This window comes from Bradyrhizobium sp. LTSPM299, assembly GCF_000938235.1.
Classification (GTDB): Bacteria; Pseudomonadota; Alphaproteobacteria; order Rhizobiales; family Xanthobacteraceae; genus Bradyrhizobium.
The window spans coordinates 1-114960 of record NZ_JYMU01000046.1; the positions used below are offsets into that span (position 1 = coordinate 1).

The following is a 114960-nucleotide window of genomic DNA, read 5'->3' on the forward strand; positions in this document are numbered from 1 at the left end:
GGGCATCAATTCGAGTACGCGATCGACGTCGAGGACGACCATGAGCTGACCGTCGAGGCGGTGGACCCCGCCGGCGAGCTTGGCCATGCGGGGATCGAGGTTGACGGGGTTTTCCTCGCAGCCGTCGTCGGGCAGCCGCAGCACCTCGCCGATCTGGTCGATCAGGAGGCCATAGGATTCCCCGCGCAGGTCGACACCGACCGCCATCGGCGGCTTGCCGTCATCGGCCTTCGGCAGCCCGAGCCGGGCGCGCATGTCGACCACGGTGACGATGCGGCCGCGCAGATTGAGCACGCCGGCGATCTCGGCGGATGACAGCGGCACCCGCGTCAGCCGCTCCGGCATGAACACGTCCTGCACCCGCGAGATCGGCAGCCCGAACAGCTGGCCGCCGATCACGGCGGTGACGTATTCGACCATCGCGCCTTCGCTTGTCTCGGTCTTGCTGGTCATCATGACAGTTCCTTAAGCCGCCCGGCGCAGTTCGGCGGTCTGTTCCTTCAGCGCCGCGATCAGGCCGGGACGGTCGAACTTGGCGACATAATCGTGGAAGCCGGCCTGCCGGCCGCGCTCGATCGCCGCCGGCGACACCATCGCCGACAGCGCGATGATCGGCAGCCCGGTCAGATTGTTGTCGGAACGGATGCTTTCGGCGAACTCGAAGCCGTTCATCTCGGGCATCTCGATGTCGGTCAGCACGACGTCGAAGGCCTGCCCCGAACGCAGCACGGCAAGCCCCTCCTGCGCGTTCGGCGCGGTCCGCACCTTGTAGCCGGCGGCCTTCAGCACCGGCGCCAGCATGTTGCGGAAGAAGGCACTGTCATCGACCAGCAGCACGGATTGCGAACTTGCCGAGGGGCGCATCTCCTTGCGCGAGAACCAGTCGGCAAACGCCATCGGCAGGAAGTGGCCGACGTCGATCACCTCGGTGGCCTGGCCCTTGATCACGGCCGAGCCGAGGATACCCTCCTGCGAGCCCGCGACCTCGATGTTGAGCCGCTCCTCGACGATGTCGATGATCTCGTCGACCACCAGCCCCATCGAGCGGCCGTCGTCGGCGAACACCAGGATCGGCTGCGCACCTTGCGTCTGCACATTGACGCCGGCCATCTGCACCAGCGGCATCAGCTGCTCGCGGTACTGCACCATGTAGCGACCGTTCGAGAGTTCGATCTTGTCGGTTGCGATCTCCTCCAGCCGGGTGACGAGGCCGAGCGGCACCGCCTTGGGCTGGCTGGAGCCGGCACGGAACACCAACAGCGAGGTCAGTTGCTCGCCGGACGAGGCATGGGCCGAGGCGCTGTCGTCGGCCATGTCATGGGCCGAGGAGCCGGAGGCGCCGAGCGCTTTGGCGATGCCGTTGGGGTCGATGATCATGATCACGGCGCCATCGCCCAGGATGGTGTTGCCGGAGAACATGTCGATGTGGCGCAGCTTCGTGGACATCGGCTTGACCACGATCTCCTCGGTGTGGAACACGCCGTCGACCACGATGCCAAAGGTCTGGCTGCCGACCTGCGTCACCACGATGAAGCCGTTCTCGGGATCGGAGGTCGCGCCGTCGTCGATCTTCAGGAGCTTCTTGAGGTGGATCAGCGGCAGCAGCTTGTTGCGCAGCCGCAACACCGCGGTGTCCTTGATCCGCTCGATGCGGTGCTCGGAGTTGGCCCGCGCCCGCACCAGCTCGACCACGGCGAGCTGCGGGATCGCAAAGCGGTCACCGCCGGCTTCCACGATCAGGGCGGAGACGATCGCGAGCGTCAGCGGGATCTTGATGGTGACGGAGGCGCCCTCGCCGGCCACGCTCTTGATGTCGATGGTGCCGCCGATCTGGTCGATATTGGTGCGGACCACGTCCATGCCGACGCCGCGGCCGGAGACCGAGGTGATGGCGGCGGCAGTCGAGAAGCCCGGCGCGAAGATGAACTTGTGGATCTGCGCCTCGGTCATCTTCTCCAGTTCAGCCTCGGTGACGAGACCGTTCTGGACTGCCTTGGCCTTGATCCGCTCGGTGTTGAGCCCGCGGCCATTGTCGGCGATGCAGATGATGATGTGGCCGCCCTCGTGATAGGCAGAGAGCCGGATGGTGCCCTGCTCGCCCTTGCCGGCGGCGACCCGCTCGGCCGTGGTCTCCAGGCCGTGGTCGGCGGAGTTGCGCACCATGTGCGTCAACGGATCCTTGATCAGGTCGAGCACCTGGCGGTCGAGCTCGGTGTCGGCGCCGTGCATCTCCAGCTCGATCTGCTTGCCGAGTTCGCCGGAGAGGTCGCGGACGATGCGGGGCAGCTTCTGCCAGGCGTTGCCAATCGGCTGCATCCGCGTCTTCATGACGCCTTCCTGCAGCTCGGCGGTGACGTTGGACAGACGCTGCAGCGGCACCTTGAACTCGGTGTCCTCGTTGCGGCGGGAGATCTCCAGCAGCTGGTTGCGGGTCAGGACCAGCTCGGAGACCATGGTCATGAGATGTTCGAGGGTGTCGACGTTGACCCGGATCGACTGGTTGGCGATCTTGTCGCCTTCCGGGACGTCGCCCTCGGCGGCAGCCGCCTTGCGGGCCGGCTTCTTCGCGACCTCGGCGGGCTCGGCTGCGGCAACCGCAGCAACCGCAGGCGCGGCGGGTTTGGCGACAGGCGCGGGGACGACCACTTCGGGCGCGGTCTCGCGGAAAGCGCGTTCGAGTTCGTCGAGCGAGACCTCGCCGGGGCGCAACGGACGCTCCAGCGTCTGCACCACCAGCGTGCCTTCGGACATCGCCGGCTGCACGGGAGGTGCGGCGACCTCAGGCATTTCTTCAGCTGCAGCAGCGGCCATGGCGGCCATGCCGCGCTCGACCATGGCTTCCAATTGATCGATCAGATCGCGGTCGTCGCCTTCAGGCTCGGCCTCGGTGGCCTCGAGCCCTGCCAGGATCTCCTTGATGCGGTCGATCGAGGACAGGATCAGTGTCACGGCCTCAGCCTTGACCGGCATGCCGTCGCGGAATTTACCCATCAGGGTCTCGCCGGCATGCGCCAGCGCTTCCAGCCGCGGCAGGCCGAGGAAGCCGCAGGTCCCCTTGATGGTGTGCACCAGGCGGAAGATGTTATCGAGAATCTTCGCGTTGTTGGGGTCCTGCTCGAACCGAACCAACTGGTTGTCGACCGTGTCGAGGCTCTCGCCGGTTTCGGTCAAGAACTCCCGCAACAAATCATCCATGAAACTGGCCTCGAACGCGGTGGCGCGCGATATCGCAGCGCCTGACGGAACCGCGCCAGCTTCTCCGCAAACCGTTTAATATTGGTTGAGCAAATGGAAAAGAACGGGATCAACAAAGAGATAAGGCCGCGCGATCGGATCGCGCGGCCTGTGGTAACCGTTGATTAACGATGTTGCCCGCCGCCGCGTTCAGACCGCGGCGATGATCACCTTGTCGCCCTCGAGCGTGAGCGTCACCTTCAGACCGCAAGCTTCCGCCAACAGACGCGTGTAGTGCGGCTGCACCGCATGCGCATCGACTGAATTGGACGAATTCGCGCTGAGCAGGTCGACGATGTTCTGCGGCACGCGGGCATTGAGACCGGCGGCCGTGATGCGGAAATTGATGGCTTCGCCCTCGCCGACCGGATCGATGATGAGCGTGCCGCCACGCGGGATCGTCTGCTGCGCGATGACCAGCATGTTCAGCAGCAGCTTGACGCGATTCTTGGGCAGCAACAGCCGCGGCAAATTCCACGTCAGCGTAACCTTGCCGTCCTCGATATGCCCCTTCGCCATATTTTGCGCGTCGCCAAGATCGATCTGCGCGCCGGCGGAACCAGCCGCACCGAACGCCAGGCGGCAGAACTGCAGCCGCGCCGAGGCGGTTTTGGCGCTCTTGCGGATCAGGTCGAGGGCGAACTCGCGATCATCAGGCTTGGGATTGTCGTCAAGGACCTCAAGCCCATTGACGATTGCACCAACCGGGCTGATGAGATCGTGACAGACCCGCGAGCACAACAGCGCCGCAAGTTCGAGCGCATCGGGAGCGGGACCGGGAGACGAAGTGCCAGACATAAATTGTTCCTGGAAAGCCGCACGCCGCGGGAGGGGTGCGAATCACGCATGCCTGTTGGCTTGATACACCGCGCAGACGCATGCTGCCAGCTTGCGGCGGGACTGATAAAGCATGATCCGGAAAAGTGGAAACCGGTTTTCCGAAAAGATCATGCTCAAACAAGGACATGAGATCATGATGCGATGCCTTGTCATCGCATCATGATCTCAGGGAGAGACGAACAGGATATGAGACCCGCTCATGAATGAGGCACAATCGCCCGCCATCGGCTGCGATGCCGCCGCGACGCTGCTCGAACCGCTGACCGAACTGGTGATTCGGGCCGGCGAGGCGATCCTCGCGGTCGACCGTTCCACGATGAAAGTCGACGGCAAGGGCGACGGCTCGCCGGTGACGGAGGCCGATCTGGCCGCCGACCACATCATCGTCGAAGGCCTCGCGCGGCTGGAGCCGCGGATATCGCTTCTATCCGAGGAACGCGTCCATCTGGCAAAGCCGCCCTACAAGGACAGTTTTTTCCTGATCGATCCGCTCGACGGCACCAAGGAGTTCGTCGCCGGACGCGACGAGTTCACGGTCAATGTGGCGCTGGTCACGCACGGCGCGCCGCTGCTCGGCATCGTCGCAGCACCCGCGCTCGGTTTGATCTGGCGCGGCATCGTCGGCCAGGGCGCCGAGCGGCTGACGCTGCGTGACGGCGTGGTCGCAGAGGCGACACCAATCAAGACTCGCCCGTGTCCGCCGCGCGGCGCGCCATGGATGGTTGCGGTCAGCCGCTCGCACGGCGACGAGCGCACCGAAGCCTTCATTGCCGGCCGCGGCGGCGCGATCCGCTCGATGCTGGGTTCGGCGGTCAAGTTCGGCCGGGTCGCCGAGGGACAGGTCGATATCTATCCTCGCCTCTCGCCGACCTCCGAATGGGACGTCGCCGCCGGTCATGCGGTCGTCGTCGCGGCCGGCGGCAAGGTGACGGACTCACACGGCCGTCAGCTGCATTTCGGGCTGGGCCGCGAGGACTTTCTGGTGCCGGAGTTTATCGCCTGGGGCGACCCGGCCGCGGCGTCCTGATTTATTGCGATTTATTGCGCGAGATTCGCCGCGAGTTCCGGCCAGCGCGCCACCGCATCCTTCAGGAAGCGCGCCGGATCGGCGGCAAAGGCGTCGCGGCTCTTTTCGCGATTGAAGAGATAGAGCCTGTTGCCGGCAACCACCCAGAACCGCGGATTGCCTGCGCAGGTCACCCCACGCACCAGGTCGGTCGGATCGTAGCCGCCGAACTGAGGACCATAGATATCCGGATGGGAAACGAACGAGGCGCGGTTGCCCTCGTTGCGGAACCGCCAGACCGCGCCGCTTTCAGCGGCCTCGAATTCCGGTCGTCCCAGGGAGGCCGCGGCGTCCGTGAAATAGGCGACAGGATCGAACCCCTCGATCGCGAGGCCGGAATATCGGTTCGTCACCACCCGCTCGGTTGTAGAGGCCTGGACCGAGAGAGACGGCCAGCTAGCCGCCAAAATGCCCGCCAAGAGGCCGAAAAAGGCCATTCCGCGGCACCAACCGTATCTTTCCTGCCGCTCTGCCGTCATAGTTGGTGCCGATAACATCCGAGTCGAGGGGACACTGGGCGCAACCTAGAGCCGTGCGTGTTGGCATCAGGTTAAAGGGCAGCGCCCGGATTTCGATAGCAGGGGTTCTTTATGACTTTCGCATCACGCCTTGCCGCGGTCGCGTTCGCCGCGCTGATGTGCTGGACCGCGCAGGCGTCCGCACAGCAGCCCGCGCCGCCGCAATACCCGCCGCCCCAGCGTGAACCGAGTCCGAGCACATACGGGCCCGAGGAACTGGTCGGCGCCGGACACAAGTTCTTCGGCAACGTCTCGCGCGGATTGGCCTCGGTCATCGAGCGCGCGGTCAGCCAATGGGGTCTGCCCAACGGCTATGTGCTGGGCGAGGAAGGCTCCGGCGCCTTTGTCGCCGGCCTGCGCTACGGCGAAGGCACGCTCTATACCAAGAACGCCGGCGACCTCAGGGTCTACTGGCAGGGGCCCTCGGTCGGCTTCGACTGGGGCGGCGACGGCGCGCGCACCATGACGCTGGTCTACAATTTACCCTCCACCAACGCGATCTATCAGCGCTTCGTCGGCATCGACGGCTCTGCCTATATTGTCGGCGGGTTCGGCATGACCGCTCTGACCGCCAACAACATTGTGCTGGTGCCGATCCGCTCCGGTATCGGCTTGCGGCTCGGCGCCAATGTCGGCTATCTCAAATACACCCCCCGCGCGACCTGGAATCCGTTCTAATCCTCGTCTTTGCGGGTGATCTGCCTCGGCCGACACAGCGCGATCAGCGATTCAGGTTAACGCTGCAATGGGCTGGCCTTGGGCCGGCCCGCCGTGGCATTGTGATTAACAAATTCCTTCTTCCGGTGGAGTAACCCTTCATGATCGAACCGATCATGTACGCGGCGATCGGTTTCCTGATCTCGATGCTGTGCGGCCTGATGATCGTGCCGCTGGTGCATAACCGCGCCGTACGGCTGACGACGCGTCGCATGGAGGCGGCGACCCCGCTCTCGATGGCCGAGATCCAGGCTGACAAGGACCAGCTCCGCGCCGAGTTCGCCATGTCGGCGCGCCGGCTCGAGATGAACGTCGACCAGCTCAAGAACAAGACCACGAGCCAGCTCGCCGAGCTCGGCAAGAAGACCGATGCGATCAACCGCATGAAGATCGAGCTTGGCGAGAAGAACGCCGCGATCTTCGCGCTGGAGGCGCGCGAGAAGGCAATCAAGGAGCAGCTTCGCGCCACCGAGGAAGAGTTCGCCGCCAAGACCGGGCTGTTGCGCACCGCCGAGCAGGCGCTGGCCGACAAGCAGACCGAGCTCGGCAAGATCAACACCGAGCTCAACGATCGCTCCATGACGGCCGACAGCCGCCAGATCGAGCTCGTCGCGGTGCGGACCCAGATCGAGGAGTTGAAGGGCCGCGTCGGCGATGCCGAAAAGGAATTCACGGCGACCCAGGCCCGCCTCGCCCAGGAGCGCAGTCAGTCGGAAACCGCGACGCGCGACCTGACCGATGCGCGTGGCCGGGTCGAGAATCTGAGCCAGCGCGTCACCGATCTCGACCGCCAGCTCATCGTCCAGGTCAAGGAAGCCGAGATGCTCGGCAACCGCGTCAACGACCTCGAAGCGCGGCTTGCCACCCAGGGCAAACTGCTGGCCGAGCGTGAATACGAGAACAACCAGCTCAAGCAGGCCAACGACACCGCCGAGCGAACCGCCAAGGAGCTGCGCGAGGAGATCGCCGCGACGAGCGGCGGTAAATCGCCTGCGCTCGAGAAGCTGCGCCAGGAGAAGGCTGCCGCCGAAGAGCAGCTCGGCATCGCGCGTGACGAGCGCGCCAAGCTGCAGCGCGACATCAACGCGATCCAGCAGCAGGCCGAAAGCTCCTGGGCGACCGAGCGCATGGAAAACGCGCTGCTGCGCGAGCGCATCAACGATATCGCCGCCGAGGTGGCAAAACTCGCGATCCAGCTCGAGGGACCGAATTCGGCGATCGAGGCCATGCTGGCGGCTGAACCGACCGTGCCGGCCAAGGCGGCTGCAAAGCCCGCGAATGGTGCTTCTGCGGCCGGCGGCCTGTCCGAGGGCGGCGGCACGCTGGCTGAGCGGATCCGGGCGCTGCAATCCCACGCCTCCCGCGCCCGGCAGCAGGGGGCCTGATATCGACGGTCGTGACTTGACACCCCACCCCGCCACTTCGTAAATCGCGGGCTCTGACGAAGCGCCTTTTCGACCGGCCGCCGACCAGCGGCCCTTGGCACGTCAAATCCCGGACGCATAGCTCAGCGGGAGAGCGTTCCCTTCACACGGGAGAGGTCCAAGGTTCGATCCCTTGTGCGTCCACCATTCAATCTCCTGAACCCTGTCGTGTGCGGACGGTTGTCGACATTCTGGTGCCCTTCGGGACCACCTCTTTAAAAATGTCGAAAACAACCCCATGCAAAGTAGCCGACACAAGCCGGATCAATGGGTTACGCCATTTCCGAACGTGATGGACTCGTCGGGCAGAACACCGGCAGGCGGGCATCGTCCCGGGAGACGTGCCACCGGACGACGACGCCGCGGCTGAGGTTCCCGTTGCATCGTCAGCTCTTAAGGCAAGCGCGTCGATCGACAAACATTTTCATTCCGCCGCGATCGCCGCTTCGACCGGGCGCGGAACGACCTTGCGGGCTCGGCTCCGGCTGAAGCGGTGCAGCGCGAGGTAGACCACCGGCGTCGAGTAGAGCGTGAGGAATTGCGATACCAGCAGGCCGCCGACGATCGCGTATCCGAGCGGCTGGCGGATCTCCGCACCGGTCCCGTGCCCGAGCGCAAGCGGCAGGGCACCGAGCAGCGCCGCGAACGTAGTCATCATGATCGGGCGGAAGCGCCTTAACGCTGCCTGGAAGATCGCATCCTCCGGGTCTATTACTTCCGTCTGCTCGGCATGGATCGCAAAATCGATCATCATGATGGCATTCTTCTTCACGATGCCGATCAAGAGGATGATGCCGATCAGCGCGATGACGCTGAGCTCGAGGTTGAACGCCATCAGGATGAGAAGCGCGCCGACGCCCGCCGAGGGGATGGTCGAAAGGATCGTGATTGGATGGATCAGGCTCTCATAGAGCGCACCCAGGATAATATAAACCGCAATCAGCGCCGCGAGGATCAGGAGAGGCTGGGTCTTAAGCGAATCCTGAAACGCCTGCGCGTTGCCCTCGAAAGTGGTGATCAGGGTGCCCGGGACGTTCAGGTCCCGCTTTGCCTTCTCGATCGCGTCGACGGCCTGTCCGAGCGCGGCACCTGGAGCCAGGTTGAACGACAGCGTAATCGCGGGGAATTGGCCCTGATGGTTGACCGATAGCGACCGCACGGTTCGCTTTTGTTCGACCAGTGCGCTCAGCGGCACCTGCCGCCCGCTGCTGGACGGTACATAGATCAGATCGAGCGCGTTAGGATCGAGCTGGAACTGCGGATCGACCTCGAGGATCACCCAATAACTGTTTTGCTGCGTAAAGAATTGCGCGACCTTGCGCTGTCCGAACGCATCGTAGAGCGTGTCGTCGATCACCTGCGTGGCGACGCCGAGCCGCGATGCCGTATCTCGATTGATTTCGAGCCGCAGCGTCGGACCGGCGATCTGCTGGTCGGTCGCAACGTCGCGCAGCAACGGAATCCCTTGCAAGGTGCGAAGCAGGATCGGCGCCCAGTGATCGAGCTCATCGAGGTCGCTGTCTTGTAGCGTGAATTGATACTGCGTGCGACTCGCACGTCCGCCGACATTGATGTCCTGCGATGCCTGCATGAACAGCGCAATGCCTTGCACGGCCGCAAGTTTCGGCCGCAGCCGGTCGATGATCTGGCTCGCGCTGGCATCGCGCTGGTCGCGCGGCTTGAGATTGATAAACATGCGGGCGTTATTCGTGGTCTGGTTGACGCCTCCGACGCCCACTGCGGACATCACGCCGTCGATACCGGGATCCGCCATCAGGATACGTACCAGTTGCGATTGCCGTTCCAGCATGGCCGGATAGGAAACGTCCTGCGAGGATTCTGATACGGCGACGATGAATCCAGTGTCCTGCTGCGGAAAGAAGCCCTTCGGGATCAGCACATAGAGATAGCCGGTCAGGATGATGGTCGCGATTGTCGCCGTCAGCGTGAGCCGCTGGTGACGCAGCACCCAACGCAGACCGGATTCGTAAAACGCGAGCATGCCATCGAAGAACTTCTCGCTGAGAACATAAAGCCGGCCGCGCCGTTTATGTTTGTCGTCCTGCAATAGTTGCGCGCACATCATCGGCGTCAGCGTCAGCGAGATGACGGCCGACACCATGATCGCCACGCTCACCGTGACGGCAAATTCGCGGAACAGCCGGCCGATGATACCGCCCATCAGCAATACCGGAATGAACACCGCGATCAACGACAGGCTCATCGAGATGATCGTGAAGCCGATTTCGCGCGAACCCTTCAGCGCCGCCGCAAGCGGCGAGTATCCCTGTTCCAGGTAGCGCGCCACATTCTCGACCATCACGATGGCGTCGTCGACGACGAAGCCCGTCGCGATCGTCAATGCCATCAGCGAAAGGTTATCGAGGCTGTAGCCGAGCACATACATCACCGCAAATGTGCCGACCAGCGACAGCGGAACAGTGATGCCGGGGATCACCGTGGCCCACGCGTTGCGCAAAAACAGGAAGATCACCATCACCACGAGCGCGATGGTGAGCATCAGCGTGAATTGAACCTCTTCGACCGAGGCGCGAATGGTCTGGGTGCGATCGGTGACGATATGGATATCGATAGCGGACGGGATCGAGGCCTTCAGTCTCGGCAACGCCGCTTTGATGTGGTCGGCGGTGTTGATGACGTTGGCACCGGGTTGCCGCTGAATGATGAGTATGGCCGACGGCTGTCCGTTATAGGTCCCGGACCCGCGAATATTTTCGGCGCCATCCACCACAGTGCCGACGTCGCCGAGCCGGACGGGCGAGCCGTTGCGCCAGGTGACGATAACCGGCCGATAGCTCGCCGCATTGAACAGCTGATCGTTGCTCTCGAGCGTAACGCCCTGCCGCTCGCCGTTCAGCGTGCCCTTGGGGGCGTTGAGGGTGGCGGTCGCGATCGCCGACCGCAGATCTTCAAGGCTCAGGCCGCGACCAGCGAGTTCAAGCGGGTTGGCTTCGACGCGCACAGCGGGCTTTTGCGCGCCGGCGATCAGCACGGCGGCGACGCCATCGACCTGGGAGAGTTGCTGCGCAAAAATGTTATCGGCAAAGTCGCTGACCGTCGTCATCGGCAGGGTGTCCGAGGTCATCGCCAGCACCATCACCGGCGCATCCGACGGATTGGTTTTTCGATAGGTCGGCGGTGACGGTAAATTCTTTGGCAATTGCCCGCCGGCGGCGTTGATCGCGGCCTGCACGTCCTGACCGGCGGCGTCGATGTTACGGGCCAGGTCGAACTGGATCGAAATCACCGATATTCCGATGCCACTCACGGAGGTGAGCTGGGATACGCCCGACATCTGCGCCAACTGCCGTTCCAGCGGGCTTGCGACCGAGGAGGCCATCGTCTCCGGGCTCGTGCCTGGCAACTGGGCCGTCACCTGAATGGTGGGAAAGTCGACCTGCGGCAGCGGCGCGACCGGCAACAGCAGGTAGGCGACGAGGCCGACCATTGCGAGACCCGACATCGCCAGCGCGGTTGCGATCGGCCGTCGGATAAAGGGCTCGGAGATATTCATCGCGCGCCGCCTTACTCTCGGCCTTGTGCAGTGGAGGCGGTACGCTCCCTCGCGGCAGCCGACGGCGTGGCCGTGGTCACGATGCGTGCGCCGGGCCGGAGCTTGTAGTGACCGTCGACGACGACGGTTTCACCGGCAGCGAGGCCACCCTCGATCAGCGCCTCGCCGTTGCGACTGGCAACGATCCGCACCGGGTGAGGCTCCACCTTGGAATCCTCCCCGACGACGAAGGCGTAGCTTCCGTTCGGTCCCGATTGCAGCGCGGATTCCGGCACGACCGGCCCGCGGCGGACGCTGAGAAGCAGGCGGGCACTGACGAATTGGCCGGGCCAAAGCCGGCCGTCAAGATTTTGAAAGATCGCCTTGAGCCGGATCGAACCTGTGCCTTGATCGATCTGATTGTCGATCAGCTCGAGACGGCCATCAGCAAGCTTGATGCGGTCGTCCTGATCATACGCCGATACTGCAAGCGTCTTGCCCTGCATCGCCTCGATGATCTCCGGGAGATGTTTCTGCGGCAAGGTGAAAATTACGCTGATCGGCGCCAGTTGCGTGACAACGACAAGTCCGCCGGAATCGGAGGCATGAACGATGTTGCCTTGATCGATCAGGCGGATGCCGGTACGGCCGGCGAGTGGTGAGACGATCGTCGTATACCCCAGCTGCACGTGCGCATTGTCGATCACCGCCTGATCATGCGCGATCGCGGCTTGATACTGCGCGACCAGAGCTTGCTGGGTGTCGACGCTCTGGCGGGTGGCATACTCCTTCACCACGAGCTTGCTGTAACGCTCCAGATCAAGCTTGGCATTGGTGAGCAGCGCTTCGTCGCGCGCCTTGTCGGCCTCAGCTTGATGCAGTTGCGCCTCATAAGGGCGCGGATCGATCTGCGCCATCACATCGCCGACCTGTACATCCTGGCCTTCGCGAAAGGCGATCTTCTGCACCTCGCCATCGACGCGCACTTTCAGGGTCACGGTATTGTAGGCCTGGACCGTGCCGAGTCCGACGCGCGAAATCGCGAATTCCTGGACCTTCACCACACCGGTCGTCACCGGCACGGGCCGGGCAGCCGGAGTATTCGCGGCTGGTTTCATGACAGCGGACGGAATGCCCTCGCGCCATAGATAAATGCCGGACACCGCAACCACGGCTGCAGATAGGCCCGCAATCCATAATTTGGGGAAGCTCATCCTGGTGTTCCTGTCATGGGAAGGGCCGACGTGCTCGATGGCGTTCAGTTTTTATCCGCCCGCTGGCGTCGGCTCACGCCGCTCGAATTCAGCGGCATGGAGCTTCACGAAGTCGTGCATGCTCGTCGGTGCTTCGCCGGTGAGCTTGCGCATGATGTCCGTCATGCGGTCGTAACGACCCTGCCTGTTCAACTCGGTTATGGCCGAGAGATGGTTGACGGCGTGCTCAGGAAACCCCGCCCGCCGAAGGCCTTCGCTCCACGCCGGGAGTGGGACGTCTCGATATCGGATGGGCCTGCCGAGCGCCTCGGAGAATGCGCGCGCATAGTGCTCCAGATCGGCGGATTCCGGCCCCGTCAGATCGTAGATTTGTCCGATATGGGATGCGGGGTCGTCGAGGATAACAGCTACCGCACGCGCGACGTCGACCGCCGAGATCGGCGAGGTCTTGCCGCCGCCCATCGGCAGCGCCAACTCGTCGGAGGCCCGCACGCCAACAGCGGCGAGCATAAGAAAGAAACCCTCGAGGAAGACTGTCGGCCGTACCGTGACGACCGGCAGTCCCGACCAGGACAGAGCCTGCTCCGCCAGCCAGTGCAGCTTGTGCTGCGGGCTGCTGGTGGTCTCGCTGATGCTCATCTGCGTAACCGTCATCTGCGACATGTTCACGAAGGCCTCGACGCCGTGGTGGCGCGCGACCGCGGCGGTGTTGATCGTTGCTTCCAGGTATGCCGCCGATACGGACATTCCAAAATAGATGCGCCTGCAACCTTCGATGGCGCGGTGCATCGAGGCAAGGTCCGTCAGATCGCCCTGTACGACCTCTGCGCCGAGCCGCCGTAGGGCGTCGGCACGCTGGTCCTCACGCCGAACCAGGGCGCGCACCTTGTGCCCCTTTGCGAGAAGGAACTCGGTCAGGTTGCGGCCGATGCCGCCAACCGCGCCAGCTGCTCCGGTCACGAGAATCGGGTTGTCGTGTTTATGTTTCGTCATCATATGGCTAACCTTGGGTTGCGTTTTAAAAGAGGAACTGGTGGCCGGCTTGCGCCAGGGTTTTCCTTCTGTGCGGCGATCTGACTTCAGCGCGTCGGCAATCCAGCCTGCCGCATGACAAAGCGCTGGATCCGCGGGATGACGATCACCAACATCGGCACGACCACGAGATAGCTCGTTGCAGCGGCCCTCAGCCAGCGCACGGCGAAATCGGGCTGGAAGCCATAGTTCAAGGCAAGACCGACGAACGACATGGTGGTCGAGGTGATCAGGCCGGTGATCAAGGAGATCGCGGGTCCGATCAGTTTCGGGGGAAGGGCCATTTGCTTGCTCCGGGAAACGGGATATTATTTATACGACGTATAACTTATACAATGTAAAAGCAATAGGTCCCATGCCGCGAACTGCCGATCCAGAGCTACCTCACAGGATCTTGAAGGCCGCCGACGCTCTGTGGCAATCGGGGGGCGAGGACGCCGTGACGATCCGTGGCGTGGCTGCAGAAGCAGCCACCACGACGCCGACGGTCTATAGCTACTACGCCGACCGAGAGGCGCTGCTGACGGCGTTGCGCGCGCTCGCCTTTCAGCGCTTCTCGGCCTACTTGCAAAAATCTCGCGATTTCCAGGACGCCTGCGCACGACATCTCGAGTTCGGCACCAGCCACCCCCGCGACTATGAATTGCTCTACGGGCGCGGTTGGATGGAGCGCGTCACAGCGGATGCGCAAGGCAGCGAGATCGCACGATACACCAGCCATCTCGTGCGCGCCGGTGTCGATGAAAGCAGGGCCGCGCACGTCGCCTATCCTGTCATGATGATGCTGCATGGCGTGGTGATGCATCGGCTGTTGAACAAGAAGCCGAGTCCGCTCGGCCGGGTGATTGCTGCATCCTGTCTCGAGGCCTGCATGACGCTGCTCGAAAGCGCGCGGCGCGGGAAATAGCCACCGCAGCGGCCGTCGACGACGCCACCGCGTCGCGACAAAGTTGTTGCCGTTGGCAGCGACTTCACAGAGGGAGGGTTGTGGTCAGGATGAATTGACAGCTCGCCTTGCCGGTTCGACGAGTTCGTCGTGCGGCTCGTCAAACACGCGATCGTACGGGAACGATCTCATTCCAGGAAAGTGAGGTAGAGAACGCCGCCATCTTTCAGGTCATGAATCGCTGAGAAGAGTGCTAGGCCAAACCGACATGGCGACATCAATCATGCGATCGAGCATGCTCGGATCAGCACTCGCTTGCGGGAAGTTCAATACGGCCTGCAGCACACCGAGATAATGCCACGCCATGGCATCGATATCGGTATCTTCGGCCAACTCACCCGCCGCCGCGCCTTCACGCAGAAGGCCTGCCAAAATCTCACGCTGACGTGCCGCTGCTGCCAGCGTGGCGGCCCGTCCTTCTTTGGATAGTGCCGAGATCTCGGCACAGCTTCGCCCGATCAGGCAGCCCGCGGGCCGGGATCTGTCCGGTAAAAACGCACGCAGCAACGCCTTCAATCGCCCGCGCGCGGTATCAGCCTTGGCCGAGGTCATGCGCCGCAAGACACGCTGCGTGTAAGCTTCAAGGGCTTCCTGGAACAAGCCGTCTTTGTCGTGGAATCGCTGGTAGAGGCTGGAACGCGACAAACCCGTAGCCTCCGTCAGATCGCTGACGGCAGCGGCCGCATAGCCGTTGCGCCAGAAAACCTCGATTGCCGCAGCGATCACGGCAATTTCATCGAATTGCGGCTTGCCGCTCATAACACCTCACTTGACATCTTGGAACGATCGTTCCATCTATGTTGTACCGATCGTTCCAAGATACAAGGGTGACTTCGACATGTCCAGGAAAATCCAAACGACACCGCGCAAACCGCGCATTGCCATAGCCGGTGCGACGGGGCGCGTCGGCTCGGCGCTGACCGGCCTTCTTGCTTCCGATCCGGTCGATATCGTCGTGCTGACCCGGCGGCCCGACGCAGCTCAACTGCCTAAGGGTGCCAGCATCGCCACTCTTGATTTCGATCAGCCGCATACGCTTCAGGGCGCGCTTCGTGGGGCCGATCGGCTGTTCATTTCGCACGGCACGTCGCAACAGCAAGTGGCCAACGAGATCGCGTTGATCGACGGCGCCGTCGCTGCTGGCGTCCGCCAAATTGTCAAACTCTCCGCCTTGGGGCCGGCCTCTCGCCTCAATCCTTTTGCCTGGCACATGCAGATCGAGGCACATCTGGCTCATCAGCCGGTGGCGTCCACCGTCCTGCGGCCCTCGGCATATATCGAGATCCTCAAGCGGGCGGCTGGCCAAATCGCCGCCGACTCCTGGGCGGGCGCCGCTGGCGAGGGGCGCGCGAACTTTATCGATACGCGAGACGTCGCCGATGCAGCACGCGTGGCCTTACTCGAGGAATTCAGTCCGGAGTCGCAGCGCGCTTATCATCTGACCGGGCCTCGGGCCTGGACCATGCGGCAGATTGCCGAACACCTATCGACCCTGCTCGGTCGGCGGGTCGCCTACAATCATCGATCGCCTGAGGAACAGCGCGCCGCGCTGTTCGCTGACGGCCTCCCGCCACTGGTCGCCGATTTGCTGGTCGGGCTGGACCAAGTGTTCCGTGAATCCGTTCTTGCAGAGACTACCTCGACTGTCGAGGTGTTGACCGGCAAGCCTCCAAGAACGCTGCAACACTGGCTTGCCGAAAATATCGAGATCTTTCGAAACTCAACCCGGCAGTGAGCAGGGCTGCGATGGAAGCGGCAAGGCTCCCGAATCTCGTGACTCCACCCTTCGCACGAGCCGAGCGTCTTCCTTGGTCTTTCAAATCGCCGCAAGGGCATCAGCCATCAGGGAGCAACACATGTCCACGATTCACCTCCATCAGAGAACCACGTTGACGCCCGAGCAATACGTCCGAGGGCTCACCGATTTCGGACCAGGACGTTCGAAGCTTTTTGGCAATAGCGCCGATGAGTACCTCAAGGTGCATCGCAGGAGTCACACGGGAGCCGACGTCACGGAGGGCTCTGGCGGGATTTGGGAACGCCTGCACTACGATTGGTCCGATCTCAACCGCGTTGTCCTAACGACGACCGACTCCAACGTCTGGGGCGGGGCATCGAGCCACACCTACACCTTCACGCGCCAGCCAAATGGCACCACCGATATTGACGTGGCTGTCATTCGGGAGGGCAAGAACTTGAAGGGACGAATGCTGGCTTTCGTACTCGGAACGATCGGCAGGCGCGTGCTGGAGAGGGCCTTCGAAAACTCGGTCAAGGCTATCGAAGCGCGGAACGCCGCGAGGCAACCTGCGCAAAGCGCGGCTTAATTATGCGGCGAGGAGGCACGTCGCACGCTGAGCGTTTGCTTGGCGACTAGTTGAGTCATAAGAGGAGTCCTAGATGAAAGCCTACCTGATTGTAACGTTGACGGTCCACAATGAAGCGATGTTTGCAGAGTACCGAAAGCAAGCAGGGGACACGGCCAAACCGTTTGGAGGTCAGTTTCTCGCTGCTAGTGGCAAGGCGACAGTGCTCGAAGGTCAGTGGGAGCATCCCGGCACCGTGATCGTTGAATTTCCGTCACGAGAATCCGCTGAACGCTGGTATGAATCGGCCGCCTACCAAAAGATAATTGGTCTTAGACTTAAGAGCACGAGCGGCAGTCTGGCTGTTCTGGACGGAATTTGACAAAACACCTGCGTGCGACCGGTGGCGCCGCAATTCCGCTTAAGGCCGACCCGCAACGCTGAAAGGCCGGTGTCGATTGCTGGCCATAGTTTTGTCGGAGCCACTCGCCTGCTTTGACCCTACCGCGCGGTGCGCGACGCTGACGCGCGAGGCCAAGTTCCGCGTGCCGTCCTACTCGAATCCCAAATACGCGTTCTTGACCTTGGCATCGGACAGCAGCGCCGAGGCTTTGTCGGAAAAGGCGATCCGGCCGGTCTCGATCACGTAACCCCGATCGGAGATCTCGAGCGCCGCCGCCGCGTTCTGCTCGACCAACAGGATCGTGACGCCATCGGCGCGCAGCGCCACGATCGCGGCAAGGATCTGATCCACGAGCAGGGGGGAAAGCCCGAGCGACGGCTCGTCCAACAGCAGAAGCTTCGGCTTGCCCATCAGCGCCCGCCCGATCGCCAACATCTGCTGCTGTCCGCCGGATAGCCCGCCGGCGAGCAGCTGCCGCTTCTCGTGAAGCACCGGAAACATCGCGTAGACCCGCTCACGATCGGTCTCGATCTGCTGGTCGCGCCGCAGATAGCCGCCGAGACTGAGGTTGTCCTCGACGCTCAATGGACCGAAGACGTGCCGGCCTTCCGGCGATTGCACCACGCCGCGCTTGACGCGGGCGTGCGCGGGCAGTCGCTCGATCCGTTCGCCAAGAAACGTGATTGTCCCGGCCGTGATCGGTTGCACGCCAGACAGCGCGCGCATCAGCGTCGTTTTGCCGGCGCCGTTGGATCCGATCAGGGCCACGACCTCCCCGGCCGCAACCTTGAGAGTCACGCCCTTGAGCACCTCGATGCGCCCATAGGCGCTGTGCAGGCCATCGATCTCAAGCACCCTGCACCTCCCGCGCGCCGCGGTTGCCGAGATAGGCTTGATGGACGACGGGGTTCTCGCGCACTTCGGCGGGTGTTCCTTCGGCAAGAAATCTGCCGCGATCCAGCACAAGAATGCGGTGCGAGATTTTCATCACGAGCTTCATGTCGTGTTCGACCAGCACGACCGCGATCCCTTTCTCGGCGACGCGGCAGATCAGCCGGTCGATCTCCTCGGTCTCGACCGCGTTGCATCCGGCGGCCGGCTCATCGAGCAGCAAGACGCGGGGGCCGGTGGCCAGCGCGCGTGCGATCTCGAGCCGCTTGCATCCGCCGTAGGAGAGGTCGCCAGCAATGACATCCGCCTTGTCGCGAAGACCGACCTCTTCCAGCAATTGCAGCGCGGCGTCCCGTGTCTCGCGGTTCTGCCTTCCGACCGACGGCAGCCGCAACAGGTCGGCGAACAGAGTGCTGCGTTCCTGGAGGTGGCGGCCGACCATGACGTTCTGCGCCACGGTCATGCGCTGGAATATCTGCAGGTTCTGGAAGGTGCGCGACAGGCCGCGGGCCGCGAGTGCCTCCGGCGCGAGGCGCGTGACGTCCTCTCCGCACAATTCGACGGATCCCCGGCTCGCGACATAGACGCCCGATATCACGTTGAAGAGTGTCGTCTTGCCGGCGCCGTTCGGGCCGATGACCGTCAGAATCTGTCCCGCGTTTGCCGCGAAGCTGACGCCCTCGATCGCCTTCAACACCCCGAACGATATGCCGATGTCCTTGACAACAAGCATTACCGGGCCCTCGCGAGCAGCTTCCACGCCATCGGAACGATGCCGTCCCGCATGAAGACCATCGAAACGATGATGATGAAGCCCAACATCAGGTTCTCGTAGTCCTGGAACACGGTGAGCGCCTGCGGCAACACGACAAGCACGGCCGCGCCGACAATGCTGCCGACGACGGAGCCCAGTCCCCCAAGCACCACCATCGTCACCAGTTCGACCGAATGCTGGAAGCCGGCCAAATCGGGATTGACGAACCCGTTCATCATGGCGAGCAGCGAGCCCGCGATCGAGGCGTAAACGGCGGCGATGACGAAGGCCCGCAGCTTGAGCCGGGCAACGTCGATGCCGACGACCCGCGCCGCGACTTCGCTGTCGTGCAGCGCGAGAAGCGCCCTGCCCGTCGGCGTATCATCGAGATTGAGCGCGATCCACGTTCCCACCAGGAGGAACGCGGCAGACAACCAGTACCAGGCGTAGGCGGTTCCAATGCGCCAGCCGAACACGGTCAATTTGGCAACCGGCATGCCGTCGGGGCCGCCGGTCCAGCGACTTTCTGTCGTGAGCACGAGCGCGACCAGCACGCCGAACCCGAGCGTCCCAATCGCAAGATAGTGCCCCTTCAGGCGAAGGATCGGCCTTCCGACCAGATAGGCCAGCGCCGCCGAAATGCAGGCGCCGGTCGCAAGCGCCGCCCAAGAAGGCAGACCGAAATGGCTGGGTCCGATCGCCGCCGCATAGGCTCCGATACCGAAGAAGGCGGCGTGACCGAGACTGACCTGGCCGGCCTTGCCCATCAGCACGTTCAACCCGATCGCCGCGAACGCGGACACCCAGACCAGCGAGGCGACCCGAAGGTAGTAGCCCGACGGAAAGGTGAGCGGCAGAATCGCGACGACGATCGCGAGCGCGGCGACGATCGCATATCGATTGTTGAGCACAGCAGCCACCGCCTAGACCCGGTCCACGGTGCGCCGCCCAAGCAGTCCCTGCGGCATCGCAAACAGGACCAGCAGGATCATCACGAATGCGAACCCGTCCTTGTATGTTGAACTGACGTAGCCGGCGCCCAGGGTCTCGAGCAGCCCGAGCAGCAGGCCGCCGACGACCGCGCCAAGCGGATTGCCCATTCCGCCCAGCATGGCTGCGGCAAATCCCTTCAGCGCCATCATCGTGCCAACGTCGTAGCTGGTCAGCGTGATCGGCGTGACCAGGATGCCCGCAAGCGCGCCGATCGCCGCCGAGCCGCCGAACGCCAGCGCCATGATCGTGGCCGTGTTGATCCCCACCAGGCGCGCAGCGAGCCGGCTCGCCGATGTCGCCAACACCGCCTTGCCGAGCAGCGTCCTTTCGAAGAACACGTAGAGCAGCAGGACGGTCACCGCCGTCCCACCCAGGACCCAGAAGCTCTGCGGCTGGATCGCCGCGCCGAGCACGCCGATCGGGGCGTCACCCGAGAAGGACGGCAGCTTGTGGAATTGCTTGTCGAATGCGACCTGGGCTGCCCCCTTTAGGAAGATCGAGGCGCCGATCGTGATGATGATGAGCGAGACCGCTGAGGCGCCTCGCGCCGGGGCTATCGCGAGCCAATAGAGCAACAATCCAACGCCGACCGCAACGCATACGGCGATCAGCGCGGCAATCGGCAACGGGACTCCCGCGGCCGAGGCGAACACCGTCACCATTCCGCCGAGCATCACGAATTCGCCCTGCGCGAAATTGACCACGTCGGAGGCGTTGTAGATCAGGGTGAAGCCGAGCGCGACCAGCGCGTAGACCGCGCCGACCGTAAGTCCGGAGAAGAAGAACTGCAGGAACTCAGGCATGCTCGAATAACGGCCCTCTGTGCCAATGTGACGCCGCGAGAATTCGCGGCGCCGGCGACGCATTGATAGGCGTATTGCAAATATCGTTGCGCGCCTCGAAGACCCGTCAGCTTCCGGATTGGATCAGCGTCCAATCCCCACCCTTTATCTCGAGCATCCGGAACGCCGTAAGGTCGAGACCGAGGTGGTCGGTCGGGGACATCGTCACGATTCCTCCTGTTCCGACGAAGCCCTTGGTCTTCTCGATCTCGTCGCGGATCTTGTCGGAATCAGCGGAGTTGGCGCGCTTGATCGCGTCGACCAGAATGAAAAGACCGTCATAGGCGTGACCACCGAACGTGGACACCGGTTGCTTGGCCGAGGCCTCGTAGGTCTGCTTGTAGTCCACGACGATTTTCTTCTGCGGATCGCTGTCGGGCAACTTGTCCCCGACCAGAAGCGCCGCGGCCGGCAGCCGGACGCCATCGGCCGCGGGGCCCGCAAGCTCGATGAAGCTCTTCGAAGCGACGCCATGGCTTTGGTAGAGCGGCGTTGCCGACATCCCCAGCTGGGCGTAGTTGCGGGTGACGATTGCCGGTCCTTGGCCAAAGCCGGGATTGATGACCGCCTGGACCCCGGCGGTGTTCTTGATCTTCGTCAACTGCGCCGTCATGTCGGTGTCGCGCGGACCGTAGGTCTCGTCTGCGACGATTTGGATGCCATAGGTCCCCGCGACCTTGAGACACTGCACCCGCATCGAGGTGCCAAAACCGTCGGTCCCGGAGATCACTGCGATCTTCAGGAGACTGCGCTGCTTGAGGTTCTCAAAAATCTTCTCGCAGGCCATCTTGTCCGTGTGCGGCGTCTTGAAGACGTACTTACGGACGGGGTCGACGACCTCGATGGCGCCGGCAAGCGAGATGAACGGCACCTTGGCCTCCTCGAAGACGGGGATCATCGCCATCGTCGTGCCGGTGGTCGAGCCGCCTACCATGGCAGACACCTTGTCATCCTCGACAAGACGGGTCGCGAAGGTGCGCGCCTTGCTGGCGTCGCCGCCGTCGTCGTACACGATCAGCTCGATCTTCTTGCCGGCGACCCCGCCGGCGGCGTTGATCCTGTCGACGTACATTTTCAGCGTCTTGTCTTCGGGATCTCCCAGGAAGGACGCAGGCCCACTAATCGAAAGGACGGCGCCGACCTTGACCGTATCCGCCGCACGGGCCGGACCCATCGCGATCGCAAGGGCGGAGACACCCAGCAGGCAGCCGACCGCACGCCGGCTCAGTTGATCCAGATACCGCATGCCGTGAATCCCTCCCTTGTCGAGGTCCGCCCGATCGCGCCCCCGCACATATTGTTGATGGGGATAATTATAATTGACCGACCGGATGGTCAATAGTAATTCTCTGGCGGACCTTAGATCGCAGCCGTCAGAAGCTGCAGCGGGAGGCGAACATGCAGAAAGACCTCGTACTGACTGATTTCAGGGACGGATATCGCGTGCTGACGCTCAACCGACCCGACCGACTCAATTCCTTCACCGCCGAAATGCACACCGCGCTTTTTGTCGCACTGACCGACGCGGAGCATGACAAGGCCTGCCGTGCCGTGATCCTGACCGGTGCGGGACGCGGCTTCTGCGCCGGCCAGGACCTGTCCGACGGGGTGTTCACGCCAGGCGAGACGCCGGATCTCTCGGTTCCGATTGCGAAGTACTACAACCCGCTTGTGCGCAAGCTGCGCAATCTGCCGATGCCAGTAATCTGCGCGGTCAATGGCATCGCCGCGGGCGCCGGCGCCAATGTCGCGTTCGCGTGCGATATCGTGATCGCCGCGCGCTCCGCCAGATTCAGTCAGGCCTTCGCGAAGCTCGGCCTCGTCCCTGACTCCGGCGGAACCTGGTTCCTGCCACGCCTCATCGGCGGTGCGCGGGCACGCGCGCTGGCGCTTCTCGCCGAGAGCATTCCCGCTGATAAGGCCGAGGCCTGGGGCATGATCTGGAAGATGGTCGATGATGCCGAGCTGATGACGGAGGCCCATCGGCTGGGTGCCTATTTCGCCCGCCAGCCCACCGATGGTCTCGCGTTGATCAAACAGGCTTTCGACGCCGCCGAAACCAACAGCCTCGATGCACAACTCGATCTCGAACGCGATCTTCAGGGCCGGGCCGGCCGGAACTCCGACTACGCGGAAGGCGTCAGCGCCTTCCTGGAAAAGCGTTCTCCGAACTTCACCGGACGGCTATAATCGACCCGCTGGAACAGCATCGGTCTCACCGCACACTTAGACCAAGGAATAACTTCAATGACAAAGCCTCAAACCAACAGCGCGCTGCCGAGCCAGGCGGCGGAGGACGTCATAAGGCTCGAGAGCTTCATCGGCGGAAAATGGTCGACCGGGCAGGTTCACACCGAGGTGCGCAGCGCCGTCACCGGCGACGTGGTCGCGCTCGCAACCAGCGGCGGCTTCGACATGCGCGAGATCCTTGCCTATGGGCGGACGATCGGCGGCCGCAATTTGCGGAAGCTGACCTTCCATCAACGGGCCGCCATGCTGAAGAAGCTTGCCGAGCATCTGTCCGCGCACAAGGAGGTGCTTTACAAGCTTTCGTTCCAGGCCGGCGCCACACGGACGGACGCCTTGATCGACGTCGACGGCGGTATCGGCACATTGTTCGCGTATGCCGGTAAAGGCCGCCGCGAGCTTCCGAACTCAAAATTTCTGATCGACGGGAACATCGAGGTGCTCTCCAAGGGCGGCACCTTCGCCGGCGAGCATGTGGTGATGCCGCTCCGCGGCGTGGCGGTCCACATCAATGCGTTCAACTTCCCCTGCTGGGGCCTGCTCGAAAAGCTCGCGCCTGCCCTGCTCGCCGGCGTTCCAATCGTCACCAAGCCCGCGACCGTCACGTCCTACGTCGCGCATGAGCTGATGCGGACCATCGTCGCATCCGGCATCCTGCCCGAAGGCGCGTTGCAGTTCGTCGTCGGCTCGACCGGAGACCTGTTCGATCACCTCACCTGCCAGGACGTGGTCTCCTTCACCGGTTCGGCCGACACCTCAGAGAAGCTACAGCGGCATCCGGTGATTTCGCGCGAAGCCGTCCGGTTCATTGCGGAGAGAGACTCGCTCAACGCCGCCGTTCTCGCGCCGGATGCAGCGCCCGGAAGTCCCGAGTTCGACCTGTTCGTCAAGGAAGTGGCGAAGGAAATGACTGCGAAGGCCGGGCAAAAATGCACCGCGATTCGTCGTGCGCTGGCGCCGGCGGCGCATATCGATGCCGTCGTGGCGGCGCTGCGCGAGCGGCTGTCGAAGGTGACCGTCGGCAATCCCGAACTCGCCTCGGTCAGAATGGGGCCGCTGGTGGGCCTCGCCCAACGACACGACGTGCTGGCAAATCTGGTGAAGCTGCGCACGGAAGCCGAACTCGTGGCCGGTGATATCGATCACTTCCGTCCGATCGATGCCGACGCCTCGCGAGGCGCCTTCCTGCCTCCGATCCTCCTGCACTGCGCCAATCCGCGAGCTGCGACCGCCGTTCATGAGATCGAGGCCTTCGGCCCGATCTGCACCGTCATGGGCTACGACGACCTGGACGACGCCATCGCGCTTGCAAACCGCGGCGGCGGCAGTCTCGTCGCCTCGGTGTATACCCACGACACAGCCACCGCCGCCGAACTCACATTCGGCATCGGCAGCTTCCACGGCCGTATGGTCTTCATCGATCGTGACTGCGCCGCGGAGCAGACCGGCCACGGGTCGCCACTTCCGCAAATGGTCCACGGCGGTCCGGGCCGAGCCGGCGGCGGCGAGGAGCTCGGCGGCATCCGCAGCCTGCAGCACTACATGCAGCGCACCGCGTTGCAGGGATCTCCCGCGATGCTTGCTGGGGTGACTGGTCGCTGGTCCAAAGGCGCTCCCGTGCTCGAGGGCGATCTGCATCCCTTCCGCTATCATTACGATGACCTCGATATCGGCCGGACCTTCATCTCGAAAGAACGGACGATCACCCTGGACGACGTCGAGCACTTCGCCCACTTCACCGGCGATACTTTCTACGCGCACATGGACGAGGAAGCGACCAAGGGACATCCCTTCTTTCCGGGCCGCGTCGCGCACGGATATCTGCTGCTGTCGTTCGCCGCCGGTCTGTTCGTCGATCCCGAATACGGACCGGTGTTGGCCAATTACGGCCTCGACTCCTTGCGCTTTCTCAAGCCGGTCCAGCCCGGAGAGGCCATCAAAGTCAGGTTGACCGCGAAAGAAAAGGCTCCGCGCAACAAGCAATATGGCGAGGTCCGCTGGGACGTCGAGATCACGACGGGGACAGGAGAAACCGCTGCCACCTACGAGCTCCTGACGATGAACGCGATGCGGACTTAATTTAGGGAGACTGCCGCTAAAGCAGCTCTTTCTGCCGACCTTTGCTCGTCGACTTGGACTTGCCGTTCGATCGCGAGACCGCCGCAGCAGCGTCGGCGGCGCCGGCCAGGACGAGGCGCGTGACGAAGTCAGCATATTCCGCCCGCGTCATCGGGCCGCCTTCGCGGAACCAGAGATAGTGCCAGTTCAGCATGCCGAAGACCGTCATGGTGAGCGGCTTCAGCACACGCTTGTGGCTCACACTTGGTCGCGCGGCGGCAAGCGCGGCGGCGAGAATGTCGACGAGAACCCTTTCCCTCGCCAACAAGGGCTGCTGCTTTTCCTTCGGCAGCAGCTTAAGGCTGGCGATCTGCACCTGATGCTCGGCATCGGCGTGTCGGTATTGCTCGAGCAGGGTCGATATGATCGTCTTCAACCGCGCCTGGGGATTGGCAGTCGCGTCGTCGGCCTTCTCGACGGCCGCGACCAGCTTTTCGAGATGGGCGGACAGGATGTCGAAGAGAATCGCCTCCTTATCCGGATAATAGTGATAGAGCAGCGCCTTCGACACGCCGCAGGCATCCGCGACCGTGTTCATCGAGGTTCCGACGTAGCCCGATTCCGCGAACAGCTGGGCCGAACGATGCAGGATCAGGCGACGCTTGTCGTCGTAATCCTTCGCGCGGGAGCGGGCCATATATCCTATTCCGTTGTCTGCCAAATCGGCGTGTGCAGATCGGCCTGTGATTGATCTCTGATCTAGATCAATAAGGGCGATTTTACAAATCAAACACCGGTAAGTCCCGGCACACGACCTGACCGAAGCAGCCTATGGACCGACCGCGTTTTGGCGGCCGCCCAGCCCCAGAAGCGTTTCATCTTCGCGCAACACTTGCCGCCTCTCCACAGCGCCAAGCAAAAACTCCTTGCATTGACCGACCGGACGGTCAATCTTAGCGGTACAAACGGCCTCCTCGCTGGGGACCGAATTCAAACAGGGAGGGTACCAATGAGCAGACAAGGACTGCGCGCGACCTCAGCTCACTTTGCACCGACCAGGCTCGCATTCGCGGGATCGCTGCTGACGACAACCATTCTCGGCGCAAGCCAGGCCTTCGCGACGACCCCCTGTGCCGGTCTTACGTCCCTCAATATCCCGAACACGACAATTACCAGCGCCACTGCGGTCGCCGCGACCGGCGCGACGCCCGCCTACTGCAACGTGCTCGCCACCGTCGCTCCGCAGACCGACATAGAGGTGCGGCTGCCGGTGAAATGGAAGGGCCGCTATCTGCATCTCGGCGGCGGCGGCTTCGACGGCACGATCGCGCAAAACGCGCCCGCGTCGTACAACGTGAATCTGCTTGCTGATGGCTACGCGATCGGCGCCTCGAACGGCGGGCACCGCGCGTCGCAGTATCCCGGCCCGACCTTCGCCGGCAACCAGCAACTCGTTCTCGGATATGCCTACACCGCGATCGGCGACACCGACACCGTCGCCCGTGCCATGATCCGGGCCTATTACGGCAGGCCGGCAAGCTATCGGTATTTCGACGGTTGCTCGAACGGCGGCAAGAACGCGTCCGTCGCGGCCTCGAAATTCCGGCAAGACTACGACGGCGTGATCGGCGGTGACGGTGTCTGGGGCCATGCGGACGAGCGCGTGGGCGGCGGCGACATGGCCGGCCTGACAGCCGTCTGGGCACGTGTCGTCAACGTCACGGGCTCCTTCAATCTCGCAACCTTCCCGGCGAAGTTGACGGCGCTCTACAACGCGGAAGTCGCAAAGTGCGACGCTCTCGACGGGATTGCCGACGGCATCATCTCCAATCCAGGCAAGTGCCAGTTCGACCCGGCGGTGCTGGCGTGCCCGGCGGGCGTCGATACGCCGGCATGCCTGACGCCAACCGAGCTCACGGCGGTCAAGACCCTGCAGAGCGATCTGCTGCTCAATCACGAGGTGATCGGAGCGCCTTACGGCATCGGCAACCTCGTGAGCGGGCTGAGCGCGGTGCTCGGAGGCGGCCAGGGGCTCGGCCAAGGCTTTCTGGCCATGGCTTACAACAACCCGGCCTTCACCATTTCGAGCTTCAACCTGCAGCGGGACTTCTCGTTCATCTCGAACCAGTTCGGCCGGGTTGACGACATGACGGGTTCGTTGTTCGGCGCCGCCCGATACGTCAGCGATGGCGGCAAGCTGATCGTCTGGAGCGGCGGCGAGGATGCGCTCGTTCCAGTCGCCGGCTCGGTTCGATTCGTCGAGCGCCTTCGGGAAGTCGTGGGCGATAGAGCCAGAGACAATTTGCGTCTGTACACCCTGCCCGGCGTCAACCATTGCGGCGGAGGCCCCGGTGCCGACACCATCGATCTGCTGACGCCGATCTCCAATTGGGTGGAGAACGGCGTCCCGCCGCGGAACCTGATCGCCTCGAAACTCAACCCGGCCGGCACGGTGACCTTTACGCGACCTCTCTGCCCATTCCCTCAATGGGCCAAGTACACCGGAGGCAACAGCAACAGTGCATCGAGTTTCACTTGCATCAAACCTGACGGGGACGACAGGCACGCGGGGTGGGACCGCTAGTTGCGGTACGATCGGGCCGAGGCGTATGACATGATGCGCCTCGGCTGGTTCCGGAGAAGAACATCTGCTCTCTCACCAGGCCGGCCCGCCTCCGCGTCAACATACGGGACGCGCCAAGCGTCGATGGAATTTCCCGAGAAGCGTTTGCGCGAAGCAGTATGGCTGTGCGCCGCTGGTATTCTCGGCGGACGGTGCTAAGCTGTTTCTCGCCAGTCTGGACCAGGAGCTGACGGCGCTGTAGCGGACCCACCTGCTGTTGCGCATGGTCTTTGCGGGTTGATCACGTATTGGACGTAGCGCTCGTGCACCGTCATAAAGTCGACGCCGCATCTTCTGGAAATCCTCGCTGATGCTAGTCCCGACCTGGAGCTCATCGACGGGACGGGAGGAAGGTATGGACGGCGGCATGGTCACATCAGCGCCGGCGTTGGTGCGCTTTGCCGGCATTCAGAAGACCTACGACGGCGAACACCTCGTGGTGAAGAACCTCGACCTCGACATCGGAAAGGGCGAGTTCGTCACCCTGCTGGGTCCTTCGGGCTCGGGCAAGACGACCACGCTGATGATGCTGGCGGGCTTTGAGGTTCCGACCCATGGAGAGATCTACCTCGCTGACCGGCCCATCAAGAACATGCCGCCGCACAAGCGCGACATCGGCATGGTCTTCCAAAACTACGCCCTGTTTCCGCACCTGACGATCGAAGAGAACGTCGCCTTCCCGCTGTCCGTCCGCAAGGTCAACAAGGCGGAGGCGCAGGAGCGCGTGCGGACGGCGCTACGCATGATCAAGCTGGAAAACCTGGCGCACCGGCGGCCCGGGCAGCTGTCCGGCGGCCAGCAGCAGCGCGTGGCGCTCGCGCGCGCGCTGGTTTTCAACCCGCAGCTCGTGCTGATGGACGAGCCCCTGGGCGCCCTGGACAAGCGCCTGCGGGAGCAAATGCAACTCGAGATCAAGCAACTGCACGAGACCATGGGCATCACCGTCGTCTACGTGACCCACGACCAGAGTGAGGCGCTCACCATGTCCGACCGCATTGCCGTGTTCAACGACGGCATCGTGCAGCAGATCGACAAGCCCAGCACACTATACGAGCACCCGGTCAACAGCTTCGTCGCCAACTTCGTCGGCGAGAACAACGTGCTGGCCGGCACCGTCGAAAATATCGAACAGGGATATTGCCGCGTGGCGCTCGCCTCCGGCGGCTCCGTGATGGCACAGGCGGTCAACGTAACAGGCGCAGGCGCCACCACGTCGCTGTCGGTGCGACCGGAGCGGGTCTCCATCCTGATGGACGACGAGGCCAGCGACGGGCCGAACCGCCTGCGGGCCACGGTGCACAGCACCATCTATCTCGGCGACCACGCTCTGGCCGTGCTCGCGGTCGCCGGCAACGGGGAGTTCATGGTCAAGCTTCAGCCGGGCGCGCATGGCGGCCTGAGCCATGGTCAAAGCGTGTCCATCACCTTCCGTCCCGAAGATTGCCTGGCCCTTGATCCCGTATGATCGAATGCTGCAGTCCGCCCCCGAGCGATCGGGCCGGGACGCATCCATTTCCAAGATGCAACTCGCATGAAGAAGGAACCAAGACGATGCCGAAGCTTAAGATAGCGCTGGGATTCGCCGCGACGTTCACCGCCGGCATTGCGCTGGCCACGGCCGCGCAGGCGCGTGACCTCACCGTCGTGTCGTGGGGCGGTGCGTACCAGGATGCCCAGAAGAAGGTTTATTTCGAGCCGTTCAGGAAGGCCGGTAGTCCGATGAACGACGAGTCCTGGGACGGCGGCATCGGCGTGCTGCGCGCCAAGGTGCAGGGCGGAGCCGCCACCTGGGATGTGGTCCAGGTCGAGAGCGACGAACTGGCGGTTGGCTGCGAGGAAGGCCTGTTCGAGAAGATCGATTATTCGAACATCGGCAGCGAGGCCGCTTATCTGCCGGCGGCGGTCGATCCCTGCGGCATTGGCGCCATCGTGTACGATTTCGTGCTCGGCTACGACAAGGACAAGCTGAAGGACGCGCCGACGAGCTGGGCCGACTTCTTCGACACCAAGAAGTATCCGGGCAAGCGCAGCCTGCGCCAGGGTCCAAAGACCACGCTGGAGATTGCCCTCATCGCTGACGGCGTCGCGCCGAAGGACGTCTACAAGGTGCTGGCCACCGACGAGGGCATCGAGCGCGCCTTCAAGAAGCTGGACACCATCAAGAACGACATTGTCTGGTGGAAGGCTGGCGCCCAGCCGCCGCAGCTGCTCGCGTCCGGCGAAGTGGCGATGACGTCGGTCTACAACGGCCGCATCGATGCCGCCAACAAGAGCGAGAAGAAGAACTTCGGCATGGTTTGGAACGGAGCGCTCTACACCATCGACAGCTGGGTGATCCTGAAGGGCAGCCCGAACAAGGACGCCGCCTACAAGTTCCTGGACTTCGTCGGCAAGGCCGAGAACCAGGCCAAGCTGTCGGAGAACATTGCCTACGGTACCTCGAACAAGGATGCCGCAGCTCACCTGCAGCCGGCCGTTCTGAAGGACCTGCCGACTGCGCCTGATAACATCAAGAACGCGGTAGAGATCAACGTCATCTTCTGGCTTGAAAACATCGACCGCCTGACCGAGCGCTTCAACAAGTGGGCTGCGAAATAGCGCGCGCAGGGCTCAACCGATGGCGGAAGCGTTCCTGACCAGCGCCGATGCGCCGACCGGGGTGCCGCTCAAGCGGCGCCTGAAACGGGCGGAGCGGGCGCACCAATTCAAGGCACTGGCGCTGATCCTGCCGCTCCTTCTGTTTCTGCTGTTCACTTTCCTGGGTCCCATCGCCGGCATGCTCTGGCGCTCGGTCGACGATTGGGAGGTGGGTAAGGTCCTGCCCCAGACCGTGGCTGCGCTGGCCGACTGGGACGGCAAGGACGTGCCCGACGAAAAGGCCTACGCGGCGCTGGCTGATGACATCCAGGCCGCGCGTGCCGCCGGCACCGTCGCCATCGCATCCAAGCGGCTGAACTACGCACTGAATGGCTTCCGCACCATCCTGGCCAGCACCGCGCGCAACCTGAAGGCCGCGCCGGAGCCGGGCACGGCCAAGGAGACGCTGGGCAAGATCAACCCGGCGTGGGGTGAACGCGCCACCTGGACGGCGATCAAGGGCGCCAGTGGCCCGATGACCAGCTTCTATCTGCTGGCGGCGCTCGACCTGACCCGGAACGTGGATGGTGGGATCGTCGCAGCCCCGCCGGATCAGGCGATCTACCGCGACCTGTTCGCCCGCACCTTCACCATCAGCTTCGGCGTCACCGTGCTCTGCCTGATCCTGGGCTTCCCGGTCGCCTACCTGCTGGCGGCACTGCCGCCCGGCCGGTCGAACCTGCTGATGATCTTCGTGTTGCTGCCGTTCTGGACTTCGCTCTTGGTGCGGACCTGCGCCTGGATTGTGGTATTGCAGAAAGAGGGCGTCGTGAACGACAGCCTGCGCTGGCTCGGCATCATCGACGAGCCGTTGCGCCTGATCTACAACCGCTTCGGCGTCTATGTGGCGATGACCCACGTTCTGCTGCCCTTCATGATCCTGCCGCTGTACAGCAGCATGAAGGCGATCTCGCCAGCTTACATGCGTGCCGCCGCGTCGCTCGGCGCGTCGCCCGTCAGCGCCTTCCTGCGGATCTACCTGCCGCAGACGCTGCCGGGCATCGGGGCGGGATGCCTGCTCGTCTTCATCCTGGCGCTTGGCTACTACATCACGCCCGCACTCGTCGGCGGCGCCCCCGATCAAATGATCAGCTACTTCATCGCCCTCTACACAACCGAAACGGTCAATTGGGGCTTGGCCTCGGCGCTGGGTGCGGTGCTGCTGCTCGCCACCCTGCTGCTGGCCGCCGTCTACGGAAAACTGGTCTCCGGCCAGCAAGTCACGGGAGGAATGAAGAATTGAGCGGCCTCCCTGCTCTCCGCACGCCCAGCCAGCGCATCGCGTGGACCACGACGATCGTTGCCTCCACGCTGGTGTTCTTCTTCCTGATGGCGCCAATCCTGGCGATCATGCCGCTGTCCTTCAGTTCCGGCTCCTACCTGACCTATCCGCTGCCAGGCCTCTCTTTACGATGGTACGAGGACTTCATCGGCTCCCCGCGCTGGATGATGTCATTGAAGAACAGCATGATCATCGGCGTCGCCGCGACCGTTCTGTCCATGGTGCTCGGCACGCTGGCCGCACTGGGCCTGGCGCAGTGGAAGAGCAAGTTCAAGCCGCTGGTGCTCGCGGTCGTGCTGTCGCCGGTGGTCGTGCCTGGAGTCATCACCGCGGTCGGCTTGTACTTCTTCTTTGCCCCGATCGGGTTGACCGGCAGCTACCTGGGTTTGATCCTGGCCCACACCGCGCTGGCGACGCCCTTTGTGGTGATCACGGTCGGCGCGACGCTGCAAAGCTTCGACATGAACCTGGCGCGTGCCGCAGCCTCGCTCGGCGCCTCGCCGCTCTACGCCTTCCGCCGGGTGATCCTGCCGCTGATCCTGCCCGGCCTGGCGTCGGGCGCGCTGTTCGCCTTTGCGACCAGCTTCGATGAGGTGATCATCGTGCTGTTCATGGCCGGACCGGAGCAGCGCACCTTGCCCCGCGAAATGTTCAGCGGCATCCGCGAGAACATCAGCCCGACCATCACGGCGGCGGCGGTGATCCTGACGACGGTGTCAGTCATCCTGCTCGCCACCCTGGAAGGCTTGCGCCGGCGCAACGAACGGCTGAAGGGCAACAGCGCCTGATCGGCGTCCTTACCTCGCTCCGCTTAACCGATCCGCCATGCGCTCGGCGATGGCAACCGTGGTCAAATGGGTGTTGGCGCGTGGGACTTCCGGCATGATCGAGGCGTCGATCACGCGCAACCCCGTGCATCCGATCACCCGGCACTCGGGATCGACGACCGAGCGCGCGTCGTCCGGCGCGCCCATGCGGCAGGTCCCGCTCGCGTGCTGCGCGTCGCTGCACTCGGCAAACAGCCAGTCATCCAGTTCGGCGTCGCTGAACGGCTCGTCCATCGAGCGTCCGCTGGCGCCGTAATCGACGCGGTGAGCGATATCGGTCACTCCGGGCTGCAGGCAGATATCGCGCACGCGGCGGACGCCGTCGCGCAGGCGCACCAGATCGCTGGGGTCGGACAGCATGCGCTCCTCGACATCAGGATCGACCTCGGGGTCGACGGTGGTGATGCGGACGTGGCCCTGGCTGAAGGCCTGATAGACGGAGACCGCGATGCGCCCCAGCGTGACATCAGACATCGATTGCGGCGAGCGGGCGAGATTGCCTGCGATCATGATCATGTCGTTGTCGCCGGCGCCTGCGAGGCCGGACGAGTAGCGAAGGCAGCAATTGGTGTGCCGGTGCATCGGCGTGCTCACCTGGCTGCCGTCGCGCAAATGCAGCAGTGCGCTCACGATCGGATGGTCGAGCAGGTTCTCGCCCACCGGCAAGTCCGCGCGGATCGGGATGCCGAGCGTCTCCAGCAGGGCTGTGGGCCCGATGCCGGAGCGTTGCAGGATGGCCGGCGAATGGATGGCGCCGGCACAGAGGATCACCTCTTGCGTCGCGCGGGGCGTGTAGGATTGGCCGTTGACGCGGACCTGGACGCCACTGGCGTGCAGCCGGTTGCCCTCGAAGGCGATGGTGTCGACCAGGGCATGACCGACGATGTGAAGGTTGGCGCGGCCGCGCGCCGGCTCCAGATAGCCGTCATTGGTGGAGATCCGAAGTCCGGCCTCGCTGTTGATGGCGTAGGGCGAGACGCCGGTGCCGGTCGGCGCGTTGTGATCCTCACACCAGCCGTAGCCGAGGGTGAGCGCGGATGAGCGCAAGGCACGGTCGACATCGCCCCAATCCGGGATCGGAGCGCGATACACCGGGATCGGACCGCGATCGCCGTGATAGGGCGCGTCGGGGAAGTTCTTGTCGGCTTCGAGCTTGCAGAAATAGGGCAGGATCTCGTCCCAAGACCAGCCGGTGCAGCCCTCGGCCGCCCAGCGGTCGATGTCGTCGGGCACGGCGCGGATCGCGATCTGGCCGTTGATTGTCGAGCTGCCGCCCATGGCGCGGCCGCGCCAGAGCAGCAGCGGCTGCTGCCGCTCGGTGCGTCGCGCCAGGAGCTTCGGCCAACGGAAGTCGTCATCGCCGATGGCGCGCATCGGGTTCGGGATGCGGATGTGGTCCGGCGTGGTCGCGGTGCGCAGATCCTGCCCGGCCTCGAGCAGCAGAACGCGATGCGCCGGGTCTTCGCTGAGGCGCGCGGCCAACGTCGCTCCGGCGGAACCTCCGCCGATGATGATCGTGTCGTAATCGTGTTCAATCACGTCGGGTCACTTCCACAGCCTGAGCTCGTTCCAAGGAGAGGGGCGTAATGTAGCAAGGCCAGCCATGGCACCTATGGGCCAATTTGGCCGCAACCAATTGATATAACATGATTTTTCAGACGACCATCATCGCTTGATCAGGTGAGCCAGGCCTACGGATTGTGGTTCACACGGGAGAGGTGATGGTGCTGTGACGCTGACGGCGCGGATGGGCGCCGGTTGAGTTCGCCGAGGAGGCCGCGGACGGCGCCGTCGAATTCATCGGGCCGGACTGTCTGATCGGCCTGCTGCCTGCCGTGCGGCTGCTGCCGGCGTCGGCCGGACAAGTCGTCATTCGCGGCGACGAGAAGGCGCTCGAGATTGATGGCGTCAGTGCGCTCCGCACCGGCAACCAACGGCGCGGGCTCGCGCGGTTGCGACTGGGCTGGCGGAAGATCGCCGCGCGCTATCCTGCGCCGGCGGCGCGAGATCATCTCACGCCAGCCATATCCCGTGCCGACCCCGATACCGAAGACGATGACAATGATTAGAAGTCCCAGCATTGCTTTGTCCCACACTCACCCTGCCGCATTGCAATAAGCCGACAATGAAGGCGGAGAGTTGACCGTCGACGCCCGATTTTGCAGCGCGGTGACCGTGTTGGATCCGCGCCCACCCGCGGAGTCCTACGGTCTTTTATTTGAGGTCCTCCTCGGCTACCTTCCGGGAACTCGGGGGGCCGGGGGAACTGAATGCGCAAGAGCAATGACTACATTTTGAGGTTGCAGCCGTGGTCGTTGTCGACGTTCGTCGCGGCGCTGCTGATCGTGATATTGACCACCGCGATGCAGGAAGTGTTTGCGACCTTCGGCATGCAGCTTTATTTCGCAGGCTTCGTGCCCGCGATCCTGATTGCGGGCCTGCTCGGCGGCGCGCCTGCCGGGGCTTTTGCCACTATCATCACGATTCCGATCGTGATCTGGGCATTCATGCCGCCCTACTTTGAATTCTCCTGGCCGACCGCAGCCGATTACGACAGCATCTCGACCTTCCTGCTGTCGAGCGCGCTCGTGATCTCTTTCTCGCAGCTCTATCGCGAAGCGATCGTTATTCTGCGGAAGTGAACCCGCCGACGGGCGGCCTACCGGCCGCCAATCGAACGCGGGCGCTCCGGAAGCGAGTTCCCTCAGATCCCGAACATCCAGACCGCGACGATGGTCGCGAGCGTCGCCACCCCGCTGATGGTCCATCCGGCGGCGTAGAAGGCGTCGTCGGGAGCGGTGTCGAGCATCGCGTCGGTCGTTTCCGTCATCGATCGCCAGCGCATGGCGCGTCTCCTCGGAAATCCTGCCCATCAGCACAACGCCGATCGAAGTTCCCGGTTCCACGCATTCTGACGACGACCCGCTGATCACGGACACCTGATCAGTGAAAGCGGAACCTGCGACATTCTGTCCCGTTGAGGCGCGCCGGAAAGAAAATGGGAGAACCATCCGATGCGAACTCTGATCCTCGCCGCCACTGCCCTCGCCTTTGTGTCGTCCAGCGCATTCGCGCAGGACAAGGCCGCAGCACCCGCTGCACCAAGCAGTGACACGGCAGCCAAGAGCGATACGACCAAGATGGCGCCGAAGAAGGCGAAGAAAGCGGCCAAGAAGTCGAGCACGAAATCCGGCGACGAGGCGACCAAGCAATAAAGAAGAGCCGTCGAACGTTCGACGATCACGCGACAGGCCGCCCGTTGGGCGGCCTCTTGCCGTTCTGGCCCGCGACGTCGCCGGCGAGTGCCGGGCCGTTGAAGAACGGGCTCTTGAATTGAAGTGCGGAAGGGGGAGCGAAAGAGAAGCGGAACCGGTGATCTCACCGCTATTCGATCGTTCTTAAAAATGACCACCAGCCCCTTTAATTGCTCCACCTGCCGCGCCTTCAGTTGTGGCGCGGAGGCGACGGCGGCGCATGATCCAAACGGGCTATCACGGCAGACTCGCGCATTGAACTTAATGCTGAGCGCCATCGTCCCGCGTCTCCATCAATCCGCTGACGCGCAGCCGCTCGGCAAACCAGAGCGAGGCCGGTCGCGCGATGCCGCCGCCGACATAGACCTCGGATGAGCTCACCCGGTTGCGTCCCAGCGTCACCAGCACGCCGGTCGCGAAGGCGAACCAGACATGCGGGTCGGTCAGCGCCCGCAGCTTGTGCTGATCATGCTCGATCGGCTGGTGGTTGTTGTCCCTGCGGACTTCGATGGCGAGCAGATTGTTGGGAATGTCGCGCTGATGCACCACGATGTCGGGATAGATCGACTTGCCGAGATGGTCGTCGGTCGAGACAACAGATCCGTGCGGCAGCCGCAGCGTGCGGTCGCCCAGCCGGTCGTAGTTGCAATCGACCTGCCAGCCGGAAAACTGCCGCTCGACATAGACCGCAAGACGGTGGGTGAGTGTCCGCTCGCCCAGATCGCGTTCCAGCAGGAAACTCTCCTGCGCGTAAAACTCCTGCAGCGCGGCGATCACCTTGTTCAGTTCGGTCTGCATGACATCTCCGACTGACAGCGCCGCCGCCGCGGCTATTGGAACCTTTTAGTTGAGCATGATCTCAGCACAAACGCTTCGCGTTTGTCGCAGGGGAAAACCGGTTCCCACTTTTCCGGATCATGCTCCTACATCTGCACTTCGATCAGCCGCGGTCCGGGCTCGGCGATGGCGTCCGCCAGCGCCTTGTTGAACTCGTCGGCGGTCGTCACGGCGCGGGCCGGCACGCCCATGCCCTTGGCGAGCGCGACGAAGTCGAGCGTCGGGCGATCGATCTTCAGCATGTCCTGCGCGCGCTTGCCCGGCTCGCCGGCGCCGACGCCATCGAACTCGCCGCGCAGGATCTGGTAGATCCGGTTGGCGAACACGATGGTGAGGACGTTGAGCCCTTCGCGCGCCTGGGTCCACAGCGACTGGATCGTGTACATCGCACTGCCGTCGCCGACCATGCAGATCACCTTGCGGTCCGGACAGGCCACCGCCGCACCGGTCGCGACCGGAGTCGAGTAGCCGATCGAGCCGCCCAGATTCTGAATCCAGTCGTGCGGGGCGGCGCCCGCCATCACCGGAAAGAAGCCGCGCCCGGTCGTGATGGATTCGTCGACCAGGATGGCGTTGTCGGGAATCGCCACGGCGATCGCCTGTGCGATCGACGCATGGTTCAAGGCACCGGTCGGCTTGACCAGTTCGACCGCCGCTTGCGGCTTCACATCGAAAGGCTTTGCGCCGACCGCCGAGGCCAGCGCCTCCAGCGCCGCCACCGAGTTCTCCCCGCTTGCGGTCATGCGATGGATCTCGCAACCTTCCGGCTTCAGCAGGCTCGGCTTGTTCGGATAGGCAAAAAACGCCACGGGTTCGTTGGCTTCGAGCAGAACGATGTGCCGAAAGCCCTTCAGCGACGCCTGCGCCAGCTCAATCACGTAAGGCACCCGGTCGATCGAAAACCGCCCGCGTCCGCGCGCCATCCTCGGGCTGGCCAGCGGACCCATCACCTTGCAGCCGGTCTTGCCGGCGATCTGCGCCGCCAGCGCCAGTCCCTGCTCGGTCACCGCGCTGCCGGTCATCAGCAGCAAGACCGGTTCGCCGCTGCGCAGCAGCTTCGCGGTATTCTCGACGGCCTGCGGAGAGTAGCTCTCACGCTGGGAGCCCACCGGCACCTGCGCCACGCCGTCGGCCTCGTTCCACGCGGTGTCGGCGGGCAGGATCAAGGTCGCAATCTGCGGCGGCGAACCGCTGGCGGCGGCGATCGCGGCGGCGCCGTCCCCGGCGACCGATTTCGCATCCGGCGAGGTCCGCACCCAGGCCGACATCGGCCGTGCCAGGCCCTCGATATCGGAGGTCAGCGGCGCGTTGTATTCGATGTGATAGGTCGCGTGCTGGCCGACGATGTTGACGACGCCGGAATTAGCCTTCTTGGCGTTGTGCAGATTGGCGAGACCATTGGCGAGGCCGGGCCCGAGATGCAGCAGCGTCGAAGCTGGCGTGCCCTTCATGCGGAAATAACCGTCGGCCGCCCCCGTCACCACGCCCTCGAACAGGCCGAGCACGCAACGCATGCCCGGGACCTTGTCCAGCGCGGCGACGAAATGCATCTCCGAGGTGCCCGGATTGGTGAAGCAGACATCGACGCCGCCTGCGACCAACGTCCGCACCAGGCTTTCCGCACCATTCATGCTCTCGCTCCCTTCAGAGATGTTCTTGAGATCGGGCTCAGATCAACCATTGTTCGTCCACTTCGTCAAAGGTTTAGCCGGGCAATGCTGGTATCGCTTACGGTCTGTTGCCTTTTAAACCGTGTTGTCTGAAAGTGCCTGATGTCACGGCTTCGTCGCTTGCGAAAGGCCGGCAATTGTGGCCTCTCTGGTAGATACTTGATGGTTCGCCGAGGACGATAACGATGCGACCGATTGCCCTGATGTTTACCGCGCTCACCTTGCTGGCAGGCGCCAGCCAGGTTCAGGCCGAAGGTTTTGGCGACACCCGCGACATCATGGGCGGTGGACCGAACTTCTTCGGCAGCGGCGCGAGCACGATCCCGCGCACCACGGTCAACTACGCGACCGAATATGCCCCCGGCACCATCGTCGTGAACACCGCCGAACGCCGGCTCTATCTGGTGCTGCCGGGCGGCCAGGCGCTGCGCTACGGCATCGGCGTCGGCCGCGACGGTTTCCGCTGGGGCGGAACCCACCGCATCACCGCCAAGAAGGAATGGCCGTCGTGGACGCCGCCGTCGGACATGCTGCGCCGCCGCCCCGATCTCCCGCGCCACATGGCCGGCGGCATCGAGAACCCGCTCGGCGCGCGCGCAATGTATCTCGGCTCGACGCTGTATCGCATCCACGGCTCGAACGAGCCCGAGACGATCGGCCAGGCGGTCTCGTCGGGCTGCTTCCGCATGACCAATGACGACGTCAAGGACCTCTACGATCGCGTCTCGGTCGGCGCCACCGTTGTCGTGAAGAACTGATCGCGTCGGTCTCAAGGGCGCGCCGGCGCGCCGGCTGATATGGCCTTGCGCTGCTGCAAGCCTTGCGGCAGCGTTGTCTGAATGCGCCGACACCGATCTCAGATCCTGCCTCGTCTCGCCGTGGCGCTTGCCGCTACCCTTGTTGCTATGCTGGCCGATGCCATCGCACCAGCGGTCGCTGTCGAGATTCCGGCGATCGCCGCGCGCCAGCGCACCGAGAAGAAGGTCTTCACCGACAGCGAGATCGTCGACGGCTTCCTGAAGACCGCGTTCGGCGCCGAATATCATCTCGCCGGTCGCGTCGACCGCATCCGCAAATACGACAGCCCGGTGCGCGTTTTCGCCGACGGCAACCGCGCCGACCGCAAGGCCCAGCTTGCGAAGGTCGTCGCCGACATCGGCACCAGGATCAAGCATCTCGATATCGCGATGACCGAGGACAGCGAGGCCGCCAATGTGCGGGTCAAGATGGTGCGCGACCACGACCTCAACCGCACCATCGCGACCTTCTATGGCCGCGAGCGCGCCAAGGAGATCCGCTCTTCGCTCGACCCGCAATGCCTGTCCGGATTCCGCAAGAACGACAGCTACGAGATCGAGCATTCCGACGTGATCCTCACCGTCGACAACGGCGATTTCGTCTTTCTCGACTGCGCCTATGAAGAGCTGCTGCAGTCGCTCGGCCCGATCAACGACACCGCGAGCGTGCCGTGGACCATGTTCAACGACAGCGTCTCGATGGGCTTTTTCGACGTCTACGACCAGTATCTGCTCAACCTGCTCTACGACCCCCGCATCAAGGCCGGCATGACCGTGCAGGAGGTCAAGGCCGTACTGCCCGACGTGCTCACCGATGTGCGGGTGTGGGTGAAGCAGGTGAATCAGCTGGAGTGAGGGGCCTGTCGTCGGGCATGCATTCGCGCGACCCGTTGGCTCGCAGTGGCGGGCGAGAATTCCGACTGAATTGTCGAACAGCCAAACACGCGGTGTCGTCGCCCGGCTTGACCGGTTGAATCCGCCCAGTCGGACAACTCAGTGCCAGGGGCCGGCGCCTACCTCCGATGTGCCGACGCGAGGCCCTGCCTCTCGGCCATGTAGCGGCGGAGAGGCCGGGCTGCCTTGGCCCGCGAAACGAGACATCATGCGTCGGTCATGAGGCGCGCCGTCCCTGATACCCTTATTGAACTGCCCGCAATCCCGCTCATCTCCGCACGGATAAGCGATCGCATTCCCATGTCTTCACCTTGAACAATATCAATGACGCCCCCGTGCGGCCAACCGATATCGCGCAAGTAGCCGGCAAACGCAGCGGCGGCCGCACCGGTTGCCGGGTCCTCCAGTACGCCTCCGACTGCAAACGCATTGCGGACATGGAACAATTGCGGGTTCGCTGCCGTAACAAGCGCGATCGTAACCAATCCGGCTTTTTCCATGAGATCTCGGCCGCGCTTGAGGTCATAGCTCATGCGAGCAAGCGCGTTGCGCGTTTTCAGGGCCAGGACGACGTGGTCGGCTCCGCCGTGAATCCTTGCGGGCGGAATATTCAAGTCGAGATCGTCGATGGAATAATCGAGAAGTTGCAGCAAATCCGCCTGCAGCAGGGGATCGATGGGTGCGCTACGTGTCGGCGGTGATTGAAGCGCGGCTGCAATTGTTTGGCCGTCGCGGCGGCCGGCGACCGAGATATCCGCGCTATTCAGCCTCAGTTCAAAAGTCTGGTCGCCGCGTTGAAGTGCAAGAGCTGCCCCCAGAGCGATGGTGGCGTGTCCACAAAACGGCACTTCACATAGCGGCGAGAAATACCGAACGCGCCATGCACCACCCACGGGAGCCGCGAAGGCCGTTTCCGAAAACCCGACGTCCGCTGCGATCGCTTGCATCTCCGCGGCAGGCGGCAAATCCTCTCCGATCCAAACCCCGGCAGGATTACCCCCTTGATTGCCGTCCGAAAATGCGGCGATTCGAAGAACCGTCATGCTCGTGATCCTGTTTTCCTGTTCACCTGCTGCCCCAGAATCCTGGCACGAAACGGACCACGTGAGCCAGTCCGACGATGTCCGTTGTTGGCGCTTTCGGACATGGAATCCGTTGTGCGCACGAAAGCGGGCGGAGCGGCTTGACCTTGCCCCTGGGGCCGCCTCCATAGAGGGAGCGGTCAGACGATGCGAGGTGATTCGATGAATGCTGCCGCAAGATTCTTGAGCCCGTCCGAAGCTGCGAGGCAGCTCGGCATATCCGCGAAAGCGCTGCGTCTCTACGAAGAGCGCGGCCTGATCGCACCGGTCCGCACGCCGGCGGGATGGCGCGCTTATGGTCCGGCCGAGATGGCCCGCGGCGTCGAGATTGTCGAGCTGCGCGCGCTCGGCCTCAGCCTTGGTGAAGTGGCGCGGATCCTTCGCGGCGATGCCGACATCCTCGCCCGCGTGCTGGCCGCGCATGAGAGCGCGCTCGAAGAACGCATCCGTCAGTCCGGCGACAGCATCGCAAAAATCCGCCGCCTGCGCACCGACCTCGGCCGTGGCAAGCTGCCGGCAGCGCGCGACATTATCGGCGCAGTCAGGACGCGGCCGGCCGTCAGCGTCGCGTTCGATCTGCCGTGGCCTTGGGGCGGCGAGCGCTTCGAGCTGCGCGACATCAGGTTGCTGACTTACATCGTCGGGCCGCTCGGCAGCGGCAAGACGCGGCTCGCGCAGCGCCTCGCCGAAACTCTGCCCGATGCCGCCTTCGTCGGATTGGAGCGCGCCGCGGACGGCGGTGCGGCCGCTCGCGCGCGCCTCGATGCCGAGCCGGTCTTGAAGGCGCGGGTCGACGAGAGCCTGGCCGCGCTCATGGCCGACGGCGCCGCAGAATCACCGGCGCTGATCGCGCTGCTCGCGGCGCTGGAGGCGGATGGCCCCGCGATCCTTGTGGTCGACATGCTGGAACAGGGGCTTGATACGGCGACCCAGGAGGCCTTGATCGCTAGCCTGCGCCGTCGCGGGCCGCGTGCGCGGCCGCTGTTCTTCCTCACCCGCTCCAGCGCAATCCTCGACCTCGATGCTGTCGGTGATGACGAGGCGGTCATCCTGTGTCCCGCCAATCACAGCCCGCCGATCTCCGTCACGCCGGTCCCCGGCGCGCCCGGCTATGAGGCGGTTGCAACGTGCCTCGCCTCGCCGGAGGTTCGCGCACGCACCGAAGGCGTTATCGCGTGGCGGCCGGCCTGACGACAACTGCAGGCTTTGCCCGCTCCAGACCGCGGCCCTAACGCACGGTTCCGGACAGATGCGCGGATCGGAAGTGTGCTATAAGCCCGCCTAATGAGCGATCTCCCCCGCACACAAGCCCTGCGTTGTTTCATCACGGTCGCCCGCGAAGGCACCGTATCGCGCGCCGCATCGGTGCTGAAGCTGACGCAGCCGGCCGTCAGCCTGCAATTGAAGGGACTCGAGGAGAGCACCGGCCTGCTGCTTTTCAACCGCACCCCCGGCGGCTTCACGCTCACCGAGGCCGGCGCTACACTGCTGCCGCTGGCGCACCGAGCGGTGGCGGCGGCATCGGATTTCAAGGCGACGGCGGAAGCGCTGAAGGAAGCGCAGCGCGGTACGCTGCGCGTCGGCACCATCCTCGATCCGGAATTCACCAGGCTCGGACCATTCGTGCGCAGCCTCGCCACATCGGCGCAGCGGACCGAGGTGTTCCTGCGCCATGGCGTCAGCGACGACGTGCTCGCGCAGATCGGCAGAGGTGAGCTCGATGTCGGCTATTATGTCGATGCGACGCCGCCGGACCAGCTCCTGAACCACAGCTTCGCCGAGCGCAGCATCGAGGATGGCTGCTATCAGCTGGCGCCGCTGTTGAGCTACGACTACCGCGTCATCGCGCCGATCGACTGGAGCAATCGGGTGATCGGCAAGGGTTGGGCCGAGCTCGCCCATCTGCCCTGGCTCGCGACACCGGTGCATTCCGGGCACCGGCGGCTGCTCGACGACATCTTCCGACCGCTCGGCCCCTTGCCCAAGCGCATTGCCTATACCGATCAGGAAGAAGCGATGATCGACTTCGTCGAATCAGGCATCTGCCTCAGCCTCGCGCGCGACATCGTGCTCGCGCCGCGGCTGTCGCGTCCGCACAATTTCGTGGTCGCCGACAAGGTGAAAATCAGTTGCGACCTCAGCTTCGCCTGTCTCGCGACGCGGCGCCACGAACCTGCGATCGCACAAGCGTTCGCTGCCGCGCGGGCGGTGTGGAATCTCAAGCCGGCGGTTGCGGGAGCCGGGCCGGCGCGGTCGCGGAAAGTGGCAAAGCACGCGTAGTCGCGGGTGCGTGCTCACACATCTGCAGTGCTGATCGAGGCGCGGTCGCATGCTCGCCTGCGCAACATGCTGCGTTGCGCACCAGTGCAGGATATGCACGCAAGATGGAAGACAACGCAAAAGGTCGCCAGCGATCTGACTCTGGCGCTTTTGCCAAAGCGGACAGAACGAAATAAAGACTCGCAATGTACGGTAGGGCTCTTACTGTGCCGCGATTATCGGATATCCGCTAGGGCACCGATAGCTGAGAGTTCTCCGCGCTCCCGCCTGTCACCGGGAACGCATGATGAAGAACCTTCTGCTGAAGCAGGTCGGCCGAGCCGACTTCGAACGTCTTGAACCCCATTTAAAAACAACGGCCTTTGCGCAGCATTCGGTGCTGTTCGAGACCGATCAGAAGATCAAGCACGTCTACTTTCCGATCGGTGCGGTTGTGTCACTGGTGGTGACGCTTTCGACCGGTGAAATGGTCGAGGCTGCCATGGTCGGCTCGGATGGTGTTGTCGGGGCATCCGCGGCACTTGATGGCAGGGTCGCGGTCTGCCGTGGCATCGTTCAACTGGATGGCGACATCATCGTTTGCGATATCGACGCGTTGAAGTCTGCTGCCCTGCAAAGTCCGAACCTGCTTTCGCTGCTGATTCGTCATGAGCAGGCCGTGTATGCCCAGGCTCAACAATCCGCGGCATGCTTCGCCACGCATATGGTCGAGGCCAGGCTGTGCCGTTGGCTTCTGCGCGCCAGGGACCTGTCGGAAGGCGATACGCTTAATTTCACGCAAGAATACCTCGCCGAGATGCTGGGCGTCCGGCGTACCAGCGTGACCGTCGTGGCTCACACGCTCCAGGCCGCCGGCCTGATCAAATATGCCCGGGGCAAGATTCAGATTCTCGACGCCGATGGTTTGCGGGAGAGCGCGTGCGAATGTTACGGCACCGTCAAGCTGCATTACGAGCGGCTGCTCAACGGACGCCGCGATTAGCATTCCCCTTACGGCATCTCCGCTTTAAACGAAAACAGGCTAATCACTTTTCCGGAGCGGTCGGTGACTTCGAGACGCCAGTCGAGGCCCGGTTGGATTCGCCCATACATGTTGCGAATCATGTCGCACGCCGACATCGCGGCTTCATGCCAAAGCTCGTCCGGATCGCCGGCGGCGATGGTATCCGCTCGGTGCGTTTCGACTCCATTGGCCAAAATTCGGAATCGATACGGAGCCGTCGTGGGATTGGAACCGTCCATTCCTGCCATCACTAGCCAGGGTGGGAGCATTGCCAGTCACCGGTCAAAGCGGTGATGCTTCACATGTTATCATGTTGGCTATTCGGCACAACTTAAAATGGTCCGGATGGTTCAAAACGAGGCAAGAACCGGCGCCAAGCCTTGGACAAGTGTCAAGAGCGGATCACTTGACAATCGCTCGACGGAGCCAAAACAATGGCCCACATTGTTGCGCATTCGATCTGTGTGACTGCCGATGTCCCGCGATTTTCGTCTTCATCACGCTCCGGTCGACGTTCTCGCCTATGAGATCGCCCAGGAGAAAGCCGCAGCTTTCGGACGGATGGGACGCGCGCTGGAGACGGCGCTCGCGAAGCTGCGGGAGTTCGATGCCGCTGATTCGCGCTCCGGCGCGACGGCATCAGCGCGAGAGGCACGACGCGCCCTGGTGATGGAGGCCGGCCACGCGCTCTGGATGTTCGTGGTGCAACGCGAGGCGTGTGGCCTGCGCGACAGCCGCGCCATCATGCGCACCTATCACGTACCGGGCGAGGTGCAGCAGTGCATGGGGGTGCTTCCCGCCACATCAATGCGGACCGCGAATAACGCCTGAGCTTCGGGCCCGGACGGCGTTCTTCAGCAGCATCGCCCTGACGGACTTTCGATCGGTGCGCGGATGACTGGAGACGAGGGACGCCGCGCTGCCTAACGGCAGACGGCGCCCTGAAATCAGACTGATCTGGCCGGGCGTTCGCTGCCGGGGACCGCAGGCAATGGCTGCTTGCGCGCCGGAAGCTCCTTTTTCGGAGGCGCCGGGATCAAGCCTTCCCTGATGGCCTGCTTGCGAGCCAGCTTTCGGGCGCGACGCACCGCTTCGGCTTTTTCGCGCGTCTTCTTTTCCGACGGCTTTTCGTAGGCGCTGCGCCGCTTCATTTCGCGGAAGACGCCCTCGCGCTGCATCTTCTTCTTCAGAACGCGGAGCGCCTGGTCGATATTGTTGTCGCGGACAAGTACCTGCAATCGTTTGCTCCGAGCGGTTGACATAAGGCGAAGTGTTACGCGCTGCCACCGCGCGAGCGCACGACTTCGCTGTTTTTAGTCCGACAATGTCTTTGAAAAAGGGTCGCTACGACCGATCTACAAGGCTCAAGGCCAATCGAACTCCGCCAAGCTATATACTTATTTCGCAGACGCAAGGTGAGTTTCGGCAACCGCACACCATATCTGCGGCCCAGGCCGGTTCAGAGCGCCCAAGTTCGGACAAGTTCGGTCTTGAACCGAGAGAGGATATCGGAGTTGATAGGCATCATCGGCTGCGGTTCCACAGGCGTCGGTGGCTGAGAGACAATGCGCTCCCGCCTGCGATGGTGAGGCCGCTATGACGCGCTACTATTTCGACATCAGAAGCGGGCCAGACCTCTACCCGGATGAACAGGGACTCGAGCTGTCCGATCAGAGCGCGGCCGAGATCGAAGCCGCGCAATCGCTGGTCGGCCTCGCCAAGGACCTGCCGCCGCTCGACGAGCGGCAGGATGTTGCCATCGAGGTTCGCAACGAGACCGAGGCGCTGTTCAAGGCCGCATTCATCTTTGAGAACAAGCGCTAGGGCCGCGCCAAGCCTTCATGCCGGCTCCTCGCTGTCGTCGTCGCCCTCCAGCTTGGTCCGCAGCGCCACGATCACCCGATGGACCGTTTCCAGGTCCTTGACCGCGAGCCCGTCCGAGAGGCCGTTGACCCAGGGGACCTGCAAGGCCATCGCGGCGTCGAGGGCACGGCCTCCCGTCTCGGTGAGAACCACCAGTTGCGCCCGCCGGTGATGCGGGTTGGTCTCGAAGGCCACCAATCCTTCCCTGTGCAGGTCATTGACGATCCGCTGCACATTCTGGCGGTTGGCGCCGAGATCGCGGGCCAGCCACGCCACCGGCTGCGGGCGTTCCGCCTCCACGATGGCGCCGAGGACCTGCCAGCGGGCGCTGGTCAGCCCGAGCCCGGCCACCAGGCGGTCGCCCGCGGTCAGGAGCCGGCTGTTGAGCCGGAACAGGTCGAGCACGAGGCCGGTCAGGGCATCGCCGGCCGGCGTTCGTCGGGTCCTGGACATATGTCACCATTATTTGAAATTGACATCATGGTGTCAATTATATATGCATAAACATACCATATTGACATCATACAACCAAGCTGAACGGAGCACTGTCATGCCGCAGTTGCGCCCCCTCGACCCCGCCTTCCCGATCGAACGCCAGATCGGGATCGAGACCGGCCCTGTCGTGCTGGTGAACCTCTTCACGCTCGAGGCGGCCGACGAGCAGGCCTTCCTGAAAGTCTGGCAGGACGACGCCGCCTTCATGAAGCGGCAACCGGGCTTCATCTCGACCCAATTACACCGCGCGATCGGCGACAATCCGACCTATCTGAACTATGCGGTCTGGCAGAGCACCGCCGATTTCCGGGCGGCGTTCACGCATCCGGAATTCCGCGCGAAAATCTCCGCCTATCCCGCGTCCGCGGTGGCGTCCCCGCATCTGTTCCAGAGGATCGCGGTGCCCGGCATCTGTGTCGCTTAACAGAGCGTTTTCGAGCGAAGTGGATACCGGTTCCCGTGAAGAAAACGCGTCAAAACAAGGCTTACGCGATCAGATTTTGCCGGATCCGCAGATCCCCTTCAGCGCCTGCCATTCGGTCGGCGACAGCAGCGGCGCTCCGGTGATTGCGCCGTCGGCCTTGCTCATGCGCGCGAGGCGGTCCTCGGTCAACGGATGGCTGGAGACGATCGAAAGCCCGTGGCCGCCCTCCTTGCCGGTGACGCGGAATATCAGGTCGCCCATCGGCTTCGCCGGCCGGCCGAGCCTGTGCATGGTCTCGATCGCGAACGTATCGGCGTTGGTCTCGGCGTCGCGCGAATAGGACGACGTCACCAGCGTGCGCGAGGTGAAGACCAGCGCGCCGGAACCGGTGATGTCGCCGAACAAGAGCCCGATCAGGAATGAGGTGCCGCCATTGTGGATCAGCTCGCGCATGCTGTCGCGGTGGCGGAGATGGCCGAGCTCGTGGGCCAGCACGCCGGCGATCTCGTCGGGGTTTTCGGCCTTCGCCAGCAGTCCGTCGAACAAATAGACCTTGCCGCCGGGCAGCGCGAAGGCATTCGGGATCGGCGTCGCCAGCACGCCCGACTGCACCGAATTGTCGAGCCCGGCGGATTGCCTGAGCGCGCCGACCAGCTTCTCGAACGCGGCTTGTCCTTTCGCATCGTCGCAGCGCTTGGCGTTGAAGATCACCTTGACCTGCGCGTCGGCGACGTCGCCGAGCCGCCGCTCGAAGCTGTCGGGCACCAGCGGCGTCAACCGGTCGGCGGCGAGCGGCACGCCGAACAGCACCACCAGCACGATCGACACGGCTGCCGCGAGCGACCAGCCGACGATCGCCGCGACGCCCCGGCGGTTCGGAAGATTCTCCTCCAGCTGGCCGCAGCGCGCAACGATGTCGGAGCCAAGCTGCGGATCGCGGACCTCGAGCCGCGCCAGCGCCGGCGCAGTCAGGCAGCTCAGCCGCAACAGGCCCGGTGGACTGTCGGCGCGGCGGATGTCGCCATAGGCCCAGCCTGCGAGCATCTCGCCGTCTTCAATGATCTGAAGCGTGTCCGAAAGCGTGAGCGCGACGACGCGCCGCTTGCTCGACATGCCGTCAAAATAGACGCCTCGCGGCGGAGACGGCGCGGCAGAGGTCGCTTCGCTGGGATCGGTCTCCATGCTCTAGAAGCCCGCGACGTCGAGGCCGTCGGCAAAGCCTTCGCCGAGCGCATTGGCAAGCTCGCCGCGCGCCGTCACGTTGGCCGCCGCCTCGATGTCATGCACGATCGTCGACGACAGCACCCGGACCCAGAGATCGCGCAGCAGATAGACCCGCATCACGACATTGAGCGAAAGCGCATAGGACAGATAGCCGACGCCGATCAGCACCAGCAGCGGAATGCTCTTGGCAAATGTCTGCGACTTGAAGAACACCTCCATCGACTCGCCGCTCATGTGCGCGACCAGATAGGCGCACAGGAAAATGTAGCCCGAGAACAGGATTCCGAGCAGCACGCACCAGCCGATCACCTTCCAGTAGAGGCCGATCAACGCTCCCTTGCGCAGGCCCGATTCGAGCCGGACCTCACCAAAGCGGATACCGGAGAGCCACCAGCGCCATTCGACCGCCTTGAACGCGCCGTAGAGGAATGGCCCGGCGATCGGAATGAGAAACGACACGATACCCGCAACGACGCCTGCGGCGGTTAGCAGCGGCGGCGAACCGTGAAGCAATTTTACCACGGGGATGGCGATGAATATGGCGAGCGGCCCGACGATCAGCAGCCACAGCCACCAGCCCCGTTTGAACAACTCAGAGCCGCGCCCCGCGAAGCTGCCTTGCAGGTCGCCGTAATAGGAATGGCGCATCTTGTAGCGTTCGAGCGCGGCCTCGCGCCACGGCAATGCCAGGCCGAGCGTGATCGCGACCGCGAGGGTCCACAACGCGGCCTGCAAGGCGTAGAGCCAGCCCGAGCCGCTCATCCAGAACCGGACGCCACGCCACACCGTGCGGGTCAGGCGATAACGCCGCGCGCGGTAGATCGCGAACTGCCCGAACACGTAGAAGAAGGCGACCAGCGGCAGCGAGGCGAAGGCCTTGGCGCGCTCCGCTTCGAGGCCGACGAGGAAATAGGCGAGATAGACCGGCACCAGGATCGCGAGCGCGATCAGGAAGCCGATCAAGAGCTCCTTGCCGCGGCCGGTATATTCGGCGCCATCGCCGTCGACCAACGTGTTCGACCAGAGGTGGCGGCGGGTGTCGGTCGCGAGCCAGAACCGGTAGAAGCCGACGGTGACGAGCTCGAGCCCGGCCCCACGCGCGATCAGGTGGAAGAACTCCTTGCGATTCCCGGAGAATGCCACCGGCATCGGCGGCGGCCCAGACGGTGGTAGCGGTGGCCCCGGCGGGGTCCAGCTCAAGTCATTCACGGATCAACTCCCAAACGGCGGCAATCTCTGCGGATCAAGACCACAGATTTGTCGCAGCAAGTGTGACCCAGGTTTCACAGAACGTCGAGGTTGTAGGTGCGGTTTTCGGGAGGCTGCCAGGGCTTTGCATTAACGGGGGCTTGCCGGGAATGGGCAAATGAGGGGGGCGGTGGGTCGTTAGAGCAGCTGCGCGCTGGCACTCGTGCCCCGGTCACAGGCTGCTAGAATCCGACCACGTCGAGACTGTCGGCGAAGCCTTCGCCGAGTGCGCTTGCAAGATCGCCGCGTGAGGCGACGTTGTCGGCGGCGGCGATGTTGTGAATGCGGGTCGATGCGGCGATCCGTGCCCACAGGTCGCGCATCAGGTAAATTCGCAGCACCACGTTCATCGCAAGGATGAACATCAAATAGCCGGTCGCTGCCACTAGGATCATCGCAACATTTCCCCTGAGGCCGCCACTGACCAGGCTGGCCATGGACAACTTGCCGATGGTTGCGATCGACCAGGCGCCGACGAAAAGGTTAGCGGCAAACACGACGCTGAATAGCAGGAGCCAGCCGATGACCTTCCAGTACAGGCCTGCCAGCGCGCCATATTGCAGCGTCGACGTGAAGCGCACCTGCCCGAAATGAAGTCCCGCGATCCACCAGCGCCACTCGATCGATTTGAAGACCGCGTAGATGAACGGGACGGCCAGCGAGACAACGATGTAGTAGAAGGGAATGGCGTCAATGACGGACTTCGGTAAAGGCGGCCTGTCCGCCAAACGCAGAATATCGTTGAATGATGGAGGACCAAACAAGAGGCACCCCACCAGCAGCCATAGCCACCAGCCGCGCTTGAAAAACTCCCAGCCGCGGCCGTCGAAGCCGCCTTGCAATTCGCCATAGTGGCAGTGGCGCATCTTGTAGCGCTCGAGCGCCGCGGCGCGCCACGGCAAGGTGAGCCCGAGCGTGAGGATCGTCAGCACCGTCCACAGCGAGGACCGCGCCGCGTAGGCCCAGCCGGAGCCGTCCATCCAGAACCGGACGCCGCGCCACACTGTGCGTGCAGGCGATAGCGTCGCGCCCGGTAGATCGCAAACTGCCCGAACACATAGAAAAAGACGAACAGCGGAATGCTGGCCAGCGCCTTGAGGCGCTCGACCTCGATGCCGATGAGAAAATAGCCGACATAGATCGGCACCATGATCGCGAGCGCGAACAGGAATCCGACCAGCAGCTCCTTGCCACGGCCGGTGTATTCCGCGGCGTCGCCATCCACCTGGGTATTGGTCCAGAGATGCCGCCTGATGTCGGTGGCGAGCCAGAAGCGGTAGAAGCCGACGGTGATGAGTTCAAGCGCGGCGCCACGGGCGACCAGCCCAAGGAAATCGCGGCGCGGGCCGGAGAACATCAGGCCTGGCGCCGTCGGTGATTCAAGAGGCGCGTCGATCGGCGCCCACCACTTTTCGACAGCCGGCGGCTGCGGCCCGTCTGGAATTGGAGGCGGCGAGCCGACCGACACCCACCACTCATTCACGGCAATCAACCCCAGGGCGAAGCTTGGCAATAAAGCCTGAGCGAGAGACATAGCCTAGCGGCTCGCGCCTCTCAAGATGCAGCCGGTGATTGAGCCCGTGCGCCGCTTTTGGCCAAATTAAACGCTGTTTCAAACAGACTTACTCCCGATCCCTGGCCTGTCACTGGGAAACCGTCCGGAACCGACCCTTCCCGGCGCCACAATGATGCGGTCAAATGCGTGCTGAGGACCCTTTGAGGACCCTTTGAGGACCCTTGCGCAAAGCCGCGAATGGGAATGTAATTCGATAAAACATCACCGCGCCGGCCATGCCCCGGCCGAGGGACTTTTGAGGAGCCGCCCATGCACGGGACCATCGATCTCGTCAAAGACACCAACCTCGACGCAGCGCGCGAGCGCGCCAATGCGATCCCGCTGTCGGATTACGATCCCGGCCACCCTGAATTGTTCAAGACCGATTCTTTCTGGCCGTATTTCGACCGGCTGCGCCGCGAAGACCCGGTGCACTACTGCAAGGACTCGATGTTCGGGCCGTACTGGTCGATCACCAAATACAACGACATCATGGACATCGAGACCAACCATTCGGTGTTCTCGTCTGCCGCCTCGCTCGGCGGCATCACCATCCGCGACGTTCCGACAGATCTGCGCCGCGAGAGCTTTATCGCGATGGATCAGCCGCGCCATTCGGCGCAGCGCAAGACCGTGGCGCCGATGTTCACGCCGACACACCTTGACCAACTTGCACTTAATATCCGCACGCGCTCGACCGAATGCCTCGACAATCTCCCGCGCGGCGAGGTGTTCGACTGGGTCGACAAGGTCTCGATCGAACTAACCACGCAAATGCTCGCGGTGCTGTTCGACTTTCCCTGGGAAGACCGCCGCAAGCTGACGCGCTGGTCCGACGTCGCGACCACCCTGCCCGGCGTCGGCGGGCTCGTGGCCACGGAGGATGAGCGGCAGGCCGAGCTGATGGAATGCGCCAGCTATTTCGCGCGGCTGTGGAAAGACCGCATCAACCAGCCGCCGAAGAGCGACCTGCTGTCAATGATGGCGCATAGCGACGCCACCCGCGACATGGACCCGAAAAATTTCCTCGGCAATCTGATCCTCTTGATCGTCGGCGGCAACGACACCACGCGCAACACGCTGTCCGGCAGCATCTATGCGCTCGCCAAGCATCCGGACCAGTACCGCAAGCTGAGAGAGAACCCGGCGCTGATCGACAGCTTCGTGCCCGAGGTGATCCGCTGGCAGACGCCGCTCGCCCATATGCGCCGCACGGCATTGGCCGATTTCGAGTTCCGCGGACGCCAGATCAAGAAGGGCGACAAGGTCGTGATGTGGTACGTCTCCGGCAACCGCGACGAAGAGGCGATCGAACGGCCCTACGAGTTCGACATCGAGCGGGCGCGGGCGCGCACCCACATCTCGTTCGGCTTCGGCATCCACCGTTGCGTCGGCCTGCGGCTCGCCGAGTTGCAGCTCAAGATCATCTGGGAAGAAATCCTCAAGCGGTTCGACACCATCGAGGTGGTGAGCGAGCCCGAACGGGTGTATTCCAGCTTCATCAAGGGCTACGAGACGCTGCCGGTGCGCATTGCCGCGTGAGGCGCGATCGCAAACAAGTAGCGAGTTGTATTTGAACCGCATCCACGATGGGACTGTGCTCCCTCTCCCGCTTGCGGGGGAGGGCTGGGGTGGGGGTACCACCACAGAGGCAGTCTTCGCGTGGAGAGAGCCCCCACCCGCATCGCATCTTTGATGCGATGCGACCTAAGAGCGAGCTTCGCTCGTCTCGACCGCCGCAAGCGGGAGAGGTAAGAACCGCCACCGGAGCTAATTGCGATGAACGTCCAGACCGCCTTCCGCGCCGACCGGGCCGAGCAGCTGCGCCAGGCGCGCGAGGAAGCCTATGCCACGCCGCTGCAGGATTTCCATCCCGGCGCGCCAAAACTGTTCCAGAACGACACCCTGTGGCCGTGGTTCGAGCGGCTGCGCAAGGAAGAGCCGGTGCATTACTGCACCAACTCGCCGATCGAGCCGTACTGGTCGGTCGTGAAGTACAACGACATCATGCATGTCGACACCAGCCACGGCGTCTTCTCCTCCGACTCGACGCTGGGCGGCATCTCGATCCGCGACGTGCCGCCGGGCTATGATTATCCGAGCTTCATCGCGATGGACCAGCCCAAGCACGCCCATCAGCGCAAGACCGTGTCGCCGATGTTCACGCCTGATCATCTCGATGAACTGGCAAAGCTGATCCGGCAACGCTCGGCGAGCGTGCTCGACAATCTGCCGCGCAACGAGACCTTCAACTTCGTCGAGCGCGTCTCGATCGAATTGACCACGCAGATGCTGGCGACGCTGTTCGACTTCCCCTGGGAGGAACGAGGCAAGCTGACCCGCTGGTCCGACGTCTCGACCGCGCTGCCGAAGAGCGGCATCGTGGACTCACCGGAGCAGCGACGGCAGGAGATGGACGAGTGCAACGCCACCTTCTCCCGGCTCTGGAACGAGCGCGTCAACGCGCCGCCGAAGAACGATCTGCTGTCGATGATGGCGCATAGCGATGCCACCAGGCACATGGACCCCGACAATCTGATGGGCAACATCATCCTGCTCATTGTCGGCGGCAACGATACCACCCGCAACACCATGAGCGGCTCGGTGCTGGCGCTGCATGAGCATCCCGACCAGTTCGCCAAGCTGAAAGTGAACCCTGCGCTGATCGACACCATGGTGCCGGAGGTGATCCGCTGGCAGACCCCGCTCGCGCATATGCGGCGCACCGCGCTTGAAGATACCGAGGTCGGCGGCAAGACCATCAAGAAGGGCGACCGCGTCGTGATGTGGTACGTCTCGGGTAATCGCGACGACGAGGTGATCGAACGGCCCGACGAATTCATCATCGACCGCGCCCGCCCGCGCATCCATCTGTCGTTCGGCTTCGGCATCCACCGCTGCGTCGGCATGCGGCTCGCCGAGCTCCAGCTCAAGATCGTCTGGCAGGAAATGCTGAAGCGTTTCGACCGCATCGAAGTGGTCGGCGAGCCGAAGCGGGTTTATTCCAGTTTTGTGCGCGGCATTGAATCGTTGCCGGTGCGGATCCCGGGGTGAGCCTCGCCCGACGTCATTGCGAGGAGCGAAGCGACGACTTGTCCGCCGAAGCCTCGGCGTAGGCGGAAGCAATCCATCGCGCCGCAAGCGTAGGTGTGGATCGTTGGTAGTGCCTCAGTTAGAACTATCGACAGCGATATCGAGTATTTGCTCTCGAGCAAATCAAGGCAAGGCAGGGAGTTGAACGGATGAGCGAGAGAGTGATCGCATTTGTCGAGCGATGGGTAACGGATAACGTTCACGCCGAGGCCCCGGTCGAGGGGGATGACACTCAGCCGAAATCACTGGCTCAACAATGTCGTGCAGAAGCGCTGGCGGCCGGCATTCCCGCGGCCGAAATTGACGACGAATTCGACGACCTGACGGCCTTCATGTCAGCCCAAATTCAAGAGGCGAATGAGCGCGAAGGCCGCAGCTAAAAGGTGGGCCAAGGATTAGGCTCGATCTCAGAGCTCTGATCGATGACAGCGCTTTTATCGACCGCGCATCTATTTGTCGTTCGGCTTCGGCATCCAGCACTCGGCCTCCTAGGTATCGACACTTGCGCCCACATCACAAACTCGGGGTCGGAATGGAGGCGGTTTGTTCCCAGATCCCAATCTAAGATGGCGGCCGTACCCATCGATGATCGACGGCATCGAGCGCCCGCCCTTTGTTCTCGATCAAGGCTTTTGGCGTGGCATGCTCCACCTTATTGTCGTGGCCCCAAATCCCAGCCTCCGCGCATATGGCATCGAAATTTCTTGCGAGATTTATGCGGCGTTCCAAGAAATGATCTACTCGGTGGCCAATCACGGCGGCAGTACTAGCGCCTACGACGGCGGCATCTATATCAAGGAGGCTGAAAATTCGACTTTGCTGAAGGCATATACTGCGACCGATCCCGTCGGTCGGAAGCCACGGCATTTTTCCTTCGTGGGTGACGACTATTGCTGGTTGGCTTCTCCGAACCAAATATTCGAGCGTTCGACAGCCCTGAAGTGGCTTATTCTTGGGGACCGACAAGACAAGACTGATCGTGGGATTCTTTCGACTTTGCTTTTGGCTTGATCGCGCGCCGCGTCTTGTGAGGTACACGGCTTGATCCCAGTCATCGCGAGGAGCGAAGCGACGAAGCGATCCATCCCTCCGCGTATGCGGGACAATGGATTGCTTCGCGGAGCCTGTCATCGGGCGCGCATTCGCGCGACCCGTTGGCTCGCAATGACGGGGTTATCAAATTCCGGCATAGCTGCGCGCGCCAGATGCGAAGGGAATAATACCCCCGCCTAGCCTAAGCCTTTGGCATGAGAACGCGCCAACGCGCGCCCCCTACCCGAGGCCATGATGGACCAGATTGCCGCTCACCAGGACAACGCAACCAGCACGGACTGGCCGGTTGCAATCTACCGCACGCTGAAGGATTTTCGCGTCGCGCAAGTGTCCTACGTCCCCGATGCGGGTCACTCGAAGCTGATCAAGCTGTCGCACGCGGATGCCGACATCAATACCACGGTGCTGACCACCGAGGAGGAAGGCGTCGCGCTGTCCGCCGGCGCCTGGCTCGGCGGCGACCGCGCGGTGCTGTTGATGCAATCGAGCGGCGTCGGCAATTGCGTCAACATGCTGTCACTGATGGCGAGCTGCCGCTTCCCGTTGCTGACGCTGGTGACGATGCGCGGCGAATGGGCCGAGTTCAATCCCTGGCAGATCCCGATGGGCCGGGCGACGCCGAAGGCGTTCGAGATCATGGGCGCCACCGTGCTGCGGCTGGAGGATCCCGATGATACCGAGGAGGTGATCTCGGCCGCCGCCTCGCTCGCTTTTGACGGCGACCAGCAGGTCGCGGTGCTGATCGCGCAGCGGATGATCGGACGCAAGAAGTGGACGAAGGAGACGCACTGATGTCAACCACAACAGGAACTCTCGATCGCCGCGCCACCGTGAAGGCGCTGCTCGCGGACCGCGGCGACCTGCTCGCGATCTCCGGGCTCGGCTCCTCGACCTACGATCTGTTCGATGCCGGCGATCATGCCGGCAACTTCTATCTCTGGGGCGCGATGGGGGGCGCAGCGATGATCGGGCTTGGCCTCGCGCTGGCGCAACCGAAGCGGCCGGTGCTTGTGATCACCGGTGATGGCGAGCAGCTGATGGGGATCGGCAGCCTGCTGACGATCGCGACCAAGCAGCCCGGCAATCTCTCGATCGTGGTGCTCGACAACGGCCATTTCGGCGAGACCGGCATGCAGCTCAGCCATTCCGGCCTCGGCGCAAAGCTCGAGGTGATAGCAAGTGGCGCGGGCATCGGTTCGGTCAGCGATATCGCCGACATGGCCGGGATCGAAACCTTTCGCAGGGGCCTGCGGGATGTCCATGGCGGCCCGCGGCTGGCGCGGATCCGCATCGCGACCGGCGAGGTCGAACGCGCGTTGCCGCCGCGCGACGGCGCGTATCTGAAGAACCGCTTCCGCGGCCATCTCGGCTTCGCGGTGACGTGATGGAGAGACGCGCTCAGGCGAGCTGGATGTCCCAGAGCCCCTCGGCGCGCAGCGCGGCAACCTCGTCGCGCAACAGCTTCGCGATCAGCGTCATCGCGTTGGAGCCGGCATGCTCGACCGGCGAGGCCAAGGTCAGCTCGCGCCGCGGCGCCGGCCGCGCGATCGGCGCGGTCTCGAGCCGACCGTCCGCGACCTCAGCGCGGACCGAGGACGGCGGCAGCAGCGTGTATCCGAGCCCCTCCTCGACCAGGCTGGTCAACACCCGGAACGAATCCGCCTCGAGCTTGACGTCGAGATCGATCTTCTTCTTCGCCGCGGCATGTTCGAGCAGCGCACGAAGGCCGTGCGAATGACTCGGCAGCACCAGGCGCTGGCGCATCAGCCAGCCGAACTCGACCTGCTTCTTCTGCTTCAGCCCGCTGCCGCGCGGGCCGACCGCGACGATGCTGTCGCGGCCGAGGGTCTGCACCGCCAGATGCAGATCGACCGACGGCCCGTAGATCACGGCCAGGTCCATCTCGCCGCGATGCAGCCACTCGATCAGATGGCCGCTGTAGCTTTCGACGATACAGAGCGAGATGCCGGGATAGCGCTCCACCGTGCGCCGCGCCAACCGCGCCGAGAGCACGCAGCTCACCGTCGGCACCAGCCCGAGCACGACGCGGCCCGACGGCGCGCCACCGGCGGACTGGATGTCGTCCCTTATCTGATCGATCTGCCGTACGATACCACTGGTGCGCGCGAGCAAGAGACGGCCGGCGTCGGTCAGCACCATGCCGCGGCCGTTGCGCGTGAACAGATCGGTGCGCAGCTCGTGCTCGAGCAGCTTGATCTGGCGGCTCAGCGCCGGCTGCGCCACCCGCAACGTATCGGAGGCTTTGCTCAGGCTTCCGAGTTCCGCTACGCAGGCAAACGTCCTAAGCTGACGGAAATCCATACTTGCCAATCCTGGAAGGCAGGTTCATACGCTATAACAAAACAGCATAGGGGGTTTACCGGGGCCCCACAATGGCGGGCGCCTTAGGCAAAGCAAAACCATGACCGCACAAGATCAGCAGCAAGACGAACACTCCGACATCCGCGACGCCGTCGCAAAACTCTGCGCGCAGTTCCCCGGCGAATACTGGCGCAAGCTCGATCGCCAGATGGCCTATCCGAAGGAATTCGTCGATGCGCTGACGGAGGCCGGCTACCTCTCGGTGCTGATCCCCGACGAATATGGCGGCGCCGGCCTGAAGCTGTCGGCCGCCGCGGCAATCCTGGAAGAGATCCAGCGCGCGGGCTGCAATGGCGGCGGCTGCCACGCGCAGATGTACACGATGGGCACCGTACTCCGTCATGGCAACGACGCGCAGAAGGCGAAGTATTTGCCGAAGGTCGCGACCGGCGAGTTGCGGCTGCAGGCGTTCGGCGTCACCGAGCCGACCAGTGGCACCGATACCTCGTCGCTGAAGACCTTCGCGCGCCGCGACGGCGACCATTACGTCGTCAACGGCCAGAAGATCTGGACCAGCCGCGCCGAATATTCCGACCTGATGATCCTGCTGGCGCGCACCACGCCGAAGGATCAGGCCAAGAAGCGCACTGACGGGCTTTCGGTGTTCATCGTCGACATGCGCGAGGCGAAGGGCCACGGGCTGGAGATCCGCCCGATCCGCACCATGATGAACCACGCCACCACCGAGGTGTTCTTTACCGACATGCGTGTGCCGGCGGAGAATCTGATTGGCGAGGAAGGCAAGGGTTTCCGTTACATCCTGTCAGGCATGAATGCCGAGCGCATCCTGATCGCGGCCGAGTGCGTCGGCGATGCCAAATGGTTCATTGCGAAAGCGACCAACTACGCCAAGGAGCGCAGCGTGTTCGGCCGGCCGATCGGCCAGAATCAAGGCATCCAGTTCCCAATTGCAAAAGCCTACGCCTCGATGCGCGCGGCGGAATTGATGGTGAAGGAAGCCACCCGCAAATATGAAGCCGGGCTCGACTGCGGCGCCGAGGCCAACATGGCCAAGATGCTGGCCGCCGATGCCTCATGGGAAGCCGCCAATGCCTGTGTGCAGACCCATGGCGGCTTCGGCTTCGCGGAGGAGTACGATGTCGAACGCAAATTCCGCGAGACGCGGCTCTACCAGGTGGCGCCGATCTCGACCAATCTGATCCTGTCATTCGTGGCCGAGCATGTGCTCGGCATGCCCCGCTCCTACTGAGTTCGCGCCATGTTGCCGTTGCAAGGTTTGACCGTCATCGCCGTCGAACAGGCGGTTGCCGCGCCGTTCTGCTCGTCACGCCTGGCCGACGCCGGCGCCCACGTCATCAAGATCGAGCGCCCCGAGGGCGATTTCGCCCGCGGCTATGATGCCGCGGCGAAGGGCCAGAGCAGCTATTTCGTCTGGCTCAACCGCGGCAAGGATTCGGTGGTGATTGATCTGTCCACCAAGGGTGGCCGCGCCACGCTGGAAGAATTGATCGCAGGCGCCGACGTGCTGCTGCAGAACCTCAAGCCCGGCTCGATGGACAAGCTCGGCTTCGCGCGCGAGCGGCTGCGCAAGAATTATCCGAAGCTGATCATGTGCACCATCACAGGTTACGGCGACACCGGCCCCTATGCCGACCGCAAGGCTTATGATCTGCTGATCCAGGCCGAGAGCGGCCTTGCCTCGCTCACCGGCGGTCCCGAGGGCGCCTCGCGCGTCGGCATGTCGATCGTCGACGTTGCGACCGGCGCCACCGCGCATGCCTCGATCCTCGAGGCGTTGATCGGACGCGGCCGCACCGGCGACGGCGCCGACATCCGCATCTCGATGTTCGACGTGATGGCGGACTGGCTCACCGTGCCGCTGCTCAACGCCGAGGACGGCAAGCCGCCGCAGCGCATCGGCCTCGCCCATCCCTCGATCGCGCCCTATGGCGTGTTCCGCTCCAAGGACGGCAAAGAGATCCTGATCTCGATCCAGAGCGAGCGCGAGTGGAAGACGCTTTGCGCCAAGGTGCTCGGACAGCCTGATTTGCCTAACGATCCGCGGTTCGCCAACATGGTCGAGCGCGTGCGCAACCGCGCGCAGACCGACCAGATCGTCAGCGACAGTTTTGGCAGGCTGACGCGCGACGAGCTGCTGGCGAAGCTTGCCGAGGCCGACATCGCGTTTGCCGAGGTCAACACCATGGCCGATCTCGCCACCCATCCGCATCTTCGTCGGATCGAGGTCGACACGCCGAGGGGCAAGGTCAGCTATCCGGCTCCGGCCGCGATTGTCGTCGGCGAAGACAGGCATTACGGCGCGGTGCCAGCCATCGACGAGCGCACGAAACGTTCTTAAAGAAACTCCTGCCCGGATCATTCTCATGAGCGACACACTCGACCTCGATCATCTCCGCCAATGGATCGGCCGCAGCACTGATGCAACCGACGTCGTCACCGCGCATCTGGTGATGGGCCTGCGCGCGACGCTGTTCCAGGAGATCGGCGAGCCGAAGCCGGGCGACGCCGCGCCATGGACCACGCATTGGTGCTTGGGCCAGCCGGTGTTTCCGATGTCGCAGCTCGGCCCTGACGGCCACCCGACCCGCGGCGGCTTCCTGCCGCCGGTGCCACTGCCGCGCCGGATGTGGGCCGGCGGCGAGCTGGAATTCCTCGATGCCTTGCGTGTCGGCGATGCGCCGAAGCGGACCTCGCGCATCGCTGACGTCACGGTGAAGACAGGCTCGACCGGCACGCTGTGCTTCGTCTCGGTCAATCACGAAGTGACGACATCGCGCGGGCTGGCGATCCGCGAGCGGCAGGACATCGTCTATCGCGAGATCACGACCACGCCGTCGACCGCGCCCACCAAGGCGCCTCCCCCGCCGCCGGTCGCCAAGCATCGCGAGAGCCACATCTCCGATCCGGTGCTGCTGTTTCGTTATTCGGCGCTGACCTTCAACGGCCATCGCATCCATTACGACCGCGACTACGTCACCAAGGTCGAGGGCTATCCGGGCCTGATCTTCCACGGTCCGCTGCAGGCCGCCTTGATCGTCGAATTCGCCGCCAAGCTGCATGGCGGCCAGCCGCCGAAGAAATTCGTCTACCGCGGCCTGCAGCCGTTGTTCGAGGGCAGCGAGTTCTCGGTCAATGCCAACGACAAGGACGGCGGCCTGGAGCTGTGGACCGCGAATGCGGAGGGACAACCGACCATGAAGGGCACGGCGAGCTGGTGAGACAGTGAGGTCTGAGTAACCGCCTCTGGACGCACGGACGCAAACTTGACTTCACCAAGCAATCCATCAACAGGTGGATTGCTTCGTCGTTTTTGCTCCTCGCAATGACAGAGCACCAAGAAACCAGAACTGGGAGCCGCCCGATGTCATCCCGCAAGCCCGCCGCCGGCAAATCCGTCACTGTCAAGGATGCCACCTTCGGCCTCCTGCGCGCGTTCGGGATCAAAAAGGTGTTCGGCAATCCCGGCTCGACCGAGCTGCCGTTCCTGAGCGACTGGCCCGACGACATCGACTATGTGCTCGGTCTGCAGGAGGCCTCCGTCGTCGGCATGGCCGACGGCTATGCGCAGGCCACCCGCAATGCCGGCTTCGTCAATCTGCATTCCGGAGCGGGCGTCGGCAACGCGCTCGGCAATATCTACACCGCGCACCGCAACCAGACGCCGCTGGTCATCACCGCCGGACAGCAAGCGCGCAGCATTCTGCCGTTACAGGCCTTCCTCTACGCCGAGCGCGCATCGGAGTTTCCGCGGCCTTACGTGAAATACAGCGTCGAGCCCGCGCGCGCCGAAGACGTGCCAGCCGCGATCGCGCGCGCCTATTACGTCGCGATGCAGCCGCCCTGCGGGCCGACCTTCGTCTCGGTGCCGATCGATGACTGGAGCCACGCGACCCAGCCGATCGAGGCGCGCCAGGTCAGCCGCGAGCTCGGTCCGGATACGTCCGCCATGAAGACGCTGGCGGCCGCGCTTGCCGACAGCAAGCATCCGGCCCTCGTCGTCGGTCCCGGTGTCGATCGTGCGGAGGCCGTCGACCTCATGGTCAAGGTGGCCGAGCGGTCGAAAGCGGCGGTCTGGGTCAGCCCGTTCTCGGCGCGCTGCTCATTCCCGGAACGTCATCCGCAATTCGCAGGCTTCCTGCACGCCTCGCCCGGCCAGCTCTCGGACGCGCTGCGCGAGCACGATGTTGTGGTCGTGATCGGCGCGCCGGTGTTCACATTCCATGTCGAGGGTCACGCCGCTATCTTCGACGGGGCCACCACAATCTTCCAGATCACCGACGATCCGACCGCGGCCGCCGTGACGCCCGCAGGCCACAGCATCGTCGCGACCATGAAGCCGGCACTGACGATGCTGCTCGATCTGCTGCCGGACACGGCGCGCGTGGCCCCGGTCGGCCGCAAATTGCCGCCGGCGCCAGTCCCGGCGGATCCGATCCCGGTCGACTACGTTCTGCACACGCTCGCGACGGCGATGGGGCCGCAGGATGTGCTGGTGGAGGAAGCCCCGTCACACCGGCCCGCGATGCAGAAATTCATGCCGATGCGCGGCCAGGACAGTTTCTACACCATGGCGAGCGGCGGTCTCGGCTACTCACTGCCCGCCGCGGTCGGCATGGCGCTGGGGCGCCGCGAGGGCCGCATTGTCTGCCTGATCGGCGATGGCTCGGCGATGTATTCGATCCAGGCGCTGTGGACCGCCGCCCAGCGCAAGCTGCCGCTGACGGTCGTCATCCTGAACAATTCCGGCTACGGCGCGATGCGCTCGTTCAGCCAGGTGATGCAGGTGCGCAATGTGCCGGGCCTCGACCTGCCCGGCCTCGATTTCGTCAAGCTCGCCGAGGGCATGGGCTGCGATGCCGTGCGGGTGACGACATCGGCCGAGCTGGCAAGCGCCTACAAGCGCGGGCTCTCGCACAACGGCGCCAGCCTGATCGAGGTGATGGTCGATTCGGCAGTGCCGCTGCTCTACGCGCCGAAGGGGTGAGGCACAAAGAGCCTTCGTCATTCCGGGATGGTCCGAAGGACCAGACCCGGAATCTCGAGATTCCGGGTTCGATGCTTTGCATCGCCCCGGAATGACCTGCGGTCACTTCCCGTACGTCTCGCGCATCTTGGCCTGGATCTTGGCCATGCCGCCGATCCAGCGGTCGTAATTCTCGGTCTTCTTGCGCATGTAGCCGAGCACTTGCGGGTGCGGCAGGATCAGGAACGTCTCCTCGTCGAGACCCTTCAGCACGTCCTGTGCGACCTGCTCCGGCGACAGATCGCCGTCGCCGGATTGCGGGCCCTTGGGAATTCCGCGCAGCATGTTGGTGTCGACGCCCTGCGGGCAGAGGATCGAGACCTTGATGTTGTCGGCGCGGTGCGAGATCGCGAGGTTTTCAGCAAAACCGACCGCCGCATGCTTGGTCGTCGAGTAGGCCGGGCTGCCGACCTGCGACAACAGGCCCGCCGCCGAAATCGTGTTGAGGAAATAGCCGCCGCCGCGCACCTTCATGCGCGGCACCAGATGTCGCGCCGCATAGACATGCGCCATCACGTGGATCGCCCAGCTCCGCGACCACGGCTCGTCCGAAGAGCCGCCGGCATTCACCGACAGCGGATCGAAGCCGCCGCCGATGCCGGCATTGGAGCAGAACAGCGCGATCGGGCCGAACATGCGCTCGGTCTCGTCGATCACATGCAGGATGTTCTTTTCCTGCCCGACATCGCATTTGAACGCCGCGCCGCCGACCGACGCCGCAACTTTCTCGGCCGCAGCATGATCGAGGTCGACGACCACGACCCTGGACGCGCCGGCGGCATGGAACGCCTCGCACAAGGCCTTGCCGATGCCATTGCCACCGCCGGTGACCACCACGACTTTATCTGCCACCTGCATGGCCATCCTCCCGATATTCTGATGCTATCGGGAAGATGATAGCTCATCCGTCGCCGTTGGCGAGAGGTTCAGCTCGCCAGCACGACGTCGAACACGGCCATGTAGTGGCAGGCGGCGCCAAGCAGGACAAAGCTGTGCCAGATCGCGTTCTGGAAGCGCAGCCGTCGCCACGCATGGAAGATTACACCGAGGCTGTAGAGCATGCCGCCGGCGAGCACGAAGCCGAGCGCCATGGCCGGCAGCACCTTGACCACCGCGTCATAGAGCATGATGCCGCTCCAGCCCATCGCCAGATAAAGCCCGACCGACAGCCGGTCGAACCGGCCGGGATAGACCAGCTTCAGCCAGATGCCGACGATCGCCACGCACCAGACGCCTGCGAGCAGCGCGATGGCGAAATAGCTGTCCTTCACTTCCATGATCAGGGGCGTATAGGTCGCCGCAATCAACAGATAGATCGCCGAGTGGTCGAAGCGGCGCAGCACCCATTTGGCGCGCGACACCGGCCAGAGATTATAGGTCGCCGACAGCACCAGCATGGCGAGCAGGCCCGCGACATAAACCGACACCACGGCAACGTCGAGCGGGCTGGCATAGACCGCGGTCAGCACGATCAGCGCGGTGGCCGCAATCAGCCCGAAACAGACGCCGACAATGTGCACGACTCCGTCGGCGATCACTTCGGCGCGGTCGTAGTTCCAGAGCACGGCGCCGGCCGCATGGATCGAGGTCGAGGCGAATTGCTTCAGGCGAAAGACCGTCATACCGGGGGCTTTCCTCAGTGCCGATAGAACATGGGTATCGCAGGTGCGGCGGTGAGTTCAATCCTCTCGCCTGCAAAGGCGCCGGAAGTGTGAAGCTTGATTTTGGCGCGATAATCGCCACCTTGCGGGTGATCGCCTGCCCATTTTTTGGCCCCTCCCGCCGGTTTTCCCTCAACGCGCCATGGCCCCCAGCTTTCTGGATATCGTCGAGGAAGCGCGTCTCTCGGCACGCGCGCTGCTCGACTATGGCGAGGGCTTTTTCAACCCGACGGTCCGGCTCGGCGTCACTGGCCTGTCGCGCGCCGGCAAGACCGTGTTCATCACCGCACTCATCCACGGGCTGACGCGGGGCGGCCGCTTCCCGGTGTTCGAAGCCTATGCCTCGGGGCGGATCGCCCGCGCCCGCCTGGAGCCGCAGCCCGACGATGCGGTGCCGCGTTTCGCCTATGAGAACCATGTCCGCACCCTGATCGAGGAGCGGCGCTGGCCGAATTCGACCACCGACATCTCCGAGCTCCGGCTCGTGATCAACTACCAGCGGCAAAATGGCGCGGACCGCACGCTCACGCTCGACATCGTCGACTATCCCGGCGAGTGGCTGCTCGACCTGCCGCTGCTGAACAAGAGTTATGAGCAATGGTCGGCCGAGAGCCTTGCGCTATCGCGCGAGCCACTGCGCGCCAAACTCGCCGCGCCCTGGCACGACTATCTCAAGACGTTGCAGCCGGAGGGGCGCGAGAACGAGCAGGCCGCGCTGACCGAGGCAAGGCTGTTCACCGACTACTTACGCGCCTGCCGCGACGACCGCTTTGCGATGAGCCTGCTGCCGCCCGGCCGCTTTCTGATGCCGGGCAATCTCGCCGATACGCCGGCGCTGACCTTTGCGCCGCTTGATGTGCCCATGGACGGCAGCGCACCGGATGGCTCGCTGTGGGCGATGATGCGGCGGCGCTACGAAGCCTACAAGGACGTCGTGGTTCGCCCGTTCTTCCGCGATCATTTCGCGCGGCTGGATCGCCAGATCGTGCTGGCGGACGCGCTCGCCGCGTTCAACGCGGGACCGGAGGCGCTGCATGATCTCGAGGCCGCGCTCGCCGGCATCCTCGACTGCTTCCGGATCGGCCGCAGCACGATCCTCAACGCGCTGTTCCGGCCGCGCATCGACCGCATCCTGTTCGCAGCGACCAAGGCCGATCATCTGCATCATCAAAGCCACGACCGGCTGGAAGCGGTGCTGCGGCGGATCGTGGCCAACGCCGCCAAGCGCGCCGAATATGCCGGTGCCGCAATCGACGTGGTCGCACTCGCCGCCGTGCGCGCCACCCGCGAGGCGCAGGTTCAACGCGGCCGCGACAGGCTGCCGTCGATCCTGGGTACGCCGACGCCGGGCGAGATCGCCAATGGCGAGACGCTGGACGGCGAGACGGAGGTCGCGACCTTTCCGGGCGATTTGCCCGACAATCCCGAGGAACTGTTCAGGGGAGAATTCCGCGGCCTCTCCAGCGCCGGCGCCGAGGCGGCCGATTACCGCTTCCTGCGCTTCCGTCCGCCGCAGCTGGAGCGAAATGGCGATACGGAGCCTGTGCTGCCTCACATCCGCCTTGACCGCGCCCTCCAGTTCCTGATCGGAGACAAGCTGCAATGAACGAGAAGACGCCCCCGCGGCGGCCGGCGACGTTCAAGCTCGACGATCCCGGCGTGGTCGTGATGGATACCGAGGACACTGGCCGCCTCGCCCGCGGCACGGTGCAGATCGTGCCCGAGGCGGAACCCGCACAACTGCCCGTGCCAGTCGATGTGCCGCTGGTGCCCGTGCGCCGCGGCTTCCGCTGGGGCGCGCTGTTCTGGAGCTCGGTCGCAGGCCTCGTGCTGCTCGGCACCGGGCTCGGCGTCATCAATTTGATCGAGGATCTGTTCGCGCGCAACGAAGGGCTCGGCGTCCTCGGGCTGGCGTTCGCCGTGATCGCGGCGGTGGCGCTGCTGGTCGTGATCACGCGCGAAGCGGTCGGCCTGGCGCGGCTTGCGACCATCGAGAAGCTGCATCTGCGTGCGGCCGAGGTGCTTGTCAGCGACGACCGCACGGCGAGCCGGGTGATCGTGGCCGAACTCATGAAGCTCGCGCACCAGACCCCGCGGCTCGCCCGCGCCCGCAGCGCGCTGCAGAGCCACACTGATGATATCATCGATGGCGCCGACATGATCCGCCTCGCCGAGCGCGAATTGATGGCGCCGCTGGATGAGGAAGCGCGGCGGCTGGTGTCGGCGGCGGCGCAGCGCGTCTCCGTCGTCACTGCGGTGAGCCCGCGCGCGATGATCGACGTGCTGTTCGTGTTCGTGGCCTCGTTGCGGATGATCCGGCAATTGGCGCGGCTCTATGGCGGAAGGCCCGGCGCGCTCGGCATGGTCAGCCTGATGCGGCACGTGATCGCGCATCTGGCGATCACCGGCGGTATGGCGGCGAGCGACAGCCTGATCCAGCAGATGCTCGGCCACGGCATTGCCGCCAAACTCTCGCAGCGGCTCGGCGAAGGCATTCTCAACGGCTTGCTGACCGCAAGGCTCGGCCTCGCCGCCATCGACGTCACCCGCCCGCTGCCGTTCAACGCGCTGCCGCGCCCCGCGCTCGCCGACCTCGCGAAGGATCTCTTGCGCAAGCGCGAGGACGACGAATAGATCTCGGTGGCCGAGCGGAGCCGGAATTATCATTAACGTTTCGTCTATATCCTGCTGATCATCGCGGAACGGTTTCGCGTACCGCGACCATTGGTGATTTATGCAGATTATCGAAATTACTGATCCAATAGAGGCCCGCCGTTGTCGCTACGCCCAATACCGGGGCGAAAAGGCGCGTTTGACGTTGAATGGGTTGCCTGTCATGGGGATGGTTCGTTCAGTCAAGGAAGACAGGTCCAGCATTCCGATGCGCTGGATCGTCTCGGTCGTACCTAAGGGCGTCGCGGCCTAGCCGATCGATCCAGAGCAATTGTTACCCTGACGACATCGGACGCCACGGGTCCGGTCTTGTCTGAGCCTGATGGCATTGCCACAAGGGGGAGAAGGAAGCAGCATCGCCAGCACGCGCCAGCGGAAGAATGGCGTGTCCGGCGGCGGCACCAGGTTCGGGGTCCAGCCGGTCAGCTTCTCCAGCGAATAGATATCCATCACCATGCCACGCCAGCTGCGCTCGACGCGTTCGAGCGGCTGCCGCACGGCTGTCGTTTCATTCCACAGCGGCAGATTGTTCTCGGGCTCGCGCCCGACATAGAGACCGGCATGATCCTTGATCTGGCTCATGCCGGGATCGGCAAAGCCCTGGAAGCGGCCGCGCTCGTTGATCTCGATGACAGGCACGCGGCCCCTCAGGAACCAGCGCAGCATCGAATAGGTGCGATAATCCGTGGTCGCGACCCAGGTCGCGCCGGTGGCCTGCAATTGTGCTTCCACGCGCGCCGCAACCACATCATAGCCGGCCTCGGTGCCAACAGGATCGGTGCGGCCGATCAGATTCCACGGTGACATCGTGGAATAGAGGAACACGCAGACGACGAACACGATGCCTGACGTCACCGCGGTCCGCGCCCAGAACACGGTGGATTTGACCAGCCGCACCGACCAGCCCTCGAACGGCATCCGCGTGACATTGATCGCAACTGCCGCGAGGCCCGCCGGCCACAGGAACATCGGCCAGGTGTCGCCGACCCGCAGCGTCAGCGACTTCCAGAGAAAGTAGGCGAATGGCACGATGACCGCGGTCGACAGCAGGATCGCAACCGGCTCGCGACCGCGATAGCCGCGCCACGCCATTAGCGCCGTGCCGAACAGCGTCACCGGCAGCAGCACGAAGCCGACCAGGCCGAACTGGATGCCGATGAACTCGCCGACGGTGCGCAGCAAGAGGCCGTGATCGGCGATGGCGCGCACCGACTGGAAGCGGAACGAGGCCCAGTCATGCTGCGCGTTCCAAATCAAGACCGGCGAGAACACCACGATCGCGATCAGGGCGGCAAAATAAGGATACGGGCTGCGCAGCCAGCGCCACCGCCAGTCCGGCACCAGCGCAAAGGCCAGCACCGCCGGCGCCAGCATGATCCCGGTGAATTTCGACAGCAACGACAGCCCGGCAAACAGGCCGGCGGCGAGCCACCAGCGCCCGTCATTGCTTTGCGCTGTCAGCACCAGCGACCACAGCATCGCCACCGCGAACGGGATCAGCGCGGTGTCGGGGGCGACCTTGGCCATCAACAGCCCGTAATAGAGCGCGGCTTCCGGCAGCAGCAGCGCCAGGATGACGGCGCGGACATTATTGCGTGTGACGCGGCGGACGATGTCGGCGAGCAGCAGCTGGGTGACCAGCATCCCCACGATGCCGCTGAAGCGGACCCCGAGATTGGTGTCGCCGAAGATCGCGGTGCCGAAGCGGATGAACCAGGCGATCATGGGCGGATGGTCGAGGAAAGACAGCACGCTCTCCTTCGACCAGGTCCAGTAATAGGCCTCGTCGGTGCGCAGATCGAGCACGGAGGCATAGACCAGCCGCATCGCGGTCATCGCCGCGATCACAGCCGCCACGCCAGCCCAATTGGGCCCGCGCGAACGGGCCGGCTTGACGTTGATGTTATCGGCTGGGGCTATCGTCACGGGGCGCTTTCTGTTCGACTCTTGAGGGGGTGTCAACGTGTGCCGGCACCCGCTATCACCCCGGCACGACCCGGTGGTGGTGTTCACCGCGGGAATTAAACACTAGATTGCCGATCATGAATCATATGGCCTCCCCCTCGCGCGAGCATTTGCAGGAGATGGTCCGCGGCGTCGGCCTGCGGCAGGTGCGCCTGGTCTCGGGCACGATCATATTCGCCTATCTCATCAGCCACTTCCTCAACCATGCGTTGGGCAACATCTCGACCGAGGCGCTGGCGACCGGTGTCCACTATCACACGATGTTCTGGCGCTTCCTGCCAGTCACGATCCTGTTCTACGGCGCCTGCCTGGTGCACACCGCGCTCGGCATCTATGCGTTGTACCAGCGCCGCGAATTCCGCTGGAAGGCGATCGAGCCGCTGCAGCTCGTGCTCGGCCTGAGCATCCCGATGCTGATCATCTTCCACATCGTCGGAGTGCGGCTCGGCTATTCGCTTTACGGGCATCAAAAGCTCTACCCGCAGGAGTTCTACAATTTCTTCATCGCGTCACCGAACCGGCTGTGGCAGACGCTCGCGGTGATGGTAATCGCCTGGGTGCACGGCTGCATCGGGCTGTACTTCTGGCTGCGGCTGCGTCCGTTCTTCACGCGTGCCGCGCCATGGCTGCTCGCTGCCGCGGTGCTGATCCCGACGCTGGCGATGCTTGGCATCTACCAGGGCGGCCGCGCCATGATCTCCGACTATGACGATCCCGATTGGCGCAAGCAGGAGCTGTCGGTCGAGAAGCTCGGCACGGCGGCCCAAGGCAACATGCTCGAGCGCATCACCGGCGGTCTCACGTTCGGCTATCTCGGCCTGCTCGGCTTCGTCGTTATCGCGCGCGGCGCGCGCGCCTTGCTCGAGCGCCGCGGCGGCATGATCGCGCTGTCCTACGGCAACGGACGCACCGTCCGGGTGCCGAAGGGATTGAGCGTGCTGGAGGCGAGCCTGCGCAACAACGTGCCGCATGCCAGCGTTTGCGGCGGCCGCGCGCGCTGCTCCACCTGCCGCATCCGCATCATCGGTGACGCCGCCTCGCTGCCCGAACCCTCGCCGCGCGAGGCCTTCGTGCTGCACCGGGTCGGCAGCGACGATCCATCGATCCGGCTGGCCTGCCAGCTGCGGCCGAATTCCGACCTCTCCTTCTTCCAGCTTTTCCTGCCGCACACGATGTCGGCGGATGGGCATGCCGGAAACCCGACACGGATCGGCCAGGAGCGCTATCTCGTCAGCATGTTCGTCGACATGCGCGGCTCGACGCAACTCGCCGAGAAACGGCTGCCGTTCGATACCGTGTTCATCGTCAACCGTTTCCTCGGCGCGGTGTCACAGGCGGTGCTGGAATCCGGCGGACGGCCGAACCAGTTCATCGGCGACGGCATGCTGGCGCTGTTCGGCCTAGCTACGGGCCGACAGCGGGCCTGCCGCCAGGCGCTGCGCGCGGCGGCGCTGATCGCAGCCCATGTCGACGAGCTGAACCAGTTCCTCAGCCACGATTTGCGCGAGCCTATCCGCTTCGGCATCGGCATCCATGGCGGCGAGGTGATCGTTGGCGACATCGGCTACCGCGACCACATGGTGTTCACCGCGCTCGGCGATGCCGTCAACGTCGCGGCACGGCTGCAGGACATGACCAAGAGCCTGGCCTGCGAAGCCGTGGTCTCGGACGAAGTGCGCGTCACCGCGGGACTTGCCGACGACGCATTGCCTGCGCAGGAGGTCGCAATCCGCGGCCGCGACGAACCAATGACCGTGCGCGTGGTGAAGCAGACGCGCGTCTTGTCGACGCTCGTGAGCGATGAGCGTGCCGCGGCGGCCTGACAGGTTCGGCGCCGCTGCCACCAACTGTGATCTGCCGCACACCTGAACGGGCGTTCAGCAACTGAGCTCGAACCCGCGCTCGCGAGCGGGCGACTGACGGACGATGGGTAACACTGCAACCCGCGCCGCGACAGAGCTCAACGCGCATTTGAAGGAGACCACCATGTTCCGCAAAGTCACTCTTGCTCTCGCCACTGCCGCCACCCTCGCCGCCGTCGCACTTGCACCGACCGCTGCCTCCGCCAAGCCGTTCGGCTGGGGCGGTGGCGGTTGGCATCATCACTGGGGCCCGGGCTTCGGCGTCGGCGTCGGCTTTGTCGATACCGGCTGCTACGCCACCCGCCTGGTGATGACGCCCTATGGCTATCGCTATCGCACCGTGAATGTCTGCGCGTACTGATCGACCCCTCCGGCTCGATCGAAACGTCCCGGTCGCCAACGCGGCCGGGGCTTTTCGTTGTTGCAACGCGATGACTGAGCACACTGCGAAAGCATCGATTGACTTGCATCTCTCCGGTGCGACATTTGCTGCGCGCCTTCGTGAACCGGGTGCGCGGAAGACTTGAGTCTGGTGATGACCAGCTCACGACAGACAAGCTTCGCAGGAAGCGGAATGCTCGATCGACGAGATCTGATGAAGCGCGCCGGCATGGCCGCTTTGGTGACAGGGCTGGGGTCGAGGGGCGCGCTCGCGCTCGACACCGTGACGCTACCGTTTGGCAATGGCGAACGGCCGCTGGTGCGCTATCCGCAGAAGCGCCCGATGATCGGCCTCACCGGCCGGCCGCCACAACTGGAAACGCCGCTTGCGATCTTCAACGACGGCCCGATCACGCCGAACAACGCGTTCTTCGTCCGTTACCATCTTGCCGACATCCCCTACGGTCTCGATCCTGATACCTTCACGCTCGAGATCAAGGGCAAGGTCGACAAGCCGCTCAAACTGTCGCTGAAGGACATCAGGAAGATGAAGGCGACCGAGATCGTCGCCGTCAACCAATGCTCCGGCAACAGCCGCGGCTTCTTTACCCCGCGGGTCGCCGGCGGCCAGCTCGGCAACGGCGCGATGGGCAATGCGCGCTGGCACGGCGTGCCGCTGAAGACCGTGCTCGATCTGGCCGGCGTCCAAGCCGGCGCCAGGCAGGTCACCTTCAACGGCATGGACGGTCCGGTGATGGACAAGACGCCCGATTTCGTCAAGGCGCTCGACATCGACCACGCGCGCGATGGCGAGGTGATGCTGGCCTATGGCATGAACGGCGAGGATCTGCTGTTCCGCAACGGCTTCCCGCTCCGCCTCATCGTGCCCGGCTATTACGGCACCTATTGGGTCAAGCACCTCAACGAGATCACCATCATCGACAATGTGTTCGACGGCTTCTGGATGAAATCCGCCTACCGGATTCCGGATACGCCCAACAACGCGGTCGAGCCCGGCACCGCGCCGAAGGCAACGATCCCGATCAACCGCTTCACGGTGCGCTCGTTCATCACCAGCGTCACCGACGGCGCCAAGCTCAAGGCCGGCCGCATGACGCTGCGGGGCATCGCCTTCGACGGCGGCAAGGGCATCAAGGAGGTCGCCGTTTCGACCGACGGCGGCAAGACCTGGACACCGGCGAAGCTCGGCAGGGATCTCGGCAAATATTCGTTCCGCGAATGGAAGCTCAGGATAGAGCTCGCCGCAGGCTCCTCCGAATTGAAGGTGCGCGCCACCAACAATGCCGGCGACACCCAGCCGATGGATTCGCTGTGGAATCCGGCCGGCTATTTGCGCAACGTCGTCGAAACCCTGCACGTCACTGCGGCGTGAGGAGAAGCATCATGAAGCGCAAGCTGCTCCCCGCACTCGCCGCGATATCAACGCTTTCGATCGCCGCGGCAACCGCCACGCCCGTCAACTACGCGCTCCCCGAGGAGACCGCAGCGTTCAAGTCCGGTCCCAACCTCGAGGTCGTGCAGAACAATTGCACCGCCTGCCACTCGGCCGACTACATCAAGAACCAGCCGCAGGGCGAGAAATTCAAGAAGGATTTCTGGCAGGCCGAGGTGACCAAGATGATCAAGGTCTATGGCGCGCCGATCGACGACGCCGACATCGGCAAGATCGTCGAGTATCTCGCCGCGACCTATTGAGGTTCGCGGGCATCCACTTCGCTCGAAAACGCTTCACCCCCCGTTGCGTACCCTGACGCTCTCCGCGAGGTTGCCGCGAAACATGTGCTGGCCGAGATGACCGAGATCGGAGCGGAGATCGGCGTAGACCTTGCCGCCGATGTCGCGCCAGCGGCGGCAGAAGGCGAAGTCTTCCGACAAATAGCGTTTGGTGTCCGGATCGACCATGCAGTCGAAGAACAGCCAGTAGAACGGCGCTTCCGGATTGCCTGAAGGCCCGTCGGGCACGTAGTTCAGCCGCGGATAATGCGCCATCAGCCGGGTAAAGACGTGACGCTTGATCGCCATGAAGCCGGTTGGCGCCTCGGCTACCTCGACGAACTCGTCCGCGGTGACGAAGCTCGCGATGGGCTGCGCGCCATGGCCGACAAGATTGATTGGGTAATCGGTGTAGAGCGTCTCGAACGCTGCCATCGTGGTCCCTGCGGGCACGCCCTGCTGCGGCCAGTTGAAACGCTTGATGGGATAGACGCCGGCGGCGACGTCGTGATCGGACAGCAGGAGCCGGAACGCGGCGGCCGGACTGAACGCGAGATCGGAGTCGATCCAGAACAGATGGGTGTATTGCTCGTTCATCAGGAAGAATTTGACAATCTCGTTGCGACCCCGGGTGACGAGGCTCTCGGCACGCATGTGCAGGCTCGACCGCAGGCCGAGACTGATAGCCTCGTGGGTGAGCTCGAACATGCTGGTCACATAGTTCATCGACACCGCCGAGACGTAGCATGGCGTCGCCCAGAGCACGTTCATGGACTGCAAGGCTTCGGGCGGAAGCATGGCGATCTCAGCCGTTCGACGACACCGGCCTTACCCCGCGATCCGCAGCGCGGTGACCGCAACGCAGGCATTGCCGAACGGAATCAGCACCACCTGCGCGCCGTTCGGCAGGGCCAAGGTTGCGAGATCGCCCAGCGCGCCGTTCTGGCCGTTGAGCTTGGCGAGCTCGGCGGCAACCGCCGGGCAACTCTCCGCGCTCGGCGTCACCCGCACCAGATTGCCCTCGCAGGACGATCCGACCGGCGCCGCAAATACGATGCCGGCGGCGCGCTGAGCCGTGTTGTTCTGGGCATTCTGGCCGGGACCGAGCGCGACCAGCGACTGCACCGAATGAGAGTTGCCGGCCTTGGCGTCCCACTGTGACTGGGCCGTGTAGTTCGAGTTCGCCGCGAGACCGCGGCCAAGGGTCTCGAAGACATTGGCACAGGTTACGATGTTGCCTTGCCTGGCGTGCTCGTCGAACACCGTCGGCGGCTGCTGCCCGGTCGGCTGCACCTGCGCGGCCGCCGCGGGGCCCGATTGTGCCTGTGCGTCCTGCGGACGTGGTTTCGGCTTTGTGGCCGCAGCGGGCTTCCTGGCCGGCACCGGCGCCGGCGGCGCACCGGGTGGCGGCTGCAGCTGCGTCGGCGGCTGCGCGGTCTGCTGGGCGTAGCCGACGACGGCGGCACCGAAGGTCGCCACGACAAGGGCTGCAATCACCGAGGCGACGATCAGAACAAAAGTGCGGTTCAGTTGCATCGGCGGCTCGTCCTCTTCCTCAAAGTCATGGTCTGGCCCGCGAAACGAATATCCACCACCCGCACCCCGTCATTTCAGCTTCGACAGCGCGAGATACAGTCCCTCCAGCGGCGCCTCCAGCACGACCGGCTGCGCCTGCGGCAGCGGATAGCTGACCCGGCAGGGTGTGCCTGCGCGAATGTGCCGCCGCAGCATGTCGCCGATCGCAATCGTCGCGACGCAGAAGCCGGCATCGCAACGATCGGTCGGCGCGACGATGCGATCCGGCTTCTCGCCCATCGCAAGCTCGATCGGCTGTCCGGTGCCGACGGCTGCGGGAACGCGCATCACCATCAGCGGTTTGCCTTCGGCGGTCGCGACCAGCGACCAGTTGAAGGCCACGGCGCCCTGAGCGCCGACGATGGTCTGGGTGATGTTGCAGACGCGGCGCTTCGACTTCAGGCTTTCGTCGCAGATCAGCGTCCAGTTCCTGAACGGCTGGATCATCCGCCTGTAGTCGCCGAGCGTTTCGCCTTCCGGGATCGCGACATCGGACGGCTTCACGGCATAGGAGGCCAACGACGCGACTTGTGCGACAGCGCTTGCTGTCCCGCAGGCCCAAATCGTCAAAGCCAGACATGCCAGCCGCCTCGTCGAAATCCGAATCAATTGAGCGTCAGGCTGACGCCGGCGCTCACGCCCCAGTCGCTGCCGGCGGTGGTCGCCGCAGCGTTGGTGCGCAGGCGACCGTTCTCGCTGGTGTAGCCGAGGCCGAAGGCCAACGCGCCCTGGCTGCGCCAGACGCCCCCGCCGGCGGACGCGCTTACCTTGCCGGGCCGGTCGTCATAGCGCAGCGATGCGGCGGCCATGCCGATGGCCGCGGCGCGCCACGCATCCTGCCGTACCTCGCCGATCTGGCCGTTGAGCTGTTGGAACGCACTGTTGAGCTGGTTGACGTTGACCGCGTCGGTGCCGTTGACGCCGGCCGCCACGTTGCTGATCGTCACCGGCGCGCCGTTGCCGCTGTTCAACGTCACCTTGTTGGTGGTGTTGCCGGAGCTGTCCGTATCATAGCGGATCGAGCTGTTGGCAAGCGCCTGAAGCTGGCTCACGTTCACCGCGTCGGTCGCGGCCGAGCCGGCGGCGACGTTGGTGACGCGGCGCTCGGCACCGGACGAGCCGACCGACACTTCGCCGGTGGCCACGCCGGCGACGGCCTGGCCCACGACCGGCGTGTAGGCGGCATCGCTGAGATTTGCCGTGGTGGTGGAGTTGGTGCCCAATGCCAGCGAGTTGGCCTGGGTCGCCTTGGCGCCGGCGCCGATCGCGACCGAATTGTCAGCCGATGCGACGGACCCGTTGCCCATCGAAATCGCGTTGGTGCCGCTCGCGACCGACTGCGGCCCGATCGCGACGCTTTCCGCGCCGGCGGCGGACGAATCCGCAGCGGTCGAATTGGCATGGAAATACTTGATGCCACCGCTGCCGCTGCTGATGTTGTTGACCGTGGTATAGAGGCTGTCGAGTGCGGTGTTGGTGGCCCAGAGCTGCGAGCCGTTGATCGCATCGGTCGAGGTCGCGGCGATCTGGCCCGCGGCAACATTGGTGACGGTGCGCTCCGCGCCGGCGCTGCCGACGCTCACCGTCGAGGTCGGCGCGGTGCCGGCGAAGTTGTAGGTGGTACCGGCGATGGTCGTGCTCTTGGTCGCGACCACCGTCGAGGTGGTGGAATTGGCGCCGAGCGCCACGTCGCCGGCCTGCGCGGTCGCCTTCGCATTCGCGCCGAGCGCGACACTGGTTGGATTCGAGGTCGTCGATCCCGCGCCGAGCGCCAGCGACTGGAGGCCATTCGCCTGGGCGCCGGTGCCAAGCGCCACTGCATCGGCGAAACTGACCAGGGAATTCTGGCCGATCGCGATGCCGCCGGGCGCGGTCTGCTGCACGGTCGCGCCAAAGCCCATGCCGATGCCGTTATCGCCATTGACCACGGTCTGCGGTCCCACCGCGACCGAATTGGTGCCGACGGCCAGTGAATCCGCGAGCGTCGAGTTGGCGTGGAAATATTTCGTCGTCGTGGTCGCGAACGACGACAGCGCGCCGGTGAGCTGCCGTACCGTGACCGCGTCGCTCGCCGCCGTGCCGTCTGCGACGTTAGTGATCTGACGATAGCTCGTGGCATTGCCGACTGAAACCGCGCCGAGCAGCGTGAGGTCGGTGGTGTTGTAGGGAATGATGGTGCCGCCGATCGTGCCGGACGCCGGCGCGAGCGCGCGGTTGGACACCGAGCCCGATCCGAGCGCAACGCCGTCGGCGACGGTGGCCTGGGTGTTGTAGCCCAGCGCCGTCGATCCCGCTGATGTCGCGGAGGCGGCGACGCCGACTGCCATCGAATTGGTTCCGGTCGCACCGTTGTTGGCGTAGTTTGCCTGCTGTGTGCCGCCATCGTTGACACCATAGTAGTGTGTGAGCTGGCCCGAAATGGTGGTGATCGCCTGCGTCGCCGCGAACAGCTGCGAGCCGTTGATCGCATCGGTCGAGCCGATGTCGACCCGCCCGGCGGCGACATTGGTGATCGTGCGCTCATTGCCGACAGTGCCGACGCTGACCGTTGAGGTGGGGGTGGTGCCGGCGAAGCTGTAGGTGGTGCCGTTGAGGGTGATGCCTGACGTGCCCACCGCAGTGGTGGTCTGGCTGCCGGCGCCGAGCGCCACGTCGTTGGCGGCGGTGGCGGTGGCGCCGTTGCCGATCGAGACCGCGCTCGCGCCCGTCGCGGTCGAAACCGGGCCGATCGCGACCGAGTTGATGCCGGTGGCGACCGAATCCGCCAGTGTCGAATTGGCATGGAAGTATTTGATACCGCCGCCGTCGTTGATGTTGGTGACGGTGGTGCCGATGGCGTCGACGGCCTGGTTGGTCGCATAGAGCTGCGAGCCGTTGATCGCATCGGTCGAGGACGCGCTGATCCGCCCCGCCGCGACATTCGTCACGGTCCGCTCGGCGCCGGGCGCGCCGACGCTGACCGTCGAGGTCGGGGTCGTGCCCTGGAAGCTGTAGGTCGTGCCGTTGATCACCGTGCTCGGCGTGCCGACCGCCGTGGTGGTCTGGCTGCCGGCGCCGAGCGCCACGTCGTTGGCGTTGGCGGCGGTGGCGCCGTTGCCGATCGAGACCGCGCTCGCGCCCGTCGCGGTCGAAACCGGGCCGATCGCGACCGAGTTGATGCCGGTGGCGACCGAATCCGCCAGTGTCGAATTGGCATGGAAGTATTTGATACCGCCGCCGTCGTTGATGTTGGTGACGGTGGTGCCGATGGCGTCGACGGCCTGGTTGGTCGCATAGAGCTGCGAGCCGTTGATCGCGTCGGTCGAGGACACGCTGATCCGCCCTGCCGCGACATTCGTGACTGTCCGCTCGGCGCCGGGCGCGCCGACGCTGACCGTCGACGTCGGCGTCGTACCCTGGAAGCTGTAGGTCGTGCCGTTGATCACCGCATTCGGCGTGCCAACCACGGTGGCGGTCACGCTGCCGGAGCCGAGTGCGACGGAGCCGGCGTTGGTGGCGGTCGCACCAGCGCCCAGCGCAATCGCATTCGCGGCCGAGGCATTGGCCTGGCTGCCCATGGCGATGGCGCTCGCGCCGTTGGCGACGTTGCGATCGCCGATTCCAACGGCGCCCTGACCGGTGACGGTGTTCTGATAGCCGAGACCGACCGCGCCCTGCGCCGGGGTGCCGGCCGTGCCGACGCCCTGGCCGCCGCCGCCCACCATGTTGGTGTTGCCCATCGCGACCGAACCATCGCCGGTCGCGGTGTTGTTCAGGCCGCTCGCGACGGCGCCGTTTCCTGTAGAGGTGTTGGGGTCGCCGATCGCGACGGCGCCGTTGCCATTGGCGACGTTGCCGGTGCCGACGGAGACCGCCTGGCCGCCGGTCGCCACCGAATTGGTGCCCATCGCGACGGCGTTGGCGGCATTGGCGATGGCGTTGTTGCCGATGGCGATGGCGCTGGCGGCGCTGGCCGCCGACTTGATGCCGACGGCGATGGCGTTGGTCGCCGTCGCCTGGGCGCCCGCAGTTGTGGTGTTTCCGGAGCCGAGGGCGATGGAGTTGCTGCCGGAGGCAGTGCTGCCGACGCCGGTGGCGACCGAATAGGTGCCGGCGGAGTTCGCGTTGTTGCCGAGCGCGATGCCGCCGGTCGCCGCGGTGCCGACGATTGCCCCCGATCCGATTGCAACCGAGCCGCCGGTGCTCAACGCCTGCGCCTGGTTGCCCAAGGCGACAGCGAAATCCGCCGTCGCATTGGCCAGGTTGCCAGAGGCCAGCGAGCCGATCCCCGACGCGACGGCCTGCTTGCCGACCGCGGTGGCGTTGGTGGCGCTCGCGACGGACGACCAGCCTCCGGCGAACGCAAAGTTGGCGTTGGCCGTGGAGCTGACACCGACCGCAGTGGAATTCCCTCCCGAGGCTACGGCGAAAGTGCCCAAGGCGCTGGAGCCCGCCGCAGTGGCATTGGCGGCAACGCCGAGCGCGACCGCATTGATGCCGCTCGCGAGCGTGCCGTTGCCCAGCGCCATCCCGCCGTCGCCCGATGCCTTCGCGTTCAGGCTCATCGCAACTGAGTACTGTCCCGACGCATTCGCAAGATAACCTTGGGCGACTGCATAGACGTTGCTGGCGGTCGCGCCGTTGCCGATCGCCGTGGACTGATTTCCGCTCGCATTGGCGGCGGTTCCAAAGGCGCTGGCCCCGGTTCCCGTTGCAGAAGCCGTCGTACCAACAGCCGTTCCGTATTGCCCCGTTGCTACCGCACCGTTGCCGACCGCGGTCGCTTCGAAAGTGAATCCGGTGGGCGCGGTCCCGCTTGCATTCGCGTTCACGCCAATCGCTATCGGAGAGCCGCCGGTCGTCCCCGCACCAGCCTTGGCGGCAGCCCCGATGGCAATCGGGGACCCGCCGCCAGAGGAGGTCGCAGATGTATTGGTACCGACCGCCGTTGCACCGCCGCCCGACGCGACGCTTCCGCTGCCGGCGTTGTAATTCTGGGCACTCGCGGCAGAGGTGGCGACAAGCACGAGCGCGAGCGCGCCGAGGGTCGCTGCCGCAGCCGAGGTAACCCCACCGACACCCAGCCTGCCGAGGCCGAGCCGGTCGCGCTTCACGCCGAGCGCCCGATGCGCCTGACGCAGCACCGCCAGCAACCGGCGCCGCAGCGAACGGCTGTCCGCATCTCCCGACATGACCCAGCTCCGGACGAAGCCGGTTCGACGTTGTGCCTTCACAGGTGCGGTTGAGTTCCGTGCGACAGCCATGGTGCGCCCCCTTCGTGGCATCTTGCCCAACGCAGGGGCTGCCGCGCCACGGACAGAGCCAACGCGCCAGCCTGCCAGGCTCGCACGTGGACAGATGAAGGTGATAGCGCGACGCGCGACCATCTCCCGGTCCCGGCTAATGATGGGTCGAACTCAGCCAGCGCATCTTGCCACCCCGCGCTCGCCCGGCCGCCATCACAATGCCCCCGAGTCGTCATGATGGAGAATCATAGACACAAACCCGCCAGCGTCACCCAGCACGCCGTCCAAATAGCTGGCGGTGCGTCTCACAAGTTGAACGATCAGCACGAGACACCGCCACGCATTTTCGCCTCACGGTGCAACCGCAACGCGATCAACGGCGCGCGCGCTCGCGCGCTTCGCGCGGGCTGATGCCGAATTCGCGGCGGAAGGCGCGCGCAAAATCGGACGCGAGCCTGAAGCCGTGGCGATAGGCGATCTCTTGCACCTGCCGGTTCCCGCTTGCAAGGAGTTCCGCATGCGCCGCCTGTAAGCGCTTGCGCAAGATGAAGCGCGCGACGCCGCCGACGCTTTCGAATGCGCGGTAAAGATTCGAGCGTGAGATTCGCAAGCCATGCGCCACGCTGTCAGGGGTGAGGTCGAACTCGCCGAGATGATTCTCGATATAGAGGCGCGCGCGCTCGAACAGCACCGACTCGATGGATCCCTGCGCCCATTCCGGCCGCTTGGCCGACGGCTGGATGCAGGCGGCGATCATCTCCGCCGTGGCCCTTCCTGCCTGCTTCAACTCGTCCCGGCTCATGCCGATGACGCGCGCTTCCAAGTTGGTCAGATAGTCGGCCAACAGCCCGACCAGATTACCCGAGAGGATGGTGTTGCATACGCTGTCGAGCCGATCCGCGACGGCCGCGAACGCATGGCGCGGCAAACCAAGCAAAAGGCCCTCGCAATCGGTGACGTGGCCATGGAACTCGTCGTCGAGCGAAATCAGGAACATCGCGCCAGGCCGGGCATGAATCTGCCGTTCGCCGGTCTCGAACCAGGCTTCGCCGGAACTCAGCCGGAAGAGCCACCAATGGTCGATCGGCGCGCCGTAGAACGGCCGTGATGCGCGCCGCAGCGTCTGGGCAGCAAAGTGCCCCGATGACAGCACGATGTCGGCTATGTTGCAGGTCATGACCTCGACGTCGAATCCTTCCGCGGGACTCGCGCCTTCGGGCAGCCCGACGTCGCTCAGCGAGCTGATGCGCGTCTTCCAGACGTCGAACTGCTCGGGCGGCTGATAGGGCCGCGTCGAGAAAATTCGCGGCGGTACCGGGGTTCTGTCCCTGATGTCCCGCGGCTCGCGCGGCAAAGGCGCATGTTCCAGGAGTTGGGCGCGGCGTGCCAAGACTTGATTTGCTTCTTGCATGTGCTTCTAGCCCACGCCGCGAACAACGAACGTGGCCGCCACCGAGGCGATTTTGTTGAAGAGACGACAGAGAACGCCGGTTGCCGCCAGCCAGGATCAGGCGGCCCGCGACGACGACGACATTCCGCGAGACGCGTGGGCATCGCCCTAGGAGCAGGAGCCGCTACCGATCGGAGTGACACTTGTGACGATGATGGTGCTGCTCATAGCTGGCATTCTTTGCTGTCGCGCCCGACGAGGACCCCGCCTCGGGGCGCCTGTCTTACCCGGCTTTATCAATCTGACTGGAAACGCGGAAACCAACAACCCGTTCGCGTGAAAATTCAGAATTGTTTGGTAACGAAATTGAAAGCTGGTGCACCGCCGACACATATCGCGAAAAGTTTCTTCCATCACTCGACAATGCTTCAGCAATTTTTCTCCATCTGCGCGCGCGGGGCTGCCGCGATCGTTCGCAGCCAACATGCAAATCATCCAGAACATGATGCCGTTCGTCTCTACGCGCGATTGCCACGCAGCGCGCTCGGCTCGCGCATGACCGAATCGGAACCGAATCGGCTTCGAGGCTCCAGGCTTGCGAACACCACGCGAGCCGCCGTTGATCCATTGCCGCACAGGGCGTCCGCACCTCAAGCGAGCAAACGTTGCCGCTACACTCGACTCGTTGGCAACGAGGAGTGGCTCGACATGTTGCAGCCGATCACTCGCCGCGTTGTCAGTGTTTGCTTGCTGCTCTGAGTTGGAAAGGAAGACGTTGCGCGCTGCGTCCTCCTCGGCCGGGCGACCCGGAACCGTCCGATTTTGCGACGCATCAATTGACCACGAAACAGGCAGATCGTCACCGGAGTCCCGCAAAGCCGGGGGTTTCCGGGCAAAAACACACCATCGTTTGATCTACCCAGCTTTTTGCAAACTGCTATCCTGCTCAGTACGGACAAGCCGGTTTGTGCGGGGATCGGCGGGTCTGATTTCGATTGATTCCGCGGAGACGACTGGAATGCCCAAAGGTACAGTGAAGTGGTTCAACCCGACCAAGGGTTATGGTTTCATCCAGCCCGCATCGGGCGGCAAAGACATTTTCGTGCATATTTCAGCAGTTCAGAAGGCAGGCCTTCAGTCGCTCAATGAAGGCCAGACGGTTGAGTACGACGAGGTTGCAAATCGCGGCAAGAGTTCAGCCGAAAACCTGAAGGTCTAGCGCGTCAGCGCCAGACCCAACGGCGCACTCTCGGACGTCATCCGGGAGTGGGACCGACCCACCAAACCAGAGAGGGTGACGTTCGGCGGGGCGGGCACAGCGCCCGCGCGGCATGACGTTGAATTTTGACGGCCGCACGGAGACGCGCGCGGCGTCTGTGAACGTCAGAGGCAGGTACCGCTCTGGCCGGAGCCGCACGGCACTTTCTTCGACAATTCCTGGATCTTGCGCTTGGACTCCGCCTGCGCCAGCACGTCGAACACACTTGACGGCGCAAGCAGCGTCGCCTTGCGGAAATCGTCGGTCGCCTTGCCGGGGTGGTTGAGCGCCTCATGCGCCTTGGCGCGGGCGAACAGGCTCTCCACGGTTTCCTTCTGCGCGATCGAGCGGTCGAGATCCTCGACCGACTTGGCGTAATCGCGCTGCGCCGACCAGGCGATGCCGCGCAGCGTCAACGCATCGTGATAATCCGGCCGGCTCGCCAGGACAAAATTCAGATCCTTCATGGCGTCGTCGGTCTTCTTCAGACCGAGATAGGCCCGCGCCCGCAGCACATGCGCGAAAGGATCGGCGGGCACCTTGTCGATAATCTGGCCGAACGCCGCCACGGCGCGGTCGTACTGGGCCGAGGTCAACATCGCAAGCGCCCGGCCGAGCTGCGCCGTCGGGTCGGTGGGGATGCGTTCCAGCACGCCGTTGATGTCGACCAGCCCCTCGTCGGTGCGGCCCTTCAACATCAGCGCCAGTCCGCGCCAGGATTTTGCCAGCAGGTTGGTCGGTGAGAGGGCCAGCGCCTGGTCAAAATCCAGCATCGCCTTGTCGGTCTGGTTGAGGCTGACATAGGCGAGCCCACGCTCGGTGAAGGCCAGCGAGTCCTTGGCGTTGAGCGCGATCGAATGATCGTAGTCGGCAAGCGCATCCTGCGCCTTGCCGGTGCCTGCCTTGGCCATGCCGCGGCCGAGATAAGCCATCGCATTGTTTGGATCCAGCGCGATGGCGCGCGCCGCGTCGGCCATCGCGTCGTCGAACTGCCGAAGTCCCACCGCGTTGATCGCGCGGAAAGCGATCAACGGCGCGTCGTTCGGCTTGAGCTTGAGTAGGTCGTTGATGTCGTTGTGCGCTTCCGCGCGCCGGCCGAGCCCGGTATAGGCCACGACGCGCAGCCGCAGCGCCGGCTCGTTGCGAGGATCGCCTGCCAGCACCTGGCTGAGGGGAACGATGGCGTTCGCATAATTGTGCTGCGCAAGGAACTGCTTGGCCTGGTCGATCTGCTGGTTGGTCGACGCCGTGACCGGAGCGGTCGGCGGGGCTATGGGAGCGGCAGGGGCCGCCTGAACCGGTGCGGCCGGTGACGGCGCGGGCGTGGTCGTCGTGCCGGCCTTGGCCAGTTCGGCCTGCATGGCCACCGCCTGCTGGCGCTGCTGCTGGACCTCCTTGTTGTCGGGAATGAACGACAGCAATTTGTCGAAGTCGGCAATGGCCCGCGCGTAATCTCCCTTGGCGCTGTAGAGCTGGGCGCGCGCGAAATAGGCGTTGCGCTCGGTCTGCGGCGCCTGCGCGACCGCGCGCGAAAAATCCTCGATCGCGTGATCGACGTCGCCCTTGCGGCGATAGGCCTGGCCGCGCCAGTAGAAGGCGTTCGGGGCGTTCGGATTGATCGCGAGCGCCGTATTGACGTCGCTCAACGCACCATCGATCTGCGCGGTCTCGACACGCGCGCGAGCCCGCCCGACATAGGCAGCGACCAGATCGGAACGCAGCGCAATCGCCTGGTCGTAGTCGGAGAGCGCATCGGTCCAGGCGCGCAGGTCGCTGCGCAGATTGCCGCGCGCCAGGTAGGTAAAGGCACTCTTCGGCTCGATCTCGATCGCGCGGTCGAGATCGGCGCGGGCCTGATCGATCTTGCCTTGACGCTGCCGCGCATAGCCGCGCGAGAGCAGCGCGGCGACGAATTGCGGGTTCAATTGCAGCGCCGCTTCGGCATCGACCACGGCGGAATCGAACTTGGCGTGGTTGTTGTAAAATCGCGCGCGGCCGGCATAGGCCTTGGCGCGATCGTCGGCCGATCGCGCGGTGTCGTTGATAATGGCCGCACAGGCCGCCTCGATCTTGTCCTGCGCCGGCCCATTGCAATCCTCGAGGTCGCCGGCGCGCGCCGGCATCGATACCGTGGACAACAGCAGCAGCACCCCAGCCAGAAACAGAGCGAAATAAGCACCGCGCGTCGCGGTATCAAAACAGCTCAAATGTGACTGCATATCCCGGCCCCGGCACCGATTGAGCGCTTTTTGTATCCCTACAATCAATGCGGGTACAACGCCACGGCGCGGACGGCGCGGCAGCGGAATTCAACAGTTCAATCTTCCGTCACCCATTGGGCGACGGTCATGACATCAGGCGGCTGCAGATAGCCGCGCGGCCAGAGGTCGACCGCCCATTCCACCTTAGTCGCGCGCTCGACCAGGACAGCGGTGTTGTGCGGCGTCTGCATCAGGTGAAACCCGCGATAGTGGGGATCACCGACGTCATGAAACCTGAACAGGTTCCAGGCCTGCATCACCAGCATCAGGCTGGTGGTGTTGCGGGTGGTGTCCCAGCAATCGTAATTGTGCTTGTCGTCGTTGGCGCGGAAGTCCGCTTTCTCCACGCGCTTGTCGGTGCCGAGGATCGGTCCCATGTGGCGGTCGAGCCAGATCACCGCCTTCTGCACCGCGGCGCGCTCGGCCGCGGCGTTGGCGCGGCCGCCAGCCATGATCCTGCTCAGCGCCGTCTTGTCGCCAGCGGTGAAGTTGAGCATCTCGCGCCGCCGGCAAACGAAGCCGTAGCAGACCGTCATCGTCGTTGCCGATGGTGGATAGATCGTGACCGAGGAATAAAGCTGCGCCTGACCGGCGCTGAGCTCGGCTGCGGCAGCAGTCGTGACCAATGGCAACGACAGAACGATGGCAGCAACTGCGCCAGCGAATGCGGTCCGCCCCGCGATTATCGGCTGATCGGCCTCTTTCATTGTCACTGCCCCAACTGGCAGCAGAATTAGCGCGGGCGGATCGAGATGCCAATACGCCCGGCGCATGGCCGTAGATCACATCACGACGATCTCAGCCGACCGGCAGCGGCGCGTCGCGCTTGACTTCTTCCATCACGGCGTAGGTTCGCGTCTCGCGCACGCCCGGCAACGCCAGCAGGGTTTCGCCGAGGAACCGGCGATAGGCGGTCATGTTTGCGACCCTCGCCTTGACCAGATAGTCGAAGCCGCCGGCCACCATGTGGCACTCCAGCACTTCCGGCGCGGTCTGGACCGCCTTTGCGAACCGCTCGAACACGTCGGGCGTGGTCTTGTCGAGCAACACCTCGACGAACACCAGCAAGCCCAGCCCAAGCAAATGCGGATTGAGCCGTGCGCCATAGCCCTCGACAAAGCCGTCGCGCTGCAGCCGCTTCAGCCGCTCGCCGACCGAAGTCGGCGACAATCCGATGCGCTCCGCCAGTTCGACATTGGCGATCCGGCCATCTCCTTGCAAAATGGAGAGGATTTTGCGGTCAATCTTGTCAATATCTGACATATATCCGGAATATTTCGAGTTTGCCCTTATCTTCTAAGGCAAATCTGCTAATTTGTCTATCGAACTACGGTTCATGAGCGCGTAGGTGTTCTGTGATTGCAGAAGGAACCGCGAATGCCAGACGCCGATCGCCTCCCGCCCCCGTTCAGCCCACCCTACGCGCCCAATGATGCCGCTATCGCCGCCGGCCTGCTGCAGGATGCCGGGCTAGGCGCGGACCGGGAGGTACGGATCGATCGCACCGCGACGCGGCTGATCGAAGCGATCAGGGCCAATGACGATCGGTTCGGCGGGGTCGAGGACATGCTGCGCGAGTTCGCGCTCTCGACCAAGGAGGGGCTGGCGCTGATGGTGCTGGCGGAGGCCCTGCTGCGGGTGCCTGATGCCCGCACCGCCGACCAATTCATCGAGGACAAGCTCGGCCAGGGCGACTTCGTCAACCACGAGACCAAATCGAGCGCGTTCCTGGTCAACGCATCGGCCTGGGCGCTCGGCATGTCGGCGCGGGTGATCCAGCCCGGCGAGACGCCGCAGGGCACGATCGGACGATTGACCAAGCGGCTCGGCGCGCCGGCGGTGCGCGCAGCGACGCGGCAGGCGATGCGGCTGATGGGCAGCCATTTCGTGCTTGGCGAAACCATCGAGGCGGCGTTGGCACGCGCACAATCGGGTTCGGACCGCGCCCCGCGCTACTCCTTCGACATGCTCGGCGAGGGCGCCCGCACTGCGGACGACGCGCATCGTTATTTCGAATCCTACGCCCGCGCGATAGAGGCGATCGGCAAGGCGGCAGGCAGCCGTCCCCTACCCGACCGGCCGGGCATCTCGGTGAAACTGTCGGCGTTGCATCCACGCTTCGAGGCGGTGAGCCGCGCGCGGGTGATGACCGAGTTGGTGCCGCGTCTGATCGATCTCGCGCGCCGCGCCAAGGCGTTCGACCTCAACTTCACCGTCGATGCCGAGGAGGCCGACCGGCTGGAACTGTCGCTCGACGTGCTCGCTGCCGCCTTCGCCGATCCGTCGTTGTCCGGCTGGAACGGCTTTGGCCTCGCAATCCAGGCCTATCAGAAGCGCGCCGCTGAGGTGATCGATTACGTCGATGCGCTCGCGCGTGGCCTCAACCGGAAAATGATGGTGCGCCTCGTCAAGGGCGCCTATTGGGACACCGAGATCAAGCGCGCGCAGGAGCGCGGCCTCGACGGCTATCCGGTCTTCACCCGCAAGGCGATGACCGATCTCAATTACATCGCCTGCGCGCGAAAACTGCTGGCGCTCCGGCCGCGGCTGTTTCCGCAATTCGCCACCCACAACGCGCTGACGGTCGCGACTATCCTCGAACTTGCAGATGACGCCACGAGCTTCGAATTCCAGCGGCTGCACGGCATGGGCGAAGCGCTGTATGCGCAGCTTGGCGACGACAGGCCGGAGATCGCCTATCGCACCTATGCGCCGGTCGGCAGCCATCGCGACCTGCTCGCCTATCTGGTGCGGCGGCTGCTGGAGAACGGCGCCAACTCCTCCTTCGTCGCGCTCGCAGCAGACAATCACGTACCCATCGCGGATCTGTTGCGCCGCTCGGCCGAGATCGTCGGTGCAGACAACAACGCCTCACATTCCGGGATTCCGCTGCCCGCCGATCTTTACCAGCCACAGCGCGAGAACTCGCACGGCATCGAGTTCGGCGAACGCAAAGCGCTCGAGAGGGTTACATCGGCGATTGCCGCCGAGACGGTAACGCCTCACACGGTCATCGCATTCACGCTGGACCAGGCCAATGCAGCCGTCACCGAAGCACGCCGCGGCTTCAAGGCCTGGAACGCAATGCCGGCCGGGCGCCGCGCCGACATCCTGGACAAGGCGGCGGACCTGCTGGAGCAGCGTCGCGCGCATTTCATTGCGCTGTTGCGGAGCGAGGGCGGCAAGACGCTCGACGACGCGCTCTCGGAGGTGCGCGAGGCGACTGATTTCTGTCGCTACTACGCAGCACTCGGGCGAAAACTGTTCGGCGCCGGCGAAGCGATGCCGGGGCCAACAGGCGAAAGCAATTTGCTGACGTTGCGCGGCCGCGGTGCCTTCGTCGCGATCTCGCCGTGGAACTTTCCGCTGGCGATCTTCCTCGGCCAAGTCGCTGCCGCGCTGATGTCCGGCAATGCGGTGATCGCAAAGCCGGCCGAGCAGACGCCGCTGGTCGCGGCCGAGGCTATCCGGCTGCTGCATGAGGCCGGCGTGCCGGCGTCAGCGCTGCACCTCGTCCAGGGCGATGGCGCGATCGGCGCTGCGCTGGTCGCACACAAGCAGATCTCCGGCGTTGTCTTCACCGGCTCGACCGAGGTTGCGCGCGCGATCAACCGGACGCTGGCGGCCAAGGACGGCCCGATTGTGCCGCTGATCGCGGAGACCGGCGGCATCAATGCGATGATCGTCGACGCGACCGCGCTGCCGGAACAGGTCGCCGACGACGTCGTGATGTCGGCGTTCCGTTCGGCAGGCCAGCGCTGCTCGGCGCTGCGGCTGTTGTTCGTGCAGGACGACGTCGCCGACCGCATGATCGAGATGATTGCGGGCGCGGCGCGCGAATTGAAGCTCGGCGATCCGTTGGATCCGTCCACCCATATCGGACCGGTGATCGACTCGGAGGCAAAACAGCGTCTGGATACGCATATCGCGCGGATGAAAAAGCAGGCGCGCGTGCATTTCGCCGGCGAGGCGCCGGCCGGCAATTTCGTCGCGCCGCATATCTTCGAACTGTCTGACGCCGCCCAACTCACGGAAGAAGTGTTCGGCCCGATCCTTCATGTGGTGCGCTATCGGGCCGACAAATTCAGCGAGGTGCTGGCTGCGATCGAGGCAACCGGCTTCGGGCTGACGCTCGGTATCCACTCCCGCATCGACGACACGGTCGAGGACGTGATCGACCGCTTGCAGGTCGGTAACATCTACGTCAACCGCAACATGATCGGCGCCGTGGTCGGCGTGCAGCCGTTCGGCGGCAGCGGCCTCTCCGGCACCGGCCCGAAGGCCGGCGGCCCGCATTACCTCGCGCGCTTCGCCACCGAACAGACGGTGACGATCAATACCGCCGCCGCGGGCGGCAATGCGGCGCTGATGGCAAGAGTGGAGTAGGCAACGTCGTCAGCGTTTCGGGTGGGCAAAGGCGCGTAGCGCCGTGCCCACCATTTTAATCCGTGCTCGTTATGGTGGGCACGCTGCGCTTTGCCCACCCGGATCTGCGATGACTTGGGTTGCATCGCGGCCTCCAGATAGGTCAAATGGCGGCTCGATCGGGATCATCGCACACGATAATTCCAGCCACCGGAAAAAGACCAACAAGCGCCACGGGAGCGACGGCACGATGGAAAAAGGCATTTTTGACGGGCTCAAGGTCCTGGACTGCGCAAGCTTCATCGCAGCGCCCGCGGCTGCCACCGTGCTGTCCGACTTCGGCGCCGACGTCGTCAAGATCGAGCCGCCGGGCGCCGGCGATCCCTACCGGAACCTGCCGAACCTACCGGGTTATCCGGCAAGCGAACACAATTTCGCGTGGATGCTGGAGGCGCGCAACAAGAAGAGCCTGGCGCTCGACCTCACCAAGCCGGACGCACAACAAGTGCTCTACAAGCTCGTCGCGGAGGCCGACGTCTTCATCACCAACATGCCGCCGCAGGTGCGTGCCAAGCTCGGCATCACCTACGACCATCTCGCCCATCTCAACGACCGGCTGGTCTACGCGTCCTTCACCGGCTACGGCGAAAAGGGCGAAGAGGCCAACAAGCCCGGCTTCGACTCCAACGCCTATTGGGCGCGTTCCGGCCTGATGGACCTGGTGCGCGCCGACGAGGACACCACCCCGGCCCGCTCGGTCGCCGGCATGGGCGATCACCCCTGCGCGATGGCGTTCTATGGCGCAATCGTCACCGCGCTGTTCCAGCGCGAGAAGACCGGCAAGGGCTCGCACGTCTCGACCAATCTGATGGCCAACGGCGTCTGGGCCAATGGCGTGCTGGCGCAGGCCAAGCTGGTTGGCGCCAAGTTCAAGAAACGCAAGCCGCGCCAAGAGGCGCTGAACGCCGTCACCAACCACTACAAGTGCCGGGATGGCCGCTGGGTCATCCTGTCGCTGCTCAACGAAGAGCGGCAATGGCCGACGCTGGCGCGCTGCATGGGCCGCGAGGACCTCGTCACCGATCAACGTTTTGCCACCAAGGCGGACCGCCACGCGCGCTCGATCGAGCTGATCAAGATCTTCGACGAGGTGTTTGCAAGCAAGGACCTCGCCGAATGGCGCAAGATCCTCGACGGCAATGGCCTGGTGTTCGGCGTCGTCGGCATCCTCGACGACATCCCGACCGACAAGCAGATGATCGAGAACGAGGTGCTGGTGCGCTTCGAGAACGACACCATGCTGACCGTCAACAGCCCGATCTTCATCGACGGCGCCAAAAAGGTGCAGCCGCGCAAGCCGCCCGAACTCGGCGAGCACTCCGACGAGATTTTGCGGCAGGCCGGCTACGACGAGGCCACGATCCAGAAGCTGCGCTCCTCGGGCGCGGTGGCGTAGTCACGTCAAGCTAATGCTGCCGGTTCTTCCTCGCCCCGCCCTTGCGGGGAGAGGGTTGGGGTGAGGGGCTCTCTCCGCGAGCAATATGCTTCGATAGACCTGTACCCCCTCACCCGGATTGCATCTGCGATGCAATCCGACCTCTCCCCGCAAGCGGGGCGAGGTAAGCGTTCAGCGCTTCAGCCAGGCCCAGACGATGGCGACAACGATGACGCCGATAATGACCGCGACCGCTATCGCCCAACTGCTGACGCGGACGGCGCTCACGGCCTGGCGATCGGCCTCGTTCTCCGCGATCTTACGGTTACGCTGCTTGTCCTGGTCGGGAGCACTCATCGGCCGGTCTCCGCTCAAGGGCTGTTCAGGTCCTGGTCGCGCGTCAGAGTGTAGCATCAAATAATGACGCCGGGGCTTGTCGGTTCCCGAAGCCGCTACCGGCTTTTGATGAAGCACATACCCATGCGCGAGGTTTGGCCAGCAACCTGGCAGGCCAGCCCCTCGGCACAGGTCCAGCCGCGAAAGCTGCGGTCGGTCTCGGTTGGCTTTGCGCCCGGCAGGTAACAATGCGCACCCCAGCCGTCGCTATATTCGGTACCGGCAAGCTCGGTGCTGCCGCGCAATTGCGGGCGATTGGAGAAGCCGCGTGAAAAATCCGGCGCCTTGCCGTCGCGGAAGCTTGCGAGGATCTCACGGCGGCGAGCTTGGTCGCCGAAGAAATGCGGCGAAGCCGGCACCACGGTGGAATTCGACGGCTTTGCCGCCATCCAGTCGACGCCAGGGAAATGAAAGCCGCCGATGCCGCGGGTCTGGTGGCAGCCCGCGCAGGTGACGTCGTTGAGACGCCGCTCGAAGCCGGCGAGCGACTGGATGTTCTGCAGCCGCGTTCCATCGGCTGCAGCCTTTTTCAGTGCCCCGACGACGTCATTCTCCGAGAACAAAGCCTTGTCTGTGCCCTCGCCCTGCACCAACCCGAACTCGGGCTGCAGGTCGCTGACATCAAACCCGACCGGGGTCGGCGCGACGGCGCCATTGGCGAGGAATTTCTCCGGGATCAAGAGCGTGCCGCGATCGAACTCGGCAAAATGCGCAGGATCGAGCAGCCACGCCTTGAAGTCGCGCCTCAGCCCCTCATCCGCCAGGACGCGATCGCGATCGATCTGGTTCTCCATCGGGGCTTCCGCGAAGCGCTTCGCCGCGCGGTCATAGTTGAACACCTTCAACAGATAATCGGTGCGGAAATCGCGCACCGCCGATTTCGGCGCGTGTGCGATCTGCAGATTGGTCTCGATTCGATCGATATTGGCGGGACCGATCAGCTCGAGCGGACCGTCCTTGCCGAACAGTTTCCCCACCATCGGCGGAGAGTTGCGCGCCGCCAGCCAGCGCCGCGCAATCTCGCGACAGGTGACCGACGCATCGTCGGCATCGCCCCTCGCCTTCAGCACCAGGTTCAGCGTCATCGGCAAGCGCTGCGACACCGCGTTCTCGCCGATCGGCGGCATGTCGGTGCGGGTCAGCCGATAGATCAACCGGATCTCACCGCAACTTGCCGGCGCCACATAGGCGCGGTCCATCCGGTTGACGATGCCCGACAGCACGAAGCGGACGTCGGGGGACTCGAACAGGCCGCGGTCGAACAGCTGGAACGCGTAATCGTCGCCGATTCCGATGCTCTCGTTTGGTAGGCTGGCCTTGTGCCTCCCGACATAGCGGTCGAACTCGCGTTCGAGCGCCTCGCGCACCGGAAGCATCGACGGCAGTCCGAACAACTCGCGGTTGGGCAGCGGAAGGCTGACTGAGCGTTCCGGCCACAGCAAGCGGCCGAGGCCGAGGCGACCCTGATCGAGCTCGCGCAGAATGGCGGGATCGATGATCGCGGCACCGCGCTCAAGAGAGCGATCATCGCCGGCGCGTGCGGGCACGGCGCCGCAGATCAGGAGGGACAGGACAAAAAGACATCTCAGCACGCGGTTCATGCCTGCACTAACACCGCGCGGCGAAGCCTATTCAAGAAAAAAGGCGCTTCACATCGCAGTGAAGCGCCTTTCTTTGGGCATGATCTTCTTCGCAAAACCGCTTCGCACTTTTCCGGATCATGCCTTGTCGTTATCAGGCGATCAGCGCGAAACGATCAGGCCCTTGCTGGTGACGACGACCCAGCGTCCATCCTGCTTGCGGATGGCGTCGACGCGGCCGAGACCGGGGATGGGATCGCCGGCGTAGACTTCATAGATGCCGCCGCGGCCCTCGATCAGCGCGCCACCATTGCCGACGTCACGGAGCGCCCAACCATCGACCACCGGCAGGCGGGCGACCTCGACCTTGGGTGCAGCGGCCGCTGTGGTCGCAGACGGCGTGACCGTGCCTGTGACGTCCCTGGCAGCAGCGGGTGTCACAGCGGCAACGGGTGCAGCCGGCGGCGTGGCGCGGAGCTTGTCGACGGCTTCGCTGAGCTTGGCGAGCCTGGCCATCGGCTCGGCCTGCGACTTCTCAACCTTTTCGAGGCGGTCACTGGTCTTGTTGAACTGAACCGTGCCGGCCCTGGCGGTCTGGTCGACACTGGACTTCAGGGCGAGGATTTCGGCATCGATCCGGGCGATCGAGGCATTGACGGCATCCTTCGTGGTGTCCTGCGCGGCCGCAACGGCTGGAGTGGTGGCGTGACCGAACCCTCCGGTCGCCAGCGCACCGCCGATCGCGCCAGCCACGGTTGCCAGCGCCACCACTGCGGCCATCGCCGCGACACGGCGCATGCCAGATGGCTTGGCAGCCTCCTCGGCGGCCGGCTTCGAAGCAGTCCCCTCATGCTCCCAGGCGCGGTCGCCAGGCGCCATGATCATCAGCTTGCCCGGGGAGCGTGGCTCGTCCTGCTTGCCGGCCTCGACCTTGGGCACGTCCATCTTCGGCAGCTCGACCTTGGGTGGCTCGACCTTCGGCGCTTCCATTTTGGACGCATCGATTTTGGGGGCGTCCGCCTTCGGCGAGGTCTCTTCCTGGTCTGGCGCCAGCCTGACAGCCTCGACATCGGCCGCGGCCGTCAGCGGGTGGTTTTGCGCCGCGATTTCGGCGCCGGTCTCACCGCTGACCGGCTCGCTCTGCTGCTCACTCACGTTCAAAATCTCCAGACTGGGTTGACCTTTTGGTAACTTTTATTGCTTGCGAAATCGTTACTGCACCTGCGACCGGGCTTGGCTTACCGAAATTTTAGGAACTTTTCCGGGCGGGATTTGGGCAGATGCTGCCCTGCGGCAATCCGCGCCGCCTTAGTTTGCGCGCGGCGTTTTCCCGACTAACATGGGCCGACCAACCAGCCAGAAGGCAGGGACGGCCATGACGATCGAAAAGTGCATCAATGAATTTGATGTCGATGACGTCATTTTTGAGGAGGGCTCGACCGGGCGCGAGCTTTTTGTCGTGCTCGACGGCCAGGTCGAGATCGCCAAAATCAATGGCGGAAACAAGACGGTCATCGTCAGCCTCGGCAAGGGCGAATTCTTCGGCGAGATGGCGGTCATCGACGGCTCGTCGCGCTCCGCCACCGCCATCGCCGCCGCACCTCACACCAGGGTGATGCGGATCAACCACGCCCGCTTCGTCTATCTGGTCAGCCAGCAGCCGGCGTTCGCGCTGATGATCATGGACGCGCTGTCGAAGCGCCTGCGCGCTTCCAACGCCGTCGTCTACCGGGCGGCGGCCAACCCATGAGCGAGCGCCGGCCGAGCCCGTTCAAGACCCTGTTCGACACCGACGTCGCGACGCTGATCCAGGCGGCCGAGGACGTCTACCAGATCCGCTTCAAGAACCGCGCCGCGAACGCCTATCTGGTGCGCGGCAGCAGGCGAACGATCATGATCGACGTCGGCCTGTCGAGCAATTATCCGCACCTCACCGCCTGCCTCGATCATGTCGGGGTGACACCCGATATGATCGACATGGTGGTGCTGAGCCACGAGCATCTCGATCATATCGGCGCCGCCTATCATTTCCACGGGAGTGCCTATATCGCCGCACACCGGCTCGCCGCCAACAAGATCATGCTGCGCGACGACTTCTCGATGCTGCGCAAGATGTTCAACGAGCCGAACGTGCCGATCGAGATCGACATCTGGCTCGAGGAGGGCAACCTGATCGACCTCGGCAATTTCCGCCTCAACGTGATGTACACTCCCGGCCACACCTCGGCCTGCATCACGCTGTTCGATCAGGACAAGGGCCTGCTGTTCGCCGCCGATACGCTGATGCCCGGCGGCGTGATGGGCGGCGTGTTCGGCTCCGGCTCGATCGCCGACTACATCCAGTCGCTGGAGCGGCTGAAGGGCCTGAATTCGAAGATCCTGCTGTCCGGCCACGGCCGGCTGTCCGATACGCCGCAGGACGACGTGCGGATCGCACTGCAGCGCTCGCACGCCCTGCTCGACGACACCGCGCAATTGTTCGACGCGCTCGACGCGCGCTCGAATTTCGAACCGATCATGCAGTCGGTACGGGACCTCAACAAGCTCGACGATTGACGTTCGTTCTCCATTTGACAAATCCGCGCGCGGCCTGTTCAACAGCATCAACAACACCAAGAAACAGGGAGCGAGGACCATGAAGCTTTACGACTCGATCGGGCCGAACCCGCGCATCGTGCGGATGTTCATGGCGGAAAAGAGCATCGAGATTCCCACGCAAGCCGTCGATCTTCGCAAGGGCGAAAACCGCGAGGCCGCGCATCTGCAGCGCAACCCGCACGGCCAGATGCCGGCGCTCGAGCTCGACGACGGCGGCTATCTCTCCGAGATCACGGCGATCTGCGAATATCTCGAGGAGAAGCACCCTTCGCCCGCGATGATCGGCGCGACGCCGGAAGAGCGCGCCGCGTGCCGGATGTGGACGCGCCGCGTCGACCTCAACATCGCCGAGCCGCTTGCCAATGGCTACCGCTTCGGCGAGGCGTTGAAGTTCTTCGAGAAGCGCATTCCAGTTGCACCCGAGGCCTCGCCAGGGCTGAAGATGATCGCCGCCAACCGTATCAAATGGCTCAACGACCAGATGGCCGATGGCCGTCAGTATATCTGCGGCCAGCGCTTCACCCTCGCAGACATGCTGCTCTATTGCTGGCTCGATTTCGGCAATCAGGTCGGCCAACCGCTGGACCAGTCCAACACCAATATCGTAGCGTGGTTCAACCGCGTCGGCGAACGGCCGTCGGTCAAGGCGTAGACGTCTGATCGCCGCACCTGGCCACGCCAGACAATAGCCCCGGGCGGAGCCAACCGTCGCCGATGAGAAGGGACATACGGATGCAAGCCGAAGCCACGAAAGCTGAAGCTCTGGCGCAGATGCGCCGCCGGGTCGTGATCTCCTCGACGATCGGCAATGCGCTGGAGTGGTTCGACTTCACGGTGTTCGGGCTGTTCGCGGGCATCCTGAGCAAGCTGTTCTTTCCGGCGGACAATCCGAACTCCTCACTGCTGCTGACCTTCGCCACGTTCGGTATCGCCTTCGCGGCACGGCCCTTGGGCGGCCTGGTGTTTGGGCTTTACGCCGACAAGCACGGACGCAAGAAAGCGCTGGTCGTGATGATCTCGCTGATGGCTGTTGGCACCGGTCTGCTCGGCCTGCTGCCGACCTATGGCGCGATCGGCATCGCGGCGCCGCTGCTGTTGCTGCTCGCGCGCCTGATCCAGGGCTTTTCCGCCGGCGGCGAGTTCGGCAGCGCCAGCGCCATGCTGATCGAATTCGCACCGCCCGGCCGGCGCGGCTTTTACGGCGCATTCCAGATGGTCTCGCAAAACCTCGCATTCGCCATCGGTGCTGCCATGGCGATCAGCCTGAATTTCAGTCTCTCGCCGGACGCCTTCGCGAGTTGGGGCTGGCGCGTGCCGTTCATTCTCGGCATCCTGATCGGGCCGACCGGATGGTACCTGCGCCAGCGCTGCGACGAGTCTCCTGAATTCCAGGCCTATCTGGCCGAAAAGGCGGCATCCGCGCAGCCGGCGAGAAAGACCACCCTCGGCCAATTGTTCTCCGAATACCCGCGCGAATTGATCGCGTCGTTCTGCCTGATCGCTGCCGGCACGGCGATCAACTACGTCAATGCGATCTTTCTGCCGACCTATGCGGTCGCCGAGCTGAAATTGCCGATACTTAACGCGCAGATGGGGCTGCTATTCCTAAGCCTCGCCAATGCCGCAATCGCGATGGCCTCCGGCGCCCTCTCCGACCGGATCGGCCGCCGCGCGGTGCTCATTCCGTCGCTGATCATCTACGGCGTGTTGTTCTATGTGATGTTGCAGCGGCTTGTCGCCGAGCCGACGACCACGAACCTCTGGCAAATGCAGATCGTGGCCGTGTTCCTTGGCACGTTGGCGGGGCCGATGCCGGCATTCATGACCGAAATCTTCCCGGTCGGCGTGCGCTCCACCGGCGCGTCGCTGATGTACAATCTCGCGGTAATGTTGTTCGGCGGGCTTGCACCCTTCATCAACACTTGGCTCGTGCAAGCGACCGGCGACAAGGCCGCCCCCGTCTACTACATCTTCTTCGCCGCCGCGGTGGGCCTCGTCGGCTTGTCTGCCTACCGGGCGCGAACATCCGGGGCCAGAACCGCGCCTGCGCCCGCGCTATCGCCGTGAAAGACAAAAGCGTCCTTCGGGACGCGCATGCAGCTAAATCACCACCGGCTTGTCCGGCAGTTCGTTCGGCCCGCCAGCGGTGTGCGGGAAGTATTTTGCCAGCTCCCGCGACACCGCTGCGATGCCCTTGATCACACCCTGCTCGAAATGGCCTGATCTAAAATCCGCTTCCATCGCGCGGCAGATCGCTTCCCAGCCCGCAGCGCCGACCTTCGCGTCGATGCCGCGGTCGGCGACGATCTCGACGTCGCGATCGGCGAGCAAGAGATAGATCAGGACGCCGTTGTTGTGATGGGTGTCCCAGATGCGCAAATGCGAGAACACGTCGACGGCCCGCCCCCGCGCCGGCTGGTCGCGGAACAGTGCCGCGCCGTCGAGCGCGCCCTCGACGACGAAACGGATCTGACCGGAATGGGTGGCCTCACCCGCCTTGATCGCCTGCTCGATCGCATCGAGCACGCGCGGCGGAAAATCACGCCGCACCCGCCAACGGTGTTCGAGCAGATGCTTGCCGATACGCTTGATGCCCATATCTACCAGCTCCCCGAAGCGCCGCCGCCGCCGAAGCTACCGCCACCGCCGCTGAAGCCGCCGCTGCTGCTCGAACTGCCACCGGACCAGGAACCGCCGCTGTAACCACCGCCTGACCAGCCGCCTCCCCTGCCGCGACCGCCCGACGACGGCGCGGTGGCGGCGTCACTGAACATCACGAACACTGATGCGACCAGTCCCGCGAGGATCGCCACGATGGGTGAGCCGATCACGACCCAGGCAATCAGCGTGACCAGACCGCCTGATACGGCCGAGCCGAGCAGCCGGCCCAGCATCCGTCGTATCAGGCCGCCGAACAGCAAAACCGGGATGAGGAGAAACGGATTGAAGATGTCGGACGGATCGAAGGACGCCGACGGCTTCCAATGCGGCGGCTCCGGCACCGGCAGTTGCTCGCCATTGATCAGGCGGATCATCCGGTCGACGCCGGCTGATATGCCGCCGGCGAAATCGCCCTCCTTGAACTTCGGCGCGATATCCTCGCTGATGATGCGGTGGGTGACGACGTCGCTCAGCACGCCCTCGAGGCCGTAGCCGACCTCGATGCGCAGATGGCGGTCATTCTTGGCGACGACGAGCAGCGCGCCGTCGTCGACCTTCTTGCGCCCGATCTTCCAGGCTTCGGCGACGCGAATCGAGAACTGCTCGATGGCCTCATCGCCCGTGGTCGGCACGATCAGCACCGCGACCTGAGCGCCCTTGCGCGTTTCCAGGTCCTTCAGCTTTCCGTTGAGCGAGGCGATATCGCCCGCAGGCAGCGTCCCGGTCTGGTCGACGACGCGGCCGGTCAACTGTGGTACCGCGACCTGGGCCAGCGCCGGGCACACCAAGCCCAGCAGGAAGGCAAACAGGACGACGCGGACGGCGGTCATCGCAGGCGGGCGCACCACCGCTACTTCGACGGCGCCGGCGCTGGATTGAAATCAACCTTCGGCGCGGTCGAAATCTCCTTCTCGTTCTCCACCGAGAAGTTGGCCTTTTCCTTATAGCCGAACACCATCGCGGTCAGATTGTTCGGGAAGGTGCGGATGCCGACATTGTAGTCCTGCACCGCCTTGATGTAGCGGTTGCGCGCGACCGTGATGCGGTTCTCGGTGCCTTCGAGCTGCGCCATCAGGTCGTGGAACAACGCGTCCGATTTGAGCTGCGGATAATTTTCGGTCACGACCAGCAGCCGCGACAGCGCGCTGGAGAGTTCGCCCTGCGCCTGGGTGAATTTCTGGAATGTAGCCGGGTCGTTGACCAACTCAGGCGTGGCCTGGATGCTGCCGACCTTGGCGCGCGCGTTGGTGACGCCGAGCAGCACGTCCTTTTCCTGCTGCGCAAAACCCTTCACCGAGTTGACCAGGTTCGGCACCAAGTCGGCCCGCCGCTGGTACTGGTTCACCACCTCCGACCAGCTCGACTTGACCTGTTCGTCGTTGGTCTGGATCGCGTTGTAGCCGCAGTTCGTCAGGCTCAACGTCGCCAGCGCTGCCAGCACGGTCCAAAGCTTGCGCATGAAAGTCCTCCTGGTGGAATTCTGCATCACCGTATCAGATCACTCTCGCCGGGTAATCCCGTGTGGCGGTTTACGCCCGCATTTTTGGCGGTGATAGCCCTTGCTTATCTCTCTTGCCCCCGTTCATCATGCCGAAAAATCGATCCCGGGAGGATCCATGACCTCAGAACAATTCGAGACTGTTGTTGTCGAGCGGCCGGAGCCTGCGATCGCGCGGATCGTGATGAACCGCCCCGAGGCGCGCAACGCCCAGAACCTGCAGATGACCTATGATCTCAACACCGCCTTCGACCGGGCGGTGCAGGACGACGCAGTCAAGGTCATCATCCTCGCCGGCAACGGCCCGCATTTCTCCGCCGGCCACGATCTGCGGCCCGCTGGGAAGAACCAGGCGGGTGTCGATTTCCCGCCCGTCGGAAATTGGGGCGGCTTCGCCGAGCCGAACGCGCATGGCCGCTTCGCGCGCGAGCAGGAGATTTATCTGCAGATCACACGGCGCTGGCGCAATCTCGCCAAGCCGACGATCGCAGAAGTCCACGGTAAGTGCATCGCCGGCGGGCTGATGCTGGCCTGGGCCTGCGATCTCATCGTTGCCAGCAGTGACGCCGAGTTCTGCGATCCCGTGGTCACGATGGGGGTCTGCGGCGTCGAGTGGTTCGTGCATCCCTGGGAGTTGGGTGCACGCAAGGCCAAGGAGATGTTGTTCACCGCAGATAGCTGGAGCGCCGACGAGGCGCATCGGCTTGGCATGGTCAATCACGTGGTGCCGCGCGGCGACCTCTCCTCCTTCACGCTGGCGCTGGCGCGCAAGATCGCGACCAAGCCCGCCTTTGCGCTGAAGCTGAGCAAGGAAGCGGTCAATCGCACGGTCGACATTATGGGGCAGCCCGCCGCGATCGATCAGGCCTTCGCGTTGCATCAGCTCTGCCATGCACACAACCTTCAGGAATTCGGAATGGTGGTCGACCCCGCCGGTCTGCATCCCTCTATCAGAAAAAACGCCAACGTAAAGTAGACCAGATGGACCTCACCCCCAGCGACGAGCAGCGCCTGCTGCGCGAAAGTGCCGACCGCTTCGTGGCGGAAACCTTTACAGGCGAGTATCGCAGGAAGGCGGTCAGCGATCCGCTCGGTTTCTCGCCCGCGATCTGGAAGCAGTTCGCCGACCTCGGTTGGCTCGCGCTGCCGATCGGCGAAGCCTATGGCGGGCTCGGCGGTGGCGCGATCGAGATCGGAATTTTGATGGAAGCGTTCGGACGAGGACTGGTGTCCGAACCTTATCTCGCCACCGTCGTGATCGGCGCCGCGCTGGTCGGCCAATGCGGCAGCGAAGTGCAGAAGCAGTCGATCCTGCCCAAGGTAGCAGAAGGCAAGCTCTATCTCGCCTTCGCGCATTCGGAACGCGCAGCACGGTTCGATCTCTCACATGTCGAGACGACGGCCACGAAGACCGCCCACGGCTGGCGATTAAACGGCCACAAGACCGCGGTGCTCGACGGCGTAGCGGCCAACCAGATCATCGTCTCCGCCCGCATCGTCAACGCCAACGGCGTATCAGGCAAGCTCTGCCTGTTCCTGGTGCCCATTGATACGGCCGGTCTCACCTTGCGCGACTACGCGCGGCTCGGCGGCGGGCGCGGCTGCAGCCTCGATCTCAACGACTTGCAGCTTCCGGCCGACGCCCTGCTCGGCGACGGCAGCGATGCGCTGCCTGCGATCGAGGCCGTGGTCGACTGCGCGATGGCCGCGCTCGGCGCGGAAGCCGTCGGCATCATGCAGACGCTGCTCGACACCACGCTCGAATATACCAAGATCCGAAAGCAATTCGGCCGGCCGCTGTCGGCCAACCAGGTGATCCGCCATCGCCTCGCTGACATGGCGATCCAGTGCGACGAGGCGCGCTCGATGGCATTGCGTGCCGCGCTGATGGCCGATGCCGAGCCGGTGGCACGCAGCCGTGCGGCGTCGGGCGCGAAAGCCAAGATCGGCAAATGCGCGCGCTTTATCGCCGAGCAGTCGGTGCAACTGCATGGCGCCATGGGCGTCACCGAGGAGCTCGACATCGGCGCCTATTTCAAGCGGCTGCTCGCGTTCGACACGCTGTTCGGCGGCAGCGCCCATCATTATCGCCGCCACGCCGCCTTGAGCGGCCGTGCGCAGACGTAACAGAGAGCGCCACATGGATCTCACCTTCAACGCCGAGGAACGCGCCTTCGAGCAAGAAGTCCGCGACTTCATCGCCGCCAATCTGACGCCGGAAATGAAGCGCGCCACCGCGCTGACGCCATCGGTGTTCTCCGACCCTGACATTGGCATGGCCTGGCAGCGCGCACTGCACGGCAAGGGCTGGGGCGCACCGGGCTGGCCGGCAGACCATGGTGGTCCCAACTGGACGTCGGCGCAGCGCTGGATCTTCGAGGCCGAATGCGCCCGCGCCGGGGTACCCAATGTCAACGTGATGGGCGTGAAGATGGTCGGTCCCGTCATCATCGGCTTCGGCTCACCCGAGCAGAAGAACTTTTACCTGCCGCGCATCCTCTCCGGCGAGGATTATTGGTGCCAGGGCTATTCCGAGCCGGGCTCGGGCTCCGATCTCTCGTCCCTGAAGACGCGCGCGGTGCGTGACGGCGACGACTACATTGTCAATGGAACAAAAATCTGGACCACGCATGCGCATCACGCCAACCGCATGTTCGCGCTGGTGCGCACCAATGAGGGCGAACGTCAGCAGGACGGCATCAGTTTCATCCTGATCGACATGAAAAGCGCGGGCATCACCACCCGCCCGATCCTCACGATCGGCGGCGATCACGAGGTCAACCAGGTGTTCTTCGATGACGTCCGCGTTCCCGTGGCAAACCGCGTCGGCGAGGAAGGCAAGGGCTGGACCTATGGCAAGTACCTGCTCGAATTCGAGCGCGGCTCCGGCATCGCGTCGGCGAAACTGCGCGATGCACTAAAGACGATAACAGACCTTGCGGCGTCAGATGTCACCGGCCGCGCCATCGACGATCCCGATATCGCGCTGCGGATGTCGGAGGTCGAGGTCGATATCGATGCGCTTGAGATGACCGAGCTGCGGGTGCTGTCGGCGCTGCAGACCGGGCAGAATCCCGGTGCGGTGTCGTCGCTGATCAAACTGCGGGTCAGCGAGATCCGCCAGGCGGTGACGCGGCTCGGTGTCGACGTGATCGGCAATGACGGGCTTGCGGTCGAGCCGGCGCGGCCGTTCTACAGACTGAACCACGAACCGGCGATCCCTGTGAAATTGCTGCCGGTGGTACCGGAATATCTCAACGGGCGGGCGTATACGATCTTCGGCGGATCGTCGGAGATCCAGCGCGATATCATCGCGAAGATGGTGTTAGGGTTGTAGCACAGCGTCGTTCCGGGGCGATGCGCAGCATCGAACCCGGAACCTCGAGATTCTGGCGCGAGATTCCGGGTTCGCGCTAACGTGCGCCCCGGAATGACGGAGCGCTACGCCGCCTGCGCCTTCGCCTCGCGGATCGCCTGCCAGATCTTTGACGGCGTCAGCGGCGTGTTCAACTGCGTGATTCCGAGTTCGCTCAGCGCATCCATCACGCCATTGGTGATGCAGGGCGGACCACCGATCGCGCCTGACTCACCGCAGCCCTTGGCGCCGAGTGGATTGGTCTTGCACGGCGCGGAATCGTCCAGCGTCACCGTGATCGGCGGGATGTCGTCGGCACGCGGGATGCAATAGTCCTGATAGCTCGCGGTCAGAAGCTGGCCTTCCTCGCTATAGGCTACGCCTTCATACAGCGCCTGACCGATGCCCTGGGCGACGCCGCCATGCACCTGGCCTGTCACCAGCAACGGATTGACGGCGACGCCGACGTCGTCGACCGTGGTGTAGCGCACCACCTTGGTGACGCCGGTCTCGGGATCGATCTCGACCTCACAGATGTGAGTGCCGTTCGGCCAGCTCGGCCCATCGACCTCGCCCTCGCTTTCAACCGAGAGCTTGGCGCCATCTTCCTTCTTCGCGATCTCGAACAGACTGATGCGTCGGTCGGTACCGACCACGGTGAGGAAACCGTCGCGGTACTCGATGTCCTGGACGGACGCCTCCAGCAGGTTGGAAGCCTTGTCGCGTGCCTTGTTGATCATGTCGTTGCTGGAGACAGCAACGGCGGTGCCACCGACGAACAGCGAGCGCGAGCCGACGCTGCCGAAGCCGGTGGCCAGATCCGTGTCGCCCTGGATCACGTCGATCCGGTCCATGGGAATGCCGAGCGAGTCTGACACCATCTGGGTGTAGGTGGTCGCCAGTCCCTGCCCCATCGCCATGGTGCCGGAATGCAGCACGACACGGCCTTCGGCGGTGGCGTGCAGCGAGACCTTTTCGGTGTGAGCGCGGCCGCCGGTCCATTCGATGTAGCTGGTGAGACCGCGGCCATAGAGCAGGCCCTTTTTCTTCGCGGCCTTCTTGCGCGCGGCAAAACCGTTCCAGTCGGCAAGCTCGGAGGCGCGCTCCAGCATGTGCGCGAAGGCGCCGGAGTCGTACACCTGCCCGACCGCATTGGTGTAGGGCAGCTGCGCCGGCCTGATGTAGTTCACCTTGCGGAGCGCGCGCGGATCCATGCCGATCTGGCGCGCGGCGGCATCGAACAGACGCTCGACGATGAAGACCGCTTCGGGCCGCCCCGCGCCGCGATAGGCGCCGACCGGGGCGGTGTTGGTCATCACCGACTTCACCTCGAAATGAACCAGCGGCAGGTCGTAGACGCCGGTCTGCACGAACGGACCGAGCACCAGCGGGATGATGTTCGCGGTGCCCGACGAATAGGCGCCGGTGCCGCCGATCGAGCGGACGCGATAGGCCAGCACGCGGCCCTTGGCATCGAGCGCGAGTTCGCCGGTCGAGGTGAGATCACGGCCGTGGGTGCCGCCGACGAACTCGTCGGTGCGGTCGCCGCGCCAGCGGATTGTCTTGTTCAGTTTTGTGGCGGCGTACGCCACGATGCCGTCTTCGGGATAGAGGCTGGTCTTTTGACCAAAACCGCCGCCGATATCGCCGACCAGCACGCGCACGGTCTCTTTCGGCCGCTTCAGGATCGATTCCGCGAGCAGGTCGCGGGTCGATCCCGGCGTCTGCGACTGCACGTGCAGGATCAGCCGCCCGGTTGCCTTCTCGATCTCCGCGATCGTCGAGCGCGGCTCCATCGCCGACGGCACCAGCCGCTGGCTGACCAGGTCGAGCGAGACTCTGTGCGCCGCATTCGCAAAGGCGTCCGCGACCTTGGCGGCATCGCCATAGCTCATCGCGGCCACGATGTTGTCGGGCGCCTCCGGCCAGACCACGGGCGCGCCCGATTTGATCGCCTCGACGGGGTCGACCACCGAGGGCAGCATCTCATAGTCGATCTCGATCGCTTCGGCCGCCGTCTGTGCCAGCACGCGCGACGTCGCGACCACGGCCACCACCCCCTCGCCGGCATAGCGCACCACCTCATGCGCCAGCAGGCGACGCGGCGGCACGCTCATCGGCTTGCCGTCGGGCCGCTTGAAGATCGCGAGCGTCGGCAGCGTGCCGACATCGTCCTTGACCAGGTCGGCACCGGTATAGACCGCCTCGACGCCGGGCATCTCCAGCGCCGCCCTGGCATCGATCGATGTGATGTTGGCGTGGGCATGCGGCGAGCGCAGCACGTGCAGCCAGAGCGCGCCGTCCTCCGGCTTGTCGTCGATGAAATGCCCCTTCCCGGTGAGCAGCCGCTGGTCTTCCAGACGCTTGACTGGCTGGCCCGCACCAAAACGCATATTGCCGGGAAGAATGTTCATCAGTGGGTCCTTGATTTACGAAATTTGGCCGGGTTTTAGCGGATTTTCGGGGCGTGACAACACTCCGCCGTCATTCCGGGATGGTCTGAAGGACCAGACCCGGAATCTCGAGATTCCGGGTTCGCTGCGCGCCCCGGAATGACGAGATGGGAGAGCCCATGCAACCCGCAAGCCACTCCTAAGTGAGGTCGCTCAGCGCCGCCTCGACCACCTTGCGCTGGTCGGCTGTGAGCGGCGCCTGCGGCGGCACGGGGTCGCCGACGTCGTAGCCCTGGATCGCCAGCCCGGCCTTGATGCAGGCGGCGAGATTGAAGCGGGCAAAGGCCTCGTTGATGCGCCAGAGTTTTCGTTGCAAGGCCATCGCCTCGTCCCAGCGGGCGCGGCGGCCGAGGTTGTAGAGCTCGACGCTTTGCCGCGGAATGATGCAGGCCGGGCCTGCCATCCAGCCATGGCCGCCGATCAGCATCACGGCGGCCGGAATATGGGCTGAGGCCGAGAATACTTTGATGCTGTCGCCGCAGCGGTTCATGATCGACAGCAGCCGCCCGGTGTTGGTCGAGGCGTCCTTGATGTAGCCGATGCGCGGATGGGCGGCGAGCCGCGCGATGACGTCGAGCGTGAGGTCGGAGCGCTGGAAATTCGGATTTGTGTAGATCACGACGGGAATGTCGACCGCATCGGCAATGGCGCGGAAATAGGATTCCACCTGTGCATCGCCGACCGGGAAATACGCCTCCATGATCGCGAGGATGCCGTTGGCGCCGCGCTTCTGATAGGCCTTCGCCTGCGCCACCGCATCCGCCGTCGAGGTCGAGGCAACGCCGGCGACCACGGGCACGCGGCCCTGCGCGGCCTCGATGGTAGTCTGGACCACCTGCGCGCGCTGGGCGTTGTTGAGATAGGCGAATTCGCCAGTCGAGCCGAGCGGCGTCAGCCCATGCACGCCGGCCTTGATCAGATCATCGCAGAGCCGGCCCAGCACCTCGGTGCGGATATGGCCGGCGGGATCGATCGGGGACACCAGATACGGGAAGACGCCGTGGAAATCAGCCATTCGCGAGCCTCGTGGACGGCGAGACATAGTCGGGATCGTGCGCAAAGGGAAGCGGCGCGGGACAGCGTCCAAGCCAACCGGACGAACCCGTCAACAGCACACGCATGATATCAGCCCAGACGCCTCGCCTTCAGAACACCTTGGCGATCGCGGCCTGCGCATCGCCCTGGATCTGCTTCAGATGATCCGGTCCGCGAAAACTTTCGGCGTAGATCTTGTAGACATCCTCGGTGCCGGACGGACGCGCCGCGAACCAGCCGGACTCGCTCTCCACCTTGATGCCGCCGAACGGTTGATCGTTGCCCGGCGCCTTGGTCCTGACTGCGCGCACGGGATCGCCGGCAAGCTGCGTCATGCTGAGCTGCTCCGGGCCAAGCGCTTTCAGCGCGCTCTTTTGTTTTGATGTCGCCGCGACGTCGATGCGTTCGTAGTAGGGCACGCCGAGTTCGGCCGTCAGGTCTGCGAACAATTCGCTCGGATCGCGGCCGGTTTTTGCGATGATCTCCGCCGCCAGCAGACCGAGGATGATGCCGTCCTTGTCGGTGGTCCAGGCCGAGCCGTCTTGCTTCAGGAACGAAGCGCCCGCGCTCTCCTCGCCGGCAAAACCGAAGCCGCCGCTGCCGAGCCCCTCGACGAACCATTTGAAGCCAACCGGCGTCTCCACCAGCTTGCGGCCCAGCTTCTTGGCGACGCGGTCGATGATCGAGCTGCTCACAATCGTTTTGCCGATCGCTGCGTCCTTGCTCCATTGCGGCCGGTGCGCGAACAGATAGGCGATCGCGGTCGCGAGGAAATGGTTCGGGTTCATCAGCCCGTTCGAGCGGGTCACGATGCCGTGGCGGTCGGCGTCGGTGTCGTTGGCAAAGGCGACGTCGAAGCGGTCGCGCATCCCGATCAGGCTCGCCATCGCATAAGGCGACGAGCAGTCCATCCGGATCTTGCCGTCCCAGTCCGCGGTCATGAAACGGAAAGTCGGATCGACGGCGTTATTGACGACCGTCGCATTGATCCCGTAGCGGGCGATGATCGGTTGCCAGTAATGCACCGCGGCGCCACCGAGCGGATCAATGCCGATCCTGACGCCGGCGGATTTGATCAACGCGAGATCGACGGTATTGCCGAGATCAGCGACGTAAGGTGTGACGTAGTCGTGCAGATGCGTCGTCGCCGCCTTGCGCGCACGATCATACGGCATCCGGGCGACGCCCTTGAGACCGGCTTCGATGTAGCGGTTGGCATTCTTCTCGACCACCCCGGTCACGTCGGTGTCAGCGGGCCCGCCATGCGGCGGATTGTATTTGTAGCCGCCGTCCTCGGGCGGATTGTGCGACGGTGTGATGACGACGCCATCCGCAAGCCCGGTGCTGCGCCCCTTATTATAGCTCAAGATCGCGTGCGAGATGACGGGCGTCGGCGTGTAGCCAGCCTGCGCGTCGATCATGATCTCGACGCCGTTCGCGGCAAACACTTCCACCGCGCTCACCAGCGCCGGCTCGGCAAGCGCGTGGGTGTCGATGCCGATGAATAGCGGCCCGGTCAGCCCGGCCTCGCGGCGATAGTCGCAGATCGCCTGCGTGGTGGCGAGGATGTGGTCTTCGTTGAAGGAATTCTTCAACGACGTGCCGCGATGGCCGGAGGTACCGAACGCGACGCGCTGGGCGGGATCAGTAGCGTCGGGCTTGCCGGCGAAATACGTCGTGACCAGCCGTGGCACATTGGTGAGCGAGGCGGGATCGACGGGTTTGCCGGCGGCGGGATTTGGTGTCGTCACGTGACCTCCCAGAACAGATATCGCCGACCATTGGTACGAACGAGCAATGCCATCGGGTGCTACCATGATGGCTTGGTCCCAATCAAGCCGACCGCATTTCGTTCCTTATTTCGTTCCTTGGCCCGCCGCAGCAAAGCGCTACGACACGTCGATCTGCTTCACCTTCTCGCGGAGCTCGTCGACCAGCACCCGCTTGTTCTCGGTATAGTCGATGGGAACCACGACGAGATGCACGCCACCTCCTGCGAAGGCGCGCTCCAGGGTCGGGACGATCGCCTCCGTGCTCTCGATCCGCGAGCCCTTGGCGCCGTAGCTCTCGGCGTATTTGACGAAATCCGGGTTGCCGAAGGTAAGCCCGAAGTCCGGGAAATGATCGACGGCCTGCTTCCAGCGGATCATGCCGTAGGCGGAATCCTCCAGGATCAGGATCACGAGGTTGAGCTTGAGTCTGACCGCAGTTTCCAGCTCCTGCGAATTCATCATGAAGCCACCGTCGCCGCAGACCGCGAGCACCCGGTTCTTCGGATAGAGCATCGCCGCCATCATCGCCGACGGCAGGCCGGCGCCCATGGTCGCAAGCGCATTGTCGAGCAGCAGCGAGTTCGCCAGCAGCGTGCGGTAGTTGCGCGCGAACCAAATCTTGTACATGCCGTTGTCGAGCGCGACGATGCCGTCCTCGGGAATGACCTGCCGCACGTCGTGCACGATGCGCTGTGGCGTCGGCGGCCAGCGGCCCTCGGTGGCGCGATCGCCGATCTTCGACAAAATACCTTCGCGCAGACTGACGAGCGCGCTGGCGTGCGGGAGCTTTCCCTCGACCCTGTCAGCCAGCAGCTCGAGGCTCGGGCCGACGTCGCCGATGACCTCACATTGCGGAAAGTAGACCTGCTCGACATTCGCCGCCGTGTAGCCGACATGGACAACCTGCGGCCCCTTCGGACCCATGATGAAGGGCGGTTTCTCGATCGTGTCGTGACCGATCGCTATGATGAGGTCGGCGCGGTCGATCGCCTCGTGCACATAATCGCGCTCGCTCAGCGCGGCGGTGCCCATGTACAGATTGGTGCCGCCGGACACCGTGCCCTTGCCCATCTGTGTCGTGAAGAACGGAATCCTTGTCCGCCGCACGAAGTCGCCGATGCCGGCCGTGCTGCGCGGACGCGACGCCGCGGCGCCGAGCATGATCAACGGGCGCTGTGCCCTCAGGATCATGTCGGCGGCGCGGTCGAGCGCCGCCGCGTGTGCCACCGGGATCTCGATCGGATGCAGCGGGATCATCGCCAACGGCTCCGCCTCCTCGCGCGCGATATCCTCGGGAAGTTCGAGCAGCACCGGGCCAGGCCGCTCCTGCGTCGCGATCCGGAAGGCGTCGCGGACCAGCGTCGGAATGGTTGCGGCACTGACGATCTGCACCGACAGCTTGGTCAGCGGACGGAAGGTCGAGATGATATCGACGATCTGGAATTTGGCCTGCCGGCTGCTCAGAATGCCCTTCTGGCCGGTGATCATCACCATCGGCATCGCGCCGAGCAGCGCGTAGGCAGCGCCGGTCGTCAGGTTCAGCGCGCCGGGTCCGAGCGTGGTCAGGCAGACGCCGGGTTTTCCGGTCAGGCGGCCATAGGTCGCGGCCATGAAGGCCGCAGGCTGTTCGTGGCGAGTGACGATCAGCTTGATCGAGGATTTGCGCAGGCTCTCGACGACGTCGAGATTCTCCTCGCCGGGAACACCGAACACACGCTCCACACCCTCGTTCTCGAGAGCAGCGACCAGCAGATCAGAGCCTTTAACCATCTTAGCCTCGCAGGTGTGATTGCATGCTGCCGGCCGAGCATAGCCGTATCGCACGCCGTCGGGGAGTCCTTCGGGACATCAGGGCTTGTGCGCCCCGATCCAGGTAGCGACCAGGGGCAGCACGCGCGCCTGGAGATCGCCCGAGATCGCGATCGCTTCCAGCGCCCTTGCCACCGTCAGCCGCCCGCCGCTGGTCGATTGCGACGGGGCAAAGGCGGCAAGCTCGGCGGCGTGGGCCGGATCGGTGAAATTGGTCATGAAGTTGGGGACGAACTGGTCGCGGAAGTTCGGCCCCTGCTTCGCCAGCAGCGCATCAAAGTTTGTCTGGACGAAATCCCAGGCGAGTTGCGGCTGCTCGCCTGCGGATGCAACCGTGCCGATCATGCCGAGGACAATGGTATCAGGCAACTCGCTGGTCAGCGTCAACGCCAGCGTCGCCCGCGCCAGTTCAGCATCGCGGGCGCTGGCGGCGGCGAGATAATAGCGCAGCCGCTCATTGGTGACCGTGCTCTTGCGCGCGAGCGCCAGCAGCGTGTCGTAGGTCGTCCGGTCGGCGGTAACCCCGACGATGTGGGTGACAGCGTCGCGCAACGCGTTCGGCAGCGAGTTGGGATCCACGAGGAAGGCGGCGAACCGCCGCTTGGCCTCGGCGATAACAGCCTCGTCGCCGAGATTGCCAAGCGTCGAGATCAGGCTTGCGCGCAGCAGCGCGGTATCGTCGTCGGCTGAGCCTCCGCCGTCCCATCCGAGCCGGTCGAACACCGGACGCAGCTTCGCGCGCGCATGGACCTGGATCGCTGGCCGCTCGGCCTGATCGCGAGACAGGCGGTTGAGCGCGGCAAACGATGAGATCACCTGGTCCCATATGGCGCGGTGGTCACCCGCATCGAGCGCGTCGAGCAGCGCGAGATAGGACGACGGCTCGGCGCTGCCGGCCTGCACCAGCGCCCAGCTGTCGGTGACGATGTTGAGCCGGTCGTCGACCGGCATTTGCGCGAGCGCGTTCAGCAGCGCCGCGCGGTTCTTTGGACCGTACTCGACCCGGTAATAGCCGATGTCGCCGAGATTGACCTTGATCGCGTCGCCGCACGCGCCGGCCGGGATGTCGGCGTTGCCCTGCAGCAGGATTTCCGCAAAGGGCTTGCCCCGCGCCGGCCCGACCGCCACCGGGATTTGCCAGCTGTGTGCCGGCAACGGCGCCGCGTTCGCCGGCACAATCGCGAACCGATCCTGCCGCAAGGTCAAGCGTTGCGAGGTTCCGTTACACTCGGTCTCGGCTACCACCAGCGGCACGCCATCCTGCTCGGTGAAGGATGCGGCCACGCCCGTGATGCTCTTGCCGGCGGTGCTTTCGAGCGCCTGCCAGAGATCGGCGGTGGTTGAGTTACTGTAGGCATGCGCGGCCATATATTTGCGGATGCCGTCGCGGAACGGCTGCTCGCCGAGATAAGTCTCCAGCATGCGGATCAGCGCCTGACCCTTGTTATAGGTGATGGCGTCAAACGCCGTGACCGCCTCGCTGTGATCGGCGATCTTCTGCTGGATCGGATGCGAGGTGCGGCGCGCGTCGAGCGCCATGGCAAACTGCTTGGCGCCATAGCCGTTCAGCCAGTTCTGCCATTGCGGGTAGAATTGCTCGGATGCCTTGGTCGACATCCAGCTGGCAAAACCTTCGTTGAGCCAGAGATTGTCCCACCACGCCATGGTGACGAGGTCACCGAACCACATATGCGCCATCTCATGCGCGATGATGCCGAAGATGCCGCGCCGCGCGGTCTCCGCATTGGTCGCGGGATCGAACAGCAGCCGGCTCTCGAAGAAGGTGATGCCGCCCCAATTCTCCATCGCCCCGCCGAACCCGCCGGGCACCGCGATCAAGTCGAGCTTCGGCAGCGGATATTTCACACCGAAATAGTCGTTGTAGTAACCGAGCAGCTTCACCGCGCTGTCGAGCGCAAACCGGCCCTGCTCGCTCTTGCCTTCCGTTGTGACGATGCCGACCGTCACGCCATCGGCATCCGCCGTGACGCGTTCAAGCTCCCCCACGGTAAGCACAAAGAGATAGCTCGACATTTTTGGTGTCGGCGCGAAGGCGACCTTCTTGAGATTGTCGGCAACCGGCTGCTCGTTTGCGACCGGCATATTGCCGACCGCCATAAGGCTCTTCGGGATCACGACGGTCAGCGCAAAGCTCGCCTTGAACGCCGGCTCGTCCCAGCACGGAAAGATCCGCCGGGCATCGGCTGGCTCCAGCTTGCTCGAGATCAACCGCTTCGTGCCGGCCTTGGTCGGATAGTCGACCGCGAACAGGCCGGAGCCGAACTTGTTGATCTGCGCCGTGAAGACGATGCGGAGCTTGTGCCGACCGGCCGCGAGCGGCTGGGCGAAGGTCAGCGTCGCGGTCTGCGCGGCGGCATCGGTCGCGACCGCCGCATGCTGGACGCCGTCATCGACGGTGACGTCGCCAAAAATCGTGTTGACCACGTTCAGCGTCACCTGCGTGACAGGCTCACGCACCTCGACCTCGACGGTTTCGACGCCGGGCAAGGCGAGGCTCGTGAAATCCGGCGTCAGCTCGATCGCATAGCTCACCGGGATGACGGTCTTCGGCAGCTTTCCGGGCGTGCTGTCGAAGGCGAACGTCTGTTCAGCCGGCGCGCCTGCAACCATCGACAGCAGCACGGCGGCCGCCATGGCAAGACGACACAGAAGCGCCTTTCGGAGGTGGTTTACAGGCTTGTTCATACCGCGCGACTCAAATGACACTTCGAGGGATTCAAGTTCATCCCCGAAACGAATGATGCAAACGGCAATCTAGGGGAGAAAACATCGCGATGAAACTGACAACCGCGCGATCCCGCCTTCATTGCTTGTTGCCCGAAAGCGGGATGAGAGGCTAACGTGGAATAGCCTATGTTTGCTGACGTCCTGACACCGTTGATGACCGGCGAATGACAAAGAGATTTCTGATCACGATCGGCCTTGTTGCGGCGTTCGCGCCGGCCTTTGCCGTGGGTGATCCGGACGGCGCCCCGCTTGAATTGACCCTGCCTGTGACCACCGATCCCTCGACGATCCAGTGCCGCCAGATCAGGGCGCAGGGCGCAACATCGCTGTCCTTCCTGCCCCTGCACCGGACCTTCAACGACGATTTCGACCAGCATCCGCTGGCGAGCGGACGATGGGTGCCGCATTATGCCGGCGGTGCTGCGTGGCCCGAGGCGCGTTACTGGGGCGGCGACGGCTCCGATTTCAAGCGCAAGACCAGCGCCAATGGCGAGCAGCAGATCTATGTCGATCCGCGCTACGCCGGACGCGGCACGGCGCCGCTCGGCCTCGATCCGTTCCGTGTCGAGAACGGGGTACTCTCCATCACCGCCAGGCGCACGCCACCCGATCTGAAGGCCGTGCTGTTCAACAACGAATACACCTCGGGCATCCTGACCACTCAGGGCACTTTCGCGCAGAAGTACGGCTATTTCGAAATCCGCGCCAAAATCCCGATCGGCACCGGCGTGTGGCCGGCGTTCTGGCTGCTTGCCGACGACGGCGGCTGGCCGCCGGAAATCGACGCAGTGGAAGGGCGCGGACAGCGGCCCGGCGACCTCGTGATGACGACGCATTGGCGCATCCCTGCGACCGGCAAGATCGAGCACTGCGGCTTCGATTTCACGGTCCCCGGCGCCGAGGCCGACTTTCACAACTATGGTGTGTTGTGGGAGCCGGACCGCCTGATCTACTTCATCGACCGCAAACCGGTATCCGATATCAGCGTTCCCGTCGGCTTCGATGATCCCGTGTACATGATCGTCAATCTCGCGATGGGGTCAAAATTCTTCACCGGCGTTGGCTTCGTCGACGGCGAGTCCCCCGTGACGGTCAATTTCGAGATCGACCGCATCTCCGCCTACCAGATCGACGTGACCTTCGCGGGAGCCAGCGATGTCCGATAGATTTTCGCGCCGCCAGTTCGCCGGGCTCGCGGGCCTCTCCGCCCTCGGCCTGTCGGCGCCGGCGCAGGCGGCGGAGAGCGCGGCGCAGCCGGACGGCGCGAGCTTTCCCTCCGGCTTCCTCTGGGGCACCGCGACGTCGTCTTACCAGATCGAGGGCGCGGTCGACGAGGATGGCCGTGGCCGGTCGATCTGGGACACCTTCACCCATACGCCGGGCAAGATCGAGGACGGCAGCACCGGGGATCGCGCCAACGATCACTATCATCGCTACAAGGAGGACGTCGGCCTCATCAAGGATCTCGGTACCAAGGCCTATCGCTTCTCGATCGCCTGGCCGCGGGTGTTTCCCGACGGCACCGGCACGCCGAACCCGAAGGGCCTCGACTTCTACAATCGTCTGATCGACGAACTCTTGGCGAACGGCATCGAGCCCTACGCCACGCTCTATCACTGGGACCTGCCGCAGGCGCTGCAGGATCGCGTCGGTGGCTGGCGATCCAGCGATACGTCGAAGGCGTTCGGCGATTACGCCGGCTATGTGGCGGAGCGGCTCACCGATCGCGTGAAGAACATCTTCACCATGAACGAGGTCGGGCGCTTCCTCCCGTTCGGCTATGGTATGGGCATCGACGCACCCGGCTTGACGCTCCCACCAGCTGAGGTGAACCAGGCGCGCCACCATGTCGCGCTCGGGCATGGCCTTGCGGTGCAGGCAATTCGCGCCAAGGCCCGCGCCGGCACTCGGGTCGGCCCGGCCGAGAACATCACCACCTGCGTGCCCGCGATCAACACGCCGGAGAACATCCGCGCCACCGAGATTGCGACGCGCGAATTCAATTCCGGCTTCCTCGGCGTCGTCCTCGACGGCAAATACACCGACGGCTTCCTCGCCTATGCCGGTGCGGATGCACCGAAATTCACGGCCGAAGAACTCAAGATCATCTCGGAGCCCAATGATTTCGTCGGATTGAACATCTACGCTCCGCAGCTCTACATCGTCGCGAGCGACCACAAGCCAGGCTGGAAGCCGCTGCCGATGCCCGCCTCGTTCCCGCACATGAATTCGGACTGGCTGCGGATCGCGCCGGAAGTGATCTACTGGGCGCCGCGGATCGCCGCGAAAATCTGGAACCTGAAGAGCATCTATATCAGCGAGAACGGAACCTCGAGTGAAGACAAGGTCCAGCCCGACGGACAGATCTACGATCTCGACCGCATCATGTACCTGCGCAATTATCTCACCCAGCTGCAGCGCGCCACCGCCGAGGGCGTCCCGGTCCACGGCTATTTCCTGTGGAGCCTGATGGACAATTTCGAATGGATTTATGGCTATGAGAAGCGCTTCGGCCTGTACCGGGTCGACTATGAGACCCAGGCGCGGGTGCCGAAGCTGAGCGCAGCATTCTATCGCGATGTGATCGCGCGCAACGCGATCGGAGCGTGACCCGCGAGTGCGCTATCCAGCCTGCGGCCGCGCTCCGGACCATGCCCGAACCAGCAGATCGCGAATCTCGGCCTGTTCGATCGGCCGCGGATTCCAGTAGGGGTTCCTGGTCGCAAGCGTTGCGGCCTTGTCG

At 64.1% G+C, this 114960-nt stretch carries 102 protein-coding genes, 1 tRNA gene and 1 pseudogene (1 of these 104 only partly in view); 53 read left to right on the forward strand and 51 right to left on the reverse strand.

Features of this window, described 5'->3' with window-relative positions; genetic code table 11:
* The 3 genes from UP10_RS22060 to chpT all read right to left on the reverse strand — a co-directional run.
* A partial coding sequence (locus tag UP10_RS22060) for a chemotaxis protein CheW (protein WP_044539230.1) occupies window positions 1–453 on the reverse strand: 453 nt, incomplete at its 3' end.
* A gap of 12 nt (window positions 454–465) precedes the next feature.
* Window positions 466–3195 (reverse strand): hybrid sensor histidine kinase/response regulator, encoded by a 2730-nt coding sequence (locus UP10_RS22065; protein WP_044589378.1) that lies wholly within the window; start codon window positions 3193–3195, stop codon window positions 466–468.
* A 189-nt stretch (window positions 3196–3384) separates the two neighbouring features.
* The gene (gene chpT, locus UP10_RS22070) at window positions 3385–4032 is read right to left on the reverse strand and encodes a histidine phosphotransferase ChpT (RefSeq protein WP_044589379.1); all 648 of its coding nucleotides are present in this window, start codon (window positions 4030–4032) and stop codon (window positions 3385–3387) included.
* A 241-nt stretch (window positions 4033–4273) separates the two neighbouring features.
* On the opposite strand from chpT, the gene cysQ reads away from it, so the two are divergent.
* Window positions 4274–5101: a 3'(2'),5'-bisphosphate nucleotidase CysQ gene (gene cysQ, locus UP10_RS22075; RefSeq protein ID WP_044589380.1), complete on the forward strand. Its 828-nt coding sequence runs from the start codon at window positions 4274–4276 to the stop codon at window positions 5099–5101.
* 11 nt (window positions 5102–5112) lie between these two features.
* Here cysQ and UP10_RS22080 read toward each other — a convergent pair whose 3' ends face one another.
* Window positions 5113–5577, reverse strand: coding sequence for a YHS domain-containing (seleno)protein (locus UP10_RS22080; RefSeq protein WP_044589381.1), 465 nt, complete (start codon window positions 5575–5577; stop codon window positions 5113–5115).
* 153 nt (window positions 5578–5730) lie between these two features.
* Between UP10_RS22080 and UP10_RS22085 the strand changes: the two genes are divergently transcribed.
* From UP10_RS22085 to UP10_RS22095, 3 genes are all read left to right on the forward strand, one after another.
* Window positions 5731–6336: a DUF1134 domain-containing protein gene (locus UP10_RS22085; protein WP_044539141.1), complete on the forward strand. Its 606-nt coding sequence runs from the start codon at window positions 5731–5733 to the stop codon at window positions 6334–6336.
* A gap of 140 nt (window positions 6337–6476) precedes the next feature.
* A complete protein-coding gene (locus tag UP10_RS22090) occupies window positions 6477–7760 on the forward strand; it encodes a coiled-coil domain-containing protein (RefSeq protein WP_044589382.1) in 1284 nt (427 codons plus the stop codon).
* 111 nt (window positions 7761–7871) lie between these two features.
* A tRNA-Val gene (locus UP10_RS22095) sits at window positions 7872–7946 on the forward strand.
* Window positions 7947–8223: 277 nt separating this feature from the next.
* Here the strand turns inward: UP10_RS22095 and UP10_RS22100 are convergent.
* The 4 genes from UP10_RS22100 to UP10_RS22115 all read right to left on the reverse strand — a co-directional run bounded on the left by UP10_RS22100 (window position 8224) and on the right by UP10_RS22115 (window position 13843).
* Entirely contained in the window at window positions 8224–11334 is a 3111-nt protein-coding gene (locus tag UP10_RS22100) for a multidrug efflux RND transporter permease subunit (protein ID WP_044589383.1), read from the reverse strand.
* 11 nt (window positions 11335–11345) lie between these two features.
* Entirely contained in the window at window positions 11346–12527 is a 1182-nt protein-coding gene (locus UP10_RS22105) for an efflux RND transporter periplasmic adaptor subunit (protein WP_044589384.1), read from the reverse strand.
* 51 nt (window positions 12528–12578) lie between these two features.
* A complete protein-coding gene (locus UP10_RS22110; RefSeq protein ID WP_050043779.1) occupies window positions 12579–13520 on the reverse strand; it encodes an SDR family NAD(P)-dependent oxidoreductase in 942 nt (313 codons plus the stop codon).
* Window positions 13521–13606: 86 nt separating this feature from the next.
* A complete protein-coding gene (locus UP10_RS22115; protein WP_044589386.1) occupies window positions 13607–13843 on the reverse strand; it encodes a DUF2798 domain-containing protein in 237 nt (78 codons plus the stop codon).
* Between the two features lie 71 nt (window positions 13844–13914).
* Here UP10_RS22115 and UP10_RS22120 point away from each other — a divergent pair, with 71 nt between their 5' ends.
* Complete coding sequence (locus tag UP10_RS22120) at window positions 13915–14466, forward strand: TetR family transcriptional regulator (RefSeq protein ID WP_082077217.1); 552 nt, start codon at window positions 13915–13917, stop codon at window positions 14464–14466.
* Between the two features lie 210 nt (window positions 14467–14676).
* On the opposite strand, the gene UP10_RS22125 is transcribed toward UP10_RS22120, so the two are convergent.
* Window positions 14677–15264: a TetR/AcrR family transcriptional regulator gene (locus tag UP10_RS22125; RefSeq protein WP_044589388.1), complete on the reverse strand. Its 588-nt coding sequence runs from the start codon at window positions 15262–15264 to the stop codon at window positions 14677–14679.
* A 79-nt stretch (window positions 15265–15343) separates the two neighbouring features.
* On the opposite strand from UP10_RS22125, the gene UP10_RS22130 reads away from it, so the two are divergent.
* The 3 genes from UP10_RS22130 to UP10_RS22140 all read left to right on the forward strand — a co-directional run bounded on the left by UP10_RS22130 (window position 15344) and on the right by UP10_RS22140 (window position 17193).
* Window positions 15344–16240: an SDR family oxidoreductase gene (locus UP10_RS22130; protein WP_044589389.1), complete on the forward strand. Its 897-nt coding sequence runs from the start codon at window positions 15344–15346 to the stop codon at window positions 16238–16240.
* A gap of 121 nt (window positions 16241–16361) precedes the next feature.
* Window positions 16362–16832, forward strand: a complete 471-nt coding sequence (locus UP10_RS22135; protein ID WP_044589390.1) for a hypothetical protein — start codon at window positions 16362–16364, stop codon at window positions 16830–16832.
* A gap of 73 nt (window positions 16833–16905) precedes the next feature.
* Window positions 16906–17193 carry a DUF1330 domain-containing protein gene (locus UP10_RS22140; protein WP_044589391.1) on the forward strand — a complete coding sequence of 96 codons (288 nt, stop codon included), beginning with the start codon at window positions 16906–16908 and terminating at the stop codon, window positions 17191–17193.
* A gap of 171 nt (window positions 17194–17364) precedes the next feature.
* Here the strand turns inward: UP10_RS22140 and UP10_RS22145 are convergent, their stop codons facing one another.
* The 5 genes from UP10_RS22145 to UP10_RS22165 form a co-directional block, all read right to left on the reverse strand.
* On the reverse strand, window positions 17365–18069 hold the full coding sequence (locus tag UP10_RS22145) for an ABC transporter ATP-binding protein (protein WP_044589392.1): 705 nt from the start codon (window positions 18067–18069) through the stop codon (window positions 17365–17367).
* Window positions 18062–18838: an ABC transporter ATP-binding protein gene (locus tag UP10_RS22150; protein ID WP_044589393.1), complete on the reverse strand. Its 777-nt coding sequence runs from the start codon at window positions 18836–18838 to the stop codon at window positions 18062–18064. The genes UP10_RS22145 and UP10_RS22150 overlap by 8 nt, the downstream gene beginning before the upstream one ends.
* Window positions 18838–19779, reverse strand: a complete 942-nt coding sequence (locus UP10_RS22155; protein WP_044589394.1) for a branched-chain amino acid ABC transporter permease — start codon at window positions 19777–19779, stop codon at window positions 18838–18840. Before UP10_RS22155 ends, UP10_RS22150 begins: the two co-directional genes overlap by 1 nt.
* A 3-nt stretch (window positions 19780–19782) precedes the next feature.
* Window positions 19783–20655 (reverse strand): branched-chain amino acid ABC transporter permease, encoded by an 873-nt coding sequence (locus tag UP10_RS22160; RefSeq protein ID WP_044589472.1) that lies wholly within the window; start codon window positions 20653–20655, stop codon window positions 19783–19785.
* 106 nt (window positions 20656–20761) lie between these two features.
* Window positions 20762–21940 carry an ABC transporter substrate-binding protein gene (locus tag UP10_RS22165; protein WP_156180208.1) on the reverse strand — a complete coding sequence of 393 codons (1179 nt, stop codon included), beginning with the start codon at window positions 21938–21940 and terminating at the stop codon, window positions 20762–20764.
* A 152-nt stretch (window positions 21941–22092) separates the two neighbouring features.
* Between UP10_RS22165 and paaG the strand changes: the two genes are divergently transcribed.
* Window positions 22093–22884: a 2-(1,2-epoxy-1,2-dihydrophenyl)acetyl-CoA isomerase PaaG gene (gene paaG / locus UP10_RS22170; RefSeq protein WP_044589395.1), complete on the forward strand. Its 792-nt coding sequence runs from the start codon at window positions 22093–22095 to the stop codon at window positions 22882–22884.
* 57 nt (window positions 22885–22941) lie between these two features.
* On the forward strand, window positions 22942–25020 hold the full coding sequence (gene paaZ, locus UP10_RS22175) for a phenylacetic acid degradation bifunctional protein PaaZ (RefSeq protein WP_502692235.1): 2079 nt from the start codon (window positions 22942–22944) through the stop codon (window positions 25018–25020).
* Between the two features lie 16 nt (window positions 25021–25036).
* Here paaZ and UP10_RS22180 read toward each other — a convergent pair whose 3' ends face one another.
* Window positions 25037–25696: a TetR/AcrR family transcriptional regulator gene (locus UP10_RS22180; RefSeq protein WP_044589396.1), complete on the reverse strand. Its 660-nt coding sequence runs from the start codon at window positions 25694–25696 to the stop codon at window positions 25037–25039.
* A gap of 312 nt (window positions 25697–26008) precedes the next feature.
* Here UP10_RS22180 and UP10_RS22185 point away from each other — a divergent pair, with 312 nt between their 5' ends.
* The 5 genes from UP10_RS22185 to UP10_RS22205 all read left to right on the forward strand — a co-directional run bounded on the left by UP10_RS22185 (window position 26009) and on the right by UP10_RS22205 (window position 32329).
* Window positions 26009–27583: a tannase/feruloyl esterase family alpha/beta hydrolase gene (locus UP10_RS22185; RefSeq protein ID WP_044589397.1), complete on the forward strand. Its 1575-nt coding sequence runs from the start codon at window positions 26009–26011 to the stop codon at window positions 27581–27583.
* Between the two features lie 394 nt (window positions 27584–27977).
* Window positions 27978–29087, forward strand: coding sequence for an ABC transporter ATP-binding protein (locus UP10_RS22190; protein ID WP_044589398.1), 1110 nt, complete (start codon window positions 27978–27980; stop codon window positions 29085–29087).
* An 86-nt stretch (window positions 29088–29173) separates the two neighbouring features.
* Complete coding sequence (locus tag UP10_RS22195; RefSeq protein WP_044589475.1) at window positions 29174–30220, forward strand: ABC transporter substrate-binding protein; 1047 nt, start codon at window positions 29174–29176, stop codon at window positions 30218–30220.
* Window positions 30221–30239: 19 nt separating this feature from the next.
* On the forward strand, window positions 30240–31502 hold the full coding sequence (locus tag UP10_RS22200; protein WP_044589399.1) for an ABC transporter permease: 1263 nt from the start codon (window positions 30240–30242) through the stop codon (window positions 31500–31502).
* Window positions 31499–32329, forward strand: a complete 831-nt coding sequence (locus tag UP10_RS22205) for an ABC transporter permease (protein ID WP_044589400.1) — start codon at window positions 31499–31501, stop codon at window positions 32327–32329. The genes UP10_RS22200 and UP10_RS22205 overlap by 4 nt, the downstream gene beginning before the upstream one ends.
* Before the next feature lie 9 nt (window positions 32330–32338).
* On the opposite strand, the gene UP10_RS22210 is transcribed toward UP10_RS22205, so the two are convergent.
* Complete coding sequence (locus tag UP10_RS22210) at window positions 32339–33907, reverse strand: GMC family oxidoreductase (protein WP_044589401.1); 1569 nt, start codon at window positions 33905–33907, stop codon at window positions 32339–32341.
* Window positions 33908–34059: 152 nt separating this feature from the next.
* Window positions 34060–34449, reverse strand: a complete 390-nt coding sequence (locus UP10_RS22215; RefSeq protein ID WP_044589402.1) for a hypothetical protein — start codon at window positions 34447–34449, stop codon at window positions 34060–34062.
* Window positions 34450–34638: 189 nt separating this feature from the next.
* Between UP10_RS22215 and UP10_RS22220 the strand changes: the two genes are divergently transcribed.
* Entirely contained in the window at window positions 34639–35010 is a 372-nt protein-coding gene (locus UP10_RS22220; protein WP_044589403.1) for a DUF4118 domain-containing protein, read from the forward strand.
* A gap of 62 nt (window positions 35011–35072) precedes the next feature.
* Here the strand turns inward: UP10_RS22220 and UP10_RS44490 are convergent, their stop codons facing one another.
* Window positions 35073–35213 carry a hypothetical protein gene (locus UP10_RS44490; protein WP_156164624.1) on the reverse strand — a complete coding sequence of 47 codons (141 nt, stop codon included), beginning with the start codon at window positions 35211–35213 and terminating at the stop codon, window positions 35073–35075.
* A 169-nt stretch (window positions 35214–35382) separates the two neighbouring features.
* Between UP10_RS44490 and UP10_RS22225 the strand changes: the two genes are divergently transcribed.
* Window positions 35383–35583, forward strand: a complete 201-nt coding sequence (locus tag UP10_RS22225) for a hypothetical protein (RefSeq protein ID WP_044589404.1) — start codon at window positions 35383–35385, stop codon at window positions 35581–35583.
* A gap of 300 nt (window positions 35584–35883) precedes the next feature.
* Here UP10_RS22225 and UP10_RS22230 read toward each other — a convergent pair whose 3' ends face one another.
* Both UP10_RS22230 and UP10_RS22235 read right to left on the reverse strand, forming a co-directional pair.
* Window positions 35884–36420 (reverse strand): hypothetical protein, encoded by a 537-nt coding sequence (locus UP10_RS22230; RefSeq protein WP_044589405.1) that lies wholly within the window; start codon window positions 36418–36420, stop codon window positions 35884–35886.
* A gap of 125 nt (window positions 36421–36545) precedes the next feature.
* A complete protein-coding gene (locus tag UP10_RS22235; protein WP_044589406.1) occupies window positions 36546–38090 on the reverse strand; it encodes an acetolactate synthase large subunit in 1545 nt (514 codons plus the stop codon).
* Between the two features lie 242 nt (window positions 38091–38332).
* Here UP10_RS22235 and UP10_RS22240 point away from each other — a divergent pair, with 242 nt between their 5' ends.
* Together UP10_RS22240 and UP10_RS22245 are read left to right on the forward strand one after the other, a co-directional pair.
* Window positions 38333–38887 carry a L,D-transpeptidase gene (locus UP10_RS22240; RefSeq protein WP_044589407.1) on the forward strand — a complete coding sequence of 185 codons (555 nt, stop codon included), beginning with the start codon at window positions 38333–38335 and terminating at the stop codon, window positions 38885–38887.
* Between the two features lie 81 nt (window positions 38888–38968).
* On the forward strand, window positions 38969–39781 hold the full coding sequence (locus UP10_RS22245; RefSeq protein ID WP_082077219.1) for a DUF2927 domain-containing protein: 813 nt from the start codon (window positions 38969–38971) through the stop codon (window positions 39779–39781).
* A 245-nt stretch (window positions 39782–40026) separates the two neighbouring features.
* Here UP10_RS22245 and UP10_RS22250 read toward each other — a convergent pair whose 3' ends face one another.
* Complete coding sequence (locus UP10_RS22250) at window positions 40027–40863, reverse strand: PhzF family phenazine biosynthesis protein (RefSeq protein ID WP_044589409.1); 837 nt, start codon at window positions 40861–40863, stop codon at window positions 40027–40029.
* Between the two features lie 201 nt (window positions 40864–41064).
* Between UP10_RS22250 and UP10_RS22255 the strand changes: the two genes are divergently transcribed.
* From UP10_RS22255 to UP10_RS22265, 3 genes are all read left to right on the forward strand, one after another.
* On the forward strand, window positions 41065–42093 hold the full coding sequence (locus UP10_RS22255) for a MerR family transcriptional regulator (protein WP_044589410.1): 1029 nt from the start codon (window positions 41065–41067) through the stop codon (window positions 42091–42093).
* A 93-nt stretch (window positions 42094–42186) separates the two neighbouring features.
* Window positions 42187–43182, forward strand: a complete 996-nt coding sequence (locus UP10_RS22260; protein WP_044589411.1) for a LysR family transcriptional regulator — start codon at window positions 42187–42189, stop codon at window positions 43180–43182.
* Window positions 43183–43468: 286 nt separating this feature from the next.
* On the forward strand, window positions 43469–44164 hold the full coding sequence (locus UP10_RS22265; protein ID WP_044589476.1) for a Crp/Fnr family transcriptional regulator: 696 nt from the start codon (window positions 43469–43471) through the stop codon (window positions 44162–44164).
* A gap of 8 nt (window positions 44165–44172) precedes the next feature.
* On the opposite strand, the gene UP10_RS22270 is transcribed toward UP10_RS22265, so the two are convergent.
* Window positions 44173–44424 carry a DUF6894 family protein gene (locus UP10_RS22270; RefSeq protein ID WP_156180209.1) on the reverse strand — a complete coding sequence of 84 codons (252 nt, stop codon included), beginning with the start codon at window positions 44422–44424 and terminating at the stop codon, window positions 44173–44175.
* Between the two features lie 235 nt (window positions 44425–44659).
* On the opposite strand from UP10_RS22270, the gene UP10_RS22275 reads away from it, so the two are divergent.
* Window positions 44660–45016 (forward strand): DUF6665 family protein, encoded by a 357-nt coding sequence (locus UP10_RS22275; protein WP_044589413.1) that lies wholly within the window; start codon window positions 44660–44662, stop codon window positions 45014–45016.
* A 116-nt stretch (window positions 45017–45132) separates the two neighbouring features.
* Here UP10_RS22275 and rpsU read toward each other — a convergent pair whose 3' ends face one another.
* On the reverse strand, window positions 45133–45423 hold the full coding sequence (gene rpsU, locus UP10_RS22280) for a 30S ribosomal protein S21 (RefSeq protein WP_044539119.1): 291 nt from the start codon (window positions 45421–45423) through the stop codon (window positions 45133–45135).
* 358 nt (window positions 45424–45781) lie between these two features.
* On the opposite strand from rpsU, the gene UP10_RS22285 reads away from it, so the two are divergent.
* Window positions 45782–46009 (forward strand): DUF6894 family protein, encoded by a 228-nt coding sequence (locus UP10_RS22285; RefSeq protein WP_044539118.1) that lies wholly within the window; start codon window positions 45782–45784, stop codon window positions 46007–46009.
* A gap of 15 nt (window positions 46010–46024) precedes the next feature.
* Here the strand turns inward: UP10_RS22285 and UP10_RS22290 are convergent, their stop codons facing one another.
* Window positions 46025–46501, reverse strand: a complete 477-nt coding sequence (locus UP10_RS22290; protein ID WP_044589414.1) for a MarR family winged helix-turn-helix transcriptional regulator — start codon at window positions 46499–46501, stop codon at window positions 46025–46027.
* Between the two features lie 97 nt (window positions 46502–46598).
* Between UP10_RS22290 and UP10_RS22295 the strand changes: the two genes are divergently transcribed.
* Window positions 46599–46967, forward strand: coding sequence for an antibiotic biosynthesis monooxygenase family protein (locus tag UP10_RS22295; RefSeq protein ID WP_044589415.1), 369 nt, complete (start codon window positions 46599–46601; stop codon window positions 46965–46967).
* A 69-nt stretch (window positions 46968–47036) separates the two neighbouring features.
* Here UP10_RS22295 and UP10_RS22300 read toward each other — a convergent pair whose 3' ends face one another.
* From UP10_RS22300 to UP10_RS22310, 3 genes and pseudogenes are all read right to left on the reverse strand, one after another.
* Complete coding sequence (locus UP10_RS22300; RefSeq protein WP_044589416.1) at window positions 47037–48149, reverse strand: M48 family metallopeptidase; 1113 nt, start codon at window positions 48147–48149, stop codon at window positions 47037–47039.
* 3 nt (window positions 48150–48152) lie between these two features.
* Entirely contained in the window at window positions 48153–49400 is a 1248-nt protein-coding gene (locus tag UP10_RS22305) for a DUF898 family protein (protein WP_044589417.1), read from the reverse strand.
* Window positions 49401–49621: 221 nt separating this feature from the next.
* A pseudogene (locus UP10_RS22310) lies at window positions 49622–50796 on the reverse strand (DUF898 family protein).
* A gap of 468 nt (window positions 50797–51264) precedes the next feature.
* Here UP10_RS22310 and UP10_RS22315 point away from each other — a divergent pair.
* The 6 genes from UP10_RS22315 to UP10_RS22340 all read left to right on the forward strand — a co-directional run bounded on the left by UP10_RS22315 (window position 51265) and on the right by UP10_RS22340 (window position 56525).
* Entirely contained in the window at window positions 51265–52536 is a 1272-nt protein-coding gene (locus UP10_RS22315; RefSeq protein ID WP_044589418.1) for a cytochrome P450, read from the forward strand.
* A gap of 237 nt (window positions 52537–52773) precedes the next feature.
* Complete coding sequence (locus UP10_RS22320; protein WP_044589419.1) at window positions 52774–54048, forward strand: cytochrome P450; 1275 nt, start codon at window positions 52774–52776, stop codon at window positions 54046–54048.
* A gap of 188 nt (window positions 54049–54236) precedes the next feature.
* Window positions 54237–54467 (forward strand): DUF768 domain-containing protein, encoded by a 231-nt coding sequence (locus tag UP10_RS22325; protein WP_044589420.1) that lies wholly within the window; start codon window positions 54237–54239, stop codon window positions 54465–54467.
* Window positions 54468–54672: 205 nt separating this feature from the next.
* Complete coding sequence (locus UP10_RS22330; RefSeq protein ID WP_044589421.1) at window positions 54673–55098, forward strand: hypothetical protein; 426 nt, start codon at window positions 54673–54675, stop codon at window positions 55096–55098.
* A gap of 273 nt (window positions 55099–55371) precedes the next feature.
* Window positions 55372–55932, forward strand: a complete 561-nt coding sequence (locus UP10_RS22335) for a thiamine pyrophosphate-binding protein (RefSeq protein ID WP_156180210.1) — start codon at window positions 55372–55374, stop codon at window positions 55930–55932.
* Window positions 55932–56525 (forward strand): thiamine pyrophosphate-dependent enzyme, encoded by a 594-nt coding sequence (locus UP10_RS22340; RefSeq protein ID WP_044589422.1) that lies wholly within the window; start codon window positions 55932–55934, stop codon window positions 56523–56525. Before UP10_RS22335 ends, UP10_RS22340 begins: the two co-directional genes overlap by 1 nt.
* A 13-nt stretch (window positions 56526–56538) precedes the next feature.
* Here the strand turns inward: UP10_RS22340 and UP10_RS22345 are convergent, their stop codons facing one another.
* Window positions 56539–57462: a LysR substrate-binding domain-containing protein gene (locus tag UP10_RS22345; protein ID WP_044589423.1), complete on the reverse strand. Its 924-nt coding sequence runs from the start codon at window positions 57460–57462 to the stop codon at window positions 56539–56541.
* A gap of 100 nt (window positions 57463–57562) precedes the next feature.
* Between UP10_RS22345 and UP10_RS22350 the strand changes: the two genes are divergently transcribed.
* The 4 genes from UP10_RS22350 (at window position 57563) to mdlC (ending at window position 62488) form a co-directional block, all read left to right on the forward strand.
* Window positions 57563–58732, forward strand: coding sequence for an acyl-CoA dehydrogenase family protein (locus tag UP10_RS22350; RefSeq protein ID WP_044589424.1), 1170 nt, complete (start codon window positions 57563–57565; stop codon window positions 58730–58732).
* A 9-nt stretch (window positions 58733–58741) separates the two neighbouring features.
* Complete coding sequence (locus tag UP10_RS22355) at window positions 58742–59842, forward strand: CaiB/BaiF CoA transferase family protein (protein WP_044589425.1); 1101 nt, start codon at window positions 58742–58744, stop codon at window positions 59840–59842.
* A gap of 25 nt (window positions 59843–59867) precedes the next feature.
* Window positions 59868–60722, forward strand: a complete 855-nt coding sequence (locus UP10_RS22360; protein WP_044589426.1) for an HTD2 family dehydratase — start codon at window positions 59868–59870, stop codon at window positions 60720–60722.
* A gap of 143 nt (window positions 60723–60865) precedes the next feature.
* Complete coding sequence (gene mdlC / locus UP10_RS22365) at window positions 60866–62488, forward strand: benzoylformate decarboxylase (RefSeq protein WP_044589427.1); 1623 nt, start codon at window positions 60866–60868, stop codon at window positions 62486–62488.
* Window positions 62489–62590: 102 nt separating this feature from the next.
* On the opposite strand, the gene UP10_RS22370 is transcribed toward mdlC, so the two are convergent.
* Together UP10_RS22370 and trhA are read right to left on the reverse strand one after the other, a co-directional pair.
* Window positions 62591–63385: an SDR family oxidoreductase gene (locus UP10_RS22370; RefSeq protein ID WP_044589478.1), complete on the reverse strand. Its 795-nt coding sequence runs from the start codon at window positions 63383–63385 to the stop codon at window positions 62591–62593.
* A 68-nt stretch (window positions 63386–63453) separates the two neighbouring features.
* Window positions 63454–64149 (reverse strand): PAQR family membrane homeostasis protein TrhA, encoded by a 696-nt coding sequence (trhA, locus tag UP10_RS22375; protein WP_044589428.1) that lies wholly within the window; start codon window positions 64147–64149, stop codon window positions 63454–63456.
* Between the two features lie 181 nt (window positions 64150–64330).
* Here trhA and UP10_RS22380 point away from each other — a divergent pair, with 181 nt between their 5' ends.
* Entirely contained in the window at window positions 64331–65794 is a 1464-nt protein-coding gene (locus tag UP10_RS22380; protein WP_044589429.1) for a YcjX family GTP-binding protein, read from the forward strand.
* Window positions 65791–66822 (forward strand): YcjF family protein, encoded by a 1032-nt coding sequence (locus UP10_RS22385; RefSeq protein ID WP_044589430.1) that lies wholly within the window; start codon window positions 65791–65793, stop codon window positions 66820–66822. Before UP10_RS22380 ends, UP10_RS22385 begins: the two co-directional genes overlap by 4 nt.
* 288 nt (window positions 66823–67110) lie before the next feature.
* Here UP10_RS22385 and UP10_RS22395 read toward each other — a convergent pair whose 3' ends face one another.
* Window positions 67111–68697: a glycosyltransferase family 39 protein gene (locus tag UP10_RS22395; RefSeq protein ID WP_082077220.1), complete on the reverse strand. Its 1587-nt coding sequence runs from the start codon at window positions 68695–68697 to the stop codon at window positions 67111–67113.
* Between the two features lie 206 nt (window positions 68698–68903).
* Between UP10_RS22395 and UP10_RS22400 the strand changes: the two genes are divergently transcribed.
* The 4 genes from UP10_RS22400 (at window position 68904) to sorB (ending at window position 72785) form a co-directional block, all read left to right on the forward strand.
* Entirely contained in the window at window positions 68904–70649 is a 1746-nt protein-coding gene (locus tag UP10_RS22400; protein ID WP_502692236.1) for an adenylate/guanylate cyclase domain-containing protein, read from the forward strand.
* Between the two features lie 103 nt (window positions 70650–70752).
* Window positions 70753–71049, forward strand: coding sequence for a hypothetical protein (locus UP10_RS22405; protein ID WP_502692237.1), 297 nt, complete (start codon window positions 70753–70755; stop codon window positions 71047–71049).
* A 213-nt stretch (window positions 71050–71262) separates the two neighbouring features.
* A complete protein-coding gene (gene sorA, locus UP10_RS22410; protein WP_044589433.1) occupies window positions 71263–72462 on the forward strand; it encodes a SorA family sulfite dehydrogenase catalytic subunit in 1200 nt (399 codons plus the stop codon).
* A gap of 11 nt (window positions 72463–72473) precedes the next feature.
* Window positions 72474–72785: a SorB family sulfite dehydrogenase c-type cytochrome subunit gene (sorB, locus tag UP10_RS22415; RefSeq protein ID WP_044589434.1), complete on the forward strand. Its 312-nt coding sequence runs from the start codon at window positions 72474–72476 to the stop codon at window positions 72783–72785.
* 33 nt (window positions 72786–72818) lie between these two features.
* Here the strand turns inward: sorB and UP10_RS22420 are convergent, their stop codons facing one another.
* The 5 genes from UP10_RS22420 to UP10_RS22440 form a co-directional block, all read right to left on the reverse strand.
* Entirely contained in the window at window positions 72819–73601 is a 783-nt protein-coding gene (locus tag UP10_RS22420) for a hypothetical protein (protein ID WP_044589435.1), read from the reverse strand.
* Window positions 73602–73631: 30 nt separating this feature from the next.
* Window positions 73632–74339, reverse strand: coding sequence for a hypothetical protein (locus UP10_RS42160; RefSeq protein WP_050043776.1), 708 nt, complete (start codon window positions 74337–74339; stop codon window positions 73632–73634).
* A 69-nt stretch (window positions 74340–74408) separates the two neighbouring features.
* A complete protein-coding gene (locus UP10_RS22430) occupies window positions 74409–74897 on the reverse strand; it encodes an invasion associated locus B family protein (protein ID WP_050043777.1) in 489 nt (162 codons plus the stop codon).
* 86 nt (window positions 74898–74983) lie between these two features.
* Complete coding sequence (locus UP10_RS22435; protein ID WP_050043778.1) at window positions 74984–79549, reverse strand: beta strand repeat-containing protein; 4566 nt, start codon at window positions 79547–79549, stop codon at window positions 74984–74986.
* A 427-nt stretch (window positions 79550–79976) separates the two neighbouring features.
* Window positions 79977–81014, reverse strand: coding sequence for a helix-turn-helix domain-containing protein (locus tag UP10_RS22440; protein WP_044589438.1), 1038 nt, complete (start codon window positions 81012–81014; stop codon window positions 79977–79979).
* A 997-nt stretch (window positions 81015–82011) separates the two neighbouring features.
* On the opposite strand from UP10_RS22440, the gene UP10_RS22445 reads away from it, so the two are divergent.
* On the forward strand, window positions 82012–82212 hold the full coding sequence (locus UP10_RS22445) for a cold-shock protein (RefSeq protein ID WP_044539099.1): 201 nt from the start codon (window positions 82012–82014) through the stop codon (window positions 82210–82212).
* A gap of 164 nt (window positions 82213–82376) precedes the next feature.
* Here the strand turns inward: UP10_RS22445 and UP10_RS22450 are convergent, their stop codons facing one another.
* From UP10_RS22450 to UP10_RS22460, 3 genes are all read right to left on the reverse strand, one after another.
* Entirely contained in the window at window positions 82377–84470 is a 2094-nt protein-coding gene (locus UP10_RS22450) for a tetratricopeptide repeat protein (RefSeq protein ID WP_044589439.1), read from the reverse strand.
* A gap of 98 nt (window positions 84471–84568) precedes the next feature.
* Window positions 84569–85219 carry a hypothetical protein gene (locus UP10_RS22455; RefSeq protein WP_044589440.1) on the reverse strand — a complete coding sequence of 217 codons (651 nt, stop codon included), beginning with the start codon at window positions 85217–85219 and terminating at the stop codon, window positions 84569–84571.
* 91 nt (window positions 85220–85310) lie between these two features.
* Window positions 85311–85775 carry an Lrp/AsnC ligand binding domain-containing protein gene (locus UP10_RS22460; protein WP_044589441.1) on the reverse strand — a complete coding sequence of 155 codons (465 nt, stop codon included), beginning with the start codon at window positions 85773–85775 and terminating at the stop codon, window positions 85311–85313.
* 114 nt (window positions 85776–85889) lie between these two features.
* On the opposite strand from UP10_RS22460, the gene putA reads away from it, so the two are divergent.
* The gene (putA, locus tag UP10_RS22465; protein WP_044589442.1) at window positions 85890–88898 is read left to right on the forward strand and encodes a bifunctional proline dehydrogenase/L-glutamate gamma-semialdehyde dehydrogenase PutA; all 3009 of its coding nucleotides are present in this window, start codon (window positions 85890–85892) and stop codon (window positions 88896–88898) included.
* A 229-nt stretch (window positions 88899–89127) separates the two neighbouring features.
* Complete coding sequence (locus UP10_RS22470; RefSeq protein ID WP_044589482.1) at window positions 89128–90333, forward strand: CaiB/BaiF CoA transferase family protein; 1206 nt, start codon at window positions 89128–89130, stop codon at window positions 90331–90333.
* A 171-nt stretch (window positions 90334–90504) separates the two neighbouring features.
* Here the strand turns inward: UP10_RS22470 and UP10_RS45375 are convergent, their stop codons facing one another.
* From UP10_RS45375 to UP10_RS22480, 3 genes are all read right to left on the reverse strand, one after another.
* Window positions 90505–90669, reverse strand: coding sequence for a hypothetical protein (locus tag UP10_RS45375; RefSeq protein WP_197082677.1), 165 nt, complete (start codon window positions 90667–90669; stop codon window positions 90505–90507).
* A 95-nt stretch (window positions 90670–90764) separates the two neighbouring features.
* Window positions 90765–92309: a hypothetical protein gene (locus UP10_RS22475; RefSeq protein WP_044589443.1), complete on the reverse strand. Its 1545-nt coding sequence runs from the start codon at window positions 92307–92309 to the stop codon at window positions 90765–90767.
* 141 nt (window positions 92310–92450) lie between these two features.
* Window positions 92451–93449, reverse strand: a complete 999-nt coding sequence (locus UP10_RS22480) for a hypothetical protein (RefSeq protein ID WP_044589444.1) — start codon at window positions 93447–93449, stop codon at window positions 92451–92453.
* 214 nt (window positions 93450–93663) lie between these two features.
* Between UP10_RS22480 and UP10_RS22485 the strand changes: the two genes are divergently transcribed.
* The 4 genes from UP10_RS22485 to UP10_RS22500 all read left to right on the forward strand — a co-directional run bounded on the left by UP10_RS22485 (window position 93664) and on the right by UP10_RS22500 (window position 96953).
* Window positions 93664–94038 (forward strand): Crp/Fnr family transcriptional regulator, encoded by a 375-nt coding sequence (locus UP10_RS22485; protein WP_044589483.1) that lies wholly within the window; start codon window positions 93664–93666, stop codon window positions 94036–94038.
* On the forward strand, window positions 94035–94844 hold the full coding sequence (locus UP10_RS22490) for an MBL fold metallo-hydrolase (protein WP_044589445.1): 810 nt from the start codon (window positions 94035–94037) through the stop codon (window positions 94842–94844). Before UP10_RS22485 ends, UP10_RS22490 begins: the two co-directional genes overlap by 4 nt.
* A gap of 79 nt (window positions 94845–94923) precedes the next feature.
* Window positions 94924–95538, forward strand: coding sequence for a glutathione S-transferase family protein (locus UP10_RS22495; protein ID WP_044589446.1), 615 nt, complete (start codon window positions 94924–94926; stop codon window positions 95536–95538).
* A gap of 80 nt (window positions 95539–95618) precedes the next feature.
* The gene (locus UP10_RS22500) at window positions 95619–96953 is read left to right on the forward strand and encodes an MFS transporter (RefSeq protein WP_044589447.1); all 1335 of its coding nucleotides are present in this window, start codon (window positions 95619–95621) and stop codon (window positions 96951–96953) included.
* Between the two features lie 33 nt (window positions 96954–96986).
* Here UP10_RS22500 and UP10_RS22505 read toward each other — a convergent pair whose 3' ends face one another.
* The 3 genes from UP10_RS22505 to UP10_RS22515 are packed head-to-tail and all read right to left on the reverse strand — an operon-like array spanning window position 96987 to window position 99006.
* Window positions 96987–97484: a TPM domain-containing protein gene (locus tag UP10_RS22505; RefSeq protein ID WP_044589448.1), complete on the reverse strand. Its 498-nt coding sequence runs from the start codon at window positions 97482–97484 to the stop codon at window positions 96987–96989.
* 2 nt (window positions 97485–97486) lie between these two features.
* Entirely contained in the window at window positions 97487–98377 is an 891-nt protein-coding gene (locus UP10_RS22510) for a TPM domain-containing protein (RefSeq protein ID WP_044589484.1), read from the reverse strand.
* Window positions 98378–98397: 20 nt separating this feature from the next.
* The gene (locus UP10_RS22515; RefSeq protein ID WP_044589449.1) at window positions 98398–99006 is read right to left on the reverse strand and encodes a LemA family protein; all 609 of its coding nucleotides are present in this window, start codon (window positions 99004–99006) and stop codon (window positions 98398–98400) included.
* Between the two features lie 157 nt (window positions 99007–99163).
* On the opposite strand from UP10_RS22515, the gene UP10_RS22520 reads away from it, so the two are divergent.
* The 3 genes from UP10_RS22520 to UP10_RS22530 are packed head-to-tail and all read left to right on the forward strand — an operon-like array spanning window position 99164 to window position 102382.
* Window positions 99164–100021, forward strand: a complete 858-nt coding sequence (locus UP10_RS22520) for an enoyl-CoA hydratase (RefSeq protein ID WP_044589450.1) — start codon at window positions 99164–99166, stop codon at window positions 100019–100021.
* A gap of 5 nt (window positions 100022–100026) precedes the next feature.
* Window positions 100027–101172, forward strand: coding sequence for an acyl-CoA dehydrogenase family protein (locus tag UP10_RS22525; protein ID WP_044589451.1), 1146 nt, complete (start codon window positions 100027–100029; stop codon window positions 101170–101172).
* 13 nt (window positions 101173–101185) lie between these two features.
* The gene (locus UP10_RS22530; RefSeq protein ID WP_044589452.1) at window positions 101186–102382 is read left to right on the forward strand and encodes an acyl-CoA dehydrogenase family protein; all 1197 of its coding nucleotides are present in this window, start codon (window positions 101186–101188) and stop codon (window positions 102380–102382) included.
* A gap of 104 nt (window positions 102383–102486) precedes the next feature.
* Here the strand turns inward: UP10_RS22530 and UP10_RS22535 are convergent, their stop codons facing one another.
* From UP10_RS22535 to UP10_RS22555, 5 genes are all read right to left on the reverse strand, one after another.
* Window positions 102487–104814 carry a xanthine dehydrogenase family protein molybdopterin-binding subunit gene (locus tag UP10_RS22535; RefSeq protein ID WP_044589453.1) on the reverse strand — a complete coding sequence of 776 codons (2328 nt, stop codon included), beginning with the start codon at window positions 104812–104814 and terminating at the stop codon, window positions 102487–102489.
* A 178-nt stretch (window positions 104815–104992) separates the two neighbouring features.
* Window positions 104993–105868: a dihydrodipicolinate synthase family protein gene (locus UP10_RS22540; protein WP_044589454.1), complete on the reverse strand. Its 876-nt coding sequence runs from the start codon at window positions 105866–105868 to the stop codon at window positions 104993–104995.
* Between the two features lie 130 nt (window positions 105869–105998).
* Window positions 105999–107639 carry a phosphoglucomutase (alpha-D-glucose-1,6-bisphosphate-dependent) gene (gene pgm, locus UP10_RS22545; protein ID WP_044589455.1) on the reverse strand — a complete coding sequence of 547 codons (1641 nt, stop codon included), beginning with the start codon at window positions 107637–107639 and terminating at the stop codon, window positions 105999–106001.
* Window positions 107640–107777: 138 nt separating this feature from the next.
* Entirely contained in the window at window positions 107778–109430 is a 1653-nt protein-coding gene (locus tag UP10_RS22550) for an acetolactate synthase large subunit (protein ID WP_044589456.1), read from the reverse strand.
* Between the two features lie 78 nt (window positions 109431–109508).
* Window positions 109509–112175, reverse strand: coding sequence for a M1 family metallopeptidase (locus tag UP10_RS22555; protein ID WP_044589457.1), 2667 nt, complete (start codon window positions 112173–112175; stop codon window positions 109509–109511).
* A 206-nt stretch (window positions 112176–112381) separates the two neighbouring features.
* On the opposite strand from UP10_RS22555, the gene UP10_RS22560 reads away from it, so the two are divergent.
* Both UP10_RS22560 and UP10_RS22565 read left to right on the forward strand, forming a co-directional pair.
* Window positions 112382–113383 carry a glycoside hydrolase family 16 protein gene (locus tag UP10_RS22560; protein WP_044589458.1) on the forward strand — a complete coding sequence of 334 codons (1002 nt, stop codon included), beginning with the start codon at window positions 112382–112384 and terminating at the stop codon, window positions 113381–113383.
* Window positions 113373–114827 (forward strand): GH1 family beta-glucosidase, encoded by a 1455-nt coding sequence (locus UP10_RS22565; protein ID WP_044589459.1) that lies wholly within the window; start codon window positions 113373–113375, stop codon window positions 114825–114827. Before UP10_RS22560 ends, UP10_RS22565 begins: the two co-directional genes overlap by 11 nt.
* 12 nt (window positions 114828–114839) lie before the next feature.
* On the opposite strand, the gene UP10_RS22570 is transcribed toward UP10_RS22565, so the two are convergent.
* On the reverse strand, window positions 114840–114960 hold the end of the coding sequence (locus UP10_RS22570) for a maleylacetate reductase (protein ID WP_044589460.1). 947 nt of this gene lie beyond the right edge of the window; the window shows 121 of its 1068 coding nt (coding positions 948–1068); its start codon lies off the right edge, out of view; its stop codon occupies window positions 114840–114842.

Bases quoted from the DNA above. Each gene is read 5' to 3' on its own strand.
- UP10_RS42160 (WP_050043776.1), bottom strand. From the start codon at position 74,339: ATGCAACTGAACCGCACTTTTGTTCTGATCGTCGCCTCGGTGATTGCA.
- UP10_RS22190 (WP_044589398.1), top strand. From the start codon at position 27,978: ATGGACGGCGGCATGGTCACATCAGCGCCGGCGTTGGTGCGCTTTGCC.
- UP10_RS22110 (WP_050043779.1), bottom strand. From the start codon at position 13,520: ATGACGAAACATAAACACGACAACCCGATTCTCGTGACCGGAGCAGCT.
- UP10_RS22540 (WP_044589454.1), bottom strand. From the start codon at position 105,868: ATGGCTGATTTCCACGGCGTCTTCCCGTATCTGGTGTCCCCGATCGAT.
- UP10_RS22525 (WP_044589451.1), top strand. From the start codon at position 100,027: ATGGACCTCACCCCCAGCGACGAGCAGCGCCTGCTGCGCGAAAGTGCC.
- paaG (WP_044589395.1), top strand. From the start codon at position 22,093: ATGCAGAAAGACCTCGTACTGACTGATTTCAGGGACGGATATCGCGTG.
- UP10_RS22455 (WP_044589440.1), bottom strand. From the start codon at position 85,219: ATGAAAGAGGCCGATCAGCCGATAATCGCGGGGCGGACCGCATTCGCT.
- UP10_RS22315 (WP_044589418.1), top strand. From the start codon at position 51,265: ATGCACGGGACCATCGATCTCGTCAAAGACACCAACCTCGACGCAGCG.
- UP10_RS22140 (WP_044589391.1), top strand. From the start codon at position 16,906: ATGAAAGCCTACCTGATTGTAACGTTGACGGTCCACAATGAAGCGATG.
- UP10_RS22395 (WP_082077220.1), bottom strand. From the start codon at position 68,697: ATGACCGCGATGCGGCTGGTCTATGCCTCCGTGCTCGATCTGCGCACC.
- UP10_RS22165 (WP_156180208.1), bottom strand. From the start codon at position 21,940: ATGCGGTATCTGGATCAACTGAGCCGGCGTGCGGTCGGCTGCCTGCTG.
- UP10_RS22240 (WP_044589407.1), top strand. From the start codon at position 38,333: ATGTTTACCGCGCTCACCTTGCTGGCAGGCGCCAGCCAGGTTCAGGCC.
- UP10_RS22270 (WP_156180209.1), bottom strand. From the start codon at position 44,424: ATGGACGGTTCCAATCCCACGACGGCTCCGTATCGATTCCGAATTTTG.
- UP10_RS22515 (WP_044589449.1), bottom strand. From the start codon at position 99,006: ATGCGCAAGCTTTGGACCGTGCTGGCAGCGCTGGCGACGTTGAGCCTG.
- UP10_RS22195 (WP_044589475.1), top strand. From the start codon at position 29,174: ATGCCGAAGCTTAAGATAGCGCTGGGATTCGCCGCGACGTTCACCGCC.
- UP10_RS22105 (WP_044589384.1), bottom strand. From the start codon at position 12,527: ATGAGCTTCCCCAAATTATGGATTGCGGGCCTATCTGCAGCCGTGGTT.
- UP10_RS22565 (WP_044589459.1), top strand. From the start codon at position 113,373: ATGTCCGATAGATTTTCGCGCCGCCAGTTCGCCGGGCTCGCGGGCCTC.
- UP10_RS22255 (WP_044589410.1), top strand. From the start codon at position 41,065: ATGAATGCTGCCGCAAGATTCTTGAGCCCGTCCGAAGCTGCGAGGCAG.
- UP10_RS22550 (WP_044589456.1), bottom strand. From the start codon at position 109,430: ATGGTTAAAGGCTCTGATCTGCTGGTCGCTGCTCTCGAGAACGAGGGT.
- UP10_RS22530 (WP_044589452.1), top strand. From the start codon at position 101,186: ATGGATCTCACCTTCAACGCCGAGGAACGCGCCTTCGAGCAAGAAGTC.
- UP10_RS22345 (WP_044589423.1), bottom strand. From the start codon at position 57,462: ATGGATTTCCGTCAGCTTAGGACGTTTGCCTGCGTAGCGGAACTCGGA.
- UP10_RS22160 (WP_044589472.1), bottom strand. From the start codon at position 20,655: ATGCCTGAGTTCCTGCAGTTCTTCTTCTCCGGACTTACGGTCGGCGCG.
- UP10_RS22500 (WP_044589447.1), top strand. From the start codon at position 95,619: ATGCAAGCCGAAGCCACGAAAGCTGAAGCTCTGGCGCAGATGCGCCGC.
- UP10_RS22265 (WP_044589476.1), top strand. From the start codon at position 43,469: ATGAAGAACCTTCTGCTGAAGCAGGTCGGCCGAGCCGACTTCGAACGT.
- UP10_RS22200 (WP_044589399.1), top strand. From the start codon at position 30,240: ATGGCGGAAGCGTTCCTGACCAGCGCCGATGCGCCGACCGGGGTGCCG.
- sorB (WP_044589434.1), top strand. From the start codon at position 72,474: ATGAAGCGCAAGCTGCTCCCCGCACTCGCCGCGATATCAACGCTTTCG.
- UP10_RS22560 (WP_044589458.1), top strand. From the start codon at position 112,382: ATGACAAAGAGATTTCTGATCACGATCGGCCTTGTTGCGGCGTTCGCG.
- UP10_RS22360 (WP_044589426.1), top strand. From the start codon at position 59,868: ATGAGCGACACACTCGACCTCGATCATCTCCGCCAATGGATCGGCCGC.
- UP10_RS22340 (WP_044589422.1), top strand. From the start codon at position 55,932: ATGTCAACCACAACAGGAACTCTCGATCGCCGCGCCACCGTGAAGGCG.
- putA (WP_044589442.1), top strand. From the start codon at position 85,890: ATGCCAGACGCCGATCGCCTCCCGCCCCCGTTCAGCCCACCCTACGCG.
- UP10_RS22215 (WP_044589402.1), bottom strand. From the start codon at position 34,449: ATGCTGGGACTTCTAATCATTGTCATCGTCTTCGGTATCGGGGTCGGC.
- UP10_RS22460 (WP_044589441.1), bottom strand. From the start codon at position 85,775: ATGTCAGATATTGACAAGATTGACCGCAAAATCCTCTCCATTTTGCAA.
- UP10_RS22520 (WP_044589450.1), top strand. From the start codon at position 99,164: ATGACCTCAGAACAATTCGAGACTGTTGTTGTCGAGCGGCCGGAGCCT.
- UP10_RS22080 (WP_044589381.1), bottom strand. From the start codon at position 5,577: ATGGCCTTTTTCGGCCTCTTGGCGGGCATTTTGGCGGCTAGCTGGCCG.
- UP10_RS22510 (WP_044589484.1), bottom strand. From the start codon at position 98,377: ATGACCGCCGTCCGCGTCGTCCTGTTTGCCTTCCTGCTGGGCTTGGTG.
- UP10_RS22120 (WP_082077217.1), top strand. From the start codon at position 13,915: ATGCCGCGAACTGCCGATCCAGAGCTACCTCACAGGATCTTGAAGGCC.
- sorA (WP_044589433.1), top strand. From the start codon at position 71,263: ATGCTCGATCGACGAGATCTGATGAAGCGCGCCGGCATGGCCGCTTTG.
- UP10_RS22380 (WP_044589429.1), top strand. From the start codon at position 64,331: ATGGCCCCCAGCTTTCTGGATATCGTCGAGGAAGCGCGTCTCTCGGCA.
- UP10_RS22085 (WP_044539141.1), top strand. From the start codon at position 5,731: ATGACTTTCGCATCACGCCTTGCCGCGGTCGCGTTCGCCGCGCTGATG.
- UP10_RS22445 (WP_044539099.1), top strand. From the start codon at position 82,012: ATGCCCAAAGGTACAGTGAAGTGGTTCAACCCGACCAAGGGTTATGGT.
- UP10_RS22125 (WP_044589388.1), bottom strand. From the start codon at position 15,264: ATGAGCGGCAAGCCGCAATTCGATGAAATTGCCGTGATCGCTGCGGCA.
- UP10_RS22470 (WP_044589482.1), top strand. From the start codon at position 89,128: ATGGAAAAAGGCATTTTTGACGGGCTCAAGGTCCTGGACTGCGCAAGC.
- UP10_RS22555 (WP_044589457.1), bottom strand. From the start codon at position 112,175: ATGAACAAGCCTGTAAACCACCTCCGAAAGGCGCTTCTGTGTCGTCTT.
- UP10_RS22535 (WP_044589453.1), bottom strand. From the start codon at position 104,814: ATGAACATTCTTCCCGGCAATATGCGTTTTGGTGCGGGCCAGCCAGTC.
- UP10_RS22220 (WP_044589403.1), top strand. From the start codon at position 34,639: ATGCGCAAGAGCAATGACTACATTTTGAGGTTGCAGCCGTGGTCGTTG.
- UP10_RS22180 (WP_044589396.1), bottom strand. From the start codon at position 25,696: ATGGCCCGCTCCCGCGCGAAGGATTACGACGACAAGCGTCGCCTGATC.
- UP10_RS22385 (WP_044589430.1), top strand. From the start codon at position 65,791: ATGAACGAGAAGACGCCCCCGCGGCGGCCGGCGACGTTCAAGCTCGAC.
- UP10_RS22370 (WP_044589478.1), bottom strand. From the start codon at position 63,385: ATGCAGGTGGCAGATAAAGTCGTGGTGGTCACCGGCGGTGGCAATGGC.
- UP10_RS22090 (WP_044589382.1), top strand. From the start codon at position 6,477: ATGATCGAACCGATCATGTACGCGGCGATCGGTTTCCTGATCTCGATG.
- UP10_RS22235 (WP_044589406.1), bottom strand. From the start codon at position 38,090: ATGAATGGTGCGGAAAGCCTGGTGCGGACGTTGGTCGCAGGCGGCGTC.
- UP10_RS22485 (WP_044589483.1), top strand. From the start codon at position 93,664: ATGACGATCGAAAAGTGCATCAATGAATTTGATGTCGATGACGTCATT.
- UP10_RS22335 (WP_156180210.1), top strand. From the start codon at position 55,372: ATGATGGACCAGATTGCCGCTCACCAGGACAACGCAACCAGCACGGAC.
- UP10_RS22245 (WP_082077219.1), top strand. From the start codon at position 38,969: ATGCGCCGACACCGATCTCAGATCCTGCCTCGTCTCGCCGTGGCGCTT.
- UP10_RS22320 (WP_044589419.1), top strand. From the start codon at position 52,774: ATGAACGTCCAGACCGCCTTCCGCGCCGACCGGGCCGAGCAGCTGCGC.
- UP10_RS22150 (WP_044589393.1), bottom strand. From the start codon at position 18,838: ATGCTTGTTGTCAAGGACATCGGCATATCGTTCGGGGTGTTGAAGGCG.
- mdlC (WP_044589427.1), top strand. From the start codon at position 60,866: ATGTCATCCCGCAAGCCCGCCGCCGGCAAATCCGTCACTGTCAAGGAT.
- UP10_RS22300 (WP_044589416.1), bottom strand. From the start codon at position 48,149: ATGGAGACCGATCCCAGCGAAGCGACCTCTGCCGCGCCGTCTCCGCCG.
- cysQ (WP_044589380.1), top strand. From the start codon at position 4,274: ATGAATGAGGCACAATCGCCCGCCATCGGCTGCGATGCCGCCGCGACG.
- UP10_RS22490 (WP_044589445.1), top strand. From the start codon at position 94,035: ATGAGCGAGCGCCGGCCGAGCCCGTTCAAGACCCTGTTCGACACCGAC.
- UP10_RS22275 (WP_044589413.1), top strand. From the start codon at position 44,660: ATGTCCCGCGATTTTCGTCTTCATCACGCTCCGGTCGACGTTCTCGCC.
- UP10_RS22325 (WP_044589420.1), top strand. From the start codon at position 54,237: ATGAGCGAGAGAGTGATCGCATTTGTCGAGCGATGGGTAACGGATAAC.
- chpT (WP_044589379.1), bottom strand. From the start codon at position 4,032: ATGTCTGGCACTTCGTCTCCCGGTCCCGCTCCCGATGCGCTCGAACTT.
- UP10_RS22285 (WP_044539118.1), top strand. From the start codon at position 45,782: ATGACGCGCTACTATTTCGACATCAGAAGCGGGCCAGACCTCTACCCG.
- UP10_RS22250 (WP_044589409.1), bottom strand. From the start codon at position 40,863: ATGACGGTTCTTCGAATCGCCGCATTTTCGGACGGCAATCAAGGGGGT.
- UP10_RS22450 (WP_044589439.1), bottom strand. From the start codon at position 84,470: ATGCAGTCACATTTGAGCTGTTTTGATACCGCGACGCGCGGTGCTTAT.
- UP10_RS22355 (WP_044589425.1), top strand. From the start codon at position 58,742: ATGTTGCCGTTGCAAGGTTTGACCGTCATCGCCGTCGAACAGGCGGTT.
- UP10_RS44490 (WP_156164624.1), bottom strand. From the start codon at position 35,213: ATGCGCTGGCGATCGATGACGGAAACGACCGACGCGATGCTCGACACC.
- UP10_RS22400 (WP_502692236.1), top strand. From the start codon at position 68,904: ATGAATCATATGGCCTCCCCCTCGCGCGAGCATTTGCAGGAGATGGTC.
- UP10_RS22295 (WP_044589415.1), top strand. From the start codon at position 46,599: ATGCCGCAGTTGCGCCCCCTCGACCCCGCCTTCCCGATCGAACGCCAG.
- trhA (WP_044589428.1), bottom strand. From the start codon at position 64,149: ATGACGGTCTTTCGCCTGAAGCAATTCGCCTCGACCTCGATCCATGCG.
- UP10_RS22420 (WP_044589435.1), bottom strand. From the start codon at position 73,601: ATGCTTCCGCCCGAAGCCTTGCAGTCCATGAACGTGCTCTGGGCGACG.
- UP10_RS22115 (WP_044589386.1), bottom strand. From the start codon at position 13,843: ATGGCCCTTCCCCCGAAACTGATCGGACCCGCGATCTCCTTGATCACC.
- UP10_RS45375 (WP_197082677.1), bottom strand. From the start codon at position 90,669: ATGAGTGCTCCCGACCAGGACAAGCAGCGTAACCGTAAGATCGCGGAG.
- UP10_RS22475 (WP_044589443.1), bottom strand. From the start codon at position 92,309: ATGAACCGCGTGCTGAGATGTCTTTTTGTCCTGTCCCTCCTGATCTGC.
- UP10_RS22440 (WP_044589438.1), bottom strand. From the start codon at position 81,014: ATGCAAGAAGCAAATCAAGTCTTGGCACGCCGCGCCCAACTCCTGGAA.
- UP10_RS22435 (WP_050043778.1), bottom strand. From the start codon at position 79,549: ATGTCGGGAGATGCGGACAGCCGTTCGCTGCGGCGCCGGTTGCTGGCG.
- UP10_RS22065 (WP_044589378.1), bottom strand. From the start codon at position 3,195: ATGGATGATTTGTTGCGGGAGTTCTTGACCGAAACCGGCGAGAGCCTC.
- UP10_RS22330 (WP_044589421.1), top strand. From the start codon at position 54,673: ATGATCGACGGCATCGAGCGCCCGCCCTTTGTTCTCGATCAAGGCTTT.
- UP10_RS22100 (WP_044589383.1), bottom strand. From the start codon at position 11,334: ATGAATATCTCCGAGCCCTTTATCCGACGGCCGATCGCAACCGCGCTG.
- UP10_RS22130 (WP_044589389.1), top strand. From the start codon at position 15,344: ATGTCCAGGAAAATCCAAACGACACCGCGCAAACCGCGCATTGCCATA.
- UP10_RS22350 (WP_044589424.1), top strand. From the start codon at position 57,563: ATGACCGCACAAGATCAGCAGCAAGACGAACACTCCGACATCCGCGAC.
- UP10_RS22185 (WP_044589397.1), top strand. From the start codon at position 26,009: ATGAGCAGACAAGGACTGCGCGCGACCTCAGCTCACTTTGCACCGACC.
- paaZ (WP_502692235.1), top strand. From the start codon at position 22,942: ATGACAAAGCCTCAAACCAACAGCGCGCTGCCGAGCCAGGCGGCGGAG.
- UP10_RS22135 (WP_044589390.1), top strand. From the start codon at position 16,362: ATGTCCACGATTCACCTCCATCAGAGAACCACGTTGACGCCCGAGCAA.
- UP10_RS22290 (WP_044589414.1), bottom strand. From the start codon at position 46,501: ATGTCCAGGACCCGACGAACGCCGGCCGGCGATGCCCTGACCGGCCTC.
- UP10_RS22405 (WP_502692237.1), top strand. From the start codon at position 70,753: ATGGGTAACACTGCAACCCGCGCCGCGACAGAGCTCAACGCGCATTTG.
- UP10_RS22495 (WP_044589446.1), top strand. From the start codon at position 94,924: ATGAAGCTTTACGACTCGATCGGGCCGAACCCGCGCATCGTGCGGATG.
- UP10_RS22260 (WP_044589411.1), top strand. From the start codon at position 42,187: ATGAGCGATCTCCCCCGCACACAAGCCCTGCGTTGTTTCATCACGGTC.
- UP10_RS22225 (WP_044589404.1), top strand. From the start codon at position 35,383: ATGCGAACTCTGATCCTCGCCGCCACTGCCCTCGCCTTTGTGTCGTCC.
- UP10_RS22505 (WP_044589448.1), bottom strand. From the start codon at position 97,484: ATGGGCATCAAGCGTATCGGCAAGCATCTGCTCGAACACCGTTGGCGG.
- UP10_RS22230 (WP_044589405.1), bottom strand. From the start codon at position 36,420: ATGCAGACCGAACTGAACAAGGTGATCGCCGCGCTGCAGGAGTTTTAC.